This window comes from Sphingomonas albertensis (genome assembly GCF_014358075.1).
Taxonomy (GTDB): domain Bacteria; phylum Pseudomonadota; class Alphaproteobacteria; order Sphingomonadales; family Sphingomonadaceae; genus Sphingomonas; species Sphingomonas albertensis.
In genome coordinates, this window is the sequence record NZ_JACONT010000003.1 from 55,992 (window position 1) to 153,875 (window position 97,884).

88 protein-coding genes, 1 tRNA gene, 1 other RNA gene and 1 pseudogene (1 of these 91 cut by a window edge) are annotated in these 97,884 nt (G+C 65.0%); 50 read left to right on the forward strand and 41 right to left on the reverse strand.

Annotated features, from left to right (window positions below; genetic code table 11):
- From H8S47_RS02470 to H8S47_RS02490, 5 genes are all read left to right on the forward strand, one after another.
- Nucleotides 1-1,270, forward strand: the 3' portion of a protein-coding gene (locus tag H8S47_RS02470; protein WP_187502349.1) for a 3-hydroxyacyl-CoA dehydrogenase NAD-binding domain-containing protein. It extends 776 nt beyond the left edge of the window; 1,270 of the gene's 2,046 nt are visible here — the last part of the coding sequence; its start codon lies off the left edge, out of view; it ends in the stop codon at nucleotides 1,268-1,270.
- A 37-nt stretch (nucleotides 1,271-1,307) separates the two neighbouring features.
- Entirely contained in the window at nucleotides 1,308-2,612 is a 1,305-nt protein-coding gene (locus H8S47_RS02475) for an amidase family protein (protein ID WP_187502350.1), read from the forward strand.
- Nucleotides 2,613-2,616: 4 nt separating this feature from the next.
- Nucleotides 2,617-3,798 (forward strand): acyl-CoA dehydrogenase family protein, encoded by a 1,182-nt coding sequence (locus tag H8S47_RS02480; RefSeq protein WP_120300063.1) that lies wholly within the window; start codon nucleotides 2,617-2,619, stop codon nucleotides 3,796-3,798.
- Nucleotides 3,799-3,936: 138 nt separating this feature from the next.
- Complete coding sequence (locus H8S47_RS02485; protein WP_187502351.1) at nucleotides 3,937-5,064, forward strand: acyl-CoA dehydrogenase family protein; 1,128 nt, start codon at nucleotides 3,937-3,939, stop codon at nucleotides 5,062-5,064.
- Nucleotides 5,065-5,137: 73 nt separating this feature from the next.
- Nucleotides 5,138-6,025 (forward strand): acyl-CoA thioesterase, encoded by an 888-nt coding sequence (locus H8S47_RS02490; protein WP_187502352.1) that lies wholly within the window; start codon nucleotides 5,138-5,140, stop codon nucleotides 6,023-6,025.
- Nucleotides 6,026-6,043: 18 nt separating this feature from the next.
- Here H8S47_RS02490 and H8S47_RS02495 read toward each other — a convergent pair whose 3' ends face one another.
- Together H8S47_RS02495 and H8S47_RS02500 are read right to left on the reverse strand one after the other, a co-directional pair.
- The gene (locus H8S47_RS02495) at nucleotides 6,044-7,726 is read right to left on the reverse strand and encodes an amidohydrolase (protein WP_398456791.1); all 1,683 of its coding nucleotides are present in this window, start codon (nucleotides 7,724-7,726) and stop codon (nucleotides 6,044-6,046) included.
- Nucleotides 7,726-8,580, reverse strand: coding sequence for an NAD(P)-dependent oxidoreductase (locus H8S47_RS02500; RefSeq protein ID WP_187502353.1), 855 nt, complete (start codon nucleotides 8,578-8,580; stop codon nucleotides 7,726-7,728). Before H8S47_RS02500 ends, H8S47_RS02495 begins: the two co-directional genes overlap by 1 nt.
- 57 nt (nucleotides 8,581-8,637) lie before the next feature.
- Here H8S47_RS02500 and H8S47_RS02505 point away from each other — a divergent pair, with 57 nt between their 5' ends.
- Together H8S47_RS02505 and H8S47_RS02510 are read left to right on the forward strand one after the other, a co-directional pair.
- Complete coding sequence (locus H8S47_RS02505) at nucleotides 8,638-9,897, forward strand: threonine ammonia-lyase (RefSeq protein ID WP_187502354.1); 1,260 nt, start codon at nucleotides 8,638-8,640, stop codon at nucleotides 9,895-9,897.
- Between the two features lie 140 nt (nucleotides 9,898-10,037).
- Complete coding sequence (locus tag H8S47_RS02510) at nucleotides 10,038-10,814, forward strand: arginyltransferase (RefSeq protein ID WP_187502355.1); 777 nt, start codon at nucleotides 10,038-10,040, stop codon at nucleotides 10,812-10,814.
- A 279-nt stretch (nucleotides 10,815-11,093) separates the two neighbouring features.
- On the opposite strand, the gene H8S47_RS02515 is transcribed toward H8S47_RS02510, so the two are convergent.
- The 4 genes from H8S47_RS02515 to H8S47_RS02530 all read right to left on the reverse strand — a co-directional run bounded on the left by H8S47_RS02515 (nucleotide 11,094) and on the right by H8S47_RS02530 (nucleotide 16,639).
- On the reverse strand, nucleotides 11,094-11,903 hold the full coding sequence (locus tag H8S47_RS02515; RefSeq protein WP_187502356.1) for a transglutaminase family protein: 810 nt from the start codon (nucleotides 11,901-11,903) through the stop codon (nucleotides 11,094-11,096).
- A complete protein-coding gene (locus H8S47_RS02520) occupies nucleotides 11,903-12,838 on the reverse strand; it encodes an alpha-E domain-containing protein (RefSeq protein WP_187502357.1) in 936 nt (311 codons plus the stop codon). The genes H8S47_RS02515 and H8S47_RS02520 overlap by 1 nt, the downstream gene beginning before the upstream one ends.
- On the reverse strand, nucleotides 12,838-14,364 hold the full coding sequence (locus H8S47_RS02525) for a circularly permuted type 2 ATP-grasp protein (RefSeq protein ID WP_187502436.1): 1,527 nt from the start codon (nucleotides 14,362-14,364) through the stop codon (nucleotides 12,838-12,840). The genes H8S47_RS02520 and H8S47_RS02525 overlap by 1 nt, the downstream gene beginning before the upstream one ends.
- A gap of 235 nt (nucleotides 14,365-14,599) precedes the next feature.
- Nucleotides 14,600-16,639 (reverse strand): protein-disulfide reductase DsbD family protein, encoded by a 2,040-nt coding sequence (locus H8S47_RS02530; RefSeq protein ID WP_187502358.1) that lies wholly within the window; start codon nucleotides 16,637-16,639, stop codon nucleotides 14,600-14,602.
- Between the two features lie 108 nt (nucleotides 16,640-16,747).
- Here H8S47_RS02530 and H8S47_RS02535 point away from each other — a divergent pair, with 108 nt between their 5' ends.
- Nucleotides 16,748-18,391, forward strand: coding sequence for an alkaline phosphatase family protein (locus H8S47_RS02535; RefSeq protein ID WP_187502359.1), 1,644 nt, complete (start codon nucleotides 16,748-16,750; stop codon nucleotides 18,389-18,391).
- Nucleotides 18,392-18,583: 192 nt separating this feature from the next.
- On the opposite strand, the gene H8S47_RS02540 is transcribed toward H8S47_RS02535, so the two are convergent.
- Nucleotides 18,584-19,504 (reverse strand): right-handed parallel beta-helix repeat-containing protein, encoded by a 921-nt coding sequence (locus H8S47_RS02540; RefSeq protein ID WP_187502360.1) that lies wholly within the window; start codon nucleotides 19,502-19,504, stop codon nucleotides 18,584-18,586.
- 246 nt (nucleotides 19,505-19,750) lie between these two features.
- On the opposite strand from H8S47_RS02540, the gene H8S47_RS02545 reads away from it, so the two are divergent.
- Complete coding sequence (locus H8S47_RS02545; protein ID WP_187502361.1) at nucleotides 19,751-20,959, forward strand: cation:proton antiporter; 1,209 nt, start codon at nucleotides 19,751-19,753, stop codon at nucleotides 20,957-20,959.
- A gap of 61 nt (nucleotides 20,960-21,020) precedes the next feature.
- Here the strand turns inward: H8S47_RS02545 and pspF are convergent, their stop codons facing one another.
- On the reverse strand, nucleotides 21,021-22,058 hold the full coding sequence (gene pspF / locus H8S47_RS02550; RefSeq protein ID WP_187502362.1) for a phage shock protein operon transcriptional activator: 1,038 nt from the start codon (nucleotides 22,056-22,058) through the stop codon (nucleotides 21,021-21,023).
- 171 nt (nucleotides 22,059-22,229) lie between these two features.
- Here pspF and H8S47_RS02555 point away from each other — a divergent pair, with 171 nt between their 5' ends.
- The 9 genes from H8S47_RS02555 (at nucleotide 22,230) to H8S47_RS02595 (ending at nucleotide 25,538) form a co-directional block, all read left to right on the forward strand.
- Nucleotides 22,230-22,373, forward strand: a complete 144-nt coding sequence (locus H8S47_RS02555; RefSeq protein WP_181321087.1) for a hypothetical protein — start codon at nucleotides 22,230-22,232, stop codon at nucleotides 22,371-22,373.
- A gap of 52 nt (nucleotides 22,374-22,425) precedes the next feature.
- Entirely contained in the window at nucleotides 22,426-23,091 is a 666-nt protein-coding gene (gene pspA, locus H8S47_RS02560) for a phage shock protein PspA (protein WP_187502363.1), read from the forward strand.
- Nucleotide 23,092: 1 nt separating this feature from the next.
- Nucleotides 23,093-23,380 (forward strand): envelope stress response membrane protein PspB, encoded by a 288-nt coding sequence (gene pspB, locus H8S47_RS02565; protein WP_187502364.1) that lies wholly within the window; start codon nucleotides 23,093-23,095, stop codon nucleotides 23,378-23,380.
- 1 nt (nucleotide 23,381) lies between these two features.
- The gene (gene pspC / locus H8S47_RS02570; protein WP_187502365.1) at nucleotides 23,382-23,765 is read left to right on the forward strand and encodes an envelope stress response membrane protein PspC; all 384 of its coding nucleotides are present in this window, start codon (nucleotides 23,382-23,384) and stop codon (nucleotides 23,763-23,765) included.
- Between the two features lie 89 nt (nucleotides 23,766-23,854).
- On the forward strand, nucleotides 23,855-24,073 hold the full coding sequence (locus H8S47_RS02575; RefSeq protein WP_235982562.1) for a hypothetical protein: 219 nt from the start codon (nucleotides 23,855-23,857) through the stop codon (nucleotides 24,071-24,073).
- A gap of 12 nt (nucleotides 24,074-24,085) precedes the next feature.
- Nucleotides 24,086-24,397 carry a bZIP transcription factor gene (locus H8S47_RS02580; protein ID WP_187502366.1) on the forward strand — a complete coding sequence of 104 codons (312 nt, stop codon included), beginning with the start codon at nucleotides 24,086-24,088 and terminating at the stop codon, nucleotides 24,395-24,397.
- Nucleotides 24,398-24,432: 35 nt separating this feature from the next.
- Complete coding sequence (locus H8S47_RS02585) at nucleotides 24,433-24,681, forward strand: hypothetical protein (RefSeq protein WP_187502367.1); 249 nt, start codon at nucleotides 24,433-24,435, stop codon at nucleotides 24,679-24,681.
- A 12-nt stretch (nucleotides 24,682-24,693) separates the two neighbouring features.
- Complete coding sequence (locus tag H8S47_RS02590) at nucleotides 24,694-24,933, forward strand: hypothetical protein (protein ID WP_187502368.1); 240 nt, start codon at nucleotides 24,694-24,696, stop codon at nucleotides 24,931-24,933.
- 197 nt (nucleotides 24,934-25,130) lie between these two features.
- Nucleotides 25,131-25,538, forward strand: a complete 408-nt coding sequence (locus H8S47_RS02595) for a SufE family protein (protein WP_187502369.1) — start codon at nucleotides 25,131-25,133, stop codon at nucleotides 25,536-25,538.
- A gap of 135 nt (nucleotides 25,539-25,673) precedes the next feature.
- Here H8S47_RS02595 and H8S47_RS02600 read toward each other — a convergent pair whose 3' ends face one another.
- Nucleotides 25,674-25,982, reverse strand: coding sequence for a thioredoxin domain-containing protein (locus H8S47_RS02600; RefSeq protein ID WP_187502370.1), 309 nt, complete (start codon nucleotides 25,980-25,982; stop codon nucleotides 25,674-25,676).
- Nucleotides 25,979-26,518, reverse strand: coding sequence for a J domain-containing protein (locus H8S47_RS02605; protein ID WP_187502371.1), 540 nt, complete (start codon nucleotides 26,516-26,518; stop codon nucleotides 25,979-25,981). The genes H8S47_RS02600 and H8S47_RS02605 overlap by 4 nt, the downstream gene beginning before the upstream one ends.
- A 227-nt stretch (nucleotides 26,519-26,745) precedes the next feature.
- Between H8S47_RS02605 and H8S47_RS02610 the strand changes: the two genes are divergently transcribed.
- Complete coding sequence (locus tag H8S47_RS02610; RefSeq protein WP_187502372.1) at nucleotides 26,746-28,326, forward strand: SulP family inorganic anion transporter; 1,581 nt, start codon at nucleotides 26,746-26,748, stop codon at nucleotides 28,324-28,326.
- Entirely contained in the window at nucleotides 28,323-28,961 is a 639-nt protein-coding gene (locus tag H8S47_RS02615) for a carbonic anhydrase (protein ID WP_187502373.1), read from the forward strand. The genes H8S47_RS02610 and H8S47_RS02615 overlap by 4 nt, the downstream gene beginning before the upstream one ends.
- A gap of 162 nt (nucleotides 28,962-29,123) precedes the next feature.
- On the opposite strand, the gene H8S47_RS02620 is transcribed toward H8S47_RS02615, so the two are convergent.
- From H8S47_RS02620 to H8S47_RS02630, 3 genes are all read right to left on the reverse strand, one after another.
- Nucleotides 29,124-31,106, reverse strand: coding sequence for a hypothetical protein (locus tag H8S47_RS02620; protein WP_187502374.1), 1,983 nt, complete (start codon nucleotides 31,104-31,106; stop codon nucleotides 29,124-29,126).
- 48 nt (nucleotides 31,107-31,154) lie between these two features.
- An RNA gene (gene rnpB, locus H8S47_RS02625) (RNase P RNA component class A) lies at nucleotides 31,155-31,539 on the reverse strand.
- Nucleotides 31,540-31,735: 196 nt separating this feature from the next.
- Nucleotides 31,736-32,425, reverse strand: coding sequence for an N-acetylmuramoyl-L-alanine amidase (locus H8S47_RS02630; protein WP_187502375.1), 690 nt, complete (start codon nucleotides 32,423-32,425; stop codon nucleotides 31,736-31,738).
- Nucleotides 32,426-32,670: 245 nt separating this feature from the next.
- Between H8S47_RS02630 and dcd the strand changes: the two genes are divergently transcribed.
- The gene (dcd, locus tag H8S47_RS02635; RefSeq protein WP_055878967.1) at nucleotides 32,671-33,225 is read left to right on the forward strand and encodes a dCTP deaminase; all 555 of its coding nucleotides are present in this window, start codon (nucleotides 32,671-32,673) and stop codon (nucleotides 33,223-33,225) included.
- 740 nt (nucleotides 33,226-33,965) lie between these two features.
- Here dcd and H8S47_RS02640 read toward each other — a convergent pair.
- The 5 genes from H8S47_RS02640 to H8S47_RS02660 form a co-directional block, all read right to left on the reverse strand.
- Nucleotides 33,966-34,325 carry a tetratricopeptide repeat protein gene (locus H8S47_RS02640; RefSeq protein ID WP_187502376.1) on the reverse strand — a complete coding sequence of 120 codons (360 nt, stop codon included), beginning with the start codon at nucleotides 34,323-34,325 and terminating at the stop codon, nucleotides 33,966-33,968.
- A 200-nt stretch (nucleotides 34,326-34,525) separates the two neighbouring features.
- On the reverse strand, nucleotides 34,526-34,954 hold the full coding sequence (locus H8S47_RS02645) for an ExbD/TolR family protein (protein WP_187502377.1): 429 nt from the start codon (nucleotides 34,952-34,954) through the stop codon (nucleotides 34,526-34,528).
- Between the two features lie 46 nt (nucleotides 34,955-35,000).
- Nucleotides 35,001-35,477, reverse strand: coding sequence for an ExbD/TolR family protein (locus H8S47_RS02650; RefSeq protein WP_187502378.1), 477 nt, complete (start codon nucleotides 35,475-35,477; stop codon nucleotides 35,001-35,003).
- 91 nt (nucleotides 35,478-35,568) lie between these two features.
- Nucleotides 35,569-36,363 carry a MotA/TolQ/ExbB proton channel family protein gene (locus H8S47_RS02655; protein ID WP_187502379.1) on the reverse strand — a complete coding sequence of 265 codons (795 nt, stop codon included), beginning with the start codon at nucleotides 36,361-36,363 and terminating at the stop codon, nucleotides 35,569-35,571.
- A gap of 68 nt (nucleotides 36,364-36,431) precedes the next feature.
- On the reverse strand, nucleotides 36,432-37,112 hold the full coding sequence (locus tag H8S47_RS02660; RefSeq protein ID WP_187502380.1) for an energy transducer TonB: 681 nt from the start codon (nucleotides 37,110-37,112) through the stop codon (nucleotides 36,432-36,434).
- Between the two features lie 224 nt (nucleotides 37,113-37,336).
- Between H8S47_RS02660 and H8S47_RS02665 the strand changes: the two genes are divergently transcribed.
- A complete protein-coding gene (locus H8S47_RS02665; RefSeq protein WP_187502381.1) occupies nucleotides 37,337-38,233 on the forward strand; it encodes a hypothetical protein in 897 nt (298 codons plus the stop codon).
- Between the two features lie 95 nt (nucleotides 38,234-38,328).
- Here H8S47_RS02665 and H8S47_RS02670 read toward each other — a convergent pair whose 3' ends face one another.
- Nucleotides 38,329-38,628, reverse strand: coding sequence for a Rossmann fold domain-containing protein (locus tag H8S47_RS02670; RefSeq protein WP_187502382.1), 300 nt, complete (start codon nucleotides 38,626-38,628; stop codon nucleotides 38,329-38,331).
- 4 nt (nucleotides 38,629-38,632) lie between these two features.
- Nucleotides 38,633-39,004, reverse strand: a complete 372-nt coding sequence (locus H8S47_RS02675) for a dihydroneopterin aldolase (RefSeq protein WP_187502383.1) — start codon at nucleotides 39,002-39,004, stop codon at nucleotides 38,633-38,635.
- A gap of 356 nt (nucleotides 39,005-39,360) precedes the next feature.
- Between H8S47_RS02675 and H8S47_RS02680 the strand changes: the two genes are divergently transcribed.
- The 4 genes from H8S47_RS02680 to H8S47_RS02695 are packed head-to-tail and all read left to right on the forward strand — an operon-like array spanning nucleotide 39,361 to nucleotide 42,278.
- Nucleotides 39,361-39,888 carry a GNAT family N-acetyltransferase gene (locus H8S47_RS02680; RefSeq protein ID WP_187502384.1) on the forward strand — a complete coding sequence of 176 codons (528 nt, stop codon included), beginning with the start codon at nucleotides 39,361-39,363 and terminating at the stop codon, nucleotides 39,886-39,888.
- Between the two features lie 43 nt (nucleotides 39,889-39,931).
- Nucleotides 39,932-40,513, forward strand: coding sequence for a DUF1285 domain-containing protein (locus H8S47_RS02685; protein WP_187502385.1), 582 nt, complete (start codon nucleotides 39,932-39,934; stop codon nucleotides 40,511-40,513).
- Nucleotides 40,510-41,106 (forward strand): CoA pyrophosphatase, encoded by a 597-nt coding sequence (locus H8S47_RS02690; protein WP_187502386.1) that lies wholly within the window; start codon nucleotides 40,510-40,512, stop codon nucleotides 41,104-41,106. Before H8S47_RS02685 ends, H8S47_RS02690 begins: the two co-directional genes overlap by 4 nt.
- A complete protein-coding gene (locus H8S47_RS02695; protein ID WP_187502387.1) occupies nucleotides 41,097-42,278 on the forward strand; it encodes a CCA tRNA nucleotidyltransferase in 1,182 nt (393 codons plus the stop codon). The genes H8S47_RS02690 and H8S47_RS02695 overlap by 10 nt, the downstream gene beginning before the upstream one ends.
- A gap of 325 nt (nucleotides 42,279-42,603) precedes the next feature.
- On the opposite strand, the gene H8S47_RS02700 is transcribed toward H8S47_RS02695, so the two are convergent.
- Together H8S47_RS02700 and parC are read right to left on the reverse strand one after the other, a co-directional pair.
- Complete coding sequence (locus tag H8S47_RS02700; RefSeq protein ID WP_187502388.1) at nucleotides 42,604-44,286, reverse strand: putative bifunctional diguanylate cyclase/phosphodiesterase; 1,683 nt, start codon at nucleotides 44,284-44,286, stop codon at nucleotides 42,604-42,606.
- Nucleotides 44,287-44,347: 61 nt separating this feature from the next.
- Nucleotides 44,348-46,645 (reverse strand): DNA topoisomerase IV subunit A, encoded by a 2,298-nt coding sequence (gene parC / locus H8S47_RS02705; RefSeq protein WP_398456784.1) that lies wholly within the window; start codon nucleotides 46,643-46,645, stop codon nucleotides 44,348-44,350.
- 123 nt (nucleotides 46,646-46,768) lie between these two features.
- Here parC and H8S47_RS02710 point away from each other — a divergent pair, with 123 nt between their 5' ends.
- Nucleotides 46,769-47,689, forward strand: a complete 921-nt coding sequence (locus tag H8S47_RS02710; protein ID WP_187502390.1) for an alpha/beta hydrolase — start codon at nucleotides 46,769-46,771, stop codon at nucleotides 47,687-47,689.
- Nucleotides 47,686-48,900 (forward strand): kynureninase, encoded by a 1,215-nt coding sequence (gene kynU / locus H8S47_RS02715; protein WP_187502391.1) that lies wholly within the window; start codon nucleotides 47,686-47,688, stop codon nucleotides 48,898-48,900. Before H8S47_RS02710 ends, kynU begins: the two co-directional genes overlap by 4 nt.
- 67 nt (nucleotides 48,901-48,967) lie before the next feature.
- Here the strand turns inward: kynU and H8S47_RS02720 are convergent, their stop codons facing one another.
- Complete coding sequence (locus H8S47_RS02720) at nucleotides 48,968-49,915, reverse strand: hypothetical protein (protein WP_187502392.1); 948 nt, start codon at nucleotides 49,913-49,915, stop codon at nucleotides 48,968-48,970.
- 152 nt (nucleotides 49,916-50,067) lie between these two features.
- On the opposite strand from H8S47_RS02720, the gene purC reads away from it, so the two are divergent.
- The 3 genes from purC to purQ are packed head-to-tail and all read left to right on the forward strand — an operon-like array spanning nucleotide 50,068 to nucleotide 51,743.
- Nucleotides 50,068-50,847 carry a phosphoribosylaminoimidazolesuccinocarboxamide synthase gene (gene purC / locus H8S47_RS02725; protein ID WP_055876188.1) on the forward strand — a complete coding sequence of 260 codons (780 nt, stop codon included), beginning with the start codon at nucleotides 50,068-50,070 and terminating at the stop codon, nucleotides 50,845-50,847.
- On the forward strand, nucleotides 50,848-51,078 hold the full coding sequence (purS, locus tag H8S47_RS02730) for a phosphoribosylformylglycinamidine synthase subunit PurS (RefSeq protein WP_031439802.1): 231 nt from the start codon (nucleotides 50,848-50,850) through the stop codon (nucleotides 51,076-51,078). It begins immediately after the preceding gene.
- Complete coding sequence (gene purQ / locus H8S47_RS02735) at nucleotides 51,075-51,743, forward strand: phosphoribosylformylglycinamidine synthase subunit PurQ (RefSeq protein WP_187502393.1); 669 nt, start codon at nucleotides 51,075-51,077, stop codon at nucleotides 51,741-51,743. The genes purS and purQ overlap by 4 nt, the downstream gene beginning before the upstream one ends.
- Nucleotides 51,744-51,841: 98 nt before the next feature.
- Here purQ and H8S47_RS02740 read toward each other — a convergent pair whose 3' ends face one another.
- A complete protein-coding gene (locus H8S47_RS02740) occupies nucleotides 51,842-52,597 on the reverse strand; it encodes a queuosine precursor transporter (RefSeq protein ID WP_187502394.1) in 756 nt (251 codons plus the stop codon).
- Nucleotides 52,598-52,658: 61 nt separating this feature from the next.
- Here H8S47_RS02740 and H8S47_RS02745 point away from each other — a divergent pair.
- Together H8S47_RS02745 and H8S47_RS02750 are read left to right on the forward strand one after the other, a co-directional pair.
- Nucleotides 52,659-52,735, forward strand: a tRNA-Arg gene (locus H8S47_RS02745).
- 260 nt (nucleotides 52,736-52,995) lie between these two features.
- Nucleotides 52,996-54,357, forward strand: coding sequence for an SH3 domain-containing protein (locus H8S47_RS02750; protein WP_187502395.1), 1,362 nt, complete (start codon nucleotides 52,996-52,998; stop codon nucleotides 54,355-54,357).
- Nucleotides 54,358-54,689: 332 nt separating this feature from the next.
- Here the strand turns inward: H8S47_RS02750 and H8S47_RS02755 are convergent, their stop codons facing one another.
- From H8S47_RS02755 to H8S47_RS02775, 5 genes are all read right to left on the reverse strand, one after another.
- Nucleotides 54,690-55,241, reverse strand: coding sequence for a hypothetical protein (locus tag H8S47_RS02755; RefSeq protein WP_187502396.1), 552 nt, complete (start codon nucleotides 55,239-55,241; stop codon nucleotides 54,690-54,692).
- 579 nt (nucleotides 55,242-55,820) lie between these two features.
- Nucleotides 55,821-56,633, reverse strand: coding sequence for a hypothetical protein (locus H8S47_RS02760; protein ID WP_187502397.1), 813 nt, complete (start codon nucleotides 56,631-56,633; stop codon nucleotides 55,821-55,823).
- Nucleotides 56,630-57,328, reverse strand: coding sequence for a hypothetical protein (locus H8S47_RS02765; RefSeq protein WP_187502398.1), 699 nt, complete (start codon nucleotides 57,326-57,328; stop codon nucleotides 56,630-56,632). Before H8S47_RS02765 ends, H8S47_RS02760 begins: the two co-directional genes overlap by 4 nt.
- 242 nt (nucleotides 57,329-57,570) lie before the next feature.
- Nucleotides 57,571-58,452, reverse strand: a complete 882-nt coding sequence (locus H8S47_RS02770) for a 3'-5' exonuclease (protein WP_187502399.1) — start codon at nucleotides 58,450-58,452, stop codon at nucleotides 57,571-57,573.
- 57 nt (nucleotides 58,453-58,509) lie between these two features.
- Nucleotides 58,510-59,247 carry a hypothetical protein gene (locus H8S47_RS02775; RefSeq protein WP_235982563.1) on the reverse strand — a complete coding sequence of 246 codons (738 nt, stop codon included), beginning with the start codon at nucleotides 59,245-59,247 and terminating at the stop codon, nucleotides 58,510-58,512.
- Between the two features lie 318 nt (nucleotides 59,248-59,565).
- On the opposite strand from H8S47_RS02775, the gene H8S47_RS02780 reads away from it, so the two are divergent.
- Both H8S47_RS02780 and H8S47_RS02785 read left to right on the forward strand, forming a co-directional pair.
- Nucleotides 59,566-59,988 (forward strand): hypothetical protein, encoded by a 423-nt coding sequence (locus H8S47_RS02780; protein ID WP_187502400.1) that lies wholly within the window; start codon nucleotides 59,566-59,568, stop codon nucleotides 59,986-59,988.
- A 383-nt stretch (nucleotides 59,989-60,371) separates the two neighbouring features.
- A complete protein-coding gene (locus tag H8S47_RS02785; RefSeq protein WP_187502401.1) occupies nucleotides 60,372-61,334 on the forward strand; it encodes a hypothetical protein in 963 nt (320 codons plus the stop codon).
- Here the strand turns inward: H8S47_RS02785 and H8S47_RS02790 are convergent.
- From H8S47_RS02790 to H8S47_RS02805, 4 genes are all read right to left on the reverse strand, one after another.
- Nucleotides 61,303-62,481: a hypothetical protein gene (locus H8S47_RS02790; RefSeq protein ID WP_187502402.1), complete on the reverse strand. Its 1,179-nt coding sequence runs from the start codon at nucleotides 62,479-62,481 to the stop codon at nucleotides 61,303-61,305. The two genes, H8S47_RS02785 and H8S47_RS02790, sit on opposite strands and share 32 nt — an antisense overlap.
- A gap of 153 nt (nucleotides 62,482-62,634) precedes the next feature.
- A complete protein-coding gene (locus tag H8S47_RS02795) occupies nucleotides 62,635-63,108 on the reverse strand; it encodes a hypothetical protein (protein WP_187502403.1) in 474 nt (157 codons plus the stop codon).
- 262 nt (nucleotides 63,109-63,370) lie between these two features.
- Complete coding sequence (locus H8S47_RS02800; RefSeq protein WP_187502404.1) at nucleotides 63,371-63,739, reverse strand: CC_3452 family protein; 369 nt, start codon at nucleotides 63,737-63,739, stop codon at nucleotides 63,371-63,373.
- Nucleotides 63,740-63,829: 90 nt separating this feature from the next.
- Entirely contained in the window at nucleotides 63,830-64,945 is a 1,116-nt protein-coding gene (locus H8S47_RS02805; protein ID WP_187502405.1) for an HlyD family secretion protein, read from the reverse strand.
- Nucleotides 64,946-65,019: 74 nt separating this feature from the next.
- Between H8S47_RS02805 and H8S47_RS02810 the strand changes: the two genes are divergently transcribed.
- Together H8S47_RS02810 and H8S47_RS02815 are read left to right on the forward strand one after the other, a co-directional pair.
- On the forward strand, nucleotides 65,020-66,621 hold the full coding sequence (locus tag H8S47_RS02810; protein ID WP_235982564.1) for a DHA2 family efflux MFS transporter permease subunit: 1,602 nt from the start codon (nucleotides 65,020-65,022) through the stop codon (nucleotides 66,619-66,621).
- A 175-nt stretch (nucleotides 66,622-66,796) separates the two neighbouring features.
- On the forward strand, nucleotides 66,797-67,378 hold the full coding sequence (locus tag H8S47_RS02815; RefSeq protein WP_187502407.1) for a TetR/AcrR family transcriptional regulator: 582 nt from the start codon (nucleotides 66,797-66,799) through the stop codon (nucleotides 67,376-67,378).
- A gap of 177 nt (nucleotides 67,379-67,555) precedes the next feature.
- On the opposite strand, the gene H8S47_RS02820 is transcribed toward H8S47_RS02815, so the two are convergent.
- Nucleotides 67,556-67,939, reverse strand: a complete 384-nt coding sequence (locus tag H8S47_RS02820; protein ID WP_187502408.1) for a winged helix-turn-helix transcriptional regulator — start codon at nucleotides 67,937-67,939, stop codon at nucleotides 67,556-67,558.
- A 350-nt stretch (nucleotides 67,940-68,289) separates the two neighbouring features.
- Between H8S47_RS02820 and H8S47_RS02825 the strand changes: the two genes are divergently transcribed.
- From H8S47_RS02825 to H8S47_RS02840, 4 genes are all read left to right on the forward strand, one after another.
- Entirely contained in the window at nucleotides 68,290-68,850 is a 561-nt protein-coding gene (locus H8S47_RS02825) for a hypothetical protein (RefSeq protein WP_187502409.1), read from the forward strand.
- Nucleotides 68,851-68,867: 17 nt separating this feature from the next.
- On the forward strand, nucleotides 68,868-69,518 hold the full coding sequence (locus H8S47_RS02830) for a hypothetical protein (protein ID WP_187502410.1): 651 nt from the start codon (nucleotides 68,868-68,870) through the stop codon (nucleotides 69,516-69,518).
- A 265-nt stretch (nucleotides 69,519-69,783) separates the two neighbouring features.
- Nucleotides 69,784-71,418, forward strand: coding sequence for an ATP-dependent nuclease (locus tag H8S47_RS02835; protein WP_187502411.1), 1,635 nt, complete (start codon nucleotides 69,784-69,786; stop codon nucleotides 71,416-71,418).
- Nucleotides 71,415-72,569, forward strand: a complete 1,155-nt coding sequence (locus H8S47_RS02840; RefSeq protein ID WP_187502412.1) for a UvrD-helicase domain-containing protein — start codon at nucleotides 71,415-71,417, stop codon at nucleotides 72,567-72,569. The genes H8S47_RS02835 and H8S47_RS02840 overlap by 4 nt, the downstream gene beginning before the upstream one ends.
- A 72-nt stretch (nucleotides 72,570-72,641) precedes the next feature.
- On the opposite strand, the gene H8S47_RS02845 is transcribed toward H8S47_RS02840, so the two are convergent.
- From H8S47_RS02845 to H8S47_RS02860, 4 genes are all read right to left on the reverse strand, one after another.
- A complete protein-coding gene (locus tag H8S47_RS02845; protein WP_187502413.1) occupies nucleotides 72,642-76,106 on the reverse strand; it encodes a DUF4062 domain-containing protein in 3,465 nt (1,154 codons plus the stop codon).
- The gene (locus H8S47_RS02850) at nucleotides 76,099-77,238 is read right to left on the reverse strand and encodes a hypothetical protein (RefSeq protein ID WP_187502414.1); all 1,140 of its coding nucleotides are present in this window, start codon (nucleotides 77,236-77,238) and stop codon (nucleotides 76,099-76,101) included. The genes H8S47_RS02845 and H8S47_RS02850 overlap by 8 nt, the downstream gene beginning before the upstream one ends.
- Before the next feature lie 226 nt (nucleotides 77,239-77,464).
- A complete protein-coding gene (locus H8S47_RS02855) occupies nucleotides 77,465-78,334 on the reverse strand; it encodes a hypothetical protein (RefSeq protein WP_187502415.1) in 870 nt (289 codons plus the stop codon).
- A gap of 329 nt (nucleotides 78,335-78,663) precedes the next feature.
- Entirely contained in the window at nucleotides 78,664-79,344 is a 681-nt protein-coding gene (locus H8S47_RS02860) for a hypothetical protein (RefSeq protein WP_187502416.1), read from the reverse strand.
- A 167-nt stretch (nucleotides 79,345-79,511) separates the two neighbouring features.
- Here H8S47_RS02860 and H8S47_RS02865 point away from each other — a divergent pair, with 167 nt between their 5' ends.
- From H8S47_RS02865 to H8S47_RS02880, 4 genes are all read left to right on the forward strand, one after another.
- A complete protein-coding gene (locus H8S47_RS02865) occupies nucleotides 79,512-79,823 on the forward strand; it encodes an ArsR/SmtB family transcription factor (RefSeq protein WP_187502417.1) in 312 nt (103 codons plus the stop codon).
- 120 nt (nucleotides 79,824-79,943) lie between these two features.
- Complete coding sequence (locus tag H8S47_RS02870; RefSeq protein WP_187502418.1) at nucleotides 79,944-81,182, forward strand: metallophosphoesterase family protein; 1,239 nt, start codon at nucleotides 79,944-79,946, stop codon at nucleotides 81,180-81,182.
- A complete protein-coding gene (locus tag H8S47_RS02875) occupies nucleotides 81,179-84,619 on the forward strand; it encodes a YhaN family protein (RefSeq protein ID WP_187502419.1) in 3,441 nt (1,146 codons plus the stop codon). Before H8S47_RS02870 ends, H8S47_RS02875 begins: the two co-directional genes overlap by 4 nt.
- Nucleotides 84,620-84,975: 356 nt before the next feature.
- A complete protein-coding gene (locus tag H8S47_RS02880; RefSeq protein ID WP_187502420.1) occupies nucleotides 84,976-85,623 on the forward strand; it encodes a hypothetical protein in 648 nt (215 codons plus the stop codon).
- Between the two features lie 118 nt (nucleotides 85,624-85,741).
- Here the strand turns inward: H8S47_RS02880 and H8S47_RS02885 are convergent, their stop codons facing one another.
- Nucleotides 85,742-85,978, reverse strand: a complete 237-nt coding sequence (locus tag H8S47_RS02885) for a hypothetical protein (protein WP_214654911.1) — start codon at nucleotides 85,976-85,978, stop codon at nucleotides 85,742-85,744.
- A gap of 57 nt (nucleotides 85,979-86,035) precedes the next feature.
- Here H8S47_RS02885 and H8S47_RS02890 point away from each other — a divergent pair, with 57 nt between their 5' ends.
- Entirely contained in the window at nucleotides 86,036-87,475 is a 1,440-nt protein-coding gene (locus H8S47_RS02890) for a deoxyguanosinetriphosphate triphosphohydrolase family protein (protein WP_214654899.1), read from the forward strand.
- Entirely contained in the window at nucleotides 87,475-88,263 is a 789-nt protein-coding gene (locus tag H8S47_RS02895; protein WP_187502422.1) for a hypothetical protein, read from the forward strand. Before H8S47_RS02890 ends, H8S47_RS02895 begins: the two co-directional genes overlap by 1 nt.
- Nucleotides 88,264-88,511: 248 nt before the next feature.
- Here H8S47_RS02895 and H8S47_RS02900 read toward each other — a convergent pair whose 3' ends face one another.
- A complete protein-coding gene (locus tag H8S47_RS02900; RefSeq protein ID WP_187502423.1) occupies nucleotides 88,512-89,276 on the reverse strand; it encodes an ImuA family protein in 765 nt (254 codons plus the stop codon).
- 155 nt (nucleotides 89,277-89,431) lie between these two features.
- Here H8S47_RS02900 and H8S47_RS02905 point away from each other — a divergent pair, with 155 nt between their 5' ends.
- Both H8S47_RS02905 and H8S47_RS19105 read left to right on the forward strand, forming a co-directional pair.
- Nucleotides 89,432-89,911 (forward strand): hypothetical protein, encoded by a 480-nt coding sequence (locus H8S47_RS02905; protein WP_187502424.1) that lies wholly within the window; start codon nucleotides 89,432-89,434, stop codon nucleotides 89,909-89,911.
- Between the two features lie 220 nt (nucleotides 89,912-90,131).
- The gene (locus tag H8S47_RS19105) at nucleotides 90,132-94,400 is read left to right on the forward strand and encodes a HEAT repeat domain-containing protein (RefSeq protein ID WP_187502425.1); all 4,269 of its coding nucleotides are present in this window, start codon (nucleotides 90,132-90,134) and stop codon (nucleotides 94,398-94,400) included.
- 44 nt (nucleotides 94,401-94,444) lie between these two features.
- Here the strand turns inward: H8S47_RS19105 and H8S47_RS02915 are convergent, their stop codons facing one another.
- Nucleotides 94,445-95,212, reverse strand: a complete 768-nt coding sequence (locus H8S47_RS02915) for a hypothetical protein (protein ID WP_187502426.1) — start codon at nucleotides 95,210-95,212, stop codon at nucleotides 94,445-94,447.
- 200 nt (nucleotides 95,213-95,412) lie between these two features.
- Here H8S47_RS02915 and H8S47_RS02920 point away from each other — a divergent pair.
- Nucleotides 95,413-97,884 (forward strand): annotated as a pseudogene (locus H8S47_RS02920) (efflux RND transporter permease subunit); the annotation flags it as partial.

Consider the following 97,884-nt stretch of genomic DNA (forward strand, 5'->3'; position numbering starts at 1 on the left):
GTTCATGAAGCTCATGATGGGCGTGCAGTCGGCCGCCCAGCGCCACATCTTCTTCGCCGAACGCCAGGCCGCCAAGATCGACGACGTTCCCGCCGACACCAAGCTACGCGAGATCAAGCGCGTCGGCGTGATCGGCGCGGGCACGATGGGCGGCGGCATCTCGATGAACTTCCTGTCGGCGGGCATCCCCGTGACGATCGTCGAGATGCAGCAGGATGCGCTCGACCGCGGCACCGGCGTCGTGCGCAAGAACTACGAGGCGACCGCCGCGAAGGGTCGGATAAAGCCCGAGCAGGTCGAACAGGCGATGGGCGCGCTGAAGCCGACGCTCGACTTCGCCGATCTCGCCGAATGCGACCTGATCATCGAGGCGGTGTACGAGACGATGGAGGTGAAGAAGGAGATCTTCACCAAGCTCGACGCAATCGCCAAGCCCGGCGCGATCCTCGCGTCGAACACCTCGTACCTGAACATCGACGAGATCGCCGCGTGCACCAAGCGGCCCGAGGACGTGGTCGGCATGCACTTCTTCTCGCCCGCCAACGTCATGAAATTGCTGGAGGTCGTACGCGGGGAAAAGACCGCCGACGACGTGCTGGCGACAGTCATGGCGCTGGCCAAGAAGATCAAGAAGGTCGCCGTGGTGGCGGGCGTCACTTATGGGTTTATCGGCAACCGCATGCTGATGCCGCGGCAGGTCGAGGCGACCAAGCTGCTGCTGGAGGGTGCGAGCCCGGAGCAGATCGACAAGGTCCACGTCGCGTTCGGCATGCCGATGGGGCCGTTCCAGATGAGCGATCTGGCGGGCGTTGACATCGGCTGGCACCGCGATCCGAGCCGGATCGAGAACATCCGCGATGCGCTGGCCGCGGAGAACCGCTGGGGCCAGAAGACCAAGGCGGGGTTCTACGATTACGACGAGAAGCGGACGCCGTCGAACTCTGCGCGGGTCACCGAGATTATCGACGATTTCCGCAAGAAGTCGGGCGTGACGCCGCGCGAGATCAGCGACGAGGAGATCGTCGTGCGGACGCTCTACACGATGGTGAACGAAGGCGCGCTGATCCTCGAAGAGGGCAAGGCACAGCGTGCGTCGGACGTCGATGTGGTGTGGATCTATGGCTATGGCTGGCCGGTGTACCGTGGCGGGCCGATGTTCTGGGCGCAGTCGGAGGGCTTGGCGAAGGTCGTCGCGGGGCTCGAGAAATACGGGTTCCCGGTGGCGAAGTCGTTGAAGGATGCCGCGGCATCGGGCGGTCGGTTGAAGTGATCGGTCGCGGTCGTTTCTTTCGGGCAACCGCACGCTGATGGAGCGGTCCGCGCTCCAGACCGCGGCGGCGATCCGTGCGGGCGAGACGACCGCGCTCGCCGAATGCGACGCGGCGATCGCGCGGATCGAGGCGCGCGATGGTGCGATCAATGCCGTCGTCGTCCGCGATTTCGCGCGGGCGCGGGAGGCTGCACGCGCACTCGATGCGGAAGGTCCCGATGACCGGCCGCTGTTCGGCGTGCCGATGACGGTCAAGGAATCGTTCGACATCGCCGGCCTGCCGACCAGTTGGGGCGTCGAGATCCACCGCGACAACATCGTCGACCGCGATGCTGTCGCCGTAACACGGCTGAAGGCGGCGGGCGCGGTGATCCTCGGCAAGACCAACGTGCCGGTGCGGCTGAGCGACTGGCAGGCGGACAACCCGATCCATGGCCGGACGAATCATCCCATCGATCCGACGCTGACACCCGGCGGATCGTCGGGTGGTGCCGCGGCGGCGCTCGCATCAGGGATGGTACCGCTCGAGCTCGGGTCCGATATCGGCGGCTCGATCCGCGTGCCGGCCGCGTTCTGTGGCGTCTGGGGGCACAAGCCGACCTATGGCGCCTTGTCCGATATCGGCCACCGCGTGCCCGGCACCGACGGGGCGAGCGCGGTTCTCGGCGTCATTGGTCCGTTGACGCGCAATTCAGAGGATTTGGCCGTCGCGCTCGACATCCTCGCCGATCTGCCATTGCCCCGCCCGCGCGTCGATCTTGCCCGGCCGCGCGTCCTGTTGCTGACCGCACATCCCGCGGCGCGCGTGGATGCGTCGATCGTGTCGGCAATCGAGCACGTCGGCGAGGCGCTGGCCCGCTCGGGCGCAACCGTATCGCATGCGCCGCCGCCGATCGATCTCGCCGCGCAACACGCCGACTACATGCGGATGCTCGGCATCGCGATGACCCGCGGCGGCCCCGCCCGCGACGGCAAGGTCGCGACGCTGTCGCACTGGTTCGACCTGCTCGATTCGCAGGCGCGGATGCAACGCGCCTGGGGTGCGCTGTTCGAGCGGTTCGACGCGGTGATCGCGCCGGCGAGCGGCGTGAACGCCTTCCCGCACATCGCCGAGTGCAACGTCGCGCGGCGCACGCTGTCGATCGACGGCGAGGATACCCCGTTCGGCGTCCAGTTCGCCTGGGCCGGGCTCGCCACCTTCCCCAATCTGCCCGCGACCAGCGTGCCTGTCGGGATCGACCCGCGCGGCCTGCCGATCGGCGTGCAGGTCATCACCAACCGTTACCGCGACCACGACGCGATCGCCGTCGCCGCGCTGTGTAATCGACTAAGCAGGAGCTGATCCGATGTCCGACCTCGATACTTTCCGGTCCGAAACGCGTGCGTGGCTCGCGGAGAATTGCCCGCCCGAGATGCGCAAGCCGGTGCGCTCGGAGGACGACGTCTGCTGGGGCGGGCGCCAGTTCAAACCGTCGTCGCCCGCGCAGAAGGAGTGGCTCGACAAGATGGCCGCCAAGGGCTGGACCGTGCCGGATTGGCCCAAGGCGTATGGCGGCGGTGGATTGTCGCCCGCAGAGACGAAGATCCTTCGCGAAGAGATGGCGGCAATAAAGGCGCGCAACCCGCTCAATTCGTTCGGGATTTCGATGCTTGGGCCGGCATTGCTTAAATACGGCACCGAGGAGCAGAAGCTCGATCACCTGACCAAGATCGCGCGCGGTGAGATCCGCTGGTGCCAGGGGTATTCGGAGCCGAATGCGGGGTCCGATCTTGCCGGGCTCGCCACATCGGCGGAGGACAAGGGCGACCATTATCTCGTCAACGGACAGAAGGTGTGGACCTCCTATGCCGACAAGGCCGACTGGATCTTCTGCCTCGTTCGCACCGACAAGACCTCGAAGCAGGGCGGCATCAGCTTCGTACTGTTCGACATGGCCTCGCCGGGCGTCTCGACCAAGCCGATCCTGCTGATCAGCGGCAATTCGCCGTTCTGCGAGACGTTCTTCGACAATGTCGAGGTGCCCAAGGTCAACCGCGTCTACGAAGAGAACAAGGGCTGGGACGTCGCGAAGTATCTGCTCGGGCATGAGCGCGAGATGATCTCGGGGATGGGGCTGGCGTCGAGTGGCGGCAATCCGCTGATCGACGGCGCGATCGCGACCGTCGGGCTTGGGCATGACGGGCGGCTGGCCGATCCGCTGCTGCGCGCGTCGATCGCGTTGTTCGAGGTGCGCGCGAAGGCGTTCGGGGCGATGTCCGAGCGGTTCATCGACGAGCTGAAGGCGGGCAAGGCGCATCCCGCGCAGCCGAGCATGATGAAGTACTACGGGACCGAGCTGAACAAGGGCCGGTACGAACTGATGATGGCGGCGGGCGGCTCTGATGCGCTCGAATGGGACAGCGATCGGTCGCGTGGCGGTGCGATCCCGCGGTCGTGGCTGCGGACCAAGGCGAACTCGATCGAGGGCGGGACGAGCGAGATCCAGCTCAACATCATCGCCAAGCGGATCTTGGAATTGCCGGCGTAATCCCCTCGCCCCTTCGGGGAGAGGGTGCCGCAGCGAAGCGTAGGCGGGAGAGGGGCAGTGAGGCTCGGACGATCCGACCCAACAGCCCCGCTCCCCAACCCTCTCCCCGACGGGGCGAGGGAGCAGAAGGACGAAGACATGCCATTGTATCTAGACGACGACCAGACCGTCCTTCAGGACACCATTCGCGATTTCGTCGCGGAGCACGCGCCGGTGAGCCACATGCGGGCGTTGCGCGATGCCGACGACGCGACCGGCTTCTCGCGCGACCTGTGGAAGCAGTTCGCGGAGATGGGCTTTACCGGCATCCTGATCGGCGAGGACCAGGGCGGGCTCGGGCTCGGGCATGTCGAGGCGGGCGTGGTGCTGGAGGAGATCGGTCGCAACCTGTCCCCCTCCCCGTTCCTCTCCACCGCGGTAGCCGCCGTCGAAGCGCTCAAGGGCACGGGGCAGGCCGAACGCTGGTTCCCGGGCATCATCGCCGGCGAGACTGTCGCCGCGCTCGCGATCGACGAGGGCGCCAAACACCGCGACACCGTGACGATGACTGCCGAACGTTCAGGCAACGGCTTCAAGCTGACCGGCGCCAAGCGGTTCGTCACGCACGGCCACACCGCCGACCTGATCATCGTCGCAGCGCGCACCGCGGGGTCGGACAACGACACAGACGGTATCACGCTGTTCGCCGTACCGAAGGATGCCGCAGGACTGACGGCAAACGCCGAACGCCTCGCTGATTCGAGCTTGGCCGCGCGGCTCGAATTCGATGGCGTCGAGGTCGATGCGGATGCGGTGATCGGCGAGGTCGATGCGGGCCGGACGCCGCTCGATCGCCTGTTGCGTGCAGTCCGGACCGGGGCGTCGGCGGAACTGCTCGGCGTCGGCGGTGGCGCGATGGACATGACGATCGGCTACATGAAGGAGCGCAAGCAGTTCGGGACGCTGATCGGCAGCTTCCAGGCGCTCCAGCACCGTGCCGCGCATCTGTATTCGGAAATGGAGGTGGCGCGCGCTGCCGTGCTGAAGGCGCAGCAATTGCTCGACCAGGGCAACGACCGCGCCGACGAGGCGGTCTCGGTGGCCAAAGCGATGACCGCGCTGGCGACCACGCTCAGCGTACAGGAGGGCATCCAGATGCACGGTGGCATCGGCATGACCGACGAGTACGACATCGGCTTCTACATGAAGCGCGCGCGAGTGCTCTCCGAGATGTTCGGGGATGCGAACTTTCACGCCGATCGGCTCGCGGTAGCCGCCGGGTATTGACCGTAGGTTGTACCCCCGCGAAGGCGGGGGCCCAGACTGGGCACCCGCCTTCGCGGGTGAACAAGGAGGTCAGATGCCTGCCGATACTGCTGAAGTAACGCCCGAAGCACTCGCCCAAGGTCTCGTCGACCTGCTTGAGATCGAGGAAGTCGATACCGATCTCTATGTCGGCAAGCGTCAGCCCGGCGGAGTCGGCCGCGTGTTCGGCGGGCAGGTCATCGCGCAGGCGCTGCAAGCCGCACAACGCTCGACCGAAAGCCCCAAGGCAGCCCACTCGCTCCACGCGTATTTCATGCGCCCGGGCAACGAGGACTATCCGATCGTCTATCGCGTCGTCCGCGATTTCGAAGGTCGCAGCTTCGCGACGCGGCGCGTGATCGCGATGCAGAAGGGCCAGCCGATCCTTAACATGGCGGCGTCGTTCCAGATGCCGGAGGAAGGCCTGCACCATCAGGACGCGATGCCCGACGTGCCGGCGCCCGAAACGCTCCGCTCGGACCGCGATCTGCGGCTCGAGAACATCGACGGCATTCCCGAGAAATTCCGCGCGCACATGTTGCGCTGGCGGCCGATCGAGGTGCGCCCGGTCAACCCGCGCAGTTGGATCAACCCGGCCCCGCAGGAGCCCAATTACGCCAACTGGTTCCGCCTCGTCGCGCCGATCGGTGACGATCCGGCGATGCACCGCGCGGTTCTGGCCTATGCGTCGGACATGGCGCTGCTCGGCACCGCACTCCTGCCACATGGCAAGAACTGGATCACGCCGGGGCTGCAGACCGCCAGCCTCGACCATTCGCTTTGGCTGCACGAGGATTTCCGCGCCGACGACTGGCTGCTGTATGCCTGCGACAGCCCATGGTCGGGCCACGCGCGCGGCTTCAACCGCGGCAAGATCTTCGTGCGCGACGGTCGCCTCGTCGCCAGCGTCGCGCAGGAGGGTCTTATCCGGATGCGCAAATAGCCCCGCGCGTCATCGGGGTTACTTGCGCGTCCAGACCTTCTCGCCGCCGATCCAGGTCTCCTGCACGACCGTGGCGCGCAGGTCGGTCGGCGACGCCATGGTCGGATCGCGGTCGACGATGATGAAGTCCGCACGCTGTCCGGGAGCGAGCGCACCGAACTGCTTATCGGCAAACCCCGCATAGGCCGCCGCGCCGGTCATCGCCCACCACGCCTGTTCGCGCGTCACCAGCTCCTGCGGTTGCCATCCGCCTTGTGGCTGACCATCGGCATCCTGCCGCGTGAACGCCGCCGCCCAAGTCGCGAACGGATCGGGCTTCTCGACCGGGAAGTCGGTCCCGAACGCGAGCTTGGCGCCGTTGGTCAGCATCGACTTCCACGCATAGGCGCCCGCAAGCCGGTTCGGCCCGAGCCGTGCCTCGGCCATCGTCCGGTCGCTGGTTTCGTGCGTCGGCTGCATCGAGGCAATCGTGCCGAACTTGCCGAACCGCGGCAGGTCGGTCGGATCGACGACCTGCGCATGCTCGATCCGCCAGCGACGGTCACCGGTATAGGTCTCGCTCTCGACCTGGATCGCGTCGAGCACCATCTGGTTGGCCCTGTCGCCGATCGCATGGACCGCGACCTGATAGCCGTCCATCGCCGCCCGGCTCATCTGGTTCTGGAGCTGGTCGTCGGTCACGAAACCCAGCCCCGACTGGCCGGGCGCGTCGGCATAGGGCTTCAACAGCCACGCGCCGCGCGAGCCGAGCGCACCGTCGGCATACAGCTTCACGCCACCCATCCTCAGGCGATCGTTATACAGCCACGGCGTCGGCCCCTTGCCGCCGATCCGGCTCGCGGTCTCGACGCCCAGCGCATAGCTCATGATACGGACGCGTAACCCGCCGATGTCCGCCATCCGGCGATAGGTCAGCCAGTCGTCGAGCGTCGTGCCCATGTCGGCGACCGCAGTGACGCCGTAGCGCAGCAGGATGCTCTGCGCCGTCAGGAAGGCGGCATCGCGTTCCTTGGGGAGCGGCTGGGGGACGACCTTCTCGATCAACGCCTGCGCGCCATCGACGAACACGCCTGCTGGCGCGCCGCCGGTCTTCTCGATGCGACCGCCGGGAGGCGAGACGGTCGCGGCGGTGACGCCGGCCTCGCGCATCGCCTCGCGGTTCGCCCAGCCGGCATGCCCATCGGCACGCGACAGCCAGATCGGGTGCCCGCCCGAGACGGAGTCGAGGTCGGCGGCGGTCGGGAAGCGGCCAAGCCCCCACGCCTCCTGGTTCCAGCCGCGCCCGATCACCCATTTCCGGTCGGGGTTGGCGGCGACATACGCCGCGATCCGCGACTTGGCCTCCTCGAGCGACTTGGTCATCGACAGGTCGAGCGACAGCGCGCCGAAACCCATCTCGATGACATGGCCATGCGCGTCGACGAAACCCGGCAGCACGGTCTTGCCGCCCATGTCGATCCGCCAGTCGTAGAGCGGCTTGCCGGCGTTTTTCTTCAATTCCTTGCGGCTGAGCTTGGGCGCTTCCTCGCCCGGCGGCACGAGCCGCGTGACCTTGCCATCCTTGTCGATCAGGATCGCCTTGAAGTGGATCACGCGACCACCGTCGGCGACCGTGATGCCGTTGACGTTGTCGACGATCCCGTCCGCAAGCGCGGGGGTCGAGAGCAGCGCGATCGCGGCTGCGGAAACCATCAGACGCATCACTTCGGCAATCTCCGTACCAGCGCGCTCGTATCCTGCCGAGCGCCACCCATAGCCTGCACATCCGCGTAGAACTGATCGACCAGCGCCGCGACTGGCAGCACCGCGCCGTTGCGCCGCGCCTCGTCGAGCGCCAGCCCCAGATCCTTGCGCATCCAATCGACCGCGAAGCCGAAATCGAACTCGTCCTTCGCCATCGTCGGCCAGCGATTGACCATTTGCCAGCTCTGCGCCGCACCGCCCGAGATCGCCTCGAAGACCTTGTCGAGATCGAGTCCGGAGTTTTGCGCGAACCGCAGCGACTCGGCGACGCCCTGGATCACCCCGGCGATCGCGATCTGATTGCACATCTTGGTCGTCTGGCCCGCGCCCGCCTCGCCGACATGAACGATCCGCGCGGCATAGGCCTGCATGAAGGGTTCGGCCTTCGCCATCGCCTCCGTGGAGCCGCCGCACATGATCGAGAGCTTGCCGTTCTCCGCGCCAGCCTGCCCGCCGGACACCGGCGCATCGACCACCAGCGCACGCTCGCCAGCCAGTCGCCGCGCGATCGAGGCCGAGACGGTGGTGTGATCGACGAACACCGCGTCGTCGCGCATCGCCGCGAACGCACCGTCCTCGCCTAACGTGACCAAGGCCAGATCGTCGTCATTGCCGACGCACGCGAATACCGCATCGGCATTCTTCGCCGCGGCGGCGGGCGTTTCCGCCACCGAGCCGCCATATTTATCGGCCCATGCCAACGCCTTGGCGTGAGTCCGATTATAGACGGTGACGTCGTGCCTTGCCGCGGCGAGGTGCCCCGCCATCGGCGCGCCCATGACGCCGGTTCCGATGAATGCCAGTTTTGCCATAGCCTCCGCGCATAAGCGGTGTTTCCCACGCGCGCCAGATGGTCTAGCGGGTCGGACATGGCTACCCAAGCTGCCGTAGCGGCACCCACCCTCCCCGTCTCGATCGACGACGTCCGCGTCGCGCACGACCGGATCCGCGACTCGATCGTCCGCACGCCGACGCTGATCAGCAAGACGCTGAGCAAGATGACCGGCGCGACGGTGTATCTTAAGTTCGAGAACCTGCAGTTCACCGCGGCGTACAAGGAGCGCGGCGCGCTCAACACGCTGTTGCAGCTGTCGGCCGAAGCGCGCGCCAAGGGCGTCATCGCGGCCTCGGCCGGCAATCACGCGCAGGGCCTCGCCTATCACGCCAACCGCTTGGGCATCCCGACGACCATCGTGATGCCGACCAACACGCCGACCGTGAAGGTCATGCAGACCGAAGGGCACGGCGCCAACGTCGTCCTCCACGGCGAGACGTTCGACGCGGCCTATGCGCACGCCCGCATCCTCGAAGGCGAATGCGGCTTCACCTTCGTCCACCCGTTCGACGACCCCCGCGTCATCGCCGGCCAAGGCACCGTCGCGATCGAGATGCTGGAGGACGTGCCGCAACTCGATACGCTGGTCATCCCGATCGGCGGCGGCGGGCTGATCTCGGGCATGTCGACGGTCGCGCGGGCTTTGAGCGAAGCGCCCGGTGGTCATCCGATCGAGGTCGTCGGCGTGCAGGCCGAGCTGTTCCCGTCGATGTACAACCGCATCAACGGTACCGACATGGCCTGCGCCGGCGACACGCTCGCCGAAGGTATCGCGGTCAAGGAGCCGGGCGCGATCACCGCGAAGATCGTCGCCGAACTGGTCGATGATATCGTATTGGTCAGCGAGCGCAGCCTCGAGGAATCGGTCAGCCTGCTGCTGCAGATCGAAAAGACCGTGGTCGAGGGCGCCGGTGCGGCCGGCCTGGCGGCGCTGTTGTCGCATCCCGAGCGGTTCGCGGGGAAGACCGTCGGTATCGTACTGTGCGGCGGCAATATCGATACGCGGCTGCTCGCCAACGTGCTGTTGCGCGATCTGGCGCGGTCGGGTCGTCTCGCGCGGCTGCGGATCCGGTTGCAGGACAAGCCCGGTGCGCTGTTCCATGTTGCGCGGATCTTCGATCAGGAACGCGTCAACATCATCGAGATCTATCATCAGCGCGTCTTCACCACGCTGCCGGCGAAGGGCCTGATCACGGACATCGAATGCGAACTCCGCGACCGCGCGCATCTCGACCGGCTGGTGGGAGCCTTGCGCGCCGGCGGGTACGAGACGTCGACCGTCGAACTCGCCTGACGTAGCCACGATTATTGCGATAGCGCCGTAATTTACGGCGTTAACGCTCTATCGTGGTAAACCCGCTTTTCAGTAGCGTGCGTTGCGACCATATGTCGAAACCGCGGCTCCCCGCGCCTGCCTGAAGGACATTTGGTTCGGTGACTGCGCCTTTTCGTTTTCCGCGCTTCTTCGTCACGAGCCCGTCCCCGTGCCCGTATCTGCCGGGCCGGCAGGAGCGCAAGGTGTTCACCGAACTGACCGGGCCGCATGCTGGCGAGCTGAACGACGCGCTCGGGCGGATCGGCTTTCGCCGCAGCCAGGGCGTGGCGTATCGCCCGTCCTGCGCGGGCTGCACCGCGTGCGTGTCGGTCCGGATCGTCGCGGGCGAGTTCGTGCCCAACGCGACGCAGCGCAAGCTGCTGCGGCGGCACGGCGATATCGAGATCACGGCCTGCAAGGCCTGGGCGACCGACGAGCAGTTCCAGCTGCTCCGCCGCTATCTCGGCACGCGCCATCCGGGCGGCGGCATGGCGGGCATGGACGAAGACGACTATGCCGACATGATCGAGCATTCGCCGGTCAATTCGCTGATCGTCGAATATCGCGAACCTTCGGTCGATGGCGTGCAGGGAAGGCTGATCGGCGCGTGCCTGACCGACCGACAGGCGGACGGGCTGTCGATGGTCTACAGCTTCTTCGCCGCCGACGATGCGAACCGGCCGGGGCTCGGCAACTTCATCATCCTCGACCACATCCTCCGCGCGCGCGATGCGGGGCTGCCTTTCGTATATCTCGGCTATTGGGTGAAGGGCTCGCCGCGGATGGAATACAAGACGCGGTACCGGCCGCTGGAGGTGTTGGGTCCGGCGGGCTGGCGGCGGCTGACGGAGGCCGATCTGGTGACGCCGCCGGAACGGGTTGCGGCGCTGGTCTGAAGGCGGCGAGCCCGTTCAACCGCGAACTGGTCTGGCGACGTACCACCCCGGCGAAGGCCGGGGCCCAATTGGGAAACGTTGCTAACGGAGGGTAGCGCTTCGTTACGACCACCTTGCCGATTGGGCCCCGGCCTTCGCCGGGGTGGTGATACTATGAGCCGGCGGGCGGCGTCTTGTTCTCCCGCGAAGGCGGGAGCCCAGTCTGGGTCCCCGCCTTCGCGGGGAAACAATGCTGTGAGTCGCGCGCCCGATCCCAAACGCTACCAACCCTGACTGCAATCAGTCCTCGCGCTGGACCACCACGTCGACGTCGAGCTCCTCGCCACCCTCACCTAACCGCGAGCCAGCAACCGGCGCCGCCCCGGCCGCATCGAGCGCCATGGCGACCCGCACGTAATGCTCCTCGGGCGACATCCCCGTGCACGGATCGAACCCGACCCAGCCAAGCCCGTCGACATGCGCCTCCGCCCAGCCATGCGGGGTCGGGAAATGCACCACCTCGAAATCATTGTGATGATAGCCCGACACATAGCGGGCCGGCGCCCCCAGCGACCGTGCAGCGACCGCGAACATCTGCGCCATGTCGCGCGGCGTGGCGCTTTCCTTGCGGAATGCGGCACCCGCGGTGCGCCCCGGCTCGGGACGGCCGGCATCGAACACGAACTTCTGGTGCAACGCACGGTTGAGCCGGTGCAGCGCGCCGATCCGGTCGCGCGCGCCGGCCACCGCATCCGCGGCGAACTCGGCGATCGCCGCATCGGGCGCCGTCGCCTCGGTCGCGCGCAGGAACAACGCGGGCGGCAACGTCTCGTGCACTCCGCGCAGCACGCCATCCGAATGGCTGGTCAGCACCTCGCCCTTGACGGTGATCTCGATCCCGTCGACCGGCCCCTCGGCATACAGCATCGTCACCGCATTGCCGAAGCCGTCGCGTCCCGGCCGCAACCGCGCGTCGCAATCGACGTCGATCCGCCACGACGCCACGGTCTGGTCATGCGTGTTCTCAGGCGTAAGCCGGAGCATCTGGACGAGCCGGCCCTGCGGCTGGGTGAAGCGGTAGATCGTGTGATGATCGATCGACAGCCGCATTATTGGAACTTGAACTGGCGGCCGATCGCGCCGTGGAGCAGCGCATTCTCGGCGATGAAGGCCTGCAGAAACTGGTGCAGTCCCGAGGCGATGACCTCGCCCGATCGCGTCTTGGCCATGCGTGATGCGCGCATTCGTGCCATCCTGTCCGCCTCCCCGTGATTGCCCGTGCGTTTCGCCAGCAGGTTGAGCACGTCGACCGTCTCCTCGACCGATGCTGCCAGACTGCGCGGGAGTTCCGCCCGCGCGAGGAGCAGGTCGATCACGTCGGCCGGGCGCAGCCCGTCATTGTAGAGCCAGCGATAGGCGGTGACCGCGGACACGGTCTGAAGGATCGTCGTCCACTGGTCGCGATCGATCGCCCCGCCGAGCCGTTCGCCCTCGGGCAACAGGATATGGTATTTGACGTCGAGCAGCCGCGCGGTGTTGTCCGCGCGCTCGACCGCCTGGCCAAGCCGGATGAACCACGTCGTCTGGTTGCGCAGCATCCGGTGCACCGCGCCCTCGAACCCGCGCGTCTCGGTCTTCACAGCCTCGACCAGGTTCATCTGGTCGGTCGTGCTGCGCGGCGTCGTCCGGTTCTCGAACAGCAGCCATGCACGGTTGATCGCGGTCCATGCCTCGCGGGTCAGCGCGGTGCGGACGGCCTTGGCGTTGTTGCGCGCCATGTCGACGCAGCGGACGATCGAGCCGGGGTGACTCGAATCGAGCGTCAGAAAGCGTACGACTTCGGTCTGGCTGAGGTTGCCGCCGAGCGTCGCGAACGGCTCCTCGGTTTCGGTGACGGCGAGCGCGGAGGCCCAGGCTGCCTCACCCGCCGGCTGCGAGGAGAGAACGTCGAGACGAACAGTGGCTTCGACGAGTCTTGCGATGAAGTCGGCACGCTCGAAATAGCGGCCGAGCCAGTAGAGCGACGATGCGGTACGCGAGAGCATCAGCTATTCGCTCCCGGCGACGGCAGGATCGTGCCGAGCGTCTGCGACATGCCGCCCATCGTCTGCGTCATCCCGCCCGCTCCCATTCGCTGCGACTGATCCTTCATCAGGACGAAACTGTCCTTGGTCCCGCCGCCCTGGCTGGAGTTGACTACCAGCGAGCCTTCCTTCAGCGCGACGCGGGTAAGACCGCCGGGTACAACCTGCACGCCCTTCGAACCGCTCAGTACGAACGGCCGGAAATCGACGTGGCGTGGGGACAGACCGCCATCGGCCATCGTCGGAACCGTCGACAGCGCCAGCGTCGGCTGCGCGATGTAGCGATGCGGTTCGGCAATCAGCGCGGCGCGGAAATCCTCGATCTCCTGCTTCGACGCGGTCGGGCCGACCAGCATGCCGTAGCCGCCCGAGCCGTCGACCAGCTTGACGACGACGTCTTCGAGATTGTCGAGCACGTACTTCAGCGCCTGCGGTTCGCGGCAGCGCCACGTCTCGACGTTGCGCAGCTTGCACTCGCCGCCAGAGTAGAATTTCACGATGTCGGGCATGTAGCTGTAGATCGCCTTGTCGTCGGCGATGCCGTTGCCCGGCGCGTTCATGATCGCAACGTTGCCGGCCGCATAGGCCGCGATCAGTCCGGGGACGCCGAGCGCCGAGTCCGGACGGAACACGAGCGGATCGAGATAATCGTCGTCGATCCGGCGATAGATCACATCGACCTTCACCCGCCCCGCGATCGTCCGCATCCAGACGATATCGTCGTCGACCACCAGATCGGCCGCCTCGACGAGTTCGATCCCCATAGAATCGGCGAGAAAGCTGTGCTCGTAATAGGCCGAGTTGTAATGGCCCGGGGTCAGCAACACACAGGTGGGGTTAGAGCCCGTGCCGTGCGGCGCGACCGACTTCATCGTCTCCAGCAGCAGGTCGGGATAGCTGTCGACCGCTGCGACGCGGAACTCGCGAAACAGCTCGGGACAGAGCCGCAGCATCGCCTCGCGGTTTTCCAACATGTAGCTTACGCCCGACGGCGTGCGCGCATTGTCCTCTAGCACGAAGAAGTCGTCGGGACCGGTGCGGACCAGATCGATCCCGCAGATATGCGCCCAGACGCCGTGCGGCGGGCGGATGCCGGCGATCTCGGGGCGGAACTGCGCGTTGCCGAGCACGAGGTCCTCGGGAAGGATGCCCTCCTTCAGGATGCGGCGCTCGCCATAGATGTCGTTGAGGAATGCGTTGATCGCCTCGACGCGCTGGACGAGGCCTTCCGAAAGGCGGGTCCATTCGTCGTGGAGGAACACGCGGGGGACGATGTCGAACGGGATGATCCGTTCGGCCGCTTCGTTCTCGCCGTACACCGCGAAGGTGATGCCGAGCTGGCGGAACGTCGTCTCGGCGGCTTCCTGCCGACGGCGCAGCTCGGCGTCGGGCGTCTCCTCGATCCAATGCCCGAGAGCCGCGAGTTCGGGACGAGCGGTCGTATCGCCCGGCGTCCCCATGATTTCGTCGAACGCCTGTTTCCCCATCGGAACGGTCAATTCCCCATCAAGCGTTACAGTTCCATGCTGCAACGCTTCGCTGCGCTGCACAAGTCAAGAATATGACTGACTGACCTGCGGTCTCTGATCCTCCCCCGCCAGGGGGAGGTGGCTGGCGCTTGCCAGTCGGAGGGGGAGGACACGCAACGGCGTTTATCGCCCCCTCCCCCTCCGTCGCCTTCGGCGCCACCTCCCCCTCGGGGGGGGGGGATTGGCAATCAGCCTAAGCGCCCACCCCTTCGAGCAAGCCCGGCGTCAGCACCTGCGGGAGGACGATCGGCTCCGCGGCACCCGGCGCGTAATACAGGTACAACGGCACCCCGGCGCGGTTATGGGCCTGGATGAAACGGCCCATCACCGGGTCGCCGTCGGTCCAGTCGCCAATCAAGGCCGCGACCTTGTGCTTGGCAAACGCGTCGCGAACCCCCGCCGTGTCGATCGCGGCTTTCTCGTTAACCTTGCACGTAAGGCACCAGTCGGCAGTGAAATACACGAACACCGGGCGCTTTTCCGCGCGGAGCGACGCGAGCCGGGCCTCGGTGAACGGTTCGTCGCCGGCGGTGGCGACCTTGGCCGCCGCCGGTGGCGCGCGCGCGATCAGAACCGCGCTGCAGACGAACACCACGGCCAGCGCGACCTGTACCGCGACGCCGAACGACTTGCCCTTGCGCTGGCGGGTGCCACCGACCCAGAGCACCGCGCCGACCGCCAGCACGGCGACCAAGGCCAGCGTCAGCGTATCGACGCCGGTCTGGCGCCCGAGCACCCAGCCGAGCGCGATTGCGGTCAGGAACATCGGCACCGACAGGATGTGGCGGAACGTCTCCATCCAGACGCCGGGCTTCGGCAGCCACCGCCGCCACGACGGAATGAACCCGATCGCGAGGAAGGGCAGCGACAAGCCGATCCCGAGCCCACCGAACACGGCAAGCGCCGCCGGCCACGGCAGCACCAGCGCCGCGCCGAGCGCCGCGCCCATGAACGGCCCGGTGCACGGCGTCGCGATGAAAGCTGCCAGCGCACCGGTCGCAAACGCCCCGCTCGCACCGCTTTCACCGGCAAAGCGCGGCGTCGGCACCTCGAACAGCCCGGCAAGATTGAACGCGATCGCCACGCTCAACAGCAACAGGACGACGATCGCCGCCGGATGCTGCAACTGGAACGCCCAGCCGACCGCCGAGCCGCCTGCGCGCAGGGCCAGGATCGCGGCGCCGAGCCCGAGGCAGACCAGCACGACGCCGGCCGTGTAGGCCAATGCCTCGCCGCGCGCGTCCTTCTCACTTGCACCGCCGCGCGCGAGGCTGAGCGCCTTGAGGCTGAGGATCGGGAACACGCACGGCATGATGTTAAGGATCAGCCCGCCGAGCACCGCGCCGGCCAAGGCGATCAACGCGGTCAGCCAGATGCTTTCGCTGCTCGGCGTGCTCGAACCGCTATCCGCCACGACACCGGGCGTCGCCTTGACGCCCAGCCCCTGCCCGTCGCCGATCCGCAGCACGCCCTCGATCGGTCCGCTAGTCTTCGCGTTGGCCGCGACCTTCGTCTCGATCGTCAGCCGGTCGCCTTCGCGGGTCACTTTCTGCGCAGCGCCGTTCTCGATCACGCCGGTGGTGACCGGGAAAAAATACGCCTTGTCGGCCTTCGCGCTCGCCGGGAACGGAATGGCAATCCGCATCATGCCGTTGCTCGCCGCATAGCTCGCGCCGGAATCGAGCGGCTTGGGGATTGCCTGCCGCCAGCCTGCGAACGCCGTCGCTTGCGATGGTGCGCCGTCGCCGATGGTCAGGTCGAGCGACAACGCCTGCTCCTCGGGCACGCAGATCGTCGCCGAGCACACCAGATAGCTCGTCTTCAACCGGATCGGGAATTTTGCCCCCGCGGCCAGCCCCGCCGGGATCTGGATCGTCACGAGCGGCGCATAGGGCGCTTCGTAGACGTAGTTCATCAGGCCCGCGATCAGCAGCGTGGTCGGCACCGGCCATTCGGGCTCGCCCGCCTTCGCGCCCGCGGGCAGCGTCCAGTCGAACGTCGCCGGAAAACCCGCGTCGCCGGGGTTGCGCCAATAGCCGTGCCAGCCGGTTTCGGGCGTCGTCGCCAGCGCGATCGTCAGTGCCGCGCCGGCCTTGGGGTGATCGCTTTCGGCGACCAGCTTCATCATCAGATGCTGGCTCGAGCCGTTCAGCGATTCCGCAAGCGTGGGCGCACTCGCCAGCCCGCAGACGGCCAGCAAGACCGTCATCAGGACGCAACGTAAACTGCGCATGGCCATCCTTGTTTCGTTCATCGCGCAAAGCCATAGCGGTGACCTTGTCGTATTGCACTTCAAAGCGACGGCCTCGTTCGAGGGACGTCGCTGGCTAAAGGACTGTTCGTGAAAGCACTTATCGCCGCCCTGCTCCTGACCACGGCCGCATCGGTATCCGCCCAGACTTCACCAGCGCCGACAGCCGCGTCGCCTGCCCCGACTCCGACGACCCCGCCAAAACTGATCGTCGCGATCTCAGTCGATCAGTTCGCCGCCGACCTGTTCCAGCAATATCGCAATCATTACACCGGTGGCTTCACCCGGCTGCTGAACGGCGCGGTGTTCCCGAGCGGCTACCAGAGCCACGCCGCGACCGAGACGTGCCCCGGCCATTCGACGATCCTGACCGGCATGCGGCCCGCGCATACCGGCATCATCGCCAACAACTGGGTCGACCAGCGCGCGGGACGGCCCGACAAGATCGTCTATTGCTCGGAGGACGAGCGGGTCACCGGCAGCACGCACGACAGCTACACCGTGTCCGACATGCATCTAAAGGTGCCGACGCTCGGCGAGATGATGAAGGCGCGCGATCCGCGGACGCGCTCGGTGTCGGTCGCGGGGAAGGATCGCGCGGCGGTGATGATGGGCGGCCACAAGGTCGACGAGCTGTGGTGGTGGGACGGCAAGACGTACGTCTCCTATGCGGGGCGCGCGGTGCCGCCGGCGGTGCAGCGCACGCGCGACGCGGTCGCCGCGATGATCGCCAAGCCGCAGGCGGCGCTGCCGCTGCCCGGCTATTGTGCGGGTGTGAACCATCCGATCGTGATCGCGGGCAAGACCTACGGCCAGGGGCGCTTCGAGCGCGAGGCGGGCGATGCAAAGGGGTTCCGCGTGTCGCCGGCCTCGGATGCCGCAGTGTTCGCGATGGCGGCGGCGCTGATCCAGGACATGAAGCTCGGCAAGGGGCAGCAGACCGACATCATCGATATCGGCGCGTCGGCAACCGATTATATCGGCCACACCTACGGCACGCAGGGCTCGGAGATGTGCATCCAGATGGCGCAACTCGACAAGACGCTCGGCGATTTCTTCGCGGTGATGGATGAGACCGGAGTCGATTACGAGGTCGTGCTGACCGCGGATCACGGCGCGCACGACGCGACCGAGCGCCAGCAGCAGCGGGCGATGCCGATGGAGGCGCACATGGACGAGAACGTGCTGGCCAAGCAGGTCGGCACCGCGATCGCCAAGGACATGGGCTTGGCGGGTAGCGTACTGCTCGGGACCGAGGGCGACGTGTATATCGACGATTCGCTGCCGGAAAAGACGCGCGCGAAGGTGCTGGTGGAGGCGCTGCGCCGCTATCGCGCGCTACCGCAGGTCGCGGGGGCGTACTCCGCCGCCGAGATCATGGCGACGCCGATGGCGAAGACTCCGCCCGAGACCTGGACGCTGATCGAACGGGCGCGCGCGTCGTTCTATCCGGAGCGGTCGGGGCAGTTGGTGGTGCTGCTCAAGCCGCGCGTGACGACGATCGTGTCGCCGGCGGGCGGCTATGTCGAGACGCATGGCTCGCCGTGGGATTACGACCGCCGCGTGCCGATCCTGTTCTGGCGCAAGGGCATAAGCGGGTTCGAACAGCCGCTCTCGGTGGAAACGGTGGACATCGTGCCGACACTGGCGGCGACGATCGGGTTGCCAGTGAGCGGGCTGGACGGACGGTGTCTCGATCTCGATCCGGGGGCTGCGAGCACCTGCGCTAACTGAGGTCGGCTAACGCTCACATCAATGTTCTCCCGCGAAGACGGAAGTCCAGTCTAGGCTCCCGCCTTCGCCGGAGAACGATCTCTTGCTCGAGCATGACGCCTTCCCCCCTCGCCCGTCATCCTGCCCCCTCCTGAGTGGCTGTAGATCCTGACTTTCGTCAGGATGGCGTGGTGGTGTCAGCCAATAGCCCCGTCACCGCGTCTCGAACGCCCGCAGCCCGGCCCCAAGCCGGTTCGCGCCGATCGCCAGCTTGTCGTGGCTATAATCCGCGACGAATGCAGGGCTGGTCGTGTCCCCCGGCGACAGCCGCGCATCGTTCGCCTCGATCCGCAACCCGGTAGAGCGATACGTTTTCGCTTCCGCCGCGATAACGATCAGCCCGCTGTGATTCTCCTTGTGCGTGCCCTGCACGAACGTGTTGCGCGCGATCAGGCCGGTGCCGCCATCGGACAGGTCGATCATGTAGTTGGTCTTGCGCCCGCCGGTATCGTCGAAGCTGTTGTCGGTGATCGTCACCGTCGGGCTGCGCAGCTTGACGTAATGCCCGCCGGTGCCTCGCTCGAACCGCGAATTGGTCACCGTCACGCTGCCGTCGTTGGCGAGGTAGATCGCGTGCGAGCAGCCCGGCGACACGTCGCACTGGCCCAGCCCGGAAAAGGTCGAGCGATCGATCGTGATCCGCTTGGTCGTGGGGCCGCCGCCCAATATGCCTTCCTGGCTGTTCAGGAACATCGAGTTCGTCACCGCGAGGTTGCCCATCTCGATCCGGATACCCGCACCGTTGCCGTCGCCCACGCTGTAGCCACGGAAGACGATGCCATCGACTGCCGAGCCCAGCCCACGCAGGACGAACGCCGCCTTGCCCTCGCACGCGACGCTCTCGAAGATCGCGGTGCCCGGCTGCACGGCCTTGAACGTGATATGCCCACCAGCCTGCACCACGCACTGCCGATACGTGCCCGGCGCGATCAGGATCGTCGCCGTCCCTTGCTGGATCGACGACACCGCGTCCTGGAGGGAGCCGAACCCGCGACCGTTGACGGTGAACGGCGCGTTGGTCTGTGCCAGCGACGGTACGGACAGCAGCGCCAGTGCAAGCAACGATCGTTTCATGGTAAATCCCCTCGCGGCCCCGGTGCGTGCGCGCCGCAGGCCCTGTGTCGCTCGCGAATACCATCGCTGCCCGGCGCACCCAACGGTCCCCGGCGTCCTACCTGTCCCGGAATGGCGCAAGGGTGGACGGTCAATCTCGGCACGCCAGGCAAACACGGTCGCGTATTGCCGCGGCTCTCCGCGCGGCATAATACCGCTACCGTAACGAAGCCGGCGGGGGGAACCGACCGTGCGCGGGGGGATGACATGCACGCCATGACGCCGACAGAGGTCTTCCTCCTTGCGATGCTCATCATCTTCACCGTGCCCTATCTGGTGTGGCGGCTGGGGCGGACCGATTACTGGGCGCCGCTAGTGGTGGTGCAGATCATCGGTGGCATCCTGCTCGGGCCGGGCTCGCTCGGCGCGGCGTATCCCGATTATTATGCGACGATCTTCACCCCCGCGACGATGGGATCGCTGAACGGAGTCGCGTGGTGGGCGGTGATGATGTTCGTCTGGGTCGCGGGGATCGAACTCGACCTCGGCGAGGCCTGGAAGCGGCGGGGCGAAACCGGCGTGACGGCGGGACTCGCGCTCGCGGTGCCGCTGATCACCGGCAGCATCGCGGCAGCGCTGATGCTGCGTTACCCCGGCTGGCGCGGACCGGACGGCGCGACGTGGCAAGTGGTGCTCGGCATCGGCATGGCCTGCGCCGTCACCGCCCTCCCCATCCTTGTTCTGTTCCTCGAAAAGCTCGACGTGCTGCGCCAGCCGATCGGCCAGCGTATCCTGCGCTATGCCAGCCTCGACGACATCGCGATCTGGGGTGTGCTCGCGTTGATCCTGCTCGACTGGGAGCGCGTCGGCCGACAGGGCGGCTTCCTGGTTGGGTTCGCGGTGGCAACGTTGCTGGTTCGCAAGCTGATGGGGATGATCGAGGAGCGCGATCGCTGGTATGTCAGCCTGATCTGGCTGGCCGGATGCGGGTTCGCGGCAGATTGGGCGGGGCTGCACTTCATGGTCGGCGCGTTCCTGTCGGGCGCGGTGCTCGATTCGAAATGGTTCACGACCGCCAGAATGGACCAGTTCCGCCACTTCGTGCTGCTCGCGGTGATGCCGGTGTTCTTCCTGTCGACGGGGTTGAAGACGCAGTGGGCGGTCGGTGGCTTTGCGGTGTTCGGCGCGGCGGCGCTGCTGCTGGTCGCCTCGGTCGGCGGCAAGCTGGCGGGGGTTCACGCAGCCGGTCGGATCCTGAAATGGCGTCCGGGCGAGGCGTCGGCGATCGGCTGGCTGCTCCAGACCAAGGCGCTGATCATGATCATCTTCGTCAACATCCTGCTGGATAAGAAGATCATCACCAACGAGACGTTCACCGCGCTGCTGCTGATGGCGCTGGCGAGCACGATGCTGACGGTGCCGATGGTTGCGCCGAAGTTGAAGAAGCTGGCAGGGCTGGTCGGGAAGAGTGCCTGACGCTGAACGACGGCACATCTTCTTCCCCCTCCCTTCCAGGGAGGGGGAAGCAGTCGCGGGGTTAGGCGCCCGCGTTGAGCAGGTCGTGGCGTTTCAGGGCGTGGCGGAGTTGGTCGTAACTTAGCCCTAGCGCTTCGGCAGTGGCGCGCTGGTTGAAGCGGTGTTCCGATAGCGCGCGCGAGAGCAGGTCGCGTTCGAAGCGGGATACGCGGGACTTGAAGTCCGAGGGGCCCTCCTCGCAGGCGACGACCGGGTCCTCGCCGTCTTCCGGTTCGGCTGAACGCGGAGCCACAACCATAGGCTTCGGCGCAGTCGACGCCCCCGGCCGGTGCGGCGACTGGAACGGGTCGATCTCGATCGCATCGATCGGCCCGGCCTGTTCCCAGCGATACACCGCGCGCTCGACGACGTTGCGCAACTCACGCACGTTGCCCGGCCAGCGATACGCGATCAGCGCGTCCATCGCCGCGGGGCCGAACCCCTCCCAGCGCTCGCGTCCAAGCTCCGAAGCCATGCGCCGCCCGAAATGCTCGGCGAGCACCACCACGTCCCCGGTCCTCGCGCGTAGAGGCGGCAAGGTGACGACCTCGAACGACAACCGGTCAAGCAGATCGGCGCGGAACTCGTGCCGGTCGACCTTGTCGGGGAGATGCTCGTTGGTCGCGGCGACGATCCGCACGTCGACACGCATGGGCCGCGACGAGCCGATCCGGGTGATCTCGCCGTACTCGACCGCGCGCAGCAGGCGGTCCTGCGCCGCCATCGACAGCGTGCCTAGCTCGTCGAGGAACAAAGTCCCCCCATCTGCCTCCTCGAACCGCCCTACCCGCGCCTTGGTTGCACCGGTGAACGCGCCCGCCTCATGCCCGAACAATTCCGCTTCGATCAGCGTCTCGGGCAACGCCGCGCAGTTCATGATGACCAAAGGCTGGTCCCACCGCGGCGACAGGCGATGCAGGCGCTCGGCGACGAGTTCCTTGCCCGTACCACGCTCGCCGATCACCAGCACAGGTCGGTCCAAGGCCGCCGCCCGCGACGCGCGCTCCAGCGCCGCCATGAACGTGCCGGACTCGCCGATGACCTGTGTGGTTCGCTCCATGGCGAAGATGTGGCGCGAATTCCTAACTCTTGGCAAGCTTACGGGCGGCACCCAACACGCAAAATCGCTCAAACCCCTGCAATTCGGCCATTTTCAAAACTGGCACGACAGATGCAGTGCTTGAGGCAACCGCCGAATAGCGGAACCAACCAACCTCAAAGGGGACCCACCATGTTCAACACCAACATCGCCCGCACCGTCGCCGCCACCCTCTGCACCATCGTCGTCAGCGCGACCTGCGTGCTCGGCGCGGTCGGTCCGGCAATCGCAACCAACGCAACGCCCATCGCGGTCCATACCGCAATCGTGGCATAAGACCCCGACGGCTCCCCGAGAGCCTCGGGCCGACCCCTGGAGTAGGATTTACATGGGCATCTTTTCCCGCACCCGCGACATCGTCGCCGCCAACTTCGCCGATCTCATCGAGAAGGCCGAAGATCCGTCGAAGATGATCCGCATGATCATCCTCGAGATGGAGGAGACGCTGGTCGAGGTTCGAGCCTCCGCCGCGCGCACCATCGCCGACCAGAAGGAGATGCGCCGCCATATCTCGAAGCTGGAGCAGCTCCAGGACAATTGGACCGAGAAGGCCGAACTGGCGCTGAGCAAGGACCGCGAGGACCTCGCCAAGGCCGCGCTCGTGGAACGCCAGAAGGCGTTCGACATGGCCGAGCAGCTCAAGGCCGAGGTCGGCGTGCTCGACGATGCGCTCCGCGCGTCGGAAGAGGACATCGCCAAGCTCCAGACCAAGCTGCGCGAGGCGCGCACCAAGCAGAACGCGGTGCAGACCCGGCTGGAAAGCGCGAACAACCGCACCCGGCTTCGGGAAATGTACAACGGCCCGAAGACGCACGAGGCGTTCAGCCGCTTCGAGATCCTCGACCGCCGCGTCGACGAGGCCGAGGGCCGCGCGGATGCGATGGGGCTCGGCGTCGTCAAGACGCTCGAAGAGGAAATCGCCGAGCTGCGCAGCGACGACAAGGTCAACGCCCAGCTCGCCGCGCTCAAGGCGCGCATGAAGAAGGACGATTGAGATGGATGACCTGACCCCCGTTCTCGTCTGCGCGGTACTGTTCATCGGCCTGCCGTGGGTGATCCTGCACTACATCACCAAGTGGAAGCAGGCGCCGCGGATAACCGAGGAAGACGAGAAGCTGCTCGACGAGATGCAGATGCTCGCCCGCCGCCTCGAAGACCGCGTGATGACCGTCGAACGGATCATCGCCGCCGACAATCCGGACTGGAAGCCGGGCCTCGGCACCACGCAATCGCCGTATCTGTCGGACCAGCAATCCGACCGCACTTCTGATCGGAGGAACTGAAATGTCCGGCAGCCGCACGCAGTTTTACCTCGATAAGCAGAATGCCAAGTGGAAGGGCGTCTGCGCCGGGATCTCCGATTATACCGGGATCGACGTGCTCTTCGTCCGCGTCGCGATGGTCGTGCTCACGCTCGCCGGCGGCTTTCCTTGGACGCTGCTCGCCTATTGGCTGGTCGCCTGGATGGGGCACGCCAAGCCAATCGGGCTGTACGAGACGCCCGACGACGCGAAGTTCTGGCAGGGTGTCCGCTCGAACCCGAAGCGCTCGACCGCCGAGGTCCGGAGCAAGTTCCGCGACATCGACCGCCGCCTCGCCGACATCGAGACGCATTACACCAGCCGCAATAGCACCAGCCTTGCGGCAGAGATCGACAGCCTGCGCTGAGACGCGGCGTCGATGAAAAAGGGGGAAAGACCATGCCACCGGAAGTTGGATTTATACTGGGCACGATGTTTGGTACGTTCGCCACATTGATGATCCAAGCATTCGGTCGCCGCAAGGCGCGGATCGCGGTCAAGGCCGCCAACCTGGACGCGGAACGCAGCATCAAGCTGCTCGACAGCGAGAACGAACGGCGCACCGGCCAGATCGACCGCTTGCAGGAGCGAATCCAGACCCTCGAACGGATCACGACCGATCCCGCCGAGCGCACCGCACGCGAAATCGAGGCGCTTCGCCTCCAGCCGAACTAAGGAGATACTGATATGGGATGGGGTGGACCTGGGTTCGTGCTCGCGATCATCGCGATCACGACTATCGGATGGATCGCGAACAACTGGATCCGTACCAAGCACGGCTACCCGCCGAGCGACGACTGGGGCAACACCATGAACTGGGGTGGCTCGCAGAAGCAGGACCCGGCGGGCGAGCGAAAGGTCGAACTGCTCAGCAGCGAGAACGAGCGACTGACCGGGCAGGTTTCCCGTCTCGAGGAACGGATTGCGGTCCTCGAACGCATCGCCACCGATCCCGCCGAGCGCACCGCCCGCGAGATCGACGCCCTCCGCGACCGCTGAGCCGTCGCCCGAACGCTATCACAGGAGACAAGATCATGAATGGTGGACAGGTAATGGTCGTGATGATCGTCCTGATCGTGATGATCGCCGGCATCGTCAAATCGCGGCACAAGAGCGCGCGACATGCAGAAGGCGCTTCGCTGATGAACGACCCCGAGGCGGCGCGGCTGCGCGACGAAGTGCAGCAGATGAAGGAGCGCATCCAGGTGCTGGAGCGCGTGATCACCGACAACCACAAGAGCGTCGATCTCGACCGAGAGATCGAGCGGCTCCGCGACCGCTAAGAGGAGGCGGACATGATCGAACCCAACGTCTATATCATCCTGGCGCTGGCGAGCCTTGCGGGGCTGGCGATGATCGTCGCCGGCGGGCTGGCGGGATGGCGCGGCTGGCTCTCGCTGCGGCGGATGGAGCTGGGCCAGATGCACGACGGCGGCATGCCGGTCGCGGTATCGACCGGATCGCGGATCGAGATCGCCGACCTCAAGGAGCGCATCAAGAAGCTCGAGGCGATCGCCGCCGGGGTGGATTTGTAAGGCCTTAACCGTTGAAAAGAACCACCCCGGCGGAGGCCGGGGCCCAATTGGGGCACGGTTATGACGAAGTTAGCCCGTCATTATACCCACCTCTCCAATTGGGCCCCGGCCTTCGCCGGGGTGGTGGACTTCAAATGCTGGGGGTTGGTCGTATCAGGTAGTTGATGCGCTACCTTCGACCAGCTACCGCCGCTTCCATGGCCACCCTCACCGACATCCGCGAGGAATATGACTTCCTCGAACCCGACGATCGATACCGCCTGCTGATCGATCTCGGCAAAGAGCTCGAGCCGATGCCGGATGCGCTGAAAACCGATACGACGCTGGTGCGCGGATGTTCGGCGTCGGTGTGGGTGTATCCGACCACCACCGACGATGGCCGGCTGCATTTCCTGGCGGACTCGAACGCCGCGATCACCAAGGGGATCATCGCGCTGGTTTTGCTGACGGTGCAGGATCAGGCGCCCGGCGAGATCGTCGCGACCGATATCAAGGCGGAACTCGCGCCGTTCGATCTGAGCAAGCAGTTGAGTTCGAACCGGACGCAGGGAATCCCGAACATGATCGCATTGATCCGGGAAACAGCCGAGCGCTACGCGGGGTAAAATTTCGCTCCTCCCCCGCCAGGGGGAGGTGGCGCCGAAGGCGACGGAGGGGGAGGACACGGAACAGCGGTTCTCCCTTTCCTCCCCCTCCGTCTGGAAAGTGCCAGCCACCTCCCCCCGGCGGGGGAGGATCGTTCAAGCAGGCCCGGTCCCGGTCAGGCTCGCGACGACCTCATCAGCCTCGGTCCCAGCCGGCACCAGCATCCATCGTCCGGTATGCGCGCCGTCCACCACCACCACCGCGTTCTTCGGGCACACTCCGAGGCATTTCACCTCGACGACCCCGCGATCCGCTTTGCGGCCTTTCTTCACGCCGAGCGCCTGACGCAACAGCTTGACCAGCGGCGTACGCCCTTTGTCGCCGAACCCGCCACCAAGCTTCTTCGAACATTTCCCGCAGACCAGCACGCTTCCTTGCCAGCGGCTGGCAAGAACGCGGATCACGCCGGCTTCCACGTCCGTTGATCCTCGGCCGCCTTCAGCACCTCATATGCCGCCTGCACGCCCTGGAAGCGTTTGGCCGCGTCCTTGTCACCGGGCCGCACATCCGGATGGTTCGCCTTAGCCATCCGCCGCCACGCCGCGCGGACATCCTCGAACGTCGCGTCGGGTTCCAGGTCCAGCACCTCCAGCGCGCGCATCTCGTCGCGCGACCGGCTGCCGTCGCCAGACCCGGCCCAGGCGTAATGCTTAGGATCGGTATACCCGTCCGCGGTCCGTGTTTCGGCAGCCTCGCGCTCGGCGGCCTCTTCCGCGCTCAAGCCTTCGAAGTAATTCCAGCCGCGATTATATTCGCCGGCATGGTGCATGCAGAAATACCAGCGGTCCGGACTGTTCGGCGATTTCGGTGCGGGACAATTGCCCGGCTCGTTGCAGCCATGCCGATCGCACAGCCGAACGGTCACCGCTTCGGAGCTCGCGCCATACTCGCGCCAGCGCGGAAATCCCCAATCGGACGAACGTGTCGTGCTTCTCGCCATAGCGGCCCGAGATAGGCGTCCCGGCCGACAACGCAACCGCGCACCGAGTATTAGCTAGTCGATACCGAAATCGACCCGTTTGGCACCAATCGTCCGTGCCGCGACATTCCACCTTGAGTCAGTCACCGTTCATCGCTTACTGAACATGAACTATTTGTCATGTGGCATGGATAGACGCGTCCGGGTCGGACGTATTCCCAGCCGACACCTTAGCGACAGGAGCATCGGTGCCGACTCTTATTCCAAAGCTCACCACATGGCGCGCGGATCTTCCCGCCTCCATCGTCGTCGCGCTCGTCGCGCTACCCCTTTGTCTCGGCGTCGCGCTTGCGTCGGGTGCGCCTCTGTTCGCCGGCATCATATCGGGGATCGTCGGCGGCATCGCCGTCGGTTTGTTCTCCAAGTCGCCATTGTCGGTCAGCGGTCCCGCTGCCGGCCTGACGGTGATCGTGTTGACCGCGATCGAAAGCATGCCGAGCTACCAGATGTTCCTGATGGCCGTGGTGCTCGCCGGGGTCCTCCAGATCTGCTTCTCGCTGACCCGCGCCGGCATCCTCAGCGAGTTCGTCCCCTCGTCGGTGATCACCGGCATGCTTGCCGCGATCGGCCTGATTCTGATCCTCAAGCAGATCCCGCACGCGGTCGGCTTCGACCGTGAAGCCGTGGGCATCTTCGAATTCAGCACCGCGAACGGCGTCAATACCTTCTCCCGGATCGTCGAGAGTCTCTCGGCCAGCGTGACGCCCGGGGCCATCCTGATCGCCGGCCTTAGCCTCGCCTTCCTGTTCTGGTGGGATGGCGCCAAGCCGAAGGACGGCCCGCTTCGCTTCGTGCCCGGCCCACTGGTCGTCGTGCTGATCGGCATCTTCGGCAACATGCTGCTGGGCGTCGTGAAAGCCGACTGGCAGCTGCAGGAGACGCATCTCGTCCAGGTCCCGATTACGCAGACGCTGTCGCAATTCCCGTCGTTGTTCACCTTTCCCGATTTCTCGGGGATCACGATGGGCATCGTCTGGAGCAGCGCCGTCACGCTCGCGATCGTCGCCAGCCTCGAATCGCTGCTGAGCGTCAAGGCGGTCGACGAGATCGATCCTCGCCGTCGCTCGACCGACAAGAACTGGGAGCTGATGGCGCAGGGCGGCGGCAACATCCTTTCCGGCCTGATCGGCGGCCTGCCCGTCACCTCGGTCATCGTCCGCTCGTCCGCCAACGTCGACGCCAAGGCCGAGAGCAAGCTGTCGACGATGCTGCATGGCTTCTGGCTGCTGGTCAGCGTCGCGCTGATCCCGGCGGTGCTCAACATGATCCCGCTGTCGGCACTCGCCGCGGTGCTGATCGCGACCGGCTACAAGCTGACCAAACCCAAGCTCTATACCGAGCGGTTCAAGCAGGGCTGGACGCAGTTCATCCCGTTCGTCGTCACCGTCGTCGCCATCCTGTTCACCGATCTGCTCGAAGGCATCGTGATCGGTCTCGCCGTCGGCTTCGTGTTCGTCGTCGCGCGCAACTTCCGCACCGCGATCACCTTCGCCTGCGACGACGAGGACTGCCTCGTCCGGGCCCGCCGCAACCTGTATTTCATCCATAAATACGAGTTGCAGAAGTCGCTCGATCGCGTGCCGGACAATGCGAACCTGCTGATCGATCTCTCGTCGACCAGCTATGTCGATCTCGACAACGTCGACATCATCAACGCGTTCATCAAGGGCGCGCAATACCGCGGCATCACCGTGGTGATCCGCGGCGATCTCGCGCTTCGCACGGTGAAGCTGATCAACGCCCCCCAGACCGAGGTTCGTTTCGCATGAGGCAGTATAAGCAGCTCCTGCTCGCCAATAAGGCGTGGTCGGCCGAGATCATCGAGGAAAGCGCCGACTTCTTCCAGCGCCAGCTGGTCGGGCAGAACCCGGAGTTCCTGTGGATCGGCTGTTCGGACAGCCGCGTCAGCCCGGAACAGATGACCATGACGCCGCCCGGCAACATGTTCATCCACCGCAACATCGCCAACCTCGTCAACGACGACGACATGAACCTGATGTCGGTACTGCAATATGCGGTCGATGTGCTCGGCGTGCGGCACATCATCATCTGCGGCCATTATGCGTGCGGCGGGATCCGCGCGACGCTCGACGGCGGCACTAGCGGCGCCGTGGACGACTGGCTCTCGACCGCGCGCGGCGTCCTGCACGACCATGCGGACGAGATCGACGCGCAGCCCGACCGCGAGCAGAAGGTCAACCGGCTGGTCGAGGTCAACGTCCGCGACCAGCTGATCCGGCTCGCGCGCACCGCGACGATCCAGGGCGCCTTCGCCCGGGGGCAGGAAGTGCTCCTGCACGGCTGGGTCTACGACATCCGCGACGGCCTGATCAAACCGATGATGGAAATCGATTCGAAGACCGTGCTCGAAGAGGTCGGCCGGCCGGACAAGGTGCTGGTGTAAGCCGAGAGGGCTGCAATACCCCCAATCCTCCCCCGCCAGGGGGAGGTGGCTGGCGCTTGCCAGACGGAGGGGGAGGATACGGGCCAGAGGTTTTTGCTTACCTCCCCCTGCATCAGCCTGACGCCCACCCTCCCCCGCCAGGGGAGGACAACATCAGAACCCTTACCCTGGCATCTTGAACCGCACGCTCTGCGACAGGCCGCCGCAGCCGACGCCGCCATCGGGCCGGAACGTCTTGGTGTACCGTGCGCCCGCGATCGTCTGCACGCCGGCCTTGGTGAACACGAACGGGGGGTAGCTCAGCACGGCGCGCTGGTTGAGAACCTTGCCGTCGGCGCCGACGTCGAACTGCGTCTTGGTCCACCCTTCGAAACCCCAAGCCTGCGCCTCGTTCGGAAAGACGCCGCCAGCCGACAGGAACCGTGGCGGCGCGTCGAGGATCGCACACTGGCTAGCCGCCAGCCCGGACCGGTCGAACGTCGCGCGCGCCATCGCCGTATCGCCTGCCTGTTGCTGGAGCGAGGCCAGACGGATCAGCGCCCCGACACGCATGGGATCGTTCGCAGCCAGTCCTTTTTCGTCCGCAACCTGCTGCAACAGTACCGCACGACGGTTTCGCGCACTGGTCCGCTCGGCGATCAGCAACAGGATCGCCGACCGCGCCTTCGGATCGTTCGCATAGACCGGCATCGACAGCAGCGGCGTGACGGCGCGGGTGAACGCCCCGTCCTTCCAGCTGTCCGCACTGGCCGTCACGCGCACGCTGATATCGAGCGGCAGCCTTGCCGATGCGGGCGCGCCCTGCGCTTCGGCAATCGCCAGTGCGCGCCTCGCGAACACGTTGGACTCCTCGCGCCCGACGACCGCATTATTGACCAACTGATACAGCGGCGGCAGCGTCGCGAGCGAATTGGGTCCGGACTTCGCCTCTGCGGCAGCGAGCGCCGCTCGTTGGCGGACGACCGCGACGGCATCCGCCCCACGTTCCTCGGCCGGCAGCGAAAGCCCCTTCGATTCGAGCCACGTCGCCATGTCGGAATCGAGGAACTTGCCGATCGACGGTCGCTCGAACAAGGTCGAGCACCGCATCTCGATCCGGACATTGCGCCGGAAGAATGCCGGTAACGCTTTTGCCTGTTCCGGCGTCCAGGACCAGTCGCGGACCGCCCGTGCGAACTCCAGCGCGACGGCACCGCCGCCTGCCGCATAGATCGGCGAGACGTCTCTCACCACGCCGTCGTCGCCGATCGTGAACTCGACCACCGCCATGTCCGCAGGGCGCAGATCGGCCTCGCCCCCACACGGCGGTACGTCCATCTGCACGGCCGGGTCGAACTCGCCCTTGGTGAGCCGCCCCGCACCGGTCATCGCCATATACCGCCGCGCGTCGTCGGCCTTGCCGGCCAGCAGAGAGGCGATCGCCGCGTCGGAGCGCGCGGATACGTCGTTCGAATCGGTCTGGGACGTCAGCCCGCCGAGTTGCTTGACCGCGTCGATCGCATAGACCCGCGCCGGCTCGTATGCGCCGCGATTGAGCGACAGGATCGCATGGCGACGTGCGATCATGGCCTTCACCCTGGCATCCGCCGGAGCGGTCTTCACCAGGGCATCGGCACGGGCCAGCGCCGCCTCTGCGGCGGCGGGATCGGTAAACGTCCTCGTCTCCGCCAGCGCCAGCAACGATGCGGCCTTCAGCGACGGCGTGCCGCCCGCCGCCTCCGCGCTCGCATAGGCGTCGCTCGCGCCCGCATAGTCGAGCGCGTTCTGGGCGATGATCCCAAGGTCGTAAAAGGCTCGCCAACGATCCTCGGCGAGCGTCGGGTCGGTCGCGGGCAACAATGCCAGTCCCGCCCGCGCCGCGGTCACCGCATCGTCGGATCGATCGAGCTTGAATAGCGCCGCGCTCTTGCGGATCAGCGCGATGCCGCGGCTGCGCGAGCCCGGCTTGGTACGTGCCTCGAGCTTTTCCCACGCCGCCAACGCCGCGGGCCTATCCCCCTTCGCATCGAGTGCGGCGGCGGCATCGAAATCCTGCTGCACCGTCGTTCCAGGAGCCTGCGCCGTGACCGGAGCCGCCATCTGAACCGTCGCGACGGCGACCGCCATCATGCCCGCGCCGATCAACCCAGCCCTGTCGATACGCATCACTTCCCCCGACGTAATTTCGTCGCAGTCTGCAATGGTTCGGGGAACGATGCCAGAGGGTCTGTAAGCCGGGTTCTGTCCATTTCCGACCCTTCGGTCGAAAGTTAGGCGACCATTCCTCTAGGACGACGGTTGCCCGCCGCCTCAAGCAATCAACCCGGGTGACGAGCTGAAACGAAGCCCATGTGCCACCCCTATTCGATCTTGCTCCCGGTGGGGTTTGCCGTGCCGCCCCTGTTACCAGGCGCGCGGTGCGCTCTTACCGCACCCTTTCACTCTGACCGCCCCGACTTGCGCCGAGGGTTGGCCGTCTGCTCTCTGTGGCACTTTCCCTGAGGTCACCCTCGCCGGGCGTTACCCGGCACCGTCGTTTCGCGGAGCCCGGACTTTCCTCGCGTGTCGTAAAGACACCCGCGGCCGCCCGACCCTCTGGCGAGGCGAGCCCTAGCGCGGGTGGGTCGGATGCACCACCGTTTTCGTGGCCAAAATGCTCGCCCGTAAGTGCGACGGTCTCCTCTCCCTGAAAAGGAGGGGTCGGGGGTGGGTCGGCCAGCTTTGGTCGCGACCGTCTCGTGATACGGAACCCAACCCACCCCCAAGCCCCTCCCCTCCAGGGAGGGAAGAAGACCTCAGTCGTCCCCCATTGGCTTCGGCAGCAACAGCGCAAGTAGGATGCACCGGCATTCCGCATCGACCTCGCCATCGACCAGTTCGGGTCGAAACCGCCGCTGGAACGCCATCGTCGCGGCCATCCGGTTCTCCACGTCATACCCAAACCGCTCGAGCGCGAGGCAGAAACCACCCTCGGTCCAGCCCGGATCCATCAAATTCTTGGTTGGCCGCGGCAGCGCCAGCCTGCGCCGTGCCAGTTCGTGCCAGGGGAACAGCTCGCCCGGGTCACGTTTGCGGGTTGGGGCGATGTCCGAGTGGCCAACGATATTCCCACGCGTGATCTCGTGCCGATCCTTGATCTCCGCGACCAGGGCCACGACCGACGCGATCTGCTCCGGCGGGAAAGGACGATAGCCGAACTCATGCCCCGGATTGACAATCTCGATGCCGACACTCGCCGAATTGACGTCCTCGATCCCGCGCCAGTGCGAGCGGCCCGCGTGCCACGCGCGCTTGTCCTCCGCCACCATCCGCAGGACCGTCCCGTCCTCCTCGACCAGGTAATGCGACGACACCTTCGCTTCGGGATCGCGCAACCGTGCGATCGCCGACGCGCCGTCCTGCATGCCGGTATAGTGCAACACGATCATCGTGACGGGCAGCGTGCGGTCGTCGAAATTGGGCGACGGTGTCTCGATGAACTTCAAGCCAGCTTCCCTTCGAGCCGCCGGGCTTGCTCCGACGGCGCAGTCCCGATCATGGCGCCCGATCGTGGAGCCCGATCATGACGATTGCGACGCCGCATTGTGACGCCACCGCCCGACCGCATCAATAGCCAACGCGCGGTCCGCGAAACAGCCGCGCCGTGGAACGCACCTACGCTCTTTCCGCCTGCCCCTCTTGCCGTCGGGCGACATCCGCGCGAAAGCCGCTCCCGAAAAAGGGAGTTGCCATGTCCGTGATGTCCGACCGCTGGATCCGCGAGCGCGCGCTGGGCGATGCGATGATCGAACCGTTCCATGAAGCGCAGCGCCGCGATGGCTGCATCTCGTACGGGCTCTCGTCCTATGGCTACGACGCCCGGGTCGCCGACGAGTTCAAGATCTTCACCAACGTCGACAGCGCGATCGTCGATCCGAAGGACTTTGCGGCGAACAGCTTCGTCGACCGCAAGACCGACGTCTGCATCATCCCGCCGAACAGCTTCGCGCTCGCCCGCACGGTCGAGTATTTCCGCGTCCCGCGCGACGTACTGGTGATCTGCCTCGGCAAGTCGACCTATGCGCGCTGCGGAATCATCGTCAACGTGACGCCCCTGGAGCCCGAATGGGAGGGACATGTGACGCTGGAGTTCTCCAACACCACGCCGCTCCCGGCCAAGATCTACGCTAATGAAGGAGCGTGCCAGTTCCTGTTCCTCAAAGGGAACGAGCCGTGCGAAGTGAGCTACGCCGACCGCGCGGGCAAATATATGGGGCAGCGCGGGGTGACGTTGCCGCGGTTGTAAGGTCGGGGACTGCGTGAGAAGCCGGTGCCAGTCGTCCGGGCTTTGTTCGTCGTTCGGGCTTGAACGCGGGAGATCATCACGTTGGCTGGGGCTGAAGCTAAGATTGCAGGCTCGTCGACTTGAACACCCGCGTTCGACGCCCAGCCTCGCGCCTCGGCCGGAACGCCGAAGTCACGCGTCAGCCCGCGGTTATCGCCAACGAGTTGTGACTGGCATTCCACAGCCGAAGTATAGGGCAATGACGAAAAGATTCGCTGATAGATCCGTTTACCGCTCCTACGGTGCGTAGCGAGGAGGGGCTACGCCCGAGGGTGCCGGCCCAACTAGCCGTTCTCCGCCCCGTAAAAACATAGAATCCGATTTTGCTCGCACGCGGATTGCCGGGATCCACGCCACCAAACATGCCCCCCGGCCATCCCGGCGAAGCTAGGGTTCAACCGGAACGGTCGCGATAACGGAGCGGAACGCTCAGCTTACAAGTTTTGCCCACCCGGCCTTCGTAGACTGGAGGCTGCAAAATATGATGCCCCGAAGCGAACTACGCCTGGGAACGCAGGCTGCGGAACCAGAAGCCCCCCAGTTGAGGCGAACGCTCTTCGACCCGCACGCCGTCTCAAAAAGCTCGGCGAGCGCTTCAAGCCCCCAGGCCACCCACTCTTCGTGCTCTCGCGGAGGCAGGACCTAAATTGGGGCCCCGCCTTCGCGAGAGGACAGATCGGATGCTCCCGCGCGACGACGGATCAGCGAGTTGCGATCTGCTGCGTCTGACGGGCCAGCGCGCGGCTCGCGAGATCGTGCGACGAAACCACCGCACCCGACGGCAGGTCCATCGCGACCGCGGGCCGCTGCAGAACCGCAGAATACAGCGCCCGGGCTTCCGAGTCGCGGCCGGTCCGGCGGTATACCGACGCCAGGTTGAGCATCAGTTCGGGACGCTGCGGGAAAATCTTCCGCTCGGCGACGATGCGCTGTTCCGCCGTCGATAGGTCGCCCGCCGCGATGGCCGTGTAGCCGGTGCGATCCTGGTTAGCGGATGGGGCCGCCAGCGCCGGCGTTGCCGCGCCAAGGGTTGCGAGAACGAACAGGACGGACTTGCGCATCTCTCATCTCCACTGACCTTCGCCGATCGGAAGGTTTCATTTTTGTGACAACGGTGTGTCACTTCGATGACTGTCATACAAGTACATTGATCAAGTTTCGCTGCCGGTCACAGCGCGCGGCCCCAAGCCGTCGCACACAAGAAAAAAAGGGCGGCCCCGGAGGACCGCCCTTTGGACGTTCGATACTGTACGCAGGCGACTTAGAAGTCGTTGCGATACTGCTCGTTGCCGATGAAGCCGAGCTTCGTGATCGCAGACCGCTTGATGACGGCCAGCGTACGATCGACCACTTCGTACCGCGCCTGCGGATCAGGCTGGAAGTGGAGTTCGGGCTCGGGCGTCATGCCGGCGGACTGATCCAGATACTGGCGCAGCGTGACTTCGTCGACCGGCGCACCGTTCCACGCGATAACACCGGCGGCATCGATCGAGATCTTGTTCTTCTCGGGATTGACCGGGTTCTGCGGCTGGTTCGGGCTGTTGACCGGAAGATCGACCTTCACCGCGTGCGTCTGGATGGGGATCGTGATGATGAACATGATGAGGAGAACGAGCAGGACGTCGATCAACGGCGTCATGTTCATTTCCATCATCGGCGAGCCATCTTCTTTGCCGCCGCTCATTGCCATTCTATGCTACTCCTAAATACGTCCGAGCGACCGTCAGCGTTCGGCATCAGCGTTCGGTGGTGCCGCCCGGGGGCGGTTCGGAGATGAAACCGACGCGGGCGAACCCGGCCTGCTGCATCGTGTAGATCGTGGCGCCGATGCAGCGATACGGTGCGTCCACGTCGCCGCGGATATGCGCCTCGGGAAGTTCGAGACCGGCAGCATTGGCACCGCCCTGACGTGCGATCTCAGCCTTCAGCTTGTCGACACCCCGTTGCAGCAGCTCTTCATGAGTAACCTGCGAAAGGCCCCAATATACCTGGCACTGTCCGTTGGCCGAAGTCACCGACAGCGAGACATTCTCTGGCTTGGTCATCGTCGGATCGAAGCGAACCTCCGGGAGCTTCAGCTGCACCGCCTGGACCGCGACAGTCGTCGTCACCAGGAAGATGATCAGGAGCACGAGCATGACGTCGACCAGCGGCGTCGTATTGATGTCCGATATCGAACTCTCGGTGGAATCGCCACCAACACTCATCGCCATGTGCGAACTATCCTATCCATGTAATCGCCACCGGAACTGCCGGCGGCAATGAAGCGGGGCCGCTGCGAACAGCAGCCCCCCTTTTCGCGTCTTAGTTGGCGCGCGGCACGCCACCAGTCTGGCCGGCGGTCGTGGTCGTCGTAACAGGCTTGGCCGCAACCGGCTTGGCAGCCGTTGCGATCGACGGACGCACGGCGCCGTTCGAAGCAAGGAAGCCCAGCACGTCGTTCGAGAAGGCCGACAGGTCCTCTGCGATCGACTTGTTGCGGCGCTGCAGCCAGTTGTACGACAGCACGGCGGGAACTGCGACGACCAGACCCAGTGCGGTCATGATCAGTGCTTCACCGACCGGCCCTGCGACCTTGTCGATCGATGCCTGACCCGATGCACCGATCTTCACGAGTGCGCGGTAGATGCCGATAACCGTGCCGAACAGACCGATGAACGGCGAGACCGAACCGACCGTCGCGAGGAAAGCGAGACCGCCACCCAGCTTCGAGTTGATCGCAGCTTCCGAACGCGCGAGCGAACCGTGCAGCCAGTCATGGGCCTCGACCGGATCGGTCAGCTTCGAATGCTGCTCCTGAGCGGCCAGGCCGTCGTCGACGATCTGCTTGTAGGCCGAGTTCTTCTCCAGCTTGGCCGAACCTTCGCGAAGGCTGTTCGACGACCAGAAGGCCTGACGGACGCGCTTGCCCTGACCGATGATCTTCTGCTGCTCGAACAGCTTCGAGAACAGGATGTAGAACGACACGACCGACATCAGCACGAGGATGCCGAACACGGTCTGCGAGATCAGGCCGCCTTCGCGAAGTGCGGCCTGGAGGCCGTACGGGTTGGCGTCGGCAGCGGCGGTCCCGGCCGCCGCAAGAATGGTGGTGATCATGATCGGTTAGTCCTCTGACTATATAGGTCTATATCTGAAACGAAAGCTGCGGCGGTTATGGCACCAAATTACTGGGGCGGGATCTTCCACGTCACGCGACGCGAAGAGCTCGACCGGATCGGGTTGCCCGCCGTGTCCACTGCCGGCGAATACCGACCACGCCGTGTGATCGCGGCGCAAGCGGCCCGATCCAGCGCAGACGATCCGCTCGACGACGTGACGCGGCAATTCTCGACGCGACCCTGGGTGTTAATGTCCCAAGCGATCCCAACCGTGCCTTCTTCCTCGGCGCGGAGCGAGCTCGGCGGATAGTCGTCCGTCGACACCCACTGTGCGGGATCACCCTTTGCACCGGCCGCCTTGCTAACGACTGGTGGTGCCGGTGCTGCTGGCGGAGCCGGCGGCGCGGGAGGCGCAGGCGGGGCCGTCGGCTGGAACCGAGGGATGATCGTCGACGTGGTGATCGCAGGCGCAGGCTGCGGGGTCACGACCACTGGTGGCGGCGTCACGACCGTGGTCGGTGGCGGCGGCAAGTTTGGCTGGTCAGGCGGCGGCGGCGGGGGCTCGTCGGGCGGAGGCGGCGGCGGCGGCGGCTCCACGTCGAACGTCGTCATCTTTTCTTGGGCCTTCTTCACGTACTGGTACGCGAGGCCCGTGACGAAAGCGTAGCCCAAGGCCGCATGAATCAGCGCGACGATCACGATCGCGACGATTTTGCCTCCGGACATCTTCTGGTCAGTATAGGCCATTCAGAAACGACACTCCCTTAATCTGCCTGCTCCGTACGCACATGTCCGTACTCGGTACGCGACACATGCGTCTGCCGTTGGCCGGAATAACCACGGGGCATTCACCAAGTCCTATCGCCACGTCATGCGACACGCAAACGCTTTGTCAGACGCAACAAACTTACAACCGCTAGATGGCAGAATTATTTCTGTATCGTTCAGCTTGGGTCGCGTAGCCTGTCGGCATGAATCCATTGTTTCACGTTACGGCTTCGGCCCTGTCGATCGCGCTCGTCGCGCTCCCCGTCCATGCCGGACAGATGCCCCCACTAGGCCAGGTTTCTCCCGGTAACGCGTCGGTTTCGCGTGATGCGGTGCAACCGGATAGCGCCGGCGGGATCGGGTATGCCGACATCGCCGACATGGTGCTGTCCGCGCCGGTGATCGCCGATGCGACGGTGCGATCGACCGCGAAGATCAAGCCCGCCGAAGCTCCGAACCTCGTGCCGGGTTTAGTCCGACTATATGTCGAGGTTGACGTTACGGCGCTGATCCGGGGGGCAGATGGGCTGCCGCCGCGAATCGGGTATCTGCTCGACGTTGCCCCCGATTCGGCGGGTCGCGTGCCGAAGTTCAAGAAGGCGCGCGTGCTGATCTTCGCGCGGCCGGTGCCCGGCGCGGTCAACCAGGTCCAGCTGATAGCGCCCGACGCGCAGCTCGACTGGACGCCGACCGCCGATGCGCGCGCGCGAAAGATCGCCAAGGACGCATTGGCAAGCGACGCACCACCGGTCATCACCGGGATCGGCAACGCATTCCACGTCGCGGGCGCGCTGCCCGGCGAGGGCGAGACGCAGATTTTCCTGACTACCGCGGACCAGCGGCCGGTGTCGCTGTCGATCCTGCGCCGTCCGGGCGAACAGCCACGCTGGGCGGTCGCGCTGAGCGAGATCGTCGACGAATCCGCCGCACCGCCGGCGCCCGAGACGTTGCTGTGGTACCGGATGGCGTGCGCATTGCCGCAGACACTGCCCGAGCGGAGCACCGGGTCGCTGGAGGCCGCCGACGCGACGATCGCGCGCGAGGATTACGCTTATGTGCTGGCCGCGCTCGGCCCGTGCGGGCGGACGCGGAAGGTCTAGCGCCAATTGCGGAAGGACACGGAGCAAGGGTTGGCGTCTGCCTCCCCCTCCGTCTGGCAAGCGCCAGCCACCTCCCCCTTGCGGGAGAGGATCCCTTACAGGTTGTGCGAGTGAATTTCGATCAATTGGCCCGTGGTCGAGGGCGCGTTCTCTAAAAACGCGACCGCCGCATCGACGTCAGCGGCGGCGCCGCCCTCAGCCAGCACCACCGCATTCACCCGAGTCGCGGGCGCCAATTCCACCGCGAGCGGGCCGATCGCAGCCTTTGCCAGCGCCATCGCCAGCGCATCCGGCGTCGCCGGAATCACGACCACCAGCGACTCGCCAACCGCCCCCCGCACCAGCGCGGCGATATCCCCACCCGGTTCGCCACCCGGTTCGAGCGTCAGGCGCATGCGGTCAGCGGCGGTGGCGGACGAGAGTCACGCCGATCGCCTCGTCCGCCTCGGCGATTGCCAGTTTCACGATCTTCACCTTCACGCGCAGCACGCGCGCATCCTGCAGGAACAGCGTCTCGCAGATATGATCCGCCACGCCCTCGATCAGCGTGAAGTGCACGCCCGGCGGCAGCGCAGTGGTCGCCGCATTCTTCAGATCGAGGTAATTTTTCGACGCCGACAACGGCGTATCGGGGTCGAACCGCTTGGGGCACACCATGTCGACGGTCAGCGAGATCCGCAGCGGCTGCGGCAGGTGTGTCTCCTCCGAATAGATGCCGGTCAGGACCTGCACTTCGAGATCGTGGACTTCGAGTTGAAGACTGTCTTCCATCGCCGCGCCTCTAGCAGACGCGCGGCGAGATGAAAGTCGGGTCTTCGAAGTGAGACGCGCTGACCAGCAACTCACGCAATCCTCCCCCGCCAGGGGGAGGTGGCACCGAAGGTGACGGAGGGGGAGGACACGGAATGCCGGTTTCCCTTACCTCCCCCTCCGTCTGGCAAACGCCAGCCACCTCCCCCTTGCGGGGGAGGATTCTAACGGGCGGCCCTCGATCACTCGGAGTAGCGCCTCGACAACAGCCCCCCACCCCCGCCGGTTATCCTTGCGTTCAGCCGCACCGAAGTTAAAGCGCGCTGCCCCCATCGCCCGCGCGCCGTCGCGCGGCACGTCCGGGGGCAGGAGATGCCGTGATCACTCTCGTCCCCCTCGACAGCATCGATCCGGCCATGGTCGAGTCGCTGCTCGATCGCGCGTTCGGGCCGGACCGTTTTCGCCGCACCGCCTACACGATCCGCGGCGCTGGCGAGGCGATAGCCGTCCTCAGCTTCGCGGCGATCGAGGACGGCGCCCTGGTCGGCTCAATCCAATGCTGGCCGATCGCGCTGATCCAGGACGGGGTCGAAACGCCGCTCGTCATGCTCGGCCCGGTCGCGGTCGAGCCGACCCACCAGGGCGACGGGATCGGCCGCCGTTTGATGACCCGCGCGCTCGATGCGGCAGCCGGACACAGCCTCGATGGCGCGCTGATGCTGATCGGCGATCCTGACTATTACGGCCGCTTCTTCGGCTTCTCCGCCGATCGCACCACGCATTGGCGCGCACCGGGTCCAGTCGAGCGCCACCGCCTGCTCGCACGCGGCGACGCCGTCCCGAACACGCCCGGCATGCTCGGTGCACGCGTGCCGGTTACGATACCAGTCACCGCATCCGCATAAGCCGCCGCTTTACCTGGCCCCCCTGCCCGCCTAGTCCGCCGCCATGCCCATGGATCCCATCCCCGATATCGCCTCCTTAAGTCTCGCCGAGATCGCCAAGCTCGTCGAGGAAGCCAAGCTCCCGCCGGTCGAGAAATGGAACCCGACGCATTGCGGCGACAGCGAGATGCGGATCGCGCGCGACGGCACTTGGTATCACCAGGGCTCGCCGATCGGACGCCCGGCGATGGTCCGGCTGTTCTCGACGATCCTGCGCCGCGAGGCCGATGGCAGCCACGTCCTCGTCACCCCCGTCGAAAAGCTCGATATCGAGGTCGAGGACGCGCCCTTCATCGCGGTCGAGATGAAGGCCGAGGGCACCGGTCGCGACTCGAAACTCGCCTTCCGGCTCAACACCGGCGATCTCGTCACCGCGGGTCCCGAGCATCCACTGCGCTTCGTCGAGGATACCGACGGCCCGCGACCGTATCTCGTCGTGCGCGGCGGGATGGAGGCGCTGGTCGTGCGCTCGGTCTATTACGAACTCGCCGAGCGCGCGATCGCCGATGATGCGACGCCAGCCGGCCTTTGGAGCGACGGGGCGTTCTTCCCGCTGGAGCCCGCCGCGCTGGAACCCAACGCATGAGTTTGACGGAACGGCTGACCGCAGCGCTGGCGAAGGGCGCCGGCTCGCACATGATCCTGCTCACCGGCGACCAGCATGACGGCGACCTCACCGCCGCCGACACGCTGCTCCCCGCCGCGGTGCTGATCGCGGTCACCGATCGCGCCGATCCCGGCGTGATCCTGACGCAGCGCACCGATACGATGAGCCGCCACCCCGGCCAGATCGCGTTCCCCGGCGGTCGGATCGATCCCGGCGAGGACGTCGTCACCGCCGCGCTCCGTGAAGCCGAGGAGGAAATCGCCCTCCCGCGCGACGAGGTCCGGGTGATCGGCGAGGCGGACAGCTACCGCACCGTCACCGGTTTCCAGGTGACGCCGGTGATCGGCATCATACCGCCCGACCTGGTGTTCACGCCGAGCGAAGCCGAAGTCGCCAGCGTCTTCGAAGTGCCACTCGCGTTTCTCCTCGACGAAGCGAACCATGTCGAGGCGACGCTCGAATGGCAGGGCCATGACCGGCATTATTACGAGATCATGTGGAACGAGCGCCGCATTTGGGGTGCGACCGCAGCGATGATCGTCAATCTCGCCCGCCGCCTGAGGTGGTCTTGATACTCCCGGCCGCACCGTGGCGCGATCGTGACGGTCTCGAAGCACTGACCAAGTTTCTCGGGGCAACCGAGGGCGAGTCCCGCTTCGTCGGAGGCGCAGTCCGTGACACGCTGCTCGGGATCGACGTCGCCGATGTCGATATCGCCACCCGCCTACCCCCGCAGGAGGTGATCGAGCGTCTCCAGGACGCGCGGATCAAGGCGGTCCCGACCGGCCTCGCGCACGGCACGATCACCGCGGTCACGCCCGCGGGTCCGGTCGAAGTAACGACGCTGCGCCGCGACGTCTCGACCGACGGCCGTCACGCCATCATCGCCTATACCGACGACTGGCGCGAGGATGCGGCGCGGCGCGACTTCACGATGAACGCGCTCTACGCAGACCCTGCGACGGGCGAGATCTTCGATTATTTCGGCGGCCTCGACGACCTCGCGGCACGGCGCGTGCGCTTCATCGGCGACCCGTTGCAGCGGATCGCCGAGGATCATCTGCGCATCCTCCGCTTCTTCCGGTTCCATGCCCGGTTCGGCACCTCGATCGACGAAGCGGGCCTGAATGCCTGTACCACCCGCGCGAACGATCTGATGGCGCTCTCCCGCGAACGTGTCGCGAGCGAGGTGCTGAAGCTGCTGGTCGCCGCCAACGCGGTGCCGGTGGTCGCCTTGATGGTCGAGCGCGGGATTTTCCGCGCGGTCCTGCCCGAGATCGACGCGGCGGGTGCGGAGCGTCTCGCTCTCCTCGCCGGGCGCGAGACGGCGGCGGGGATCGCACCCGACCCGATCCGCCGCCTCGCCATGACGATCGCGCCCGCCGCGGCCGAAGCGGTCGGCGCGCGCCTGAAGCTGTCGAACACCGACCGCAAACGTCTGATCGCCGCCACCGCCGGGCCCGGCACCGAAGGCCCGCAGGCGCTTGCCTACCGCGCCGGCATGACCGTCGCGATCGACCGGTTGCTGATCGCCGGCGAAGGCGTTTCCCCGATCAAGGACTGGACGCCCCCCGCCTTCCCGTTCTCCGGCGGCGCCTTGGTGGAACGCGGTCTGCGCAAGGGCCCGGACGTCGCGGCGATGCTGCGACAGGTCGAAACGCAGTGGATCGCGGAAGGCTTTCCGGATGCGGAACGCGTCGCGGCGATCGCAGATCAGATGGTGGCTGAAGCGCTGAGTTGCTAAGCTGTTGAAGTGCTGGAGCGGCGAGCCGTGTACTTCCCAGTGCCGACGTCGCCCCAAATCCGTCACCCCAGCGGAAGCTGGGGATCCCCGTTGGCGGAGCGTCATACCCACGCGATGAGATCCCAGCTTTCGCTGGGGTGACGGTAGTTGTTGGGATGACGGTGGCCGTTGCGGCGACGGCGGCCGGTGGCTGTTAGGACGAAGGCAGGCGTTGCGGCGACAGTGGCTGACGGGACGACGCCGACTGCTGGGACGACGACGTTGCCTGCTGCCACGACGGTAGTCACCCGGATGCCGTCGGCCGTTGAATACCCAGCGCTTAAGCCTAGGCCAACGGCGACACGCCCCCACCCGCGCCGATCATCGCATACGCCGCCTCCGCCTCCAGCGGCTTGGCATAGAAATACCCCTGCCCGAACGTGCATCCGAGCGCCGCCAGCGTCTGCGCGAGCTCGTTGGTCTCGATCCCCTCGGCGGTCGTCTTCATCCCCAGCGCTTGCGCGAGGCTCAGGATCGCGCGGACGATCGATACCTTGTCGCGGTCCGCCAGCATCTCGGTGACGAAACTGCGGTCGATCTTGAGCACGTCGATCGGAAGCTTCTGCAGATAGGCGAGGTTGGAATAGCCCGTCCCGAAATCGTCCATCGCCAGCGTCGTTCCCAACGCCTTCAGCGCGTGCATGGTCCCGGCGATCCGATCCGGGTCGGTCACGATCGCGCTCTCGGTCAGTTCCAGCGTAAACCGGTCGCCGGTCAACCCGGTCGATGCCAGCGCCGCCTCCAGCACCGGGGCGATGTCGTCGCGCTGCAACTGGATCGCCGACAGGTTGACCGCGAATTTCACCCCGCAAGCCGCACCGTGCCGCGCATCCCATGCGGCGAGCGTTCGCGCGGCCTCGTCGATCGCCCAGCGCCCCAGCGGCACGATCAGCCCCGATTCCTCGGCGACCGGAATGAACTCGGTCGGACAATGCCGACGGCCCTGTTCGTCGGTCCACCGCGCAAGCGCTTCGAAAGCCACGATCCGACCGGTCGCCAGGTCGCAGATCGGTTGATACGCCAGCCGAAGCTCGCGATTTTCGATCGCGCGCCGCAGGGCGGTCTCCATGCCGAACTGCGCACGCGCGATCGCGAAATCCTGTGGCAGATAGCTTTCGGCCAGCCCGCTCGCCTTCGCCCGCTTCACCGCGAACTGCGCGTGTCGGATCAACTCGGCGACGTCGCTCGCTTCGTCCGCGCCATAGGCGATCCCGACCGAGCATTCGACGCTGATCTCGTAATCCGTCAGTCGAAACGGTGCGGTGAGCGTACGCTGGATCCGCTCGGCCAGTGCATGCGCTTCCTCGCGATCGGTATCGATCGTCATCAGGATGCCGAACTGGTCGCCGCCGATCCGTGCAAGCGTGTCGCGCGCGCGCAACGCCCCCTTGATCCGGCGCGCGACGGTGATCAGCAACTCGTCCCCGGCAAGCGAGCCGAGACACGAGTTCAGTCGCCCGAACCGATCGAGATCGACCGCGAGAACCGCGCTGACGCTGCGATCCTCGACGTCCTCGATCAATTCCTCGAATCCCTCACGGTTGGGCAAACCGGTCAGGCTGTCGGTGGTCATCTCACGGCGCAGGCTGCGCTCGGTCTGGACTTGCGAAGTCTGGTCGATGAAGCTGATCGTGCAGCGATCGCGGAACGACGCGAACGTCCGCGCGATCGTCACCCGGTAATAGCGGCAGTCGATGACATCACCCAGGGTCCATTCGAAATCCGACCGGAGGCTGGCCGATTCCAGGAATGCCAGGATGCGCGGTCCGAGATCCGCGATCATCGGCGATCGCTCGGCGACCACGCCAAGGCCGGCGAGACGATAGGCGCGGTTCATCGCGAAGAGATCGAACACGCCGCCGTTGACGACCACATGGGCAGCCGGGATCGGGATCAGTTCCAGGGCCCGCGCGACCAGTTCGGTCGCGACGATCGATTGCGTAATCGCATCCGGGGCTATCGATGCCATTCCCCCGTTGTAGCGACGCTTCCTTAAGACGTCCTAAAGGAACCGAAACGGCTCCATACTGTCAATTATCGCCAATCTTTTGGTTTTTCAGGGTGCTAAGCGGATCGCTCGCAAAGCGATTGTCACGCGGAAATCCCGTTGGCGGCATTCTTCCTGCGGCGCCCCGTGCCGCGCGCCAAGGCCCGAGGTCCGATTCGGTCCGCGTGCGCCCCGTGCCACCGCCCATTGCCCAGCTCAGTCCTTCGGCGAAGACGAACGTGATCGCGTCGGCCAGTCCGCCATCGCGATAACGCTGGAGTTGCAGCCCCTGCCCGCGCGTCATTTCGACGAGTTCGGCTAGCGGGAACACCAGCATCTTCCGGTTGTCGCCGATTGCCGCGACGTAATCGTCATTGGGTCCGATCGGCCGGACGATCTTCAACTGCGCCCCGGGCCGCGGCGTCACCACCGTCTTGCCCTTGCGCGTCTCGGCGATCACCTCCGCGCTGCTCACCGAGAAACCACGGCCGTCGGTCGCGACGACGAGCAGTTTCGGATGCTTGCTCGCGGGCAGCAGCGCGACGATCCCGATGCTGCCATCGAGATCGATCATCGCCCGCACCGGCTCTCCGAACCCGCGCCCGCCCGGCAACTTGTCCGCCGCCAGCGTGTAGAACCGCCCGTTCTCCGCCGCGAGCAACAGCTTGTCCGTCGTCTGCGCGTGGAACGCGAACGCCGGCCCGTCACCCTCCTTGAATTTCAGCGCCTCCGGGCTCGCCAGGTCGTTATGCCCGCGCATCGCCCGGATCCAGCCACGCTGCGACAGGATGACGGTGATCGGCTCGCGCTCGATCATCGCCTCCAGCGGAATGTCGCGCGTCGGCGCAGCCTCCTCGATCGTCGTGCGTCGTTTGCCGAGCACCGTCTCCAGCCCATAGCGATCGCGGATCTTCGCCATGTCGCGCTTCATCCGCGCACGCTGCTTCTTCGGATCCGCAAGCAACGCGGCAAGCGTCGCCTGCTCCTTATCGAGCTTGTCGCGCTCGGTCTTGATCTCGAACTCTTCCAGCCGGCGCAAGCTGCGCAACCGCATATTGAGGATCGCCTCGGCCTGACGATCGGTCAGCGCGAACTCGTCGATCATGACCTTTTTGGGCTCGTCCTCGGTGCGGATGATCTCGATCACGCGATCGAGATTGAGGTACGCGATCAGATACCCGTCGAGCAGTTCGACCCGGTCGGCGATCTTGCTGAGCCGGTGCTCGGTGCGCCGGCGCAACACGACGAACTGGTGATCGACCCACGCCGCCAACGCCTCACGCAGAGACATCACGCGCGGCGTACGATCCTTGTCGAGGACGTTCAGGTTGAGGCTCACCCGCGTCTCGAGGTCGGTCAGCCGGAACAGCCCGTCCATCAGGATCTGCGGATCGACCGTGCGGCTGCGCGGCTCCAGCACGATGCGGATCTCGGTATCCGATTCGTCGCGCACATCGGCGAGGATCGGCAGGCGCTTGGCGTTGATCAGCTCGGCGATCTGCTCGATCAGCTTGCCCTTCTGGATGCCGTACGGGATCTCCGTGACGATCAACTGCCAGCCGCCACCCTTCTCCCGCTCGGTCTCCCAGCGCGCCCGGACACGAAAGCCGCCCCGACCGGTCGCATAGGATTCGCGGATCACCGCAGGCGGATCGACCACCAGCCCGCCGGTGGGGAAATCGGGCCCCTTCACATGCTCCAGGATCGCCGCATCATCCGCGTCGGGCGTATCGATCAACACGATCGCCGCCTCCAGCAACTCGGCCGCGTTGTGCGGCGGGATGCTCGTCGCCATGCCGACCGCGATCCCGCTCGCGCCGTTCGCCAGCAGGTTCGGGAACAACCCGGGGAACAGCTCTGGCTCGTGATCCTCGCCATTGTACGTCGGACGATACGCGACCGCGTCCTCGTCGAGCCCGTCCATCAGGTCGATCGCGACCTGAGTCAGCCGCGCCTCGGTATAGCGATAGGCGGCCGCGTTATCGCCGTCGATGTTGCCGAAATTGCCCTGCCCGTCGACCAGCGGATAGCGCATCGCGAACGACTGCGCCAAACGCACCATCGCGTCGTAGACCGACTGATCGCCATGCGGATGGTACTTACCGATCACGTCGCCGACAACGCGCGCGCATTTCTTGTAGCCCTGCGCCGGATCGAGCTTGAGCAACCGCATCGCCCACAACAGGCGCCGATGAACCGGCTTCATCCCATCGCGGACGTCGGGCAGCGATCGCGCGGTGATCGTCGACAGAGCGTAGACGAGATACCGCTCGCTGAGCGCGCTATCGAAGGGGGCGTCGACGATGGAGTCGAAGGGGTCTTTGAAGTCGCTGCTGGCCATTGCCGACATCGGTAGCAGGTGAAAACGCAACGATCAAAGCATGAACGTAGCGCGCGCGTCGTCCGCACGAAGAACGCCAGATGACAGCATGACGCCGCGGGTCGAGCACGCTAGACCAACCCCATGATCCGCTTTGCAATTCTCGCGCTCGCCGCCATCTCGACTCCCCTGGTCGCGCAAACCTCCGCCCCCGCCAAGCCGTCCCTATTGACGTGGCCGGACCTGACCAAGCGCCCGAAACCAGCGCCCGACGCGACGATCGACTACGGCACCGACCAGATGCAGAAGATCGACGTCTGGATTCCAAAAGGGAAAGGGCCGTTCCCAGTCGTGGTCATGGTGCATGGCGGGTGCTGGACGACCAGCATCGCCGATCGCAGCCTGATGAACTGGATCGCCGACGATCTTCGCAAAAGCGGCGTAGCGGTGTGGAACATCGATTACCGCGGAGTCGATCGCGCCGGCGGCGGCTATCCCGGCACATTCGCGGATACTGCGAACGCCGCCGATCAACTCGCGGTAAACGCCAAGAAGTTCAATCTCGACACCCGGCATGTGGTTGCGATCGGCCATTCCGCCGGCGGGCACCTCGCGCTCTGGCTCGCCGGCCGGCCGAAGCTGCCCGCGACCAGTCCGCTCCGCACCGCAAACCCGCTCCGCATCGACCATGTCATCAGCCTCGGCGGGCTCCCCGATCTAGAAGCCACCGCCGCCAGTCCCCAGAATGGCTGCGGGGTAGAGGTCGTCGGACAACTGGTCGGCAAGCCGACCCCGCAGCATCCGGACGTCTACGCCGACACCTCCGTCCCGCGCCTCCTCCCGCTCGGCATGAAGCAGGACCTGATCAGTGGGCGCGAAGACCGGATCATCCCCTTCGTCATGGCCACCGACTATGTTGCGAAGGCAAATGCGGCCGGCGACACCGCCACGCTCCACACCATCACCATCCCCGCCACCGGCCATGTCGAACTGATCGCGCCCGAAACCGCCGCCTGGGCGGAAGCAAAGCGCCTGATCCTCGCCGACCTCAGGAAGACCCAGTGACCCTCGAAGACGCCCGCGCGCTTGACGCGACCGACCCGCTCGCCGCCTACCGCGACCAGTTCGCGCTACCGGAAGGCGTGATCTACCTCGACGGCAACTCGCTCGGCGCGCTCCCCAAGGCCACGCCGGCCGCGCTCGCCGACGTCGCCACGCGCCAATGGGGCGACCGCCTGATCCGCAGCTGGAACGAAGGCTGGATCGACGCCCCCCAGCGGATCGGCGCCAAGATCGCGCCACTGATCGGCGCCGCGCCGGACGAGGTCATCATCGGCGACACGACCTCGACGCACCTTTTCAAGGCCTTGGTCGCCGCTCTTCGCAGCAATCCGAAGCGTCACACGGTCGTCAGCGAAGCCGGGAACTTCCCAACCGACCTGCACATTGCCGAAGGCGCAGTCGCCTGCGTCACCGGTGCACGCCTCAAAGTGGTCGCACGCGAAGACCTGGCCGCCGCACTCGACGAAGACACCGCGGTCCTCCTGCTCACCCATGTCCACTACAAGACCAGCGACCGCTTCGACATGACGGGCTGGACCGCGCGCGCGCACGACGCCGGCGCGCTCATGCTCTGGGACCTGAGCCACAGCGTCGGCGCGGTCCCGATCGATCTCGACGGCGCCAACGCCGACCTCGCCGTCGGGTGCACGTACAAATACCTCAACGGCGGCCCCGGCGCCCCCGCGTTCTTCTACGTCGCGAAACGCTGGCAGGACGCGCTCGCCAGCCCGCTCTCCGGCTGGATGGGCCACGCGGCGCCGTTCGCATTCGAGGACGCCTACCGCCCCGCCCCCGGCATGAAGCGCTGGCTCGCCGGCACCCCCGCGATGCTCTCCACCGCTGCATTGGAAGCCGCACTCGACCTATGGGCCGATGTCGACCAGCACGCCATCGCCACCAAAAGCGCGCAACTCTTCGATATCCTTGCCGCCGCAGGTGACACCCTGGGCCTCGAATGCGTCAGCCCCCGTGACCCCGCAAACCGCGGCAGCCACATCAGCTTCCGCCACCCGCACGCCTACGCCCTGACCCAAGCACTGATAGCCCAAGGCGTGATCGGCGACTTCCGCGACCCCGACATCCTCCGCCTTGGCCTGACACCCCTGTATCTGAGCCATGAAGACGTCTGGCGCGCTGCCGACATCCTGCGCGAAACCCTCGAAACCGAAGCTTGGCGCGATCCAGCGTTCTCCCAGCGCCTAGCCGTCACGTAACGCGAGCACACCTCGGACGCCTGAACTAATGGGGGAGGTTTCCGGATTTGCGTTCCCGGGCTTTCGTTCACTGCGTCGGGATGAGCGTATCGACATTCTTTGCAGCAACAGCCCAGCGGTAGACCGCGTCGGCAATATAGAACCGGAACTGGATACCGTCGAAATACACCTTGCGGGCGTTGCCGACGCATATCCTACCTCGGTTGACGATCGCCGCCTCCAGCCGACGGACGGCAGCTAGACGTTTGTCTGTCATGGCGAGTTTGACGGCCAGTTCCGGTTGGAGGCGTACAAAGTAGACGGCAGCCTCGAAATACCGGCGATCGAGGGGCAACCGAAATTTGGCAAGCGATGTCTCCCGCGCATTGAAGCGTGCCTGCACAGCAGGATCCGCGGTCTGCTCTTTCGTTAGTCTCAGGTCCGGCGCGAATGCCTTCAAGGCCTCGATCGTCAAAGCACCCCTGTCGTAATAAACGTTCTGGATGATCCCTAGATGGGCGTCTTCTGTATCGGGCGCACATGCCGCGTATATCTTGGAGAGGCGCAACATCGCGAACTCCTGTCGCGTACTGTTGGTCCGGGAATCTATGGCCGTCTGCAACCAGCCGCGGCGGTCGAGGCTTGCTCTTGCAGGGCATGCCGCCCATCGCTGCGACAGGTCGAATATCTGGCGGCTACGGACCGAGCTTCCCGTACGCGACGTGCCAAATGATTTCTTCGTTACTGCCGAGTCCTCATCATCGATATCACGCAAGGCTGTGACGACGATCTCTTCGGAAGGTGGTTCGAGCGGCGCTTGACGTTCGGATGGCAGGCGATCCTGGGCGGCGTATAGGAGCGCTGATCCAAGCAATGCAGCATGAAGCATGAAGGTCTCCATTAGGTCGCGGGTGCTCGTCATCACATTAGTACATGTGATGACGAGCGAACCAATCTTTGCTGGTGCTGCTTTTGATCGAAAATCGTTCCATCCAGGACGGCCGTGCCCGAGCCGTTGCCGGGCCATTTCGGTCATGTCACCCGCACACGCCCAAGACCCACCGATCCGATTGCACCCCCCGCACCCTTCGCCTATAGGCGCGGCCTATTCCGGCCTCGGCTTCGCGGTGCATAGCGCGTAGGCTGGGGCCGCTCGATTTTCACCGCTCGATTTCCAGGGGACCGCGCATGGCTCGCCGCCGCCAGATCTACGAAGGCAAGGCCAAGATCCTCTACGAGGGTCCCGAGCCGGGCACGCTGATCCAGTATTTCAAGGACGACGCGACCGCGTTCAATGCCCAGAAAAAGGGCACGATCAACGGCAAGGGCGTGCTCAACAATCGGATTTCCGAGCACATCTTCACGCTGCTCGATCACATCGGCGTGCCGACGCACTTCATCCGCCGGCTCAACATGCGCGAGCAGCTGATCCGCCAGGTCGAGATCGTCCCGATCGAAGTCGTCGTGCGCAACGTCGCCGCAGGCTCGATCTCGACGCGCCTCGGGATCGAGGAGGGCACCAAACTGCCCCGCACGATCATCGAATATTACTACAAGGACGATGCGCTCGGCGATCCGATGATCTCCGACGAACACATCGCCGCGTTCGGCTGGGCAAGCCAGGAGGAGATGCACGACATCGCCGACCTCGCGATCCGCGTGAACGATTTCCTGTGCGGGCTGTTCGCCGGCGTCGGCATCCGCCTCGTCGACTTCAAGCTCGAATTCGGCCGCATCTTCGACAACGACTTCGGCCGGATCATCCTCGCCGACGAGATCAGCCCCGATGGCTGCCGTCTGTGGGACATGGAAACCAACGAGAAGATGGACAAGGATCGCTTCCGTCGCGATCTCGGTGGTGAAGTCGAGGCCTATCAGGAGGTTGCACGGCGTCTTGGGCTGCTGCCCGAAGGCGGCGACAATTCGGTCCTCGACCTCGAAAAGCATCGCAAGAACCGGGGCAAGTAAATGAAACTCAAGGTTTTCGTGACATTGAAGCCCGGCGTACTCGATCCGCAGGGCCGGGCGATCCACCACGCCCTCGGCAGCCTCGGCTTCGACGGCGTGCAGGACGTCCGCCAGGGTAAGCTGATCGAACTGGAAGTCGCCGACGATACCGACGACGCGACCATCGACGGCATGTGCCGCAAACTGCTCGCCAACACGGTGATCGAGAATTACCGCGTGGAAAAAGCATGAAGACCGCGGTCATCGTCTTTCCCGGCTCCAACTGCGACCGAGACATCGCCGTCGCGCTGGAGGCGGTGACCGGCGTCAAGCCGCTCATGGTCTGGCATGGTGACGCAGATCTGCCGTCTGACGTCGGCCTGGTCGCGGTCCCCGGTGGCTTCTCGTACGGCGATTACCTCCGCTCGGGCGCGATCGCGGCACGCTCGCCAATCATGCGCGCGGTCGTCGAGCAGGCGGGCAAGGGGTTGCCGGTGCTGGGCATCTGCAACGGCTTCCAGGTGCTGACCGAAGCGGGGCTCCTCCCCGGCGCGCTGATGCGCAACGAGGGGCTGAACTTCGTCTGCCGCGACGTCGCGCTGACGGTCGAGACCGCAAGCTCGACCTTCACCTCGGGCTACAAGGCTGGCGAGCGCGTGTCCTTCCCGGTCGCGCATCATGACGGCAATTACTTCGCCGACTCCGAGACGCTCGACCGCCTCGAAGGCGAAGGCCGCGTAGCGTTCCGTTATGCGGAGAGCGTCAACGGTTCCGCGCGCAACATCGCTGGGTTGTTGAACGACAAGGGCAACGTGCTCGGCATGATGCCCCACCCGGAGCGTCGTATCGAGGCGGCGCACGGTGGCACCGACGGCCGTCGTCTGTTCGAGGGCCTGCTCGAAGCCGTCAGCGCCTAACCCTTGTTCCCCCGCGAAAGCGGGGGCCCAGGATACCACCCATATCAACCGTGACCCTGGACTCCCGCGTGCGCGGGAGAACAGTCAGGGTCGAGGCGTCAAACCCGCGTCCGAAACGGTGAAAAGTCCGTCCCCCGGTCGTAAACGTCCACACCCTCGCGCCGTTTCAGCCACCCCACAGCGACATACGTCAGCGGCGTCAGCAACACCTCCCAGGACACCTTCAGCAGGAACTGGCTGACCATCACCATCAGCATCGCCTCCACCGGCCAGTCCGGCGCGCCGTAAAACGCGAGCGGGTAGAAGATCAGGCTGTCGAACGCCTGCCCCACAACCGTGCTGCCGATCGTCCGCGTCCACAGCATCCGCCCCTGCGTCCAGATCTTCATCCGCGCGAGCACGAAGCTGTTGGCGAACTCTCCCACCCAGAACGCACAGATCGACGCGAACACGATCCGCGGCACCTGCCCGAACACCGATTCGTACGCCGCCTGCCCGGTCCACCCCTTGTCGGGCGGCAACGCGACGACGACCGCCGACATGAACACCATGAACAGCATCGCGCCGAACCCCGCCCAGATGCAGCGGCGCGCGCGCGCATAGCCGTACACCTCGGTCAGGACGTCGCCGATCACATAGCTGACAGGGAAGAACAGGATCCCCGCGCCGAACGGCCACGCGCCGACGAACGGCAGGTCGATCACCGCCCGCTTGCCCGCGCCGATCACGTTCGACAGCAGTAGGATCGTGACGAACGCCGCCATCACGAAGTCGTAATAGCGGAAATGCCCGCCGCTCACCGCGTTCGCGGCCACCGGTTCGAGCCCCCGCTCCCCATTCCCGTCAATATCCATCCCGCCGGTTATGATCGAGGTTCCAAGCCCGCACAATCCGCGCTAGTCGTCGCCGCAGCGCGCGCCCGTAGCTCAGCTGGATAGAGCAAGGAGCTTCTACCTCCTCGGTCGGGGGTTCGAACCCCTCCGGGCGCGCCAACCGCCCGCCTTTTTGTTGGGACACGCTGACCGTGCCTCTATGCCAACCTTAGAGCGGCCTCTTACGGCGACGACGGGTCAGCGGGGACTTGCAGCTATCGTTACCAAAGCTAGGCGCGGCCGCCTGTCCTAATTTGGGCTGGCGCCATTACAGACAGCCGGCCAAATGCGCTTCGATTTGAACAGGCTTCAAGATCTCGGAACTCGTCAGACGCCCTCGGATCAGGAAGCCCCCGGTTCCTCCTAAAGGAGAACACGACATGGTTTTGGAAGATCGCGAGCAAGCCAGCCTGGCGCATCTGAAGGAGCGTATTCAGAAAATTTCGGGCCATCTGGACATGGGAAACGGCACGTCGGTCGCTAATGCTCTTTCGACCGCATTGGATCTGGATCTCCGCATCGGCGCCCCGGAGGACGGGGAGACTGTACTGAATGCGCTCCCAGATGCCGAAATCGACGATCTCGCGGGCAAGCTTGTCAGGGTCTATGGAACTAAGAACATGGAGTTTACGCTGCCACTCGGCACGATGGTGGCCTCCAGCGCAATTGGCGACGTCCGGTTCGGACACGAGCGCTGGCTGCTGGACGCAGGACGGCCGGGCCTTCATGCGATGGCGAACATACGCCGCGACGCGCACGGGCCAAACTTTGATCTGCTGCGATCGCACATCACTCGCCTGACCAGAAATCTCCCTTGCGGGCGCCTCGGCCTCCCGTTGCCGGCGTTCATCGTCGGCGTCTCCGAACGTCATCTCCTGCATTTCAGCCCGTGCGATGAGGCTGGCGGCGTGGTGCTGGAGCGCTGGGCGAACTGCACCGACGCACCGCGGTTCACGGCGGCATCGCCAACGCAGATCCTGGAGTTCGCCGAATCGATCGTTGCCGACATGAAGACCTTTTGGGAAAGGCGCGAGGCCATCGCCGCACGCGCGAGGAAAGTCCGCGCGCTAGCGGACGCCGCCGCGGCCGAGCATGGCGCGGAAGTGCTGCTCTTGGCGGTCGATCTCAGTGATCAACGGGATAGTGAGAGGGTCGACATGTACGTCCACTACCTGGCGATAGACGAAGCGATGCGCGTCGGTTCGGTCCTCGACCTTCTCCCGGATCGGGATGACATCACGGCGGCGTCCTACGAACCGCCGAGCGGCGTATCACACCGCCCGTTCGAACGCGCGAAGCTGCACAGGCTCGGCGCGGATGGGCGGATCGACGACATGGCGGCGGCGGTGGCGGCCGCCGCTCCGGGCGGCGCGAAGGCGGTATTCGCGAAACTCGCGATCGCTTACGAATCGACCTTCGAGGTGTCGACGGGCAACACGCCGATGTTCGTCGCGCTGTTCTGGCGTGACGGAACGATCAAGGCCGACATCTCCATGGCCGGGAAGGTGGAATGGTACCGCGAGAGACTGGAAATTCTCGGCCACCTTCTTCCGGAGACCGTTCGCGAGTCGCTGCGTGGACGGACCGTCGACTCCATAGCAGCGCTTCCGTTTTACTGCGCTTGCAAGATTGAACGTGCGGGAGATCTCGTCGGGGGTATTCGTCTGGATCTTGAGATCGGCACGCGTCTCGTCGACCTCTCGACCGGACGGATCTGGGATGGACCCGCCAGCGGGCACTGACGGTTCCCGATTTGCAGCGGCCAGGTGTGACCCGTCACGTCGGCCGGCGATATACCCGTCCGTTGGACAGCGGCTCTGAAGGACGTCGAGCATTGGCGACCGTTCAGACTTTATACCGTTGCCGACGAGTTTGAGCTGAGCGTCAGGCCGCCTTGTTTGAGCGCACGGGAATGCTTAAAAGGACGCTAAGACGACTTACTACGCTGACAGGGTAATAAGTCGTTCCGTTCGAGTCGCGAGTGACGAATCGACCATCATTCCGCATCCGCGCCGGGGCCGTACGTTGCTCATATCCACCGGAGCAAAGCGCCCGGCTGGATGTCTGGGGTTGATCATATGACCTCCCACCAAACGAGCTCGGTTCGATGATCGCGACGATCCATGCGTGTCCGCCTGTGTTTCGAGTTTCCACCGTCGGGCATAGCCACCGCCGCCGCCCTTTTCACGAAATGCCGCTCCATCTTCGCACTCCAGCTTCGAAGCGGCAGACCGAACAGGTCTGCTTCCCACGGTCCCGGAACCATCGAGATCAACACGTCTTCCGAGGTGGTACTCGCGATGGAGAGAACCTTCGGCCCGAAGGTCAGGTACATGTCCATGACCACTTGGCCATTCCGGGCGTTGAACGATGACCCCAATCTCGCGTTCGAACCGCCTGGCGTCACGGTATTGCAAGGGATGCGCGAGAACGGCGACGTGATGATGACCGACCAGCCCAGGCCCGGGTCGATCGTGCGAACGCGGGCCTCGCCGCCGCCAGGCAGATCCAACCCTTCCCAACTCCCGTGCATATGGTCGTGAGCTAGAGCTGCGTCGCGGATGATCCGCGCGCGGTCGATGTTCCTCAGAACCTTGATGTCAGTGGTGCAGGGGTACTTCGGCATGGTGCGGTCCTCGTGAAATGAACTTTTTCGGTCGGGTTCCTTCCGTCCGAGAGCGTGATCCCGTTGGTGACGATCGATCCATTCTCTCGGCATCATGATACGGAGCATGATAATAGGCATTTGGCAGATCACCTTTTCGAGACGGGGATCGATCGGGGAGGACGATCTCCCAACGGCACATCAGGCTGATCCCGGTTGCCCGGTACAATAATGGTTCCAGGTCTTTCGCGATCGGCTCTGCTCGAAGCAGCCCCGCCGTCGCGTGCCTGGCGATACGCCCCGAAGCGAATGCCGCACGGCTAATGTCCCAGCTCAAGGTTACAGACGAACCCTGATCATTCAGGACGGGTGGAACATGCATGACGCGGCAGACGACTTCCTCGCAGACGCTGCCGCGTCCTCAACAAGCAGCCGGAGAAACGACGAAACGAGACCTGCGATGGTCCAGTATCGTGCGGAATACCCGAACGTGCCTACCGACAGGGAGCGGGCGCGGACCACCTCGATCTTCGCCGCAGCCCGCGCCTCCTGCATATGCGATCGCCCCATCAGTCGGTCCTTCGAGGCCGCCGGCTCGACCTACGCGAGGCTTGCCGGACGTGATCGGGCGCGATTGTCGGGATCGTACGGTTCGCCTACGAGCAGCGCCAGGAGATGCTGCGTCAGTTTCGGCGCGCCGTGCCTGAAGGCCATGCCGCCCCACGCATCCCAACGATCGAGCCTGATCGCCAACCAGACGTGGAAACGATCCCGGCTGTCGAGGTCGCTGAAGGTCTGGCTCCATAGAGTGCGGTTGATCGGGATGACGTCACCGAGCCCGGCACCGATCAGGACGACGGCGGGATGCCGTCCGATATCCTGTCGGACGAAGCGGTACGGCAGAGCAGAGGAGAAATCCTCGACGCGCTGCAACCAGGCCGAACGTTCCGGCTCGGAGGTCTCGACAGGCTCCATGGTGCGAATGGCATCGAGCCCGATCGGGATCGCCCTGACCTCGGAAGGTCTCGTCGATGCCAGCATCACGAGAGCGGCATGGCCCTCCTGCGTCAACCCGTCGCCGAATGCCCCACCGCCGGTGAGATCGAGACTTCGGAGCCAGAACCGATAGAACCGCCAATAGTCCTCCTCGCCCGCGAACAGGTCGTGCACGCTTTCCGACACGTGCACCGTGCGCCGGTCGATCGCGGCGAGAACCGCGAGAAGCCGCTCGAGGACGTCGTCCCTGAACGCCTCCTGTTCGGACCTCATGCCCAGGCGGGACCGGAAGAAAGCCTGACGCACGGACTCCCACCGTCTGCCCTGCTCGTCGACGAGCGGCAGTCCGGATGCCCCGTCCGCGTGAAGCCAGTAGCCCCAAGGCAGCGCGGGGTTGCGCAGCTGTTCATACGTCACGACGCGTTCCTCGGATCGTACGCGTCGAGGCCTCGGGCCGGACGATCGCCTCGAATCGAGGACGATGGATCCCGCCCCTCCGCGATCGCGTGCAACTGCGCCGCCATCCCAGTTATCTCGCGCGCGACGTAGGTTTCGTCGCGGTAGACGCGACCATTCTCGGCGGAGAGTGCCTCGCGGTGGCGGGAGCCCGGCACCAGATCGTAGGAATGGTTGCAGGAGAAGCCGAACCACCACAACTGGGCCGGGAGCGCCGCCACGGCTGTCGCCGTGGCCGGATCACGCGCCCAGACACCTCGCCGGTCGTGCACGTGGCATACCGACACCTCCGGCTGTCCTTCCTCATCACACGGTTCGGCGTAGTCTATTCCGCCATGAACCTCGATCGGAGGATCGTGCGGGAGCGCGTCCTCACCGAAGCCGAACAGCGGATGGGATGGACCTACACCGACGAACCCGGAGAGCGCACCATCTTCGCCGCGACGCATGATGCACGGCAGGCCCGTTGGTGCATCGAGCCAGGACACCTTGTCGGCTTCGTCGGCCCAGGGCCCCGAGCCGCTCGGGTGAACGGAGGGCACCCGGTAGATCTCGAGCGCCTCGATCTTCGTACCGGCGATGGCGTACTTGCCCGGATCCTCTCCGGTCGTGGCGAGCGCGCCGCCGGTGCGACGCGACTGTGGCTTCTTGGACATTTCAGTCTCCTTCATTCGAGTTGAGACCGGGTCGCCGTCCGGCCTCGTGGACCGAAAGGTTCTGCGGAATTCAGACACGTGTTGATCGACGCCGGATACGATCGTGTCTCGTCACCCGGCCTGCGGCGGACACGTCACTCACATTCCTTCCAAATAGAGAATATAAAACCGTATGCTCCGAACCCCTCCGAGTCGTCAAGCGCTATTATAATCTCTATATGGACAGAATAGGTGCGTGGTTGTCAGGGTAGAAAGCGGCTGCGTGCCGTCACGCGCTCGACGTCCGGACCGAGGGCTTTCGGTCTCGCCGCGAAATCGTAGACGTGCCCCGCCAGCCAGAACTCCTCCTCCATGCGGTCCTCGTCGGCGACCTCGCGACACCACATTTTGCGTTCGGCGTTCCATCGGTATCCACGTTCCCGAAGCAGGTCCTTCACCGAGAAGTCCGCGCCGCGTGCGCGGAACAGCCAGCTGGGACGGCTTCCCCGGTCCAACAGGACCGACAGGGCGGTTCGCCCGTCGTCGAACCGGTGACGGAGAAGCTGGATGAGCGCGTCGACGTCGGCATCGGCCCGATGGCCACCATGGAAGTAGCCCGCCTGCATCAGCAGGAACCCCAATGTCCGTCCGTCGAACCCGCGGGCCCGCCAGTCCACCTGCGCCATGCTGCAGACCCAGTTCAGCCCGCGCGCGCCCTCGAGTCGGTTTTCGACCCAAACCCTGTCGAAGGCACTATTGTGCGCGACGACGAAGGATGCGGAGTTCAACAGCCTTTCCGCAGCGTCCTCGTCGATGAAGCGACCCTCCACATCGGCATCGGAGAGCCCCGTGAGCGCCGTGATCTCAGCCGAGATGGGACGCCCGGGGTCCTCGACCCAGGCATAGGGCTGGTCGACATCCGTGATCACGCCATCTGCGTCGTAGCGAAAACGGCGGACCGCCAGCTCGATGATCGCCCCGCTACCGGCGTCGAGTCCGGTGGTTTCGACGTCGATCGCTATGCCGACGTGCCGACCTCGCCCGTCTCCCTGCCCCGTCGGCCCGGTCTTGAGATCGAGACGGCTGATTACGCGATGGTCCTCCGCTCCGGCGGACGAAGCGCGGGCGGTCTCCATATCGGCCATGACTGTGTCTCCCATGCGTTCGGTGGAGCCGGCGATGCGGCCCGTGGCGGCGGCTTGTCACGCCTCGATCCGCTGCTCGATGTCGACGGCGAACCCGAGGTTCGCTGGCTTGCGCAGGTCGCGTTCGACCTTGCGGATCGCGTCGGCGACGGCGTCGGGCACGAGCGCCATCGTCAACGGCGACGCCGGATGGAAGCCGAGCCGGATATCCGCCCGCGCCGCGATGTGCGCCCCGAACCGCAGGCGGAGTCGTTCAGCGACGTCTTCCGGATCACGGGCGATCGAGGCGTGGAACGCCTGCAGCATGATGTTTCCACCGGTGTACGCGATGGTCGCCGTCCAGAGCCGTGCGCGACCTGTCGAGCGACGCGCGGAGTTGTCCGGACGCATGCCGCTGGGGGGTGTGCGACTCTGGAGGTTCGGCTCGTCGTCGTCCTTCAAAAGGAAATCGACATCGGCCGCATCGAAATCGAGGCCGAGCGACAGACCGTGGACGAGGACGCCGCGCATGCAGTTGTCACGGTCCAGACATGCCTCGATCGGCGACAGACCTTCGAACATTCGCCGAGGCGAAAGCATCCAGGTCATCGGGTCGTGCGCCACCGACTCGCGCTGGAAATGGGTGGCCGTCTCGGATGCCACCAGCGCGACGCGGGAGATCGCGCGAAGGGTCGTGACGACGATCTCGTCGGACGGCTGATCGTGATCGAGCGGATCGGCGAACATCGCGTCGCTCGCGGGTTTGGCCAGGGGGCTGGTCCTGGAGATTGCGGGTTCGTGGACGTGAACGTTCATCTTCGTTCTCCTTCTCGCTATCGATGTTCCTCGCTCGTGCCGGGCAGACGCTTCGGATGCCGACGACACCAATATGGAACTGGCACAATATAGTTCAATGGTTCTAGAACTATCGCACGGATATTCTTTGAAGATGTCGCGACAGCGACCTGCTGACGACATGGCAGGCGGCGCCTGGCGATCGAGGGCCGCCCAGTCCCGCATCGGACATTGGGTCGGCAATGCGCGAACAAGGCTTTGCACACACCGCGCACCGGATGGTCTCTTCCATCGACGTCGAGAGGAATTTCTGGAGTTGTTTCAGGAAGAGAAAATCAGATGCGGTCCAGACCTGCAGACAAGGTACAGGATTGTGCCGAGATCCGCGCACTCGTCGCAACGTCCGAAGGGCTCGTCGACGATCATGATCCAGGCGAGGTGAGCAACCTCGCGGGCAGCCTCTGCGGACTCGAGGGCTTCACGATGCGTGAGATCGAGGAGCGGTTCAGACCCTACATGATGCTGAAAGATTTCCACCACGTGCGGCTGACGAACCTGAACCGGAACCTGCCCTGGGGAGGGTTCTACACCGACCCTCCCAAGGCGTTCCCGCTCGCAGACCTGCTGGCGGCGGCGCATGCGGCCGCGGTCCGTCCGGACGTGACCGAGAAGGGGCCAGGCGTCTGGACGGAGAAGGTAGCCCTTCCGGTCAAGGATCCCGGCGTGCTCGAACTGGGATTGCGCATCGTCGCACGGAACTGAGCCGGATGGCGGCAACGATCGAACGATCGCCAATCGCCCCTCGAGGCAATCTAAACGATGTCCGGGGTCCAACCGTGGTTGCGACGGATGGCTGGACTGCGAACGGCTGCTTCATGCCGACTGCGGCAGCGACCGGCGCAGGCATCCGTCGAGGGCTCTGCCTCCAAAGAGGGCGACAGCGAGCCGGACGATCGGACCATTAGAGTCCCTGCCGGACAGTAGCGGTCGCCCGCGAAATCGGCTCGCGACCCCGTGGCTCTACCTGGCCGGAACCATCCCCTCGCTCCGAACCAGAAACCGTCGTCGTCGCCATCGCAGCGACGGCCGCGACGATCGGCGCGCCCTCTCGACACACGACGCTCAACAAGAAGGACGGCATCGCCATGGACGACGAATTGAAGAACCTCGACCTCTCGGAAATCGACCCTCTGAAGTGGGCCGAATTCCGACGCAGAGTCTTCGTCCTCGAGCAGTACCTCGCACTACCGAACCCGACGTCGGCGGACAGGATCCGCCACGGCGCGAAGCTGAACCTCGGAGCACAGCAGTTCCAGAACCTCGTCAGGACCTGGGAGACCGACCACGACCCGCGCAAGCTTTCACCAGGCGTCAGGAAACGGGCGGTTCGTCACAGCCGAAGTCGACGTGGGGGCGTCGACCCGGCGGCACGCGAGATCGCACGGGGCGTCATCGCGGAACTCGGATCGTCGGCCTCGCTCCGCGAACTCGTGGAGCTCGTGAGGCTGCGCTGCACCGCGTTGAGGATCACTCCGCCATCGCGCGGGACGATTTGGCTACTGTCGGTGGAGGCGAGAGGGTCGCCCTCCGAACAGCATGGCAACGCGATACTCGTGGCCCGCGCCTTCCTGAAGCTGCCGGTCGAGACGGCGATGGGAACCGTCTTCCCGGAGCTGACGGTAGCCGTGAACGTGTCGACGAGACGCATCCTGGCCATCGAAACCGCTGATCCCGAAGCTACGCCGGACCTGCGCGATCTCGCGACCGCCATTCGTGGCCGCGATCCCGTCATCCTCGCCGACCTAGGGATCCGCACCCGGTTGTCGCGCTACGTTCTCGGACGCACCCCCATGGCGACGATATCGGAGAAGGACGGGCGACGAACACTCGCACAGGTGTTGGGCCGGAAGATCGGCCTTCTCGAAGTCGCCTACCGGAACCTTAACGGCAATCCGGCGAAGTCGATGCACTCGTTCCGCGATCGCGCGTTGAACTTCGACGACGCGAGAACGGCTGTCGCATTCGCCATGGAACGCCACAACGCCGCCGTAGCGGCAGCCGCCGAAGCGGACCTGTTCAGCCGCGTGCCATCGGTTCCAGAAGCCTGACGAGTTCCCCAGGGGGCAACGACTCGCCGTCGACTGACAGATCGGCAAGCACCGTCGCGTTATGGTCTGCGATCGGAACATCGAGCCGTGCCAAAGCGTCGGCGTCATCCAAACCGAGCGCATCCGAACCTTCCGTCCCCAACGCGTCGCCGGTCCGGCCAGGCAGAAGCTGGATGGGACCGAGCTTGAGACCGACGTGCTCGCGAATGTAGCGGCCATATGTCCCCTGCCCGACCACCTGCGGCGTGCTTCCTCCCGTCTCCCCGTAGACCTGCTGCATCAATTCGCGCACACCATCCATGTCTGTACCGGGTACCAGCTGAACGTTCACGAGCTGCGGCGACCAGAGACGCCCGGGGAACGATCCCGAACCGATCCGTCGCTGGGCATCCCGGGCGGCGGCCGCATAGCCTGACGCGCTTTCGGCGGGGGAGCCAACAGAGCGACCTAGGATCAGTCGCGTGCCGCGATCGATGATCATGAAGACCGTGTGCCGGTCGCCGTCCTTCCGGCGCAGCGAGCTCGCAGAGCAGTCGAAGAGAATCTCCTGGCCCGCCTGCCTAGCCTCCCGCACCCGGCGGATCTCGCGCTCGACGTACAACCTCAGTGTATTCTTCTTGGGCAGGTCGTCAGCGGGCAACCCGGATCGATCGCCGAGAAGCTGCGCCAACTTCGCCACGGATGCGGGCGGGATCGCATTGTCACGCACCACCTCGGCGACCACCGCCTGGAGGGCGTTCACAATGTCCGGTTTGAACCGCTCCCGCGACTGGGTCGCGACAGCGTAGGTACCGAGGCTGCGAAGTGAACGCGCCTCCGGCCATGCCCGCGCCATCTGGTAGAATCTGCCCAGTTTCACCCCGGCGTCGGCCGCCGCCTGCTTCGCAGTCAGACCCTCCTCGCCGCCGCAGTACCGGTCCAATGCCGCGATGCGCTGCAAAGCCTTGGCACGCCGCGCCGGCGGCATGTCGGTCCAGATGGCGATCTCTTCGGGAGCCACGTCACGGCCGAGGACCTTTGAGAGACGATAGTCCACCGGGATCGCGGTGATCCGCATGTCAGGTTCCATCTCACTCTGACGGTCGACATGATCGACCTGCGCCGACGCGACGTTATCGGGCGCTCCGGAAACATCTTCGTCAACCACTACGCTTTCCTCGATGCGCCGTCGGTGCAGCGCCAGCGTCCGCACAGTACCGCTGAGTTCCGAGCGTTGGAATAGTGATTACACGGCTCGAGGCGACAGTCACCGCATGGTATGAGACACCGACCCTTCGTCAGGACGAGTCGAGGATACTCGTCAATCGAAAGCCGTCGGACCGGACGATGCCCGCTGGCCCCGCGCCGCCCGGTTCTCGCTGCGGGCGGCGTGCCCGGCGAGTATGCTGACCATCATCAACTCGTAGTGCTCGAGCGTAAACCCGGCGGAGGTGAAGGCACGGACCTCCGCCGAGGCGACGCTGTACCCTCGATGCCAGCTGAGTACGGCCAGACGGCGTAGCGCTTCCAATCTGGGATCAGCCAGTTGCAGGCTACGACGGACACCGAATACCGACGCAATGGCCGTCGCGATCCGACCAGGGACCTGCAGTGATCGAACGGTATCTTTCCGTGCCAACGCCACGACCAGCCATTCCAAAGGAGCGAACGCAGCTGCGGTCGGCTCAATCGCGCTCAAACCCTGACCTTCCTCGACTGACAGCGATGCAGCTGGTGCCGGGGATCTCGCGAGTTGGAGGACTTCCGAAAACCCGTTGAAGTCATAATAAGCCACCGGCTTTCTCCTCCGCCCGAAATTGCATGTGCCGCTATGCGATCGCCCAAACCGTGTCGCCCATCTGCCCGTACCGTCGTGGTTCTAACGACTGGATTTGCGAGCATCGAAGACAGGATCTCGTAACCTACCGAACGGTATATAAACCCGGGAATCGAGGGTCAACATAAACATACCGATCGGTATGGAGCTATCGCATTTGTCACTTATCGCCTGGCTCAGGAAGCTGAGCTCTAGCCGCCGTGAGTTCGCGAATTGGGCGTCAGGCGGGTGGGCTCACGACCTTGCCCGCGTTGCACTCGAGCAGTTCGGCCGCATCGAAGTCGCGGCCGTCAACCTTGAAGCCGCGGACGCCGGACATCTTGCGCGCGATGTCCTTGCACGCCCTCAGCATCGCGACCGGGCGCCGATCGACGCTGCCCGAACAGCCACCCGACCGACACTGCCAGATGATATCGGGATACGCGATGACGACGACTTCCCGCGCGTTGCTTCGCCCCACGTCCGCGCTGGCGGTCAACCTGGCAGGCGTAGCGGCGCCCGCAGGAGCCACCGCGCCGAAGAGCGCCAGCGCGAGGATCGAAGGGCGGTGCCGCAGGGCGATCAGGTTCTTCGATGTGTGGTCGAGCATCGTCAGTCTCCTTCTTGGTGATCAGATATCGCCGGCGGGCGAAGACGTGCGGCCGAACATCGCCTCAGACGAAACGGTCTCGGCCCTCGATCACTCCAGCCGAACGCGGGCCATCACGGACAGTCCGGGCCTCAGACGTCCCACGTCGGACTGGCCGGGATCGAAGCGGACGCGGACCCCGACCCGCTGGACGATCTTCGTGAAGTTCCCGGTGCCGGGTTCGAAAGGCAGCAGCGAGAAGCTCGACCCCGAACCGGGCGCGAAACTGTCGACGCGACCACGGAGCTTTACCCCCGGAACGGCGTCGGCCTCGACCACTACGGGCTGACCCGGCACCATGCGCGCCGTCTGCGTCTCCTTGAAGTTCGCCGTCACGTACAGAGCGTGCAGCGGAACGAGCGTCAGAAGTCGGGTGCCAGGCTGGACGTAGTCGCCCACCCTCACCTGCCGGTTGCCGACGGTCCCGTCGATCGACGCGTAGATGGTCGTGTGACGCAGATCCTGCTCCGCCAACGCCAACGCCGCCTGCGCACTCGCGACACCGGCTCGCGCGGTCTCGACCGCTGCCATGAGCCCCTCACGCTTCGCACGCGTCACCCCCTCGGTCGCGCCCGCGACGACGAGCATGGCGCGAGCGCGTGCCGCGTCCTGTTCGGCCGACACGGCCTTCGCCGTGTACGCATCCGCGTCGCGACGGGCCACGGCACCGCTCAGAACGAGCACGTCGTAGCGCCGCCGATCCGCCTCGGCGCGCGATGACTGCGCGTCGGCCGATCTGATCGCCGTTCGAGTCGCCACCGTCTGGGCGGAAGACAGGGTCTGTTCTGCATCCAGGCTGACGAGACCCGCGCGCGCGGCCGCGAGACCCGCGACCGCATTCGCCAAGCTCGCCTTGGCGGCCTCGACCTTGGCGGTGAACTCCTCAGGATCGATCCGGACGAGAGCGTCGCCAGCCTTCACCGTCTGATTGTCGCGGACCAGGACGGCGGCGACGAGGCCGCGCACCTTCGGGGCGAGCGACGTCGCGTCTGCAGCCACATACGCGTCGTCCGTGGTCTCGGAACTCGGCGCCGAGGTTATCCAGAGGGCACCGGCAATCGCAATCGCAATCGCGATCAGGCAGGCGATCGCCGTGCGGGCGGTCGGAACCGGCAGACGTCTGGACTTCTTCGAAGCCGCTTCGGGCTGCGTTGTCATGGCGTCCATCCGAGATCCCTTGCGCTCTTCATATGATGAGTATAATATTACGACCATCATTCTTCAAGACGAAAGTTCAGGGCTTGGCCTCAGCCACATCCGCCAACGGCATCGACACGGCACCGCGGCCGACCGAGTTGCCGTTGTCGAGGAAGTACCTGATCTTCGGCATCCTCGCGTTCGGGCAGTTCATGGCGCTGCTCGACATCCAGATCGTCGCCGCCTCCCTCAACGACATCCAGTCGGGACTGTCGGCGGGTCCCGACGAGATCAGCTGGGTGCAGACCGCCTACCTGATGGCCGAACTGGTCATGATCCCCTTCTCGGCCTTCCTCGCACAGGCGATGTCCACGAGATGGCTCTTCGCGATGTCCGCCGGGCTCTTCACGCTGTCGAGCATCGCCTGCGGCTGTGCCTGGAACATCGAGTCGATGATCGCCTTCCGCGCGATCCAGGGCTTCGTCGGCGGCGCCATGGTGCCGAGCGTCTTCGCGGTCGGCTTCACGATCTTCGAAGGCAAGCAGCGCGCACTCATTCCCGCCATCCTCGGCATGGTCTCGGTGCTCGCGCCGACCATGGGGCCCACGGTCGGCGGCATCATCACCGACTCCATCGGATGGCGGTGGATCTTCTTCATCAACATCGCGCCCGGCATCGTCGTCACCGCGCTGACGATCCACTTCGTGCACGTGGACACGGCGGACACCTCGATGTTCCGACGGATCGACTGGTCACATCTGATCGCGATGGCCGTGGCCCTCGCAGGTCTCGAATACGTGCTGGAGGAAGGGCCTCGCAAGGACTGGTTCGGCGATCCGCAGATCGTCATGGCCGCCTGGTTCTCGTTCGTGGGCTTCTGCCTCTTCCTGGAAAGGTCGTTCTTCTCGAAGAACCCCATCGTCAGGGTCACGCCGTTCCGGAACCCGACGTTCGCGTTCGCCTGCGTCTTCAACCTGGTGATCGGCTTCGGCATATACGCCTCGACCTACCTGGTCCCCGTGTTCCTCGGACGCGTCCGAGGGTTCAACAGCCTGCAGATCGGCACCACCGTGTTCGTCGTCGGGCTGGGCCAGCTCGTGAGCACGGTGATCGTCGCACGGGCTTCGAACCACGTCGATCGCCGGATTCTGATCGGTATCGGCCTATCCGGGTTCGCGGCAAGTCTCTGGCTCACTTCGGAGGTCGCATCGAACTGGGGCTTCGGCCAACTGCTGGTACCGCAGCTCGCGCGCGGCCTCTTCGTGATGCTCTGCATCGTGCCCAGTGTGAACATGGCGCTCTCGGCGTTTCAGGGTCCGGAGCTCCGGTCGGCGTCAGGGCTTTTCAACCTCATGCGCAATCTCGGGGGCGCGATCGGCATCGCGACCGTGAACACGTGGCTCGGCGACAACACGCGCATCCAGACCCTGCGTTTCGGAGAGGCGCTGGCGGCCAACGGACGGAACGCGCAGGATGCCATCAGCTCGATCGCGGGACGGTTCGCCGCCGTCACGCCGGACCCCGACCACGCCATGTTGATGGCGCAGGCCACGATAGGTCGGTTGGTGAACCGCGAGGCGCTCACGATCGCCTTCGACGACGTCTTCAGGCTCATGGCCTGGATGTTCATAGCCGCACTCGTGATGGTGCCATTCTGCAAGGTGCCGAAGAACGCGGCGCCGGTGTCGCCCGCGGACGTGCATTGATGCCCTGCCCTCAGCCATGCCGAAACGGCACCGGTCCGATCCTCGGCGTTTCCGAATCCGCCTATCCGTATCGGGCCCACCCGCCGGGGACCCGGACGTTGGCAATAGCGACCCCATCGATCGCCTGGGCGGACGTCGCCTTGGCAATCACCTTCACGGACAGCATCTAACAGTCATGAGATACGACAGCGAACACAAGGCCAAGACCCGCGACCGGGTTCTCAAGGAAGCCTCGGCGGCGATCCGGACGCAGGGCGCCGAGCGCGTCAGCGTCTCCGCGATCATGGGTCGCGCTGGTCTGACCCATGGAGGGTTCTACGCCCACTTCGAATCGAAGGACGAGCTGATCTCGGAAGCGGTCAGCTACATGTTCGAGGAACGCTACTCCTATTTCCTCAGCCACCTGGACACGCCCGACCCGCGGGACGCGATCAACGGTTTCGTCGACAGCTATCTATCGATGCGTCACAGCGCGGCGATCGATAGGGGCTGTCCGATCCCCATCCTGGCCGGTGACATGCCGCGCCTTCCGCAGCCAGCGCGCGAACGCTTCGTCCTCGCCGTCGATCGTCTCACCGACGGCCTAGCCAAGCTGCTGGAACGGATCGGAGTCGAGAACCCGTCGACGGCCGCATCGTCCGCCCTCGCGGAGATGGTGGGGGCGCTCGCCCTGTCCCGCGTCCACGGCGAGGTACGCGCGGAACAGGTACTCGCGAGCTCGCGCGACGCGATAAAGGCCGGCCTGACGAGCGTCTGACGCGGGGCCTCACAGTTTCCTGCCGGGCATCGTCCCGTGACAACGCGACCGACGATACCGCTTGTGGCCCGAGCGATCGCGACGCCTACGTCAGTGGAACCGTCGGTCTCAGCGCCCGCGACGTCACGCCGGCAGCCGATCGACTGGCCTTCGCGATAGCGTCAGCGGGGCCTTGGCTTACGCCGCCAACCGGGCGTCGAACGCCTGCCTGGCGATTTCGACCTCGCCGAAGTTTCCCATGGTCCACGCGTAGAGCGCCTCGAAGGGTGGCTGGAGCGATCGACCCAACGGCGTGATCTCGTACTCCACCGCCACCTGCGAAACGGGGATCACCCGCCTTGAGACGAGTCCGTTCCGCTCAAGCCGCCGGAGACATTGGCTCAACGCCTTCTGGGTGACGCCCTCCAGACGCCGCTTGACCATGTTGAACCGTAGCGGCCCCGCGTCGAGGACGGTCAGGACCATCATGGACCACTTGTCGGCGATCTGGTCGAACAGCAGTCTACTGGGACAGTTCACTGCGAAACACTGCGTCTGCGGCTGTGCCACTGGATTTCCCATGGTATTCCCGATGATGCGACGTGCTGATCGGCGCCAGGTTTCCGCGGTATACCTACCCGGTGCCCAACACAATGGAGCCGCCCGGCGCGTTCCGCCTGTACGCGTGCGTAAACGACCTTGCCGAGGCTTCGGACCGTGTTGGCCGGTTCCATAACGGGCTACAGGGCCCCCGAGATGTTCTGTTCCTCTACTTCGCGTTTCGCTGCCATCTGCGCGACGACGGGCCATGCGGCTGCTCGGCATTCAACAGGACCCCGGATGTGTCGCTGGACGGCGATGCCTTCGATCCTTGTACGCGATCACGATAGCAGCGATGGCGGGGGCTGCTGGCAACTGATGGGGACTACGGAATGGCGATTTCCGAGGATGAAGCCGCGGCGCTGATCAAGCACATCGAGACGACCGTCAGGGCCGCCGCCGAAAAGCCGGAGTTCCACGGCATCTTGCACCTTCTCAATCAGTGGCGTTCCGACGTCGATGCCGGCAGATCGATCGAGCGCAAGCTGTCGGTTCGGCAGAGCCCTGGCCTCGACGTTCTTGCGGAGACGCCCAGGACGCGAGCGACGGCCAAAGGCGATTTCGTCGGCAAGGAGGACTACAACGCCCTTGAGCAGCTCGAACTCCTCGTCACCGCGCTGGACCTCGCCTACGTCGCGCCGAAGATGATGGCGGAGCGCTTCCTCGACATCGTCGCGAGCACCAGCGGGGAAGCCAACGCGAAAGCGGGCGCCGACATCAGCATCGCGTTCGTCGGCGTCGGCGAGACCGACGCGGCGGCGACCGGACGAACGATCTCCCGGGCAGGCGTCGCCCAGTCGCACGAGGCGACGGCAAGGCTGAGCGAGTTGCTGGCGGAAATCTCGCGCGAAGCAGGCTTCACGCCACCCGTGGCCCAGGAGGTGACCGTCTGATGCCCCTCAGTCCAAGCATGTGGGCCGATATCTCGGCCGCGATCAGTTCGGCCACGAGCGCGAATCTCTCGGCCGCGTCGGCCGGAAACGACCTCTACGAATGCTACGTATGGGCACTGGTCCTGGAAGCGGCGCGGCGGCAGGGCGCCACCATCCGCCTGATGACCAGGTCTGGCGTTCCGGCCACCAGCTTCCGATTCCGTACCGCGCCGACGTCGATCTTCTCGAGCCTTCACGACTACTGCCATGCCGAGCTGAACTTTCCGCGTGCGCCAGTGCTAGAGGCCCATGTCGGCATCTACGTTTCGGGCAAATCGAGAGTGAACCACGAGTGCGACGTCGCCGTGCTCTATCATGACGAGGCCAACACGTGTCGGGCGAACAGCGTGCACCCCCGTTCAAGTAAGATACTCCTGTCCGTCGAATGCAAATACTACCTCAGCAGCACGCTGGGAGTAGACCTCGGCAGATCCTTCCTTGGTCTCATAGACGACATCTACGCCGAAGGTCGTTTCTTCGTCTCGACGCAGAACAAGGGTTCCGTCGACAAGCTGTTTTCGCGACACAGGAAGGAATACGAGATTGGGCTTTCGCCCCTCACCCCGGACCAGGAGGTCCGATTGCGCGGTTCTTTTGAGAAGATCTTTCGCAACTACCAAGCCCGATGAGACAAGCTTTCCAAGTGTCCAAATTCGCAAGGCAGGGATTCTCGGACGCGCTCCGACTTCTCCAGTAACCCTAACGAGGCAAAGCCGCCATTTCCGGGATGGACGCCGTCGTCGTGAACTGCCTTACGACAAGCACCCGGGTAACCCATGCTTCCGGCTCGGCTGATTGCAATGCGCCCTGGACTCGCCTTTACAGTGAATGCCTCGTCCCAATCTGTGCCGGCCTTCGCCACGCAGTGAGGGATCGGGAACGCGAGGGGCGGACATGAAGATTGCCAAGGTCAAGATCACCAACTTCAAATGTTATGGGAAGACCTTCACGCTCGTGTTGAACGAAGGTCTCAACGTGATCGTCGGCGCCAATGAGTCCGGCAAGACCACGATCCTCGAGGCAATCTACCTGGCGCTGACGGGCCTTTTGCACGGCCGCCCGCTGAAGAACGATTTGACTAGCTACCTTTTCAACCTTTCCGCGCAGGAGATGTACGTTCAGAGCCTGGCCACGTCATCGCCGCTGCCGCCGCCTGCGATCACCATCGAGCTGTTCTTCTCCGGCGATTCGAACGAACTTGCGGAACTGGAGGGAGACGGAAACTCTGAGCGGAGGAGAGCTAGTGGCGTCGTGTACAAGATCGAGTTCGATGAAGAAAACTACAAAGGGCCGTACGAGGAACTGGTGAAGGCCGGAGTGCTGAGTTCCATCCCCGTCGAGTATTACACGACCACGATGCGCTCGTTCGCCCGCAAGGGCATCACGGCTCGCAACATACCGATCAAGTCCGCTTTGATCGATTCGTCCAACAGCCGAATGCAGAACGGTTCGGACGTCTACGTCTCCCGTATCATCCGCGATGTCTTGGAGGAGAATGAACGGGCATCCATTTCCCAAGCCCACCGAAAGCTGAAGGAGGCTTTCGTGGCGGATCCGAATCTCAAGATGATAAACGAGAGGATCACGCAGGCAGCCAAGATAACGAAGAAGGCGGTCAGTATCTCGGTCGACCTGTCATCGCAGACGGCCTGGGAAAGCAGCCTGATGACCTACATCGATCTCATTCCCTTCCAGTACATCGGCAAGGGCGAACAGTGCGTCATCAAGACGAAGCTGGCGCTCAGCGCCAAGAAGCACACCGAGGCGACCGCGATACTGCTCGAGGAGCCGGAGAATCACCTCTCACATGCCCGGCTGAGCGAGCTGATCGCGGACCTCACCGATCAGCATGGCCAGAAGCAGATCGTCATCTCGACACATAGCAGTTTCGTGGCAAACAAGCTCGGTCTGGACCATCTGATCGTACTGCGTGACGCGGAAGTGGCGCGTATATCCGAACTGGACTCCAGCGACTTCTTCAAGAAACTGTCGGGCTACGACACGCTGCGCCTGACACTGGCGGACAGGGCGATCCTGGTCGAAGGTGACTCGGACGAACTCATCGTCCAGCGCGCCTACATGGACGCCAACGGAGGTCGGCTGCCCATCCAGGATGGCATCGACGTCATCTCCGTCGGCACCGCCTTTCTCCGCTTCCTCGAGTTGGCGAACGCGTTGAAGATCCCGGTCGCGGTGGTCACCGACAATGATGGCGACATCGCCGCCGTCGAGAGGAAATACGCCTCCTACAAAGACTCCGATACCGTCAGGATATGCGTCGACCCAACCGTGGACACCGGCTCCCTGATGATCAAGGACAAGCCGTTCAATTTCAACACTCTCGAGCCGAAGATCCTCCAGGCGAACGACCGGACGACCCTTAACGCCATCTTCAAGACTTCCGCTAAGACCGATGACGAACTTCGCATTCACATGCGCGCGAACAAGACCGAAAGCGCTTTGGCGATCTTCGGTTCGCCAACGAGGATCGCCTATCCGGATTACATCCTGGATGCGATCAGGCCGTGATCGGAGCGAACAGGATCATCATCGCCGCGGCGGGATCGGGAAAGACGACCTATCTCGTCGAGGAAGCGGTCAAGATACAGCGCGAGCGGGTCCTGATCACCACTTACACGGAGTCGAACGAGGCGGAGATCCGCCAACGTTTCTTCGATGTGGTCGGCCATGTACCTTCGAACGTCGTCATCATGACGTGGTTCAGTTTCCTGATCACGCACGGAGTCAAACCGTTTCAGGGTGGGCTATTCGAGTTCCAGATCACCGGCATGTTGCTGGTGGCTGCCCGGTCGGGGCTCAGATACAAGCCGCAGGTGGGGCATCCTTCATACTGGGCTGAAAGCGAGACCGGGAAACACTATTTCGACCAGCGACGGCAGGTCTATTCCGACAAACTCGCAAAATTGGCGATTCGGTGCAACGAAGGCAGCGGCGGCGCCGTGATCGATCGTGTCAGCCGTATATTCCAGCACGTCTTCGTCGACGAGGTTCAGGATCTCGCAGGCTACGATCTAGACGTTCTGGCTGCGCTCGCACGGAGCTCGTCCCGTCTTCTGATGGTCGGCGATCCGCGCCAAGTCACCTATCTGACCCATCACGAGCAGCGCCATAAGAAATATACCGACGGTGGCATCGTCCAATTCCTTCAAAATGACATCCCCAAGAAGGTGCCAGTCGACATCGACGAAACCTCGTTGAACCGGTCGCACCGGAATAGCGCCGTGATATGCGAGATATCATCACGGCTGTATCCGAACCTGCCCGTCACCCATGCCTGCGCGTGTGCCGACTGCCGCGTCGGCGCAGCCGGACCGAACGGCGCGTTGATCCTTCGACCCGCCGACTACGCTCATTACGTGGCGAAATTCTGGCCCATGCAATTACGCGACAAGGTCACGACTTCCGGCGTCATAGACCGATTTCCCGTCATGAACTTTGGCGAGTCGAAGGGTCGAGGGTTCGATCATGTGGTCATCCTTCCTACAAGACCCATGTCCCGGTGGCTCCTTGATCCTGCCGCCGAACTCGCATCGCAGAGCAGGGCCAAGTTCTACGTCGCCCTGACTCGGGCGCGTCACAGCGTGGCGATCGCGATGGATTGGGGCAACGCCCCCCTGCCCGCTGGTTTCACTCTCTATGATCGTGAGCACCGTTCGTGACGCCTGCCCCGCCCCCACGTCGAACGTGATCGGCGGCGGCTCGATCGTCGGCGCGCGTCGACCTCGACAAAGCTACCGCAGGACCGAGATGAGAAGATCCCGGATCTTCGCCGAGAAGATGTCGTCGTCGACGCTGCGCCCCGTAGTCACGAAGACCACCTCGTCGAGGAATCGTGCGAGCATGATCTCGAGCTCACCTCCCCGCTCATCGCTCGCCGTCAAAGCCTCGATCGCATCCGTCCGGGCGATGACCACGATGGGTGGATCCTCGCCATCCTTCGGCATGATCCGCGCGGTCGCGACTGGCTTGTCCTTCAGGCCTTCTCGGAAGAACTCCGCCACGGCCTCGCTCTCCACCGCCTCGGAGAAGACGTGGACGTCGATCGCGGCGCCCTCCTTCAAAAGGTCGGGAGACAGGATCTCAGCGAGTTCGTCTGCGAAGGCGACGAGAAACGACCCGATCACCAGGGCGACGAACATGGACTCCGACCGCTTCGCGTCCGTCCGGACGGTGAACAGCAGGCGTTCCTCGCTGCCCAGATGTATGACGAGATTCAGGTCGTCCCCAGGCCGATGGCGCACGACCATGCGGTCCGAACCACTTGCACAGATCCCCGCCAGCGTGAGCAGTTCCGCGGTGGTGAAGGCGCGATGCCGACCGAAGCCGAGGGTCACCAGCAGGAGCATCGAGCCCAACGAGCCTCGCTTCCTCAGTCCTCGACTGTCGTCGAGGGCTAGAAGACACCTGACCAGGCAATCAAACCAGAATGCGCCGTCCCGACCAGGTAGGAACGCGCGGATCAGGAAACCCAGCACGCCTGGCGCGGCCGCCTTCGGACACCGCGCCAGCGCCACCGTCATCGCCTCGACCCACGCACTCGAAGCCGTGAGATCGCCGCGCCCATCGAAGGCTATCGCGATCAACGTCTCGGGGGACTGCTGATCACCGATGAACGGGACGAAGTAATGCAGCAGGCGCTCGGCTTCATCGACGTCGTCCCCGCGCAGAAACCCTCTAATGGTGAGAGCATAGTCGGACGCCGCCTCGCTGTGCCGCCCCTGCAGCCGGCGGGCATCGCCACGCTCTTCCAGAGCGAAGGCCTGCTCGACCCACGCGAAACTGTCTGCAAGGAGTTCGGCGGCGTGGGCTGCGGATTGCTCGGCGCGTGCCGCCAGCGCGTTCCTCTCGTCACCCTCTGCCGCGACCGCGGCCTGATTGTCGACGGCTGCGAGAAGACGCGAACTACGTCCCTCGATGTCGGGCCTGCTAACCGACTGCCCGAGCTTGCGGCCTTCGTCATAGGCTGTACGCGCGCCGCGGAGGTCGCCGGCATCACGCAGAACGTTACCGAGCATGATCTGGTTGATCGCCACCAGATACCTGTCGCCCAGCTCCTCGCCTATGCCGATCGCCTCGTGCGCGAGCGCCTCCGCCTCGACGAACCTCTTTTCAAGTCGAAGCCGCGGGGTTTCGAGGTTGCAAAGCCATGCGCGATGACGTGGCGAATCGGGCTCGCCGACGTCGAGCTCGGCCCGGAGCGCGTCCGCCTCGTTTCGCCCGTCCTTCGAAAGCGCGAGCGATGCTATCAGATTGCGTGTGGAGATCTCGAGGCCATACCTGTCCTCGATCTCCGCGAAGACCTCCCGGGCGCGGCGAAAGATCGACGCGGCCGCGTCGGTGTCGTTGACGCTGAGATATGCCACGCCCTCGTCGAGCAGCAGCCGCCCTTCGCGATCCTTCCGGCCGTGGTCTCTCGCGCCGTCGCGAAGTTCACGGACGCGTTCCAGCGCGGCTGCCGAAGCAGAGAGCCTGAGATCGATCGACGCCTCGAGCAGGTCAATCATCTCCTCGGCTTCCCGATCCGAAACCTGTGCTGCGACTTCACGGGCCTCGTGCAACAGCATTCCGGCCGCACTCACCCTGCCCTGGTTCGCGCGAGCTTCGCCAAGCGCGATCAGTACGGAGATCAGGCGCCCCTTCTCGTCACGCGATCGATAATACTCCACGAGATAGTCAAGAGCCTCGGTCAGGTGTCGCGTCGATCCGCTGAACACGGCTTCGGAGGCGGTCCGGTTGGCAAGCCTCGCGACGCGCTCCGACATCTCGGTTCCTCGCAGCCTGAAAGCCGCCCAGGATCTCCCGGTTCGCTCGAGACGTCTCGACAATCGGTCGCTGAGCAGCCCGTGCAGCTGGGGTCGACCGAGCACGAGCCGTCCGATCTCATCGCGCAGGCTCTCGTGAACGAACCCGTAGCCGGCGGCCGTCTCCATCAGGAGATCGTTCATCGCGGCGACATGCTCGGTGATTTCGGTCGCCGTTCCTACCGCGCTGCCTAGCAGGACCTTCAAATCCGAAAGGGTCAACATCACCGGGGCAAGCGAGAGATAGCCGAGTATCTCCCTCGAGGTGGCGTCCAGCGTCTCGTACCGCTGGTCGGACGTCACGACCGTAGCCCTCTGGCGAAGTAGAAGCGGCAGATCTCCGGTTTCCGCCGTAACGGTAGCGTCGGCGAGCAAGCGCAATGTCGCCAGATCGTCATCACTGAATCCCAGGACAGGCAGCTCTTCCCCGACCACGCCTTCGGGTTTGCCGCGCGTGACGATCAGCACCGATCCTGTTCCACTAAGCATGAGGCAGGAACCGAGCACGGACCATACGGCGTCGACGTCCTCCGGGTCGTCGAGCACCAGCGGCCATCCACTGCCGTTGTGCCACCGGGCGATCAGCAACGTACGAACGTCTTCGAACAAGGGCGTAGCAAGCTCGGGGCCGATGGCCAGGCCCAACCGCTCGGCGACGGCGAGCAGCGCCGTGCGCGCGTCCATGCCGCGGGCATTGACGTACGCCGCCGCGCGCTCGTGCGACCATTCCGCCGCGAGCGCTGTCTTGCCCGCCCCGGATTCCCCGGTCACCCAGATGATCCGAGAGGACGCTGCGGCCTGAGACAAACGATCGAGCAGACCATTGCGCCGGATGCGCAGCGCGCCGTTGCGGAAGATGGCAGCGAGCGTCGCATCCGCCGTGCCGATGATCGGCGACGAGATCTGCGCGCGCGTCACCCGGTCGGTGACCAGAGCCGTCAGATCATCGCGAAACCGAGCCTCGAGATCCTCGCCGTCCTCGAAGAAGTAGAGGACGTGCGGACCGCCCATCATCTCGCTGACCATCGCCTCCAGTCGTGGGTCGCGGTCGATTGCGGGTTTCAGTACGTAGGCCAGCAGATCCTTGCCGAGCCGCTGCGCCTCGCGTAATTCATCCTCGAGCCCGGAAATGGTCATCCCCTTCGCGTCGTCGATCCAACCATAACCATTGCGGTAGATGCCGATGACGACGTGCGAATCTTGAAGCTTTCGCAGGTAGAAATCGCGGGGCGGCTCCGCCCGCGCGCCTTCGCGCTCGAACTGTATGGGTTCGAAATTCAGGGACCGGATCGCGGCACGCGCGGCCTCCCGCTCGGTCTCGCACTCGCCGATCGTCGAGCTGATGAAGACTTGGAGACGGTCCGCCGACGCCCGCTGCGGTATCACGTCAACCATAGCCGAGTTCCCGGACGCGCCGGATCCGTTCGACGACCCTCGCCCCGACATCGCGGTCCGGTTCGAGACGCCGAAGCAGGAAGGCGGCGTCGAGACCGATCTGTTCGTCTAGCTGATCGTTCGAGATGGCCGTGAGCTCAACGTCCATCGAGGCCGGCTCGAGTATCTGACGACGGACGGCGTCGATCATCGCAAGCCGTTTGCCGATGCCGCTCGGCTGATAGGAGAGGAATCTTGCTGTCCGAAGATTGCAGATCGCCTGTTCGGCTTGCCAGCGGGCGTAGCCTGCAGACGCCGCATGCGCCAGCAGGGCGGCGCCGCGATCGGTGTTGCGGAGCACGTGCAGCGTCTTGGGCATCGACGCCGCAAGCCGCCGCTCGCGCGCATCCGTCACGCCTTTGGGGTCCTGGTCCGGGGTAGGCGGCCAGCCTGGATCCGGTCCGTCCTTCTTCCTCGCTTCGAATTCAGCCTCGGTCCTCGCCATCGAATGCGGCGGTCGATCCTCAAGCCGTCGATAGACATCGATGCCGGGCAGAAGGATGGCGTTGTTCCAACTCGGCTTGAAGGAAAAGTCCCGGCTCCCGCTGCTCTGCGACATGCCCGCCGGCATCTCGGCGACGATCAACCACAGCGGCGCGACCGGCTGCTCGGCATAGCCGGCGAGCCCATCGAGCATCGGATGCCGCGAGTTCATTCGTTTGATATGGCTCATCACTATCATGAGCGGCTGAGAAATCGTGTCGATGCCGGAAACGCGCCAGCGCAGCAGATCGACCTGCTGTGATATCGCGAGCACGTAGCCAGGCCCGTCATAGGCGATCTCGATGCGAATGGCGTTGGGTCCGGACAGCGTGGTCCATTCCTTCAGGAGCGCGAGCGCGGATCTCATCTTGCCCATGTCGTCGCCGAGAAGCGTCATGAAAGGCGGGCCGTCCGGAAGAAGGCCGAAACCGCAACCTGAAAAGCCACCTGCCACCAGGCGCTGCGACAACTCCATGTTGGCCAAGACGATGTCGACCGTGGGCCAGCCCCAGTCATAGCCGCCCGCATCCTCTATGAGATCCTCGCGAGCAGCCGACTGCTGATCGGCCACCTTCGCTTTCTTAGCGCCTTTGCCCTTCTTCGCAGCCATTACCGCAGTCTGGGGGAGCCCGGACGAATTGCCAAGGGTTGCTCGAAACAGCCGGCGCGTTCTGCCAGCCACTGCTCAGCAACGCGGATCCCCACGCCTGCCGTTTCCGTTGCGAATTTCAGGCCGATCGACCGACAAGCCCTCTTCGTCCAGCTACCCGGCACGTCCCGGCAGTCTCTCCCGACCGGCGATGAGCGGACACGTCCGTGGTTGGCTGCCCGCCACCTCAGGCAGCGAAGCGCTGCTCGAGATTGAGATCGAGACCCATGGCGAGTTCGCCACAGGGTTCGGACTCGACGAGCCGCAGCATGTCGCTGATCGCCGGGGAGACCAACGCCTCGGCGAAGGAGGAAGTGGGGTCGAACCCTTCGGTCAGCTCCGCTTCGGACGCGGCGACCGCGCCGTAGCGCCCCGACAGCCGCTGCACCGCTTCGAGCGCGCCGCTGCAGATCGAGGCGTGGAACGCCTGAAGGATCATCCGACCGTCGTCATGGACCAGCGTCGCCGTGAAGAGACGGGGTTCCAGTCTGGTGGGGCGACCTTCGTCGACCGCATCGCCGGTGTCCGCGTGACTTCCCGCGACGCGGGGTGGCCGAGGCGTTGAAACGACTTCCCGCTTGCCGCTTTGACGATCTGCCCTTCGCGCCGGAGTGCGGGGCGAGCATCCGTCGCGTCCGTCGATCGTCGCGACTGACAACTGCACGTCATCTTCGACACAGTCATCGTCGCTGTTGTCATCGTCGTCCGAAACGAGATCGTCGATGAACTCCGGCTCCGCGTCCAGACCGAGCGACAGGCCATGGAGGAGGAGCGCCCGGAGGAAGTCCTCGCGGCGGAGCACCGCCTCGATCGCGGTGCCGCCGGCGAAGAGACGGCGGGGCGACAGGAGCCAGTTCATCGGGTCCTCTCCCCCACCCTCGCGCTGGAACCGCGCTCCCGTCTCGGCGGCGATGACCGCGAGACGGGTCAGACCGCGTCGCGTGACCCGCAACGCTCCGTCGGACTTGAGATCCTCGTCCAGGGGATCGTCGTACGCCACCTTCGACGACGCGATGCTGGTGTGGCTCTGGTAGGCTGACTGTATCGATGCGATCATATCGAGCTCCGTTCACAGCCAAACTCCAGATCTTTACCGGAGGGTCAGTGGCCGCACCTCGTACATGGTCTAGGATGATTATATTTCAACGGTTCTAGAACAGTCGATACGTTTATTGTAAGGAAAAGCATCATTCAATGCGCAGGATCACAGGGCCGGCACATTTTAGACTGCCATGAACGATTAACGAAAAACGGCGTCCATCTATCGAACGCCAAAGCCCGCACGGCTACCTTCGCCGTCGTCGCCGCGCTCGCGTCCCGCCATCACGTTCTGCGGCTCACACAGAGTGTGCGGCACGTCGCCATGGTTGTCATGCAACGACATGACTACTCGTTGGCGACCGCCGTACTTCCGGTCTCGAAGACGATCAGGGAGGTTCCGCCAACTGGCTGCATCACGCGCTTCACAGGGTAGTCTCTGCCAGCGAGCAAGGGGTGGCTGACGATTGCTCCAACTGGGCGACCCACCATCGCCGAACCGATGGTAAGCGGAAGCTGCTGCGCCACGTGGAGACGCCCCTTTCCCGCCGACGATGTGAGCAGGTAGGTCGAGGTCAGCAAGGCGATCTCCAGTCCTTCACCGCAAAGCCTGAAGCCGAGCTTCTCGTCCCGGTCGTCCCGGTCGTCGGGGTCGCATATTACGCAGCCCGCGACACCCTGATGGCGACGCGCGAAGCGACGATGCCAACGTTCACTTCCGCCACCATCTGTGAGACGTCCCCCCGATAGAAAGTCGTAACCGCCTGGCCGGAAGGTATCATGCGTGCGCAGCGACTTCTCGGGCCAGTCGTCGGGCACACGGAACCGGTCGATGACGTCCGCGGTGCGAAGTCCCATGTCCGCCAGCGCGTCGTGCACCATCGGCGAGACGTGCCGGATCATCGTCTTGACCCGCGCCCTGAAGTACTCCAGCCGCGCGGCGCGATAGCATTCACACCTCTCAGCAAGATCGATGTACCGCTGATCATGCGCGGAAATGTAATCGTCCGGGTTGTACTTCCAGTCCATGCCCACCTCGACGTTCGGCGCGATCCCTTCACCTAAGGACGCGCTCCTGCATTCGCCAAATGGGGTCCGCCAGCATCCCTTCAATGGCTCTAGAAATATCGAACATATTTCCGTTCGTGATCTTATGGATGTTGAAAAGCCAGTTCTGACTCCACATTGTTAGAAATATGGAAATGAACCGGGCCGTCATCGCATTCGCCGCACTCGCCCAAGCCACCCGGCTGGGGACGTTGCAGCTTCTCGTTGGTCGGGACGGGCGATCCGTGAGAGCCGGGGAGATAGCCGACGCTCTCTCTATACCGACCAACACCATGTCGAGCCATCTGGCGATCCTCGGGCGCGCCGGCCTCGTCACGTCGACGCGGAACGGACGCGAGGTCCTCTACGCGGCGGACCCGGCGACCGTCTCCCGGCTACTAGGGTTCGCGGAGACGACGCTTCTGCCAGACGCCGCTCGATTTGCGGATGCCTCGGACTGACGTTCGACGTCGGCATGACGAACCCATTGCGGCGTGGCATCATAGCGCGAAAGGCGATCCTGGCAGGTAGTCCTGTCCCTCCGCCAAACCCGATGCCGACAGGCTCCGCAGGAGATACCTTTGTCCAACTTCAAGTTCCTGCACGCTGCCGACATCCACCTGGACAGCCCCCTCCTCGGATTGGGATCGCGTACCGATGCGCCGGTCGACCGCATACGCGCCGCCACGCGTGAGGCGCTGAAGAACCTGGTGCAGTTCGCGATCGACGAGGCCGTCGATTTCGTCGTCGTCGCGGGCGACCTGTACGACGGGACCTGGAAGGACATGAAGACCGGCATATTCGCGATGCAGCAGTTCGCCCGGCTCGGACACGCAGGCATCCGGACGTTCGTCATTCTCGGCAACCACGATGCCGAGAGCAAACTCACCGTCGACCTGCCCAAACCCGATGGTGTTCACTTCTTCGGCAGCGCCGCCGGCGAGGTCGTCACCATCGCGGATCTCGGCGTCGCGGTGCACGGACGCTCCTTCAAGACCGCCGCGGTTCTCGACAATCTGGCGATCGAATACGCGCCACCCGTCCCGGACATGTTCAACATCGCCATGCTGCACACCGCGCTCGAAGGCGGTCACGAGCATGCACCCTATGCACCGTGCAGGCTCGTCGAGTTGCAGACCAGCGGTCACGACTACTGGGCGCTGGGTCACGTGCACGACCACATCGTCCACAACGAGCATCCCCACGTCGTGCATCCCGGCAACGTCCAGGGGCGGCACGCGAGGGAGACTGGCCCCAAGGGGGCCGTACTCGTGCAAGTCGAGGACGGCGTCGTGACCGGAATGCGCCACGTGCCCCTCGACGACGTCCGATGGGAGCACATGACGATCGTCGTGGCGGATGGTGCGGCTGGCACGCTCCACGACGTCTTCCGCGACAAGCTGGACGTCATCACAAGGGAAGCAGGCGGACGGCCGGTGATCGCGCGCGTGACGATAGACGCCAGAAACGCCGATGCAGACGAGATCGCCGTCATGATGGACGCGGTCGAGACGGACCTGCGCGCGATCGCCGCGCAGGCAGCCGACGCGGTCTGGCTCGAAAAGGTACGTCTGAAAGCCAGCCGTTCAGCGCCGGCCGCGCTGCCGAAGGCGATCGCGGACCTCATCGACGGAGGCGCGGACGATGCGACCGCACGCGACGCGCTGCGCGCCGCGCTGCAGCCCCTCGCCGACAAGCTTCCCGCAAAACTAGACGAGGACGACCCACTGCTCGTCGCGCTCCAGACCGGCGATTGGGGTGTTCTCGCCGCTGCCGCTTCGGAGACGATTGGGGCACGGCTTCCGGGAGAACGCCCATGAGGCTCCGACGTCTCGACATCTTCCGGTACGGCGCGTTCGCCGACCGCTCGCTCGACTTCGGCGACGGAACGAACGACATCCACCTGGTCGTCGGCGCCAACGAGGCCGGCAAATCGACCATGCTGGCGGCGATCGGCGATCTCCTCTGGGGAATGGGGGAACGGCCGCCATTCGCGTTCCGCTATCCGTACGGAGAGCTTCGTCTGGGAGGCATCGTCGAACATGACGGAGCGGTCCTAGAGTTCATGCGCCGCAAGGCCAGAACAGGCTCGCTGCTGACGCCGAACGAAGAGGCGCTTCCCGACTCGTCGCTCGCGCCGTTCCTCGGCGGCCTGGACCGCGACGACTTCGACCGGATGTTCGGCCTCAACCACGAACGACTCCGCTCGGGCGGGCAGAACATGCTCAGCGGTCGCGAGGACGTCGCACGAGTACTCTTCGAGGCCGGAACGGGCCTCGGTGGCATCGGCGCCGCTCTCTCGGCCCTCGATGACGAGGCGACCGCGATCTTCACGGGAAATGCCAGGAACAAGCCCCTCAACCTCGCTCTGAAGGAGCGCGAGGCGAGCCTCGCGTCCATGCGCACCGCGGTCATGGCGCCGACGAAATGGAAGGCGATCGCCAAACGCCTGGATCAGGCCGTCGCCGATCACGAGGACGCCTTGCGGCGGACCAGAGTGCTAGAACACCGGCGCTCCACGCTGGAACGGATGCACAGGGTGCGACCGATACTGACCAAGATCGACGCTCGCACCGACGCTGTGGAACGGCTCGGTCGGATACCGGCGTTGCCGAGCGACGCTGCATCGATCCGCAGGGTCGCCAGCACAGCGATCGCCGAAGCCGGCATCAGCATCGGCGAGCGGGCGAAGGACGTGGCGTCATTTGAACGCGGGCTCGCGGACCTTGCGCCAAGAAGCGCCGTGCTGGATCACGCAGACGAGATCGTCCGACTGGCGGACGGGCTGGCCCTTCACCGCAGCCATCTTACGGAACTGCCTTCAGCCCGAAGCCGGACGCGGGACGGCATCGCCGCCCGGCGCCAGCTGCTGGAGGACGCAGGGCTTCCGGAAACGACGGTCGTTCCATCCGCGGCGTTGCGGCTTCAGGCGCGCAAGGCGCTCGACGCGTTCGCGACCGCGGAGGACGCCGTGAAGAAACTCGACCGGGACGTGCTGGCGGCACGTCGCAAGGTCGCGAGCACCGAGCAGAATGCCACGGGCGTGTCGGATGGGACTGGTCTGGCGAGGCTCAGGACCGCTCTCGGTTCCGCGCCACGCGACGGCGCCAGAACCGCTTCGCTCCACACCGGACACGTAGACACGGCGAAAAAGCGGCTGGCCCGGGCCTTCGCGCAGTTGGCACCCTGGACGGGCACGTCCGACGCGCTCGCGGTCGCCGTCGTGCCTAACGCGGACGTGATCGAAGCGCACCGCAAACGCTTGGCGGACGTGGCCGAGCGTCAAGCTAAGCACGATGATCTCATGTCGACCGCACGGACCGAACTGAACGACGCCCGGGCGGAACTCGTCCGGCTGTCGAACCTGGATCGGCAGCCTCCGACACCGGAGCTTCTGGAACAGGCGAGATCGTCGCGCGACGCGTCGATCGTCTCCCTCGTCGCCGAAGAGGAGAACGGCAGGGCCAACCTCGCCGACGTGCAGACCGGTGTGAGGGCGGCGGATGAACTGGCCGACAGGCGGGAGGCCGAAGCGAGCCGCCTGGCCGAGTATGCCAATGCGCTCGCCTCGATCAAGCGGACAGGGGCGAACCTGAATGACGCCCCCGATCTGCAAAGGCGTATCGATGCCGAGCGTCTGGATGCCGATGCCGAATGGGCGACGACATGGCGCGCGGCGGGGTTCGAGCATTCCGTGTCACCGCAGCAGGTCTCCGGTTGGATCGAGTCCCGGACATCGGCCCTGGACGCCGCGGATGCGCTTTCCGAGCGCGAGACGGCGCGAGCCGAGCACGCTGCCGAGGTGGAGAGACACCGTGACACTCTCGGTCGTGCGATGCGGAACTGCGATCTCGCACCCGACCCGACGCTCGGCCTCGACGCCCTGATCGAGGAAGGCGATTCGCATCTCGAACGGCTGGAGAAGGTTCGCGACGATGCCGTACTGGCGAAGACCCGCCACAAGGAAGCCGAGCAGGCACTCGCCGACGACGTCGACGCGTTGGCCAACGCCACGATCGACAGGGACCAGCTGGCGCAGACGCTGCCACGCGCATTGGCTCCGCTGAATCTGGGGGAACTCACCGCTCCGGCCGGTGATCTGGCAGTCACCGCCCTCGACCTCGTCGCGCAACGCGAGGAGGTCGACCGCACGAATGCCGCGCGACTAGAGGATATCGAACGGGCCACCGCCCTCTTCGAGGCCGAACTCGCCGCACTCGTCGCCGCGACCTCGTCATCCCACGAGGGTGATGCCGGAGGGCAGCTAGCCAGTCTACGGTCGGCCCTCGAATCGGCGAAGGAGACGGAGCGGGACCGGGTTCGCCTGACGGCGGACAGGGAGACGGCGCTCGCCGAGATCGCATCCTCCGAGGCGTCGGTCGCCGCGGAACGACTGCGGATAACTACGCTGATGGAAACCGCCGGCGTGACGAGCCTCGAGGATCTCGATGAGATCATCGAACGGAGCGTCGCTCAGCACGACCTGACCGCGGAGATCGCGAACTTGCGAGACGAACTCGCCGACGCCGCCGGCGGTGTCCCCGAAGACGATTTGCGTGGCGAAGTCGTCGTCACGACCGCCGACGACGCGGCCGCGGAGCTGGCGGACGTGAAACGGGAACAGCAGACGGTGATCGAGGAGATCAGCGTGCTGTCGTCCGATATGGCAGCCGCGCGGGCCGAACAGAGGGATGCGGAGAACGGCGCCGATGCGGCGAACGCTGCGCAGTCGGCCGAAGAGGCCAAAGCGACGATCATCGACCTCGGCGGCCGCTACGTGCGCGCGAAGTCGGCCGCGACCATGCTGAGATGGGCCATAAACCGGCATCGGGAGACGAGGCAGGCCCCGCTCCTCGCCCGGGCCGGCGACATGCTGGCGAACGTCACCGGAGGCCGCTTCAGCCGACTTGCGCTCGACTGGAGTCGCGGCGAGGAACCGGTGATCGTCGCCGAACGGTCGGGTGGGGAGCGCTGCGGCGTCGACGACATGAGCGAAGGCACCCGCGACCAGCTCTTCCTCGCATTGCGCCTGGCGGCGATCGAGGAGAAGGCGGCGGACCACTCGATGCCCCTGGTCTGCGACGATCTCTTCATCACCGCCGACGACGCGAGATCGGCACGCCTCTTCCGGCAACTGAAGGAACTGTCGGCCTCCACGCAGATCATCGTCTTCAGCCATCACGACCATCTCGAGAAGGTGGCCGACGACGCGATCGGAACGGGAGCATACCACGTCCACCGCGTGCAGGCGGTATGAGATGGTGGTCTGGATAGCGGGCGACCCGTATCGATGCCGGCTTGGTCCGGTTGGTCGTGACCACGATCGACATCGGTCAGCGGCCGGATCCTGACATGCCCGTGGTGCCTCGGGGATCATGCGTCGACGACCTCAATGGCGTGTGACGTGCACCCCGGCCTCGCGGCGTGTCTCAGCTACAGGACGGGCGGCGGCCAGACGGCGCGTTGCGGCATCTTGACGCTGCCGAGCCGCGAGCACCGACGGAGTCTGACGCCTCGATCCCGTCGCGCCGACGTCGCGATTTCTCATGACATGTCGACCCTCGACGATATGTCATGGGTCCGTCTGCAAGCGGTCCAGGGAAGCGGTTCAAAATGGCGAGTATAGAGATCGGCTGGGCCGAAACGGGGCCGATCAGCATTTTCGATGTGGCGCGGCAGCTGGGATTCGATCTCAACAGATACGCGTCGCAGCCAGCCGACGTGAAGCTGTCCATACGGAAGCTGACCGTGGATCGCGTCGTCCACCTGATGCGGGAAGCGTGGCGCGAATCCTACGGCGAGACGTACGTAGCTTCGAAGGACTTCAATCGCATCGCGAACGGCGTCTACGTGATCGCCATCAGCGGCGGCTTCGCCGTGAGCTACGAGTGTGGGTCGTCGGAGGTCATGTACATCGGCCGAGGCAAGATCGCGAACAGGCTCCGTTCGCATCTCGTCAACTGGATCTTCGACATGTCGCTCCAGCTGCGTGACGTGCCGTTCAAGTTCTTCATGGAGACCGTCGGCGATCTGCGGTCGCCGAACGCGTTCAAGGACTTCGAGCATCTGATGCTCGAGACGTTCTCGCAGAAGTTCGGCGAGAAGCCCCTCATCAACAAGATCCATGGGCGGGAGGGCCATATCGATCACCGATTCTCCGGGGAATGGAAAAGGCCGTTCGACAACCGGTCCAAGAAGTGCCTGTGGGAGATTCGTCCATCCAAGAAGAACCCGTGGTTCAAGGAGTTCAAGGACGAGTAGGTCGATATTGGTCCACCGCGAGCATTGGCAAGCATCGTCGTGGCTAGAGGGAAGTCGGACGATCATCTACCGCTTTCCGTCGGCGCGGCGGTACCGCCGAAACCGGGACGCTGCCCGTTCAGCTAAAGTCGCTTCCCCGCAATGCCAGCAGTGACGATCGCAGAGCGATGACCCGCTCCACACTCGCGGGAGCCAGCCCCTTCCACGAGAATGCCGAACGGCTCCTTGCCCCCTCCATCCAGATGCGCTCGGCAAGATCTTCCAGTTCGAAAACGAAACGGGCACATAAGCCCAGCACATCAATGCTTGCGCTGGACGCGTCGCGATGCGCGGCTAATAGCGGTGCCGACGGCATCATCCGGGCGAACCGTCCCGACGAGGCCTTCGCCAAACAGCGGCAGGAGATATGACGATGCCAGACCTCTGGTCGCAGAAGCGATGGGCAAGCCGCGACGATGCGGAGCCGAAGGGTGCCGCCAGGAAAAAGCTGTTGGCCGACCTCGCCGTCCGATCGCGCTTCCAGCAGGACTACGACCGGCTGCTGTTCTCCACGCCGGTGCGACGCCTGTCCGACAAGACGCAGGTCTGGCCGATGGACGAGAACGACGGCGTGCGAACCCGACTCACGCATTCCCACGAGGTCGCCAATCTCGCGCGCTCCATCGGCACCCGTATCCACAGCGCCGACCCAACGCTCTTCGGTGGCGCGGACCTGCACAACGTGGTGCAGCCGATGCTCTCCGCGATCGGGCTCGCGCATGATCTCGGCAACCCGCCTTTCGGTCACCAGGGCGAAGCCGCGATCGCTCGCTGGTTCAATGATAACGGCAACTGGATATTCACCCATACGGACCGCGACGCGAAGGAGGAACTGAAGGACCCGATCCCCCTCGCCTACCGCAAGGAGTTCCTCTCGTTCGACGGCAACCCCCAGACTATACGTCTCCTGGCCAAGCTTCAGACCTCGATCTCGCACTCGGGGCTCGATCTGACCGCCGCGACGCTCGCGGCCACCATCAAGTACCCGGTCGGCGCCCCCAACCAGGACGACAAGATCCCCACGAGCAAGAAGCACGGCTACTTCCTGTCCGAACAGGAACTGGTCGACTGGGTCCGCAGCGAGACCGGACTGACGGAGAAGCAGAGACATCCCCTCACCTGGATCATGGAGGCCTGCGACGACATCGCGTACTCCGTCCTGGACGTCGACGACGCGATGAAGAAGGGCGTCATCTCGCCTGACGACGTCATGGCCATCCTCGCGGCCGACGACCGAACCATGGCGCACCATGTCGTCAAACGCGCGCTCGACGCATTCTCCCGGGTCGTCGCGGCCAAACGCCGTCCCGAGATCGCCCGTGACATCAAGATCGGCTATCTGCGGGCGTTCTTCATCGACGCGCTGATCGACGAGGCCAGCGCGGCCTTCGTCAGGAACGGCCTGGCGATCAGCGACTTCAGCCACCGTGAACCACTCATGGAGACGAACCCGCTCTGCGACACGCTCAAGGGGATCGCTCGCCAATACGCCTTCGGACATCCCACCGTACTGAAGATGGAGGCGCTGGGCGCCGAGGCGGTAAACGGCCTGATGACGGCGTTCTGGAACGCGATACACGACCGCAAGAGCGAGGATTTCGCAAAGCTCGATGGAAAGCGTCGCGGCGCCAAGAACAAGTTCGTGTTCGCCCTGATCAGTCAGAACTACCTCGACGATGCCGTGAACTGTAAAACTCCCGGTTTGGCCGGTTCGATCCGCTACCGCGAGCTCCGCCTCATGACCGACATGCTCGCCGGCATGACCGACACGTTCACGATCAAACTCTGGAACGATGTGAAAAGCCTCGTCTGATGGTCGTCGCCACGGGACTTCCGCAACTCAAACGACGCGTCGACGACTACATATGGCGTGAGAACGGGAAGCCGATCCAGCATCTGCGGGAGATACTCGACACGACCTTCATGGCGTTCCCAAGCGTCGCGATCGTGGGCGGTCTCGTGCGCGACATCGCGCGCCGGGGCAAGGTCGGGTTCAAATCGGACATAGACCTCGTCATCGCCGCCGGTGACGCGGAGGTGGCCGACCTCGCTGCGAAGCTGCATGCGATCCCGAACCGCTTCGGAGGCTACGGATCGCGGCACCCGCATTGGAAGATCGACTTCTGGGCGCTCGAGACGACGTGGGCCGCGACCCAGGGACACGCCCCCGTGGAAAGCGTTGCGGACATCGTCGACACCACGTTCTTCGACTGCGACGCGATCTGCTACGAGATAAAATCGCGGAAGCTCTTCGCGGCGAACGGCTACCTGCCCCGCCTCAAGGCCGGCGTCATCGACGTCAATCTCCTCCCGAACCCCTCGATCGAAGGGAACCTGCTGCGCGCGATCCGACGGATACTGAGCTGGGGCTACCATCCTGGGCCCAGGCTCCGCACGTTCATCGACGAGAATCTGACGGACGAAACGCTCGTCGCGATCTCAAACACCGAGGAGGAGCTCTTCACCCACACGATGGCGGGGGCGTTCGAGCGAAGCTGCGACCTCAAGAAGGTCCTGTTCTCCGAGAACCCGAAGAACCTTTTCAACACGGCCGTCGGTGAACAGCTCTCCTTCCCCGGCCTGGACCCCGATGACGAATAGATTCCGTGAACACCTGCCCGGCTACGAGGGCCCGACATCAACCGACTGGATCCTGCCGACCGTGACTGCCGTTCACGCAGACGTCTGACCCGCGGCTCCGATCCACGCTGATCGCGAGCACCCTATCTACGATCCTGATCGTGAGGCCGGCTTCCCTGGCCGACGAACGTGGCTCTACGCCGTGTGCCGACCCAAAATCCATGGGCCACGGAACGTCGACGGTTCGGGAGGGGATGAGCGGGCGAAGCTCAGCCTTCACGACCGGAGACTGTCGCGAACCCGGTGGCCGGCAGCCCGCCTGTTGCCGCGGACGCGGCGAGGCGTCCCGACCCGTCGCATGCGCCGAGCGTGACCGAGAACGGTTCCCCGTCTCGCTGACTCACCATTTCGACGGACCATTGCAGGCGTCCCGTCGCTGCGGGCGGTGATCGCCCGGACGCCATGCATCCTATCCGCCAGCGCGTCGTCGCGTCCGACGGATCACCGAATGGACAAGCGTCCTTGCGCCGCCGGCGACGTAGGAGAAACGCCGGCGTGCGACTTGAAGCCGCCGACAGCATCAACCGCCGGGTCGCGGTTCTCGAGACATGCCGAACCTCGCCGACAACAGCCGCGTAGGCACCTTCGCGAAGCCCCTCTTCCATCAAGGAGACGACCTCCTCGTCCTGCCGAGCAAGAGCGAACTCGGTCTGCTCCCGCTCGAGGCCCACCTGCCCGAGTGCCGGCGCATAGAGATCGAAGCGGGTCACCGCCCACAGAACGCGTCCACCCGCCGTCTTGGCGAACCTCGCCAGCATTCCGCCGAGGAACAGCGTCGCGGCGGCGTCGTCCGCCAGCGAGATCGATGCCGCCGCGACCTCGTGAAGCGCCGCGGCTCCAATGCCGCCGCCGACCAAACGCCGGTCGATCTGCGCAACGCCGAACGGCAGCAACTCCGGAGATCTCGACATCGCCATCACGTCCGCCGGCGCGCCGCCAGCAGCGTTCCGACCCGACGGGGGGTGCGACGTCATGGGACGAGAACTCATCCGTTCACTATATGTTCTATTTGGTGGTATCTGGTCAATGGTGTGGCGGTCATCGGCAGGCGTCTGATGGCCCTTCAGATCGGAGTCGTGTGAGCGGGGATTGGAGCCCGCTTTGGTAGGGTGGAAAATGGAGATCCGAAATGAAGCTGACCGTACTGAGCCATGGGAACGAGCCACGACATGCCGCCGAGTTCGCCCGCGCGGCACGCAACATGATCGAACCGGACGAAGCCGAGGTACGTGAGTTCTGCAACCGTCTGACGGGGCTCAAGGGTGAAACCTACATGGACGTGTGCGACGAGGTCGCAGATCTCGCCCTGCCTTGCGGCTTCCTCCACGCGCGGGCGTTCGACGCGGACGATGGCCTCGAGCTCTCGAGCGCCATCTCGCGCACGAACCGCCCGCTGACACCGGACGCAAAGCGGCCACGGGCAATCGAGGAGGAACGCACGGCTCGAGGGGATGCTTGCGGACATGATACTCAACAACGTGGGTATGGAAGATCTGCTGTGAGAAAAACGACAGCTCCTGCCGCAACGCTACAGTCGGTCGCGCATCTCCAATCGACATCGGGGCTGTGCCTGTCTCATATTGAACGCATTGGCAGCAGCTGCATTTGATTTGACGCAGCCGACGGAATCGATTCAATCCGCCGCGGCAGACCGAGTGCGGGCCGCCAACCTGATATTCGACGACATGCAGGTGGCGAGATCGTCAGGTCGCAACCTCATGTTGCCGAGCTGGCAGTGTGGCGGTTACCAGCGACGAATGCCTGACGGAGGCACAAAATCGAGCGGGGGTGACGTGGGCGCGAAAGGTTCATCGAAGGGGAAGGCACCTGTGAAGCGGCGTACGACCGCGAGCGGTGGTGAGCCGGCGGAGCGGGTCCACCAGAGGGCCGGGAACGCCGGCTACGCAGGTTACGAATACCAGATCACGGTGAGCGTCTGGGTCGGGCTCGACCTGATGCTCGTCAAGGGCCTCGCCAACCAGATCACCATCGAGCCGCGCTCGGACGAAGATCTGGAGGCCGCCGTCGCGAACCCGGAGACCGGGCTGCTCGAGACGGCGGCCGCGGGAGATGGCTTCGACCTGGTCCTGCAGGCGAAGACCCGTTCCGGAGCGCCTTGGACGGCGCCCGCGATTGCCGACGTCCTGCTAGGCAAGGGCAACGATGCCGCAGGCAAGGACGGCAAGCGGAGCCGACCGCTTGAAATGCTCGAGGCCGATGAGAGGCGCCGCTACGTCTTCGTGACAAACGAGGCATCGGTCGAGGCGCTCCGGGCACACGAGGGCGACCACCTGTTCGACTTCGCCGAGCCCACCGACCTTCCACCCCACGCTCGCGACGAACGTGAGCCCGCCGTCCGGAAGGGTCTGGCCGAGCGGGTGCTTCTCCTGACCGGTCTGACCGAGGAGGTGCTCAGCGGCCGCATCTCCACGCAGCTAGAACAGCATGGCCACGTTCCGCAGGCCCGCCGCGCCGATTGCATGCGCGAGCTGCGCGATCTCGTGCGCGAGCGGATATGCGGTGTACATGGCGGCATATGGACCCGCGACGAGCTGTTGACGGTTCTCGTCAAGCATGGCGGCTCGATTGCCCCTACGCGTGACATGGACCACTACGTACGGCCTGCGTCCTACGAGTCCATCAGGCGAAAGCTGGAAAACGAGCACGCAGTCGTCATCGCCGGTCCTTCGGGCACTGGGAAGACGCTGACGGCCGATATCCTCGAACTCGAACTGCGCGCTGGTGTGCCAGCATTCGAGGTCGTTGGCGAGGAGCATGGGCCAGGGCCGGTCCGGCGCTCGCTCTCGGATGGGCGTTCGCTCCTGTTCCACCTCCGCGATCCGTGGGGAGGAAACCGGCTGATGCCGGGTGCCGATCGCTGGAGCGGCGAACTGCCTAAGCTGCTGGAGCTGGCTGGTGCCGGCAAGAAGTTCCTTGTGACTTCCCGTTCCGACGTGCTCGAGAGCGCCGGCACTCAGTTGAGCCGTGAGCTCGCGCCCTACGTCGAGTGGATACGGCCGGAGGACTACTCTCCGGCTCAGCTCGCGGAGATCTACGATCGGCTCGCCTCCGACCTCGGAGACCATGCCGGTATGCTCGCCACCACCTACCGCGTCGATGCTCTCGCCCATCTTAAGCGTCCATACGAGATTAGACGCTTTCTCAGCGCGCTCGCTCGGGAGAGCGCCTCGGCACCGTCGAAGGTCGCGGACCTGATCGCCCGATCGCAGATCGCGGCCATCTCCTCCGTGATCGCGGACCAGCTCGCCCCTTTCGGCATCGACGGGGTGCAGAGTGCCGCAATCATCTGGTCGATGCTCGTCGCCCGGGGAGCCGTTCCCGACAAGGTGCTCGCCCTTCTGACCCGGCGGCTGCGAGGTTCGGACACGTCTTTCCGACCGGACGTGCAAGGTCTCGTCGACTTCCTCGTTGCGGGCGACAACCTGAAGCGTGGCGGCGCGGCGCTGTCATTCGCGCATCCTCGCGTGGAGGACGGTCTCCGCATGGCGTTCATGCGGCGGTCCGACGACGCCGCCGACACCCTTCGTGCGGTGGTCGACCAGCTGATCGCCTGGGATGAAATGGATCGGGACTGGGGACGCGAGGCTGCGCTGGCGATCGTCAAACGGACTGCAGGGATCGATGGGCTGGATGTGACCCCGTCGGACGATAAGCGGGCTAGCTTCGACGACTACCTACTGACCCTGGTCATGGACGCGCGGGGACACAGCGACGTCGGCTCTGCCTTTGGCGACCTTGCGCGCTTCGGTTCGAGCGGGCACCTGCCGAGTCAGCTCGCGCGGCATCTGGTCGGTGGCGCCCGCCGGCCGAGAAGACCGTCCTTCGGCCCCCACTGGCGAGCGCCAGAACTCATCGACGAGGAAAGATCGCGCCTCGCCGCCGATCCGGCGACGCGGGAGCTCGCAGAGCGCTTCGTTCTCGAGGTGCTGCCGCATTCCCACGACGACTATGATCGGGAGCTTGTGCCATTCCTCGAGGCGCTCGCGCCCGACCTGCGCGCGGTCTTCTGGCGCGCTCTCGATGCGGGCGCGCATGCTGGCGCGACCAGCAACAATCTGGACGTGATTGTCGAAGGCGCGCTTTTCGGCGGGAGCCCCGACTACGAGCGCGCGATCGGGTTGTTCGCCCGTGCCGAGGAGGAGGCGGACGCTTGGATGGAGCGGTATGCCAAGGACCTGCGCGAGGCCGAGGAGCACGAGATCGACGCCGACTCCGTCGACCACGTCTTGGGGGAGCCGGAGGACCAATACCACGTCGGCCGCAGTGGAATGCAGTCGGTTGTTCGCATCCGCCGAAACCGCGAGGGGAGCGTTTTTCTTGTAGGACATCGACACGCTCAGCTGTTGGTGCGGGCGCTCGCTTACGAGCTCACCCACTCCCGCGAGCCAGTTGAAGCCGCGGAGCTGCAACTGACGCTGGACGTGTCGGAGGGCTGGACCCGCCACGACGTCTGGCGCGCCATCGCTGCGCATTGGGACTCGTCGTTGCTTCCCGAACTCGAAGCCGAGTTCAGCCGCGGCGACGACGGCGACGATGATATCCGCCGGACGCTGATCGAGATCTTGTCGCGGGATATCTTGAAAACCGGTCTTGTCCAGGCGCTTTCTGACATCGCACCTTCCTGCAGTGCCGAACGGCGCCTCGAGCTGTTGCGAAACTTCGTGGCGGAGGGCCTTGAGGGCGACCCAAGGGGAGATGAGGGCGTCGCCGCACGCGGCGTTCGCGCGGCCGCACTGGCGGCGACCTTCCCCCAGGAAGAGCGGGAGCTCGCCATCGCCTTCGCCAAGGTCGTCGCCGGGGGAGAGATCGGCGCGGCGGCGGCCGAGCTGTCGCAACCATCTCGCGATCATCTCGAGCTGGTCCTGACGTCAGCCCCGTCGCATGTGGCAGGCCCCCTGGCATTGATCGGCGCGGCCGCCGGCATCGACGTGCGTGCAGGTTCGGATGCGCTTCTCGCGACGGATGAGCCCGACGATGGGCTCGTGGCGCTCCAGGCCATGGCCTTGCAGGATCCGCCCGATCGCCAAGCCAGGTTGCTGGCCGCGCTCGATCATGGGCGCTATCACGTGCGCTCTCGCGCCCTTGGGATGCTAGTCCCGGTCGTCACGGACACCGAGGAACGGCGGGCCATCGCGGCCAAGTCGGCTTCCGACCGCAGTGCCGATGTGCGCCTCGCGTTCGCCGAAGCGATGGCCGAGCACCGCTGGCCCGAGGCCTTGGAGCCGCTCTGCACGCTGCTGGGCGATCTACGAGACTTCTCACACCATCTGTCCTCAGCAGCGCGAGGTTCCAACCTCCTCGTCGCTCGCGCGGCCACCAGCGCGCTCGGCGCATATGATGACCTTCCGGTGGCTGCGATCGATGCCCTGCTCGCCGCAGCAGGCGCTCCGAGCAAGGATCCGCTGGTGCCCTGTCGTGCGTTGGCGGCGCTGGCGTGCGTCGACGATCCGCGTGTGGACGGTGCCCTAACCGGTGCACTCTCGGCTCCGGCCCCGCGGCAGTCCCCCGCCCACCGGCCGCTCGCGCAGGCCGCGGCGTGGGCGATCAGGGACAGGGTGATTGACGGGAAGATGGCCACTCTCGGTCCTGCCGCCGATTTCGCGCGGACGCAGCGCGGCACCATCGCCGGGCCGCTATTGATGTCCGCCGGTCTGCTCGGGGGCACGGAGCGCAAATCACTCCTTGACCAGCTTGAGCGTGACGGGGACGTGGAGCGGCGCGAACTGGTCGTCGTCGCGGCCGCGGCGGCGGGCCGAACGGACGGGTTGCAGATCGGTGATCGCGAACGTCTCATCGGCAAAGTCGTTGCGCGTGGATCCACCGCCGGCCTCGATCCCAGCAGTCTGGGCGAGTTGGAGACATGGAGCCGTTCACTCGATGTCGGTGGAGAGTTCTCCCGCTATGCGGCGTGGGTCGCTCACGACTTGCTGGAGCTGCCCTTGAGCGCCGATCTCGGTGACGTCAGGGGCCCGGACCTGCCGAGCCTCTTGCCCGTGATGACCATGCGCTCGTTCACGCCATACCGTGAAGAGCCTGGTTCGAATGCCCAGCGACAGCTCAAGCCAGTCCGCCGATGAACGGTCGGCGAAGTATGGTCCCAGCTCTTTGCCGCCGCACGGGCTCAGGGATCGTTGCTCAAAGGATCGTCGTGGATCTCGACGACGGTGACACCGCGGAAAACGCGTGCCTGGGTAGAAGGCACTTCATCGCTCTGCGTGCTCTCCTCCGCCATGAGAAGGTGCGGATCGGAGAGTGGCAGACCACGCAGCAGCGCGAGGATAGGATCCCGCCTTTCGGCAAGGACGCGAAGGATGGCGTGCACCTCGGTGTACCGCGCGTTCACCGCGTCGATCGAGAGAGCCAGGACGGTCGAGACCAGTCGCTCGAAGCGCCGGACCAGCTCCGCGCGATTGTGCGCGCGCCTGGTGAGGTATCCAATCGGGTGAGTGGCGCTTTCCGGACGAAGAACGAGCGCTTCCGACAGCAGCGGCGCACCGTCGATGATCTCTCCCTTGCCGAAATGCGCGACTTCTTTGTCGCGCAGGTACATCATCTTCTCGTGGACCGTCCGCATCTCGCCAGAAAGCTTTCCGGTTCCGAACCAGGGGCGACGCCCGATGGGCGGGGTGTGCGTCGCTCGCGCGTACAGCACTATCGCGCTCGTCATGAGCGAACCGACGACCGTCGTGATATCCTCATCGTCGAGCGGGGTCTCGTCACTGGCGCTGGTTAACCGGATCAGCAGTCGGAGGGCGAGCAACGCCTCGTCGATGTCTCGGTGGGCGGAGGACACGTCGTTCGCCCGCCGTATAGCGGCTGCCAGTTCTGGATGCGCCCCGCTCTCGTCAAGAAGGGTCATCAGCGCCGTGAGGTCGTAGACGGGGGACATCGTGAGTGAATGGCATGAATGAGCGTGTCTGACGAACGAGAACTGGAATAAGAACGGTCGATCGGGACAAACGTCACCGACCGAGTCAGAAGTGGCAACCCCACATGTCGATCGTTCTCCCACAGCGTCCTATGAAACACCGCCGCAACGCCGCAACGCCCCACTTCTGTTCTGCTAGGGGAGAAGCGTGACGGTGCGATGCGACGATAGCGCTCGACGAGGTGCAGCGCCATCCAGATATGCTGCTCTGGCTCAAACACGGGCACGACTACCATGAGAGGAACGGCATTGCCGACTGCCTGCACTGCGGCAATCCGATCGCCCCAGAACGACGGGCGCTGCTGGCGGCAGCGCTGGACGACAGCGTCGATCAGTTCGTAGCCCGGCTCACCACGACGGCGGAGCGCCTCGGTAAACTGGTCACGACGACCATGCAGCTCGCCTCCCGGCTTCCCTCCGCCGACGACCTAGCAAGCGAACTTCGGGTTGGCTTCAAGGACGTGCGCAATGCCGCTTCGAATGAGGTGACGCAGCTCTCAAGGCAGCTCAGTACGCTGGAAACAGTGCTCAAGACGCTCCGCCTGTCCGACATCGCCGAGGTGAAGCGCGGCTACGAGGACCCGGCCACCTTCCTCGTGCGAAGCCAGGGAGAACCCGCCATCCTGCTGGGCGTCGTGATGCGCGAGCGCTGGAACGGGCTCGACCTCGGCGTCGCGCTCGAGAAGCAGGTGCGCCAGATCTCCAACGCGCTTCCCGCCGGCCTCACCCTCACCAAGGTCACCGATCAGGCCGTGAACATCCAGGAGGCCTACGGCGAGTTCATGCTGAAGTTCTTCGTCGCCCTGGCGGTGGTGATCACGGTCAGCCTCCTCAGTCTCGGCTGGCGGGTCGGCATCGTGGTCGCCGCGGCCGTGCCGCTCACCCTCGCGGGCGTCTTCATCATCATGCTGGCCACCGGCAGGGACTTCGACCGCATCACGCTGGGCGCTCTGATCCTGTCGCTCGGGCTTCTCGTCGATGACGCCATCATCGTGATCGAGACCATGGTCGTGAAGATGGAGGAAGGTCACGACCGCATCTACGCCTCCGGTCAGGCCTGGATCACGACCGCGGCGCCGCGGCTCGCCGGCGCGCTCGTAACCTCGATCGGGCTGATGCCCGTCGGCTTCGCCGCCTCCTCGGCCGGCGAATATGCCGGCAACATCTTCTGGATCGTCGCATTCGCGCTGCTGACCTCGTGGGTCGTGGCCGGTGCGTTCACACCCTACCTCGGCGTCAAGCTGCTGCCGAACATCAAGCCGGTGGAAGGCGGCCATGCCGCCATCTACGGAACCCCGCGGTATCGTCAGCTTCGCGGTCTCATCGCCAAGGCCGTCGCGCGCAAGAAGACGGTGGTGATCTCCGTGGTGGCGATCTTCCTGGTGGCCCTGTTCGGCATGGGATTCGTCAAGCAGCAGTTCTTCCCCGCATCGGATCGCCCGGAAGTCCTGGTCGAAGTGCAGATGCCCGAAGGCAGCAGCATCGATGCGACGAGCGCCGCGGTGGCGAAAATGGAAGGATGGCTCAAGAGGCAGCCGGAGGCGAAGCTCGTCACCAGCTACATCGGGCAAGGCGCCCCGCGCTTCTTCCTCGCGATGGCGCCCGAACTCCCGGATCCGTCATTCTCGAAGATCGTGGTGCTGACACCCGACGAGAAGTCGCGCGAGGTCCTGAAACGGCGCGTCCGGGAAGTCGCCGCCAACGGCATCGTTCCCGAGGCACGCATCCGAGCGACGCAGCTCGTCTTCGGCCCCTACTCCCCCTTCCCCGTGGCCTTCCGCGTCATGGGGCCGGACGTGGCGAAGGTCCGCGAGGTCGCCGAGCAGGTTCGCCTCAAGATGCACGCGAACGAGTCCATGCGGCAGGTCAACACCGATTGGGGCGAGCGCGTCCCCACGGTGCACTTCGTGCTCGATCAGGATCGTCTCCGCTCCATCGGCCTGACCTCCAGCGATGCAGCCGAGCAGCGCCAGTTTCTGCTGACCGGAGCGTCGGTGACCCAGGTCCGCGAGGACATCCGGACCGTCGAGGTCATGGCTCGCAGCGCGGGGAGCGAGCGGCTAGATCCATCGAAGATCGGCGGCTTCGCCCTGACAGGGAGTGCCGGACAGCGCGTTCCGCTCGACCAGATCGGCAAGGCCGAGATGCGCATGGAGGAACCGATCCTGCACCGCCGCGACCGCACCACGACCATCACCGTCCGCGGCGACATCGCCGAAGGACTGCAGGCCCCCGAGGTGTCCGCGAGAGTCGTCAAGGACATCGCGCCGATCGTGGCCGCCTTGCCCGCAGGGTACAGGATCGAGGCCGCCGGAGCCGTCGAGGAGGCTGGCAAGGCGAATGTCGCGCTCGCCGCGGTCTTCCCTCTGATGCTCGTCTTGATGATGACGGTGATCATGTTCCAGGTCCGCTCGATGTCCGCCATGGCCATGGTGCTGCTCACGGCGCCCCTCGCGCTTGTGGGGATGGTGCCGACATTGCTGATCTTCCATCAGTCGTTCGGCTTCAACGCCATCCTCGGGCTGATCGGACTGGCGGGCATCATCATGCGCAACACGCTGATCCTCATCGGCCAGATCCACAGCAACGAGCATGACGGGCTGGATCCCTACCATTCGGTCGTCGAGGCGACG

What these genes read in the sequence shown, in the direction of transcription:
- H8S47_RS02765 (WP_187502398.1), bottom strand. Translation starts at nt 57,328, where the DNA reads ATGTCCAAGAAGCCACAGTCGCGTCGCACCGGCGGCGCGCTCGCCACG.
- H8S47_RS02605 (WP_187502371.1), bottom strand. Translation starts at nt 26,518, where the DNA reads ATGGCGAGAAGCACGACACGTTCGTCCGATTGGGGATTTCCGCGCTGG.
- H8S47_RS02890 (WP_214654899.1), top strand. Translation starts at nt 86,036, where the DNA reads ATGCCAGACCTCTGGTCGCAGAAGCGATGGGCAAGCCGCGACGATGCG.
- H8S47_RS02740 (WP_187502394.1), bottom strand. Translation starts at nt 52,597, where the DNA reads ATGGATATTGACGGGAATGGGGAGCGGGGGCTCGAACCGGTGGCCGCG.
- H8S47_RS02860 (WP_187502416.1), bottom strand. Translation starts at nt 79,344, where the DNA reads ATGGACTGGAAGTACAACCCGGACGATTACATTTCCGCGCATGATCAG.
- H8S47_RS02620 (WP_187502374.1), bottom strand. Translation starts at nt 31,106, where the DNA reads ATGCGTATCGACAGGGCTGGGTTGATCGGCGCGGGCATGATGGCGGTC.
- H8S47_RS02785 (WP_187502401.1), top strand. Translation starts at nt 60,372, where the DNA reads ATGGACGACGAATTGAAGAACCTCGACCTCTCGGAAATCGACCCTCTG.
- dcd (WP_055878967.1), top strand. Translation starts at nt 32,671, where the DNA reads ATGTCCGTGATGTCCGACCGCTGGATCCGCGAGCGCGCGCTGGGCGAT.
- H8S47_RS02490 (WP_187502352.1), top strand. Translation starts at nt 5,138, where the DNA reads ATGCCTGCCGATACTGCTGAAGTAACGCCCGAAGCACTCGCCCAAGGT.
- H8S47_RS02615 (WP_187502373.1), top strand. Translation starts at nt 28,323, where the DNA reads ATGAGGCAGTATAAGCAGCTCCTGCTCGCCAATAAGGCGTGGTCGGCC.
- H8S47_RS02805 (WP_187502405.1), bottom strand. Translation starts at nt 64,945, where the DNA reads ATGGACGCCATGACAACGCAGCCCGAAGCGGCTTCGAAGAAGTCCAGA.
- H8S47_RS02830 (WP_187502410.1), top strand. Translation starts at nt 68,868, where the DNA reads ATGTGGGCCGATATCTCGGCCGCGATCAGTTCGGCCACGAGCGCGAAT.
- H8S47_RS02645 (WP_187502377.1), bottom strand. Translation starts at nt 34,954, where the DNA reads ATGGCAATGAGCGGCGGCAAAGAAGATGGCTCGCCGATGATGGAAATG.
- H8S47_RS02650 (WP_187502378.1), bottom strand. Translation starts at nt 35,477, where the DNA reads ATGGCGATGAGTGTTGGTGGCGATTCCACCGAGAGTTCGATATCGGAC.
- pspA (WP_187502363.1), top strand. Translation starts at nt 22,426, where the DNA reads ATGGGCATCTTTTCCCGCACCCGCGACATCGTCGCCGCCAACTTCGCC.
- purS (WP_031439802.1), top strand. Translation starts at nt 50,848, where the DNA reads ATGAAACTCAAGGTTTTCGTGACATTGAAGCCCGGCGTACTCGATCCG.
- H8S47_RS02480 (WP_120300063.1), top strand. Translation starts at nt 2,617, where the DNA reads ATGTCCGACCTCGATACTTTCCGGTCCGAAACGCGTGCGTGGCTCGCG.
- H8S47_RS02665 (WP_187502381.1), top strand. Translation starts at nt 37,337, where the DNA reads ATGAATCCATTGTTTCACGTTACGGCTTCGGCCCTGTCGATCGCGCTC.
- H8S47_RS02675 (WP_187502383.1), bottom strand. Translation starts at nt 39,004, where the DNA reads ATGGAAGACAGTCTTCAACTCGAAGTCCACGATCTCGAAGTGCAGGTC.
- H8S47_RS02555 (WP_181321087.1), top strand. Translation starts at nt 22,230, where the DNA reads ATGTTCAACACCAACATCGCCCGCACCGTCGCCGCCACCCTCTGCACC.
- H8S47_RS02850 (WP_187502414.1), bottom strand. Translation starts at nt 77,238, where the DNA reads ATGGCTGCGAAGAAGGGCAAAGGCGCTAAGAAAGCGAAGGTGGCCGAT.
- H8S47_RS02485 (WP_187502351.1), top strand. Translation starts at nt 3,937, where the DNA reads ATGCCATTGTATCTAGACGACGACCAGACCGTCCTTCAGGACACCATT.
- pspF (WP_187502362.1), bottom strand. Translation starts at nt 22,058, where the DNA reads ATGGAGCGAACCACACAGGTCATCGGCGAGTCCGGCACGTTCATGGCG.
- H8S47_RS02905 (WP_187502424.1), top strand. Translation starts at nt 89,432, where the DNA reads ATGAAGCTGACCGTACTGAGCCATGGGAACGAGCCACGACATGCCGCC.
- purQ (WP_187502393.1), top strand. Translation starts at nt 51,075, where the DNA reads ATGAAGACCGCGGTCATCGTCTTTCCCGGCTCCAACTGCGACCGAGAC.
- H8S47_RS02670 (WP_187502382.1), bottom strand. Translation starts at nt 38,628, where the DNA reads ATGCGCCTGACGCTCGAACCGGGTGGCGAACCGGGTGGGGATATCGCC.
- H8S47_RS02825 (WP_187502409.1), top strand. Translation starts at nt 68,290, where the DNA reads ATGGCGATTTCCGAGGATGAAGCCGCGGCGCTGATCAAGCACATCGAG.
- H8S47_RS02525 (WP_187502436.1), bottom strand. Translation starts at nt 14,364, where the DNA reads ATGGGGAAACAGGCGTTCGACGAAATCATGGGGACGCCGGGCGATACG.
- H8S47_RS02505 (WP_187502354.1), top strand. Translation starts at nt 8,638, where the DNA reads ATGGCTACCCAAGCTGCCGTAGCGGCACCCACCCTCCCCGTCTCGATC.
- H8S47_RS02770 (WP_187502399.1), bottom strand. Translation starts at nt 58,452, where the DNA reads ATGGCCGATATGGAGACCGCCCGCGCTTCGTCCGCCGGAGCGGAGGAC.
- H8S47_RS02720 (WP_187502392.1), bottom strand. Translation starts at nt 49,915, where the DNA reads ATGACCGAAATGGCCCGGCAACGGCTCGGGCACGGCCGTCCTGGATGG.
- H8S47_RS02780 (WP_187502400.1), top strand. Translation starts at nt 59,566, where the DNA reads ATGCGGTCCAGACCTGCAGACAAGGTACAGGATTGTGCCGAGATCCGC.
- H8S47_RS02885 (WP_214654911.1), bottom strand. Translation starts at nt 85,978, where the DNA reads ATGCCGTCGGCACCGCTATTAGCCGCGCATCGCGACGCGTCCAGCGCA.
- H8S47_RS02845 (WP_187502413.1), bottom strand. Translation starts at nt 76,106, where the DNA reads ATGGTTGACGTGATACCGCAGCGGGCGTCGGCGGACCGTCTCCAAGTC.
- H8S47_RS02750 (WP_187502395.1), top strand. Translation starts at nt 52,996, where the DNA reads ATGGTTTTGGAAGATCGCGAGCAAGCCAGCCTGGCGCATCTGAAGGAG.
- purC (WP_055876188.1), top strand. Translation starts at nt 50,068, where the DNA reads ATGGCTCGCCGCCGCCAGATCTACGAAGGCAAGGCCAAGATCCTCTAC.
- H8S47_RS02875 (WP_187502419.1), top strand. Translation starts at nt 81,179, where the DNA reads ATGAGGCTCCGACGTCTCGACATCTTCCGGTACGGCGCGTTCGCCGAC.
- H8S47_RS02755 (WP_187502396.1), bottom strand. Translation starts at nt 55,241, where the DNA reads ATGCCGAAGTACCCCTGCACCACTGACATCAAGGTTCTGAGGAACATC.
- H8S47_RS02660 (WP_187502380.1), bottom strand. Translation starts at nt 37,112, where the DNA reads ATGGCCTATACTGACCAGAAGATGTCCGGAGGCAAAATCGTCGCGATC.
- H8S47_RS02690 (WP_187502386.1), top strand. Translation starts at nt 40,510, where the DNA reads ATGAGTTTGACGGAACGGCTGACCGCAGCGCTGGCGAAGGGCGCCGGC.
- H8S47_RS02800 (WP_187502404.1), bottom strand. Translation starts at nt 63,739, where the DNA reads ATGCTCGACCACACATCGAAGAACCTGATCGCCCTGCGGCACCGCCCT.
- H8S47_RS02775 (WP_235982563.1), bottom strand. Translation starts at nt 59,247, where the DNA reads ATGAACGTTCACGTCCACGAACCCGCAATCTCCAGGACCAGCCCCCTG.
- H8S47_RS02580 (WP_187502366.1), top strand. Translation starts at nt 24,086, where the DNA reads ATGGGATGGGGTGGACCTGGGTTCGTGCTCGCGATCATCGCGATCACG.
- pspC (WP_187502365.1), top strand. Translation starts at nt 23,382, where the DNA reads ATGTCCGGCAGCCGCACGCAGTTTTACCTCGATAAGCAGAATGCCAAG.
- H8S47_RS02575 (WP_235982562.1), top strand. Translation starts at nt 23,855, where the DNA reads ATGATCCAAGCATTCGGTCGCCGCAAGGCGCGGATCGCGGTCAAGGCC.
- H8S47_RS02585 (WP_187502367.1), top strand. Translation starts at nt 24,433, where the DNA reads ATGAATGGTGGACAGGTAATGGTCGTGATGATCGTCCTGATCGTGATG.
- H8S47_RS02475 (WP_187502350.1), top strand. Translation starts at nt 1,308, where the DNA reads ATGGAGCGGTCCGCGCTCCAGACCGCGGCGGCGATCCGTGCGGGCGAG.
- H8S47_RS02500 (WP_187502353.1), bottom strand. Translation starts at nt 8,580, where the DNA reads ATGGCAAAACTGGCATTCATCGGAACCGGCGTCATGGGCGCGCCGATG.
- H8S47_RS02820 (WP_187502408.1), bottom strand. Translation starts at nt 67,939, where the DNA reads ATGGGAAATCCAGTGGCACAGCCGCAGACGCAGTGTTTCGCAGTGAAC.
- H8S47_RS02915 (WP_187502426.1), bottom strand. Translation starts at nt 95,212, where the DNA reads ATGTCCCCCGTCTACGACCTCACGGCGCTGATGACCCTTCTTGACGAG.
- H8S47_RS02515 (WP_187502356.1), bottom strand. Translation starts at nt 11,903, where the DNA reads ATGCGGCTGTCGATCGATCATCACACGATCTACCGCTTCACCCAGCCG.
- H8S47_RS02880 (WP_187502420.1), top strand. Translation starts at nt 84,976, where the DNA reads ATGGCGAGTATAGAGATCGGCTGGGCCGAAACGGGGCCGATCAGCATT.
- H8S47_RS02710 (WP_187502390.1), top strand. Translation starts at nt 46,769, where the DNA reads ATGATCCGCTTTGCAATTCTCGCGCTCGCCGCCATCTCGACTCCCCTG.
- H8S47_RS02520 (WP_187502357.1), bottom strand. Translation starts at nt 12,838, where the DNA reads ATGCTCTCGCGTACCGCATCGTCGCTCTACTGGCTCGGCCGCTATTTC.
- H8S47_RS02540 (WP_187502360.1), bottom strand. Translation starts at nt 19,504, where the DNA reads ATGAAACGATCGTTGCTTGCACTGGCGCTGCTGTCCGTACCGTCGCTG.
- H8S47_RS02700 (WP_187502388.1), bottom strand. Translation starts at nt 44,286, where the DNA reads ATGGCATCGATAGCCCCGGATGCGATTACGCAATCGATCGTCGCGACC.
- pspB (WP_187502364.1), top strand. Translation starts at nt 23,093, where the DNA reads ATGGATGACCTGACCCCCGTTCTCGTCTGCGCGGTACTGTTCATCGGC.
- H8S47_RS02895 (WP_187502422.1), top strand. Translation starts at nt 87,475, where the DNA reads ATGGTCGTCGCCACGGGACTTCCGCAACTCAAACGACGCGTCGACGAC.
- H8S47_RS02530 (WP_187502358.1), bottom strand. Translation starts at nt 16,639, where the DNA reads ATGCGCAGTTTACGTTGCGTCCTGATGACGGTCTTGCTGGCCGTCTGC.
- H8S47_RS02590 (WP_187502368.1), top strand. Translation starts at nt 24,694, where the DNA reads ATGATCGAACCCAACGTCTATATCATCCTGGCGCTGGCGAGCCTTGCG.
- H8S47_RS02495 (WP_398456791.1), bottom strand. Translation starts at nt 7,726, where the DNA reads ATGCGTCTGATGGTTTCCGCAGCCGCGATCGCGCTGCTCTCGACCCCC.
- H8S47_RS02835 (WP_187502411.1), top strand. Translation starts at nt 69,784, where the DNA reads ATGAAGATTGCCAAGGTCAAGATCACCAACTTCAAATGTTATGGGAAG.
- H8S47_RS02900 (WP_187502423.1), bottom strand. Translation starts at nt 89,276, where the DNA reads ATGACGTCGCACCCCCCGTCGGGTCGGAACGCTGCTGGCGGCGCGCCG.
- H8S47_RS02655 (WP_187502379.1), bottom strand. Translation starts at nt 36,363, where the DNA reads ATGATCACCACCATTCTTGCGGCGGCCGGGACCGCCGCTGCCGACGCC.
- H8S47_RS02640 (WP_187502376.1), bottom strand. Translation starts at nt 34,325, where the DNA reads ATGCGCAAGTCCGTCCTGTTCGTTCTCGCAACCCTTGGCGCGGCAACG.
- H8S47_RS02855 (WP_187502415.1), bottom strand. Translation starts at nt 78,334, where the DNA reads ATGATCGCATCGATACAGTCAGCCTACCAGAGCCACACCAGCATCGCG.
- H8S47_RS02865 (WP_187502417.1), top strand. Translation starts at nt 79,512, where the DNA reads ATGGAAATGAACCGGGCCGTCATCGCATTCGCCGCACTCGCCCAAGCC.
- H8S47_RS02815 (WP_187502407.1), top strand. Translation starts at nt 66,797, where the DNA reads ATGAGATACGACAGCGAACACAAGGCCAAGACCCGCGACCGGGTTCTC.
- H8S47_RS02545 (WP_187502361.1), top strand. Translation starts at nt 19,751, where the DNA reads ATGCACGCCATGACGCCGACAGAGGTCTTCCTCCTTGCGATGCTCATC.
- parC (WP_398456784.1), bottom strand. Translation starts at nt 46,645, where the DNA reads ATGGCCAGCAGCGACTTCAAAGACCCCTTCGACTCCATCGTCGACGCC.
- H8S47_RS02595 (WP_187502369.1), top strand. Translation starts at nt 25,131, where the DNA reads ATGGCCACCCTCACCGACATCCGCGAGGAATATGACTTCCTCGAACCC.
- H8S47_RS02685 (WP_187502385.1), top strand. Translation starts at nt 39,932, where the DNA reads ATGCCCATGGATCCCATCCCCGATATCGCCTCCTTAAGTCTCGCCGAG.